General features: G+C 69.0%; 107 protein-coding genes, 3 tRNA genes and 2 pseudogenes (2 of these 112 running past the window's edge). 59 read left to right on the forward strand and 53 right to left on the reverse strand.

Annotation, left to right across the window (positions count from 1 at the left end):
• The 6 genes from dnaB to EV141_RS08290 all read right to left on the reverse strand — a co-directional run.
• A protein-coding gene (gene dnaB / locus EV141_RS08265; protein WP_375880243.1) for a replicative DNA helicase crosses the window boundary here: on the reverse strand, positions 1-124 show its start. The gene continues 1262 nt to the left of window position 1, outside the view; 124 of the gene's 1386 nt are visible here — the first part of the coding sequence; its start codon is at positions 122-124; its stop codon lies beyond the left edge, outside the window.
• Between the two features lie 419 nt (positions 125-543).
• Positions 544-1005 (reverse strand): 50S ribosomal protein L9, encoded by a 462-nt coding sequence (gene rplI, locus EV141_RS08270; RefSeq protein WP_130485495.1) that lies wholly within the window; start codon positions 1003-1005, stop codon positions 544-546.
• Between the two features lie 10 nt (positions 1006-1015).
• Positions 1016-1276 carry a 30S ribosomal protein S18 gene (gene rpsR / locus EV141_RS08275; protein WP_096420059.1) on the reverse strand — a complete coding sequence of 87 codons (261 nt, stop codon included), beginning with the start codon at positions 1274-1276 and terminating at the stop codon, positions 1016-1018.
• A gap of 52 nt (positions 1277-1328) precedes the next feature.
• Complete coding sequence (locus EV141_RS08280) at positions 1329-1871, reverse strand: single-stranded DNA-binding protein (RefSeq protein ID WP_130485496.1); 543 nt, start codon at positions 1869-1871, stop codon at positions 1329-1331.
• Positions 1872-1875: 4 nt separating this feature from the next.
• On the reverse strand, positions 1876-2238 hold the full coding sequence (gene rpsF / locus EV141_RS08285) for a 30S ribosomal protein S6 (protein WP_130485497.1): 363 nt from the start codon (positions 2236-2238) through the stop codon (positions 1876-1878).
• A 141-nt stretch (positions 2239-2379) separates the two neighbouring features.
• Positions 2380-3843 (reverse strand): CCA tRNA nucleotidyltransferase, encoded by a 1464-nt coding sequence (locus EV141_RS08290; RefSeq protein ID WP_130485498.1) that lies wholly within the window; start codon positions 3841-3843, stop codon positions 2380-2382.
• A 58-nt stretch (positions 3844-3901) separates the two neighbouring features.
• On the opposite strand from EV141_RS08290, the gene EV141_RS12450 reads away from it, so the two are divergent.
• The 6 genes from EV141_RS12450 to EV141_RS08315 all read left to right on the forward strand — a co-directional run bounded on the left by EV141_RS12450 (position 3902) and on the right by EV141_RS08315 (position 11484).
• Entirely contained in the window at positions 3902-5911 is a 2010-nt protein-coding gene (locus EV141_RS12450; protein ID WP_241969181.1) for a DUF6049 family protein, read from the forward strand.
• 71 nt (positions 5912-5982) lie between these two features.
• Positions 5983-7575, forward strand: a complete 1593-nt coding sequence (gene murJ, locus EV141_RS08295; RefSeq protein ID WP_260437772.1) for a murein biosynthesis integral membrane protein MurJ — start codon at positions 5983-5985, stop codon at positions 7573-7575.
• Between the two features lie 127 nt (positions 7576-7702).
• Entirely contained in the window at positions 7703-8662 is a 960-nt protein-coding gene (gene trxB, locus EV141_RS08300; protein ID WP_130485500.1) for a thioredoxin-disulfide reductase, read from the forward strand.
• An 82-nt stretch (positions 8663-8744) separates the two neighbouring features.
• Positions 8745-9068, forward strand: coding sequence for a thioredoxin (gene trxA, locus EV141_RS08305; RefSeq protein WP_130485501.1), 324 nt, complete (start codon positions 8745-8747; stop codon positions 9066-9068).
• A gap of 115 nt (positions 9069-9183) precedes the next feature.
• The gene (locus tag EV141_RS08310; RefSeq protein WP_130485502.1) at positions 9184-10506 is read left to right on the forward strand and encodes an aminotransferase-like domain-containing protein; all 1323 of its coding nucleotides are present in this window, start codon (positions 9184-9186) and stop codon (positions 10504-10506) included.
• 6 nt (positions 10507-10512) lie between these two features.
• The gene (locus tag EV141_RS08315) at positions 10513-11484 is read left to right on the forward strand and encodes a D-alanine--D-alanine ligase family protein (RefSeq protein WP_130485503.1); all 972 of its coding nucleotides are present in this window, start codon (positions 10513-10515) and stop codon (positions 11482-11484) included.
• 39 nt (positions 11485-11523) lie between these two features.
• Here the strand turns inward: EV141_RS08315 and EV141_RS08320 are convergent, their stop codons facing one another.
• The 8 genes from EV141_RS08320 to rpmH form a co-directional block, all read right to left on the reverse strand.
• The gene (locus EV141_RS08320) at positions 11524-12480 is read right to left on the reverse strand and encodes a ParB/RepB/Spo0J family partition protein (protein ID WP_130485504.1); all 957 of its coding nucleotides are present in this window, start codon (positions 12478-12480) and stop codon (positions 11524-11526) included.
• Positions 12480-13373, reverse strand: coding sequence for a ParA family protein (locus EV141_RS08325; RefSeq protein WP_185740106.1), 894 nt, complete (start codon positions 13371-13373; stop codon positions 12480-12482). Before EV141_RS08325 ends, EV141_RS08320 begins: the two co-directional genes overlap by 1 nt.
• Positions 13374-13440: 67 nt before the next feature.
• Complete coding sequence (gene rsmG, locus EV141_RS08330; protein ID WP_241969183.1) at positions 13441-14124, reverse strand: 16S rRNA (guanine(527)-N(7))-methyltransferase RsmG; 684 nt, start codon at positions 14122-14124, stop codon at positions 13441-13443.
• A gap of 37 nt (positions 14125-14161) precedes the next feature.
• Positions 14162-14638, reverse strand: a complete 477-nt coding sequence (locus tag EV141_RS08335; protein ID WP_130485506.1) for a Jag family protein — start codon at positions 14636-14638, stop codon at positions 14162-14164.
• Between the two features lie 3 nt (positions 14639-14641).
• A complete protein-coding gene (gene yidC / locus EV141_RS08340) occupies positions 14642-15613 on the reverse strand; it encodes a membrane protein insertase YidC (RefSeq protein ID WP_130485798.1) in 972 nt (323 codons plus the stop codon).
• A gap of 13 nt (positions 15614-15626) precedes the next feature.
• Entirely contained in the window at positions 15627-15947 is a 321-nt protein-coding gene (gene yidD, locus EV141_RS08345) for a membrane protein insertion efficiency factor YidD (RefSeq protein ID WP_130485507.1), read from the reverse strand.
• The gene (rnpA, locus tag EV141_RS08350) at positions 15944-16282 is read right to left on the reverse strand and encodes a ribonuclease P protein component (RefSeq protein ID WP_130485508.1); all 339 of its coding nucleotides are present in this window, start codon (positions 16280-16282) and stop codon (positions 15944-15946) included. Before rnpA ends, yidD begins: the two co-directional genes overlap by 4 nt.
• 15 nt (positions 16283-16297) lie before the next feature.
• Positions 16298-16435, reverse strand: a complete 138-nt coding sequence (rpmH, locus tag EV141_RS08355; RefSeq protein WP_022881903.1) for a 50S ribosomal protein L34 — start codon at positions 16433-16435, stop codon at positions 16298-16300.
• A gap of 275 nt (positions 16436-16710) precedes the next feature.
• Between rpmH and dnaA the strand changes: the two genes are divergently transcribed.
• The 9 genes from dnaA to EV141_RS08400 all read left to right on the forward strand — a co-directional run bounded on the left by dnaA (position 16711) and on the right by EV141_RS08400 (position 26867).
• A complete protein-coding gene (gene dnaA, locus EV141_RS08360; protein ID WP_130485509.1) occupies positions 16711-18129 on the forward strand; it encodes a chromosomal replication initiator protein DnaA in 1419 nt (472 codons plus the stop codon).
• A 468-nt stretch (positions 18130-18597) separates the two neighbouring features.
• On the forward strand, positions 18598-19740 hold the full coding sequence (gene dnaN / locus EV141_RS08365; protein WP_130485510.1) for a DNA polymerase III subunit beta: 1143 nt from the start codon (positions 18598-18600) through the stop codon (positions 19738-19740).
• A gap of 22 nt (positions 19741-19762) precedes the next feature.
• Positions 19763-20932 (forward strand): DNA replication/repair protein RecF, encoded by a 1170-nt coding sequence (gene recF, locus EV141_RS08370; RefSeq protein WP_130485511.1) that lies wholly within the window; start codon positions 19763-19765, stop codon positions 20930-20932.
• A complete protein-coding gene (locus EV141_RS08375; RefSeq protein ID WP_130485512.1) occupies positions 20929-21435 on the forward strand; it encodes a DciA family protein in 507 nt (168 codons plus the stop codon). Before recF ends, EV141_RS08375 begins: the two co-directional genes overlap by 4 nt.
• Positions 21436-21516: 81 nt before the next feature.
• Positions 21517-23502, forward strand: a complete 1986-nt coding sequence (gene gyrB, locus EV141_RS08380) for a DNA topoisomerase (ATP-hydrolyzing) subunit B (RefSeq protein WP_130485513.1) — start codon at positions 21517-21519, stop codon at positions 23500-23502.
• 56 nt (positions 23503-23558) lie between these two features.
• Positions 23559-26129 carry a DNA gyrase subunit A gene (gene gyrA / locus EV141_RS08385; RefSeq protein WP_130485514.1) on the forward strand — a complete coding sequence of 857 codons (2571 nt, stop codon included), beginning with the start codon at positions 23559-23561 and terminating at the stop codon, positions 26127-26129.
• On the forward strand, positions 26126-26533 hold the full coding sequence (locus tag EV141_RS08390) for a DUF3566 domain-containing protein (protein WP_130485515.1): 408 nt from the start codon (positions 26126-26128) through the stop codon (positions 26531-26533). The genes gyrA and EV141_RS08390 overlap by 4 nt, the downstream gene beginning before the upstream one ends.
• 84 nt (positions 26534-26617) lie before the next feature.
• Positions 26618-26691: transfer RNA gene (locus tag EV141_RS08395), tRNA-Ile, on the forward strand.
• A 103-nt stretch (positions 26692-26794) separates the two neighbouring features.
• Positions 26795-26867, forward strand: a tRNA-Ala gene (locus EV141_RS08400).
• Positions 26868-27083: 216 nt separating this feature from the next.
• Here EV141_RS08400 and EV141_RS08405 read toward each other — a convergent pair.
• Entirely contained in the window at positions 27084-27644 is a 561-nt protein-coding gene (locus EV141_RS08405) for a DNA helicase (protein ID WP_130485516.1), read from the reverse strand.
• A gap of 128 nt (positions 27645-27772) precedes the next feature.
• Between EV141_RS08405 and EV141_RS08410 the strand changes: the two genes are divergently transcribed.
• Both EV141_RS08410 and EV141_RS08415 read left to right on the forward strand, forming a co-directional pair.
• A complete protein-coding gene (locus tag EV141_RS08410) occupies positions 27773-28315 on the forward strand; it encodes a peptidylprolyl isomerase (protein ID WP_130485517.1) in 543 nt (180 codons plus the stop codon).
• Between the two features lie 155 nt (positions 28316-28470).
• Positions 28471-29157, forward strand: a complete 687-nt coding sequence (locus tag EV141_RS08415; RefSeq protein ID WP_241969185.1) for a rhomboid family intramembrane serine protease — start codon at positions 28471-28473, stop codon at positions 29155-29157.
• 110 nt (positions 29158-29267) lie between these two features.
• Here EV141_RS08415 and EV141_RS08420 read toward each other — a convergent pair whose 3' ends face one another.
• The gene (locus tag EV141_RS08420; protein WP_130485519.1) at positions 29268-29510 is read right to left on the reverse strand and encodes a cell division protein CrgA; all 243 of its coding nucleotides are present in this window, start codon (positions 29508-29510) and stop codon (positions 29268-29270) included.
• 84 nt (positions 29511-29594) lie between these two features.
• Between EV141_RS08420 and EV141_RS08425 the strand changes: the two genes are divergently transcribed.
• Genes EV141_RS08425 through EV141_RS08430 form a run of 3 tightly spaced genes read left to right on the forward strand, consistent with a single transcriptional unit; the run spans position 29595 to position 31268 of the window.
• Positions 29595-30440 (forward strand): class E sortase, encoded by an 846-nt coding sequence (locus tag EV141_RS08425; protein WP_241969186.1) that lies wholly within the window; start codon positions 29595-29597, stop codon positions 30438-30440.
• Between the two features lie 7 nt (positions 30441-30447).
• Positions 30448-30612: a hypothetical protein gene (locus tag EV141_RS12260; protein WP_157985532.1), complete on the forward strand. Its 165-nt coding sequence runs from the start codon at positions 30448-30450 to the stop codon at positions 30610-30612.
• A 2-nt stretch (positions 30613-30614) separates the two neighbouring features.
• Positions 30615-31268, forward strand: coding sequence for an anthranilate synthase component II (locus tag EV141_RS08430; RefSeq protein WP_130485521.1), 654 nt, complete (start codon positions 30615-30617; stop codon positions 31266-31268).
• A 76-nt stretch (positions 31269-31344) separates the two neighbouring features.
• Here the strand turns inward: EV141_RS08430 and pknB are convergent, their stop codons facing one another.
• The 7 genes from pknB to EV141_RS08465 form a co-directional block, all read right to left on the reverse strand.
• On the reverse strand, positions 31345-33099 hold the full coding sequence (pknB, locus tag EV141_RS08435) for a Stk1 family PASTA domain-containing Ser/Thr kinase (RefSeq protein ID WP_130485522.1): 1755 nt from the start codon (positions 33097-33099) through the stop codon (positions 31345-31347).
• A gap of 112 nt (positions 33100-33211) precedes the next feature.
• Positions 33212-34960, reverse strand: coding sequence for a protein kinase domain-containing protein (locus EV141_RS08440; protein WP_130485523.1), 1749 nt, complete (start codon positions 34958-34960; stop codon positions 33212-33214).
• Positions 34957-36411, reverse strand: coding sequence for a peptidoglycan D,D-transpeptidase FtsI family protein (locus EV141_RS08445; RefSeq protein WP_130485524.1), 1455 nt, complete (start codon positions 36409-36411; stop codon positions 34957-34959). Before EV141_RS08445 ends, EV141_RS08440 begins: the two co-directional genes overlap by 4 nt.
• Positions 36404-37813, reverse strand: coding sequence for an FtsW/RodA/SpoVE family cell cycle protein (locus EV141_RS08450; protein ID WP_130485799.1), 1410 nt, complete (start codon positions 37811-37813; stop codon positions 36404-36406). The genes EV141_RS08445 and EV141_RS08450 overlap by 8 nt, the downstream gene beginning before the upstream one ends.
• Before the next feature lie 34 nt (positions 37814-37847).
• Entirely contained in the window at positions 37848-39092 is a 1245-nt protein-coding gene (locus EV141_RS08455) for a Stp1/IreP family PP2C-type Ser/Thr phosphatase (protein ID WP_130485525.1), read from the reverse strand.
• A 6-nt stretch (positions 39093-39098) separates the two neighbouring features.
• On the reverse strand, positions 39099-39668 hold the full coding sequence (locus tag EV141_RS08460) for an FHA domain-containing protein FhaB/FipA (protein ID WP_130485526.1): 570 nt from the start codon (positions 39666-39668) through the stop codon (positions 39099-39101).
• Positions 39665-40372: an FhaA domain-containing protein gene (locus EV141_RS08465; RefSeq protein ID WP_130485527.1), complete on the reverse strand. Its 708-nt coding sequence runs from the start codon at positions 40370-40372 to the stop codon at positions 39665-39667. The genes EV141_RS08460 and EV141_RS08465 overlap by 4 nt, the downstream gene beginning before the upstream one ends.
• A gap of 177 nt (positions 40373-40549) precedes the next feature.
• Between EV141_RS08465 and EV141_RS08470 the strand changes: the two genes are divergently transcribed.
• Positions 40550-40633: transfer RNA gene (locus EV141_RS08470), tRNA-Leu, on the forward strand.
• 249 nt (positions 40634-40882) lie between these two features.
• On the forward strand, positions 40883-44446 hold the full coding sequence (locus EV141_RS08475; RefSeq protein WP_130485528.1) for a hypothetical protein: 3564 nt from the start codon (positions 40883-40885) through the stop codon (positions 44444-44446).
• On the opposite strand, the gene EV141_RS08480 is transcribed toward EV141_RS08475, so the two are convergent.
• The gene (locus tag EV141_RS08480; RefSeq protein ID WP_130485529.1) at positions 44443-45393 is read right to left on the reverse strand and encodes a Brp/Blh family beta-carotene 15,15'-dioxygenase; all 951 of its coding nucleotides are present in this window, start codon (positions 45391-45393) and stop codon (positions 44443-44445) included. The two genes, EV141_RS08475 and EV141_RS08480, sit on opposite strands and share 4 nt — an antisense overlap.
• Positions 45390-46736 (reverse strand): lycopene cyclase family protein, encoded by a 1347-nt coding sequence (locus EV141_RS08485; RefSeq protein ID WP_157985533.1) that lies wholly within the window; start codon positions 46734-46736, stop codon positions 45390-45392. Before EV141_RS08485 ends, EV141_RS08480 begins: the two co-directional genes overlap by 4 nt.
• A 151-nt stretch (positions 46737-46887) precedes the next feature.
• Here EV141_RS08485 and EV141_RS08490 point away from each other — a divergent pair, with 151 nt between their 5' ends.
• The 3 genes from EV141_RS08490 to EV141_RS08500 all read left to right on the forward strand — a co-directional run bounded on the left by EV141_RS08490 (position 46888) and on the right by EV141_RS08500 (position 50640).
• Positions 46888-47247 (forward strand): heavy-metal-associated domain-containing protein, encoded by a 360-nt coding sequence (locus EV141_RS08490; protein WP_130485531.1) that lies wholly within the window; start codon positions 46888-46890, stop codon positions 47245-47247.
• Positions 47248-47447: 200 nt separating this feature from the next.
• Positions 47448-48329 (forward strand): WD40/YVTN/BNR-like repeat-containing protein, encoded by an 882-nt coding sequence (locus tag EV141_RS08495; protein ID WP_130485532.1) that lies wholly within the window; start codon positions 47448-47450, stop codon positions 48327-48329.
• A 46-nt stretch (positions 48330-48375) separates the two neighbouring features.
• On the forward strand, positions 48376-50640 hold the full coding sequence (locus EV141_RS08500) for a heavy metal translocating P-type ATPase (protein WP_130485533.1): 2265 nt from the start codon (positions 48376-48378) through the stop codon (positions 50638-50640).
• Positions 50641-50661: 21 nt separating this feature from the next.
• Here the strand turns inward: EV141_RS08500 and EV141_RS08505 are convergent, their stop codons facing one another.
• The 5 genes from EV141_RS08505 to nucS all read right to left on the reverse strand — a co-directional run bounded on the left by EV141_RS08505 (position 50662) and on the right by nucS (position 57247).
• Complete coding sequence (locus EV141_RS08505; RefSeq protein WP_241969187.1) at positions 50662-51855, reverse strand: glycoside hydrolase family 26 protein; 1194 nt, start codon at positions 51853-51855, stop codon at positions 50662-50664.
• A gap of 72 nt (positions 51856-51927) precedes the next feature.
• Positions 51928-53688 (reverse strand): FAD-dependent oxidoreductase, encoded by a 1761-nt coding sequence (locus EV141_RS08510; RefSeq protein ID WP_130485534.1) that lies wholly within the window; start codon positions 53686-53688, stop codon positions 51928-51930.
• Positions 53689-53693: 5 nt separating this feature from the next.
• Complete coding sequence (locus EV141_RS08515) at positions 53694-55391, reverse strand: aldehyde dehydrogenase family protein (RefSeq protein ID WP_130485535.1); 1698 nt, start codon at positions 55389-55391, stop codon at positions 53694-53696.
• Positions 55392-55467: 76 nt separating this feature from the next.
• On the reverse strand, positions 55468-56145 hold the full coding sequence (locus EV141_RS08520) for an HAD hydrolase-like protein (protein WP_130485536.1): 678 nt from the start codon (positions 56143-56145) through the stop codon (positions 55468-55470).
• A 406-nt stretch (positions 56146-56551) separates the two neighbouring features.
• A complete protein-coding gene (gene nucS, locus EV141_RS08525) occupies positions 56552-57247 on the reverse strand; it encodes an endonuclease NucS (RefSeq protein WP_130485537.1) in 696 nt (231 codons plus the stop codon).
• A gap of 76 nt (positions 57248-57323) precedes the next feature.
• On the opposite strand from nucS, the gene EV141_RS08530 reads away from it, so the two are divergent.
• A complete protein-coding gene (locus tag EV141_RS08530) occupies positions 57324-57689 on the forward strand; it encodes a hypothetical protein (RefSeq protein WP_130485538.1) in 366 nt (121 codons plus the stop codon).
• Here EV141_RS08530 and EV141_RS12530 read toward each other — a convergent pair.
• From EV141_RS12530 to EV141_RS08550, 5 genes and pseudogenes are all read right to left on the reverse strand, one after another.
• A pseudogene (locus EV141_RS12530) lies at positions 57594-57833 on the reverse strand (toxin). The gene EV141_RS08530 and the pseudogene EV141_RS12530 overlap by 96 nt on opposite strands.
• On the reverse strand, positions 57830-58087 hold the full coding sequence (locus EV141_RS08540; protein ID WP_130485539.1) for a ribbon-helix-helix domain-containing protein: 258 nt from the start codon (positions 58085-58087) through the stop codon (positions 57830-57832). Before EV141_RS08540 ends, EV141_RS12530 begins: the two are co-directional and overlap by 4 nt.
• A 74-nt stretch (positions 58088-58161) precedes the next feature.
• Complete coding sequence (locus tag EV141_RS12505; protein ID WP_260437771.1) at positions 58162-58527, reverse strand: SDR family NAD(P)-dependent oxidoreductase; 366 nt, start codon at positions 58525-58527, stop codon at positions 58162-58164.
• Between the two features lie 2 nt (positions 58528-58529).
• Positions 58530-58958: pseudogene (locus EV141_RS12510) on the reverse strand (SDR family NAD(P)-dependent oxidoreductase); the annotation flags it as partial.
• 9 nt (positions 58959-58967) lie between these two features.
• On the reverse strand, positions 58968-60260 hold the full coding sequence (locus EV141_RS08550; protein WP_130485540.1) for an MFS transporter: 1293 nt from the start codon (positions 60258-60260) through the stop codon (positions 58968-58970).
• A 19-nt stretch (positions 60261-60279) separates the two neighbouring features.
• Here EV141_RS08550 and EV141_RS08555 point away from each other — a divergent pair, with 19 nt between their 5' ends.
• Together EV141_RS08555 and EV141_RS08560 are read left to right on the forward strand one after the other, a co-directional pair.
• Positions 60280-61368, forward strand: coding sequence for a LacI family DNA-binding transcriptional regulator (locus EV141_RS08555; RefSeq protein ID WP_130485541.1), 1089 nt, complete (start codon positions 60280-60282; stop codon positions 61366-61368).
• Positions 61369-61481: 113 nt separating this feature from the next.
• Complete coding sequence (locus EV141_RS08560) at positions 61482-61664, forward strand: CsbD family protein (protein WP_130485542.1); 183 nt, start codon at positions 61482-61484, stop codon at positions 61662-61664.
• Positions 61665-61722: 58 nt separating this feature from the next.
• Here EV141_RS08560 and EV141_RS08565 read toward each other — a convergent pair whose 3' ends face one another.
• Positions 61723-63063 carry an MATE family efflux transporter gene (locus EV141_RS08565; protein WP_311768252.1) on the reverse strand — a complete coding sequence of 447 codons (1341 nt, stop codon included), beginning with the start codon at positions 63061-63063 and terminating at the stop codon, positions 61723-61725.
• A 74-nt stretch (positions 63064-63137) separates the two neighbouring features.
• On the opposite strand from EV141_RS08565, the gene EV141_RS08570 reads away from it, so the two are divergent.
• The 5 genes from EV141_RS08570 to EV141_RS08590 all read left to right on the forward strand — a co-directional run bounded on the left by EV141_RS08570 (position 63138) and on the right by EV141_RS08590 (position 72245).
• Positions 63138-64346 (forward strand): MFS transporter, encoded by a 1209-nt coding sequence (locus EV141_RS08570; RefSeq protein WP_130485543.1) that lies wholly within the window; start codon positions 63138-63140, stop codon positions 64344-64346.
• Positions 64347-64357: 11 nt separating this feature from the next.
• Positions 64358-66319, forward strand: coding sequence for a M13 family metallopeptidase (locus tag EV141_RS08575; protein ID WP_130485544.1), 1962 nt, complete (start codon positions 64358-64360; stop codon positions 66317-66319).
• Positions 66283-67224 carry a serine hydrolase gene (locus EV141_RS08580; RefSeq protein WP_241969188.1) on the forward strand — a complete coding sequence of 314 codons (942 nt, stop codon included), beginning with the start codon at positions 66283-66285 and terminating at the stop codon, positions 67222-67224. The genes EV141_RS08575 and EV141_RS08580 overlap by 37 nt, the downstream gene beginning before the upstream one ends.
• 264 nt (positions 67225-67488) lie before the next feature.
• Positions 67489-71703, forward strand: a complete 4215-nt coding sequence (locus EV141_RS08585; protein WP_130485546.1) for a hypothetical protein — start codon at positions 67489-67491, stop codon at positions 71701-71703.
• Positions 71704-71837: 134 nt separating this feature from the next.
• The gene (locus tag EV141_RS08590) at positions 71838-72245 is read left to right on the forward strand and encodes a pilus assembly protein CpaE (protein ID WP_130485547.1); all 408 of its coding nucleotides are present in this window, start codon (positions 71838-71840) and stop codon (positions 72243-72245) included.
• Here EV141_RS08590 and EV141_RS08595 read toward each other — a convergent pair.
• On the reverse strand, positions 72186-73487 hold the full coding sequence (locus EV141_RS08595) for a glutamyl-tRNA reductase (RefSeq protein ID WP_130485548.1): 1302 nt from the start codon (positions 73485-73487) through the stop codon (positions 72186-72188). The genes EV141_RS08590 and EV141_RS08595 overlap by 60 nt on opposite strands.
• Positions 73488-73619: 132 nt before the next feature.
• Between EV141_RS08595 and hemE the strand changes: the two genes are divergently transcribed.
• The 8 genes from hemE to EV141_RS08635 all read left to right on the forward strand — a co-directional run bounded on the left by hemE (position 73620) and on the right by EV141_RS08635 (position 81549).
• A complete protein-coding gene (gene hemE, locus EV141_RS08600) occupies positions 73620-74690 on the forward strand; it encodes a uroporphyrinogen decarboxylase (protein WP_130485549.1) in 1071 nt (356 codons plus the stop codon).
• 3 nt (positions 74691-74693) lie between these two features.
• Positions 74694-75935, forward strand: a complete 1242-nt coding sequence (locus EV141_RS08605; protein WP_130485550.1) for a protoporphyrinogen/coproporphyrinogen oxidase — start codon at positions 74694-74696, stop codon at positions 75933-75935.
• The gene (hemQ, locus tag EV141_RS08610) at positions 75932-76597 is read left to right on the forward strand and encodes a hydrogen peroxide-dependent heme synthase (RefSeq protein WP_130485551.1); all 666 of its coding nucleotides are present in this window, start codon (positions 75932-75934) and stop codon (positions 76595-76597) included. Before EV141_RS08605 ends, hemQ begins: the two co-directional genes overlap by 4 nt.
• Complete coding sequence (locus tag EV141_RS08615; protein WP_130485552.1) at positions 76594-77865, forward strand: ferrochelatase; 1272 nt, start codon at positions 76594-76596, stop codon at positions 77863-77865. The genes hemQ and EV141_RS08615 overlap by 4 nt, the downstream gene beginning before the upstream one ends.
• Complete coding sequence (gene hemC, locus EV141_RS08620) at positions 77862-78827, forward strand: hydroxymethylbilane synthase (protein WP_130485553.1); 966 nt, start codon at positions 77862-77864, stop codon at positions 78825-78827. Before EV141_RS08615 ends, hemC begins: the two co-directional genes overlap by 4 nt.
• Entirely contained in the window at positions 78824-79825 is a 1002-nt protein-coding gene (gene hemB / locus EV141_RS08625; RefSeq protein ID WP_260437768.1) for a porphobilinogen synthase, read from the forward strand. Before hemC ends, hemB begins: the two co-directional genes overlap by 4 nt.
• On the forward strand, positions 79822-81189 hold the full coding sequence (locus EV141_RS08630; RefSeq protein WP_130485554.1) for a glutamate-1-semialdehyde 2,1-aminomutase: 1368 nt from the start codon (positions 79822-79824) through the stop codon (positions 81187-81189). The genes hemB and EV141_RS08630 overlap by 4 nt, the downstream gene beginning before the upstream one ends.
• Before the next feature lie 90 nt (positions 81190-81279).
• Positions 81280-81549 (forward strand): hypothetical protein, encoded by a 270-nt coding sequence (locus tag EV141_RS08635; protein WP_130485555.1) that lies wholly within the window; start codon positions 81280-81282, stop codon positions 81547-81549.
• Between the two features lie 85 nt (positions 81550-81634).
• Here the strand turns inward: EV141_RS08635 and EV141_RS08640 are convergent, their stop codons facing one another.
• From EV141_RS08640 to EV141_RS08660, 5 genes are all read right to left on the reverse strand, one after another.
• Positions 81635-82663, reverse strand: coding sequence for an ABC transporter substrate-binding protein (locus EV141_RS08640; RefSeq protein WP_130485556.1), 1029 nt, complete (start codon positions 82661-82663; stop codon positions 81635-81637).
• Between the two features lie 103 nt (positions 82664-82766).
• Positions 82767-83681 carry an ABC transporter ATP-binding protein gene (locus EV141_RS08645; protein ID WP_130485557.1) on the reverse strand — a complete coding sequence of 305 codons (915 nt, stop codon included), beginning with the start codon at positions 83679-83681 and terminating at the stop codon, positions 82767-82769.
• The gene (locus EV141_RS08650) at positions 83678-84712 is read right to left on the reverse strand and encodes a FecCD family ABC transporter permease (RefSeq protein WP_130485558.1); all 1035 of its coding nucleotides are present in this window, start codon (positions 84710-84712) and stop codon (positions 83678-83680) included. The genes EV141_RS08645 and EV141_RS08650 overlap by 4 nt, the downstream gene beginning before the upstream one ends.
• Complete coding sequence (locus EV141_RS08655; RefSeq protein ID WP_198675527.1) at positions 84709-85797, reverse strand: FecCD family ABC transporter permease; 1089 nt, start codon at positions 85795-85797, stop codon at positions 84709-84711. The genes EV141_RS08650 and EV141_RS08655 overlap by 4 nt, the downstream gene beginning before the upstream one ends.
• The gene (locus tag EV141_RS08660; RefSeq protein ID WP_130485559.1) at positions 85794-86828 is read right to left on the reverse strand and encodes a siderophore-interacting protein; all 1035 of its coding nucleotides are present in this window, start codon (positions 86826-86828) and stop codon (positions 85794-85796) included. The genes EV141_RS08655 and EV141_RS08660 overlap by 4 nt, the downstream gene beginning before the upstream one ends.
• A 161-nt stretch (positions 86829-86989) precedes the next feature.
• On the opposite strand from EV141_RS08660, the gene EV141_RS08665 reads away from it, so the two are divergent.
• From EV141_RS08665 to EV141_RS08685, 5 genes are all read left to right on the forward strand, one after another.
• Positions 86990-87391: a YtxH domain-containing protein gene (locus tag EV141_RS08665; RefSeq protein WP_185740103.1), complete on the forward strand. Its 402-nt coding sequence runs from the start codon at positions 86990-86992 to the stop codon at positions 87389-87391.
• 15 nt (positions 87392-87406) lie between these two features.
• The gene (locus tag EV141_RS08670; RefSeq protein ID WP_130485560.1) at positions 87407-87859 is read left to right on the forward strand and encodes a phage holin family protein; all 453 of its coding nucleotides are present in this window, start codon (positions 87407-87409) and stop codon (positions 87857-87859) included.
• Positions 87856-88080, forward strand: coding sequence for a DUF3618 domain-containing protein (locus tag EV141_RS08675; protein WP_157985534.1), 225 nt, complete (start codon positions 87856-87858; stop codon positions 88078-88080). The genes EV141_RS08670 and EV141_RS08675 overlap by 4 nt, the downstream gene beginning before the upstream one ends.
• Before the next feature lie 77 nt (positions 88081-88157).
• Positions 88158-88985 (forward strand): uroporphyrinogen-III synthase, encoded by an 828-nt coding sequence (locus tag EV141_RS08680; protein ID WP_130485562.1) that lies wholly within the window; start codon positions 88158-88160, stop codon positions 88983-88985.
• Between the two features lie 187 nt (positions 88986-89172).
• Positions 89173-89673 (forward strand): hypothetical protein, encoded by a 501-nt coding sequence (locus tag EV141_RS08685; protein ID WP_130485563.1) that lies wholly within the window; start codon positions 89173-89175, stop codon positions 89671-89673.
• A 5-nt stretch (positions 89674-89678) separates the two neighbouring features.
• Here EV141_RS08685 and putP read toward each other — a convergent pair whose 3' ends face one another.
• Both putP and EV141_RS08695 read right to left on the reverse strand, forming a co-directional pair.
• Positions 89679-91175 (reverse strand): sodium/proline symporter PutP, encoded by a 1497-nt coding sequence (putP, locus tag EV141_RS08690; protein WP_130485564.1) that lies wholly within the window; start codon positions 91173-91175, stop codon positions 89679-89681.
• A gap of 138 nt (positions 91176-91313) precedes the next feature.
• The gene (locus EV141_RS08695; protein WP_130485565.1) at positions 91314-92339 is read right to left on the reverse strand and encodes a 6-phosphofructokinase; all 1026 of its coding nucleotides are present in this window, start codon (positions 92337-92339) and stop codon (positions 91314-91316) included.
• 181 nt (positions 92340-92520) lie between these two features.
• Here EV141_RS08695 and EV141_RS12375 point away from each other — a divergent pair, with 181 nt between their 5' ends.
• The 5 genes from EV141_RS12375 (at position 92521) to EV141_RS08715 (ending at position 95131) form a co-directional block, all read left to right on the forward strand.
• Complete coding sequence (locus tag EV141_RS12375) at positions 92521-92817, forward strand: DUF4190 domain-containing protein (protein ID WP_185740117.1); 297 nt, start codon at positions 92521-92523, stop codon at positions 92815-92817.
• Between the two features lie 65 nt (positions 92818-92882).
• On the forward strand, positions 92883-93812 hold the full coding sequence (locus EV141_RS08700; protein WP_241969189.1) for a DNA-3-methyladenine glycosylase family protein: 930 nt from the start codon (positions 92883-92885) through the stop codon (positions 93810-93812).
• 24 nt (positions 93813-93836) lie between these two features.
• Entirely contained in the window at positions 93837-94382 is a 546-nt protein-coding gene (locus tag EV141_RS08705; RefSeq protein ID WP_130485805.1) for an acyl-CoA thioesterase, read from the forward strand.
• 48 nt (positions 94383-94430) lie between these two features.
• Positions 94431-94817: a YidH family protein gene (locus EV141_RS08710; RefSeq protein ID WP_130485566.1), complete on the forward strand. Its 387-nt coding sequence runs from the start codon at positions 94431-94433 to the stop codon at positions 94815-94817.
• Complete coding sequence (locus EV141_RS08715) at positions 94814-95131, forward strand: hypothetical protein (protein ID WP_130485567.1); 318 nt, start codon at positions 94814-94816, stop codon at positions 95129-95131. The genes EV141_RS08710 and EV141_RS08715 overlap by 4 nt, the downstream gene beginning before the upstream one ends.
• 21 nt (positions 95132-95152) lie before the next feature.
• On the opposite strand, the gene EV141_RS08720 is transcribed toward EV141_RS08715, so the two are convergent.
• The 4 genes from EV141_RS08720 to EV141_RS08735 form a co-directional block, all read right to left on the reverse strand.
• Positions 95153-95989 (reverse strand): oxidoreductase, encoded by an 837-nt coding sequence (locus EV141_RS08720; protein WP_130485568.1) that lies wholly within the window; start codon positions 95987-95989, stop codon positions 95153-95155.
• A complete protein-coding gene (locus EV141_RS08725) occupies positions 95989-97593 on the reverse strand; it encodes a phytoene desaturase family protein (RefSeq protein WP_130485569.1) in 1605 nt (534 codons plus the stop codon). Before EV141_RS08725 ends, EV141_RS08720 begins: the two co-directional genes overlap by 1 nt.
• 86 nt (positions 97594-97679) lie before the next feature.
• Positions 97680-98648 carry a hypothetical protein gene (locus tag EV141_RS08730; protein WP_130485570.1) on the reverse strand — a complete coding sequence of 323 codons (969 nt, stop codon included), beginning with the start codon at positions 98646-98648 and terminating at the stop codon, positions 97680-97682.
• 10 nt (positions 98649-98658) lie between these two features.
• A complete protein-coding gene (locus tag EV141_RS08735) occupies positions 98659-99549 on the reverse strand; it encodes a LysR family transcriptional regulator (RefSeq protein WP_130485571.1) in 891 nt (296 codons plus the stop codon).
• Positions 99550-99655: 106 nt separating this feature from the next.
• Between EV141_RS08735 and EV141_RS08740 the strand changes: the two genes are divergently transcribed.
• On the forward strand, positions 99656-103201 hold the full coding sequence (locus EV141_RS08740) for a proline dehydrogenase family protein (protein ID WP_130485572.1): 3546 nt from the start codon (positions 99656-99658) through the stop codon (positions 103199-103201).
• Positions 103202-103205: 4 nt separating this feature from the next.
• Here the strand turns inward: EV141_RS08740 and EV141_RS08745 are convergent, their stop codons facing one another.
• From EV141_RS08745 to EV141_RS08760, 4 genes are all read right to left on the reverse strand, one after another.
• Positions 103206-103634 carry a DUF4259 domain-containing protein gene (locus EV141_RS08745; protein ID WP_130485573.1) on the reverse strand — a complete coding sequence of 143 codons (429 nt, stop codon included), beginning with the start codon at positions 103632-103634 and terminating at the stop codon, positions 103206-103208.
• Positions 103635-104001: 367 nt separating this feature from the next.
• Complete coding sequence (locus EV141_RS08750) at positions 104002-104358, reverse strand: GntR family transcriptional regulator (RefSeq protein ID WP_130485574.1); 357 nt, start codon at positions 104356-104358, stop codon at positions 104002-104004.
• 9 nt (positions 104359-104367) lie between these two features.
• A complete protein-coding gene (locus EV141_RS08755) occupies positions 104368-105486 on the reverse strand; it encodes a hypothetical protein (RefSeq protein WP_130485575.1) in 1119 nt (372 codons plus the stop codon).
• Positions 105487-105547: 61 nt separating this feature from the next.
• Positions 105548-107020 carry a helix-turn-helix transcriptional regulator gene (locus tag EV141_RS08760; RefSeq protein WP_130485576.1) on the reverse strand — a complete coding sequence of 491 codons (1473 nt, stop codon included), beginning with the start codon at positions 107018-107020 and terminating at the stop codon, positions 105548-105550.
• A gap of 174 nt (positions 107021-107194) precedes the next feature.
• On the opposite strand from EV141_RS08760, the gene aceA reads away from it, so the two are divergent.
• The 3 genes from aceA (at position 107195) to EV141_RS08775 (ending at position 110713) form a co-directional block, all read left to right on the forward strand.
• Positions 107195-108490, forward strand: a complete 1296-nt coding sequence (gene aceA / locus EV141_RS08765; protein WP_130485577.1) for an isocitrate lyase — start codon at positions 107195-107197, stop codon at positions 108488-108490.
• 40 nt (positions 108491-108530) lie between these two features.
• Entirely contained in the window at positions 108531-110222 is a 1692-nt protein-coding gene (gene aceB, locus EV141_RS08770; RefSeq protein WP_130485578.1) for a malate synthase A, read from the forward strand.
• Between the two features lie 113 nt (positions 110223-110335).
• Positions 110336-110713, forward strand: a complete 378-nt coding sequence (locus EV141_RS08775; RefSeq protein ID WP_130485579.1) for a hypothetical protein — start codon at positions 110336-110338, stop codon at positions 110711-110713.
• A gap of 39 nt (positions 110714-110752) precedes the next feature.
• On the opposite strand, the gene EV141_RS08780 is transcribed toward EV141_RS08775, so the two are convergent.
• Positions 110753-111184: an Lrp/AsnC family transcriptional regulator gene (locus EV141_RS08780; RefSeq protein WP_130485580.1), complete on the reverse strand. Its 432-nt coding sequence runs from the start codon at positions 111182-111184 to the stop codon at positions 110753-110755.
• A 205-nt stretch (positions 111185-111389) separates the two neighbouring features.
• On the opposite strand from EV141_RS08780, the gene EV141_RS08785 reads away from it, so the two are divergent.
• From EV141_RS08785 to EV141_RS08800, 4 genes are all read left to right on the forward strand, one after another.
• On the forward strand, positions 111390-112445 hold the full coding sequence (locus EV141_RS08785; RefSeq protein ID WP_130485581.1) for an extracellular solute-binding protein: 1056 nt from the start codon (positions 111390-111392) through the stop codon (positions 112443-112445).
• Between the two features lie 110 nt (positions 112446-112555).
• Positions 112556-114154 (forward strand): ABC transporter permease, encoded by a 1599-nt coding sequence (locus tag EV141_RS08790; protein WP_130485582.1) that lies wholly within the window; start codon positions 112556-112558, stop codon positions 114152-114154.
• On the forward strand, positions 114151-115224 hold the full coding sequence (locus EV141_RS08795; protein WP_185740102.1) for an ABC transporter ATP-binding protein: 1074 nt from the start codon (positions 114151-114153) through the stop codon (positions 115222-115224). Before EV141_RS08790 ends, EV141_RS08795 begins: the two co-directional genes overlap by 4 nt.
• 25 nt (positions 115225-115249) lie before the next feature.
• Positions 115250-115343, forward strand: partial view of a kynureninase gene (locus EV141_RS08800; RefSeq protein ID WP_130485584.1) — the 5' end (the start) only. Its footprint extends 1115 nt past the window's final position; only the first 94 of its 1209 coding nucleotides appear in the window; it begins with the start codon at positions 115250-115252; the stop codon falls past the right edge of the window.

Here is a 115343-nt window from a genome sequence, read left to right on the forward strand (position 1 = left end):
TGCCGCCGAGGGCACTCTGCTCAGCGAGCAGATCGTGCGGGGGAGTGCGCTCATGCCGACGCTCGCCCTCGCGGCCGTCGCCCGATCGCGGGTCAACGGCGGCGGAGATGTGGGCGATAGACACGGAAGGGCCTCCTGAAGGCATGCGGTAACACCTGTATAGGCGGGAGCACCGACACGCAGTGGTCGCCGAAGCCGGCAGGGCGCGTGTCGAGGCGCAGTCACCCTAGGGAGAGGCGCGACCGGCCCTCAAACGCGGCCTGTGGATAACGCTGGGGAAAGCTGCGGAGAACGCCCGCGCGTCGTGTGGGCAACATGTGGAGGCGCCTGTGGATTGTCACGGGGAGAACTTGCTGTAAACGGCTTTGACCAGGCCTTTTGTCATCCACACCGTGTGTGGAAAAAGAGGCTTCAACCGGCACCTGAAGCTTGAGGGCTTCGCGCGAATGCTGTGGAGGAAAGTGCGGGAAATCACTTGACACGGGGCGCAAAAAAGCGGTACCCGCGGCGCGTGGCCGCGGGTACCGCTGGGGGCAAAAAGCCCTACTTCTTCTTCTTGTCGGCCACCACGTTGAGGGTGATGGTCGCCACGATCCCGTCGCGGAGCTTCAGGATCGCCTCGTGCGTGCCGACCGTCTTGATCGGCGAGACGAGCTCGACGAGGCGCTTGTCGATCGAGCCGATACCGGCCTTCTCGACGGCAGCAGCCACGTCGCCGGTCTTCACCGAACCGAACAGGCGGCCCTCGGCGCCCGCGGTCACCGTGAGGGTGACAGGGTTTGCCTCGAGGCGGAGCTTCAGGTCTTGGGCCTCCTCGATCGTGGCGTGCTCGCGCGCAGCGCGGGCGGCCTTGATCGAATCAACCTGCTTTTCGCCACCGCGGCTCCAGGCCACAGCGAAACCCTGGGGGATGAGGTAGTTGCGGGCGTACCCGTTCTTGACCTCGACGACGTCGCCGGCCGAGCCAAGGCCCGACACTTCCTGCGTGAGAATGAGCTTCGACATCGTGAACCCCTTAGCGTCCGGCGCCCGCGTACGGAAGCAGTGCCATCTCGCGGGCGTTCTTCACGGCCTTCGCGATCAGTCGCTGCTCCTGCACCGAGACACCGGTGATGCGGCGGGCGCGGATCTTCCCGCGCTCGGAGATGAACTTACGGAGGGTGGCGACGTCCTTGTAGTCGATGACGCCAACCTTGATTGCCTTTGCGGGGGCGGCGTTCTTCGCGCCCTTGCCGCCGCGAGGCTTGCGGCGGTCGCCGCTGCTCTTGCCAGCCATAGTGGTTGTCCTTTTATCTGTGATTCACAAAGAGGGGATCCGGGTGACCGGATCAGAACGGGGTGTCGTCGGCGTAGGAGCCGGGAGTGTTCCAGACGTCGCCGCCGGCGGACGACTGCCCGCCGTTCGACTGCGCAGCGCCACCCGCGGGGGCACCCCACGGCTCGTCGGCGACCTGAGCGTTGCCGCCCCGGTTGCCGCCACCCATCGCGCCGCCCGCGCCGCCGCCACCCGACGAGCGGGTGACCTGTGCGGTCGCGTAGCGGAGGCTGGGGCCGATCTCGTCGACCTCGAGCTCGATGGTGGTGCGCTTCTCGCCTTCCTTGGTCTCGTAGGAACGCTGCTTGAGGCGTCCCTGCGCGACCACGCGCATCCCTTTCGTCAGCGACGAGGCGACGTGCTCGGCGAAGTCGCGCCACACGCTCGCGCGGAGGAACAGCGCTTCGCCGTCCTTCCACTCGTTCGACTGACGGTCGTAGGTGCGCGGCGTCGAGGCGATCGTGAAGTTCGCGACGGCGAGGCCGTTCTGGGTGTACCGCAGCTCCGGGTCGGCAGTCAGGTTGCCCACCACGGTGATGACGGTTTCGCCAGCCACGGGCTTACTCCGCTGCCTTTGCGGCGGCGCGAGCCGCCTTGGCGTCGGCCTGAGCCTTGGCGGCCGCGAGGTTCGCGATTGCCTCTTCGGCGCGGAGAACCTTCGTGCGCATGACCGCTTCGCTGAGCTTCAGCTGGCGGTCGAGCTCGACGGTGGCCTCCGACGTGGCGGTGAAGTTGACGACGGCGTAGATGCCCTCGTTCTTCTTGTTGATCTCGTAGGCAAGACGGCGCTTGCCCCAGATGTCGACGTTCTCAACGGAACCACCGGCGTTGCGAACAACACCGAGGAACTTGTCGAGGCTCGGAGCGACAGTGCGCTCGTCGATCTCGGGGTCGAGAATGACCATCAATTCGTACTGATGCATGACTCACCCACCTCCTTCGGACTCGAACGGCTGCAGACGGTCTGCAGCAGGAGGGTTATGGCATCACGTGCCCGCGCGCGACAGCACGCAGACAACCTGCACAGCGTAGTCGATGCCGGATGCTCGGCGCCAGTTAACCGACTACCGCTCGCCCCGCTGCGCGGCGCCGGTCGCGCCCCCGCGCTCGGCCCACCATGCGCGCAGCCGCCGCTCGGCCTCCTCGGCTCCGAGCGGACCGTCGTCGAGGCGCACCTCCAGCAGGTAGCGGTACGCAGCCCCGACGTCGGGCCCGGGACGCAGCCCCAGAATCTGCATGATCTGCTCGCCGTCGAGGTCGGGGCGAATCGCCGCGAGCTCTTCCTCTTCGGCGAGCTGCGCGATGCGCTGCTCGAGTTCGTCGTACGCGCCCTGGAGGCGAGCGGCCTTGCGCTTGTTGCGCGTGGTGACGTCGGCGCGCGTGAGAATGTGCAGCCGCTCGAGCAACGGGCCGGCGTCGCGCACGTAGCGCCGCACCCCCGAGTCCGTCCAGGGCGCATCGCTGTAACCGAAGAAGCGCAGGTGCAGCTCGATCAGCCTCGCGACCGCCGTGATCGTGTCCTTGTCGAAGCGCAGGGCGGTCAGCCGCTTCTTCGCGAGCTTCGCCCCGACGACGTCGTGGTGGTGGAAAGTCACCGCCCCGTTTGCCTCAATGGATCGCGTGGCCGGCTTGCCGATGTCGTGGAGCAGGGCGGCGAGGCGCAGAACCGTATCGGGGCGCGCATCCGCGTCGCCCCGCGAGCGCTCGAGGTCGATCGCCTGCTCCAGCACCGTGAGCGAGTGCTCGTAGACGTCTTTGTGGTGCGCGTGCTCGTCGATCTCGAGTCGCAGCGCCGGCACCTCGGGCAGCACGTACTCGGCAAGCCCCGTCGCCACAAGCAGTTCGAGCCCTCGGCGGGGCGAATCGGTCGCGAGCAGCTTGATCAGCTCGTCACGGATGCGCTCGGCCGACACGATCTCAAGCCGGCCCCGCATCTCGGTCATCGCCTGCAGCGCCGCATCGTCGAGGCGCGCACCGAGCTGCGCCGCGAACCGCACGCCCCGCAGCATGCGCAGCGGGTCGTCACCGAACGAGCGCTCGGGCGTCGTCGGTGTGGTCAGCACGCCAGAGACCAGGTGCTCAAAGCCGCCGGTCGGGTCGACGAGTTCGAGCTGCGGCAGGCGCAACGCGAGGGCGTTGACGGTGAAGTCGCGCCGAATCAGGTCGCCCTCGAGGGTGTCGCCGAACGCGACCTCGGGCTTTCGGCTCGCGGGGTCATACTCGTCGGCGCGGTAGGTGGTGATCTCGACCGTGTCGTCGCCGATCTGCGCGCCGATCGTGCCGAAGTCGCGCCCGATATCCCAGTGCGCGTCGACGACGGGACGAATGATGCGGATGATCTCGTCGGGCCGCGCCGAGGTACAGAGATCGAGGTCGTGCACCCCGCGACCGAGAAAGGCGTCGCGTACGGGGCCGCCGACGAGCGCGAGCTCGTGTCCGGCCGCGGCAAAGCGCTCGGCAAGAGTGGCCAAGGGTTCGGCGGCGGCGAGCTCGCGCAGTCGGCTGACGGCCTGGGCCACGCTCTCCATAGTCCCCAGAGTCTAGACTTCCCGTCATGCTGGGGCTGCGGGCGTGTGAGGGTTCTGCGTGCCCGCGCTAGGCGGCACGCGCCACGCCGTCAGCATCGGACTGGTGGCGACGCTCGTGGGCGCTCTCGCGATCTCTGCGACCCTCCCGGCCAACGCATCCACCGTTTCTGATTCCTCGCCACCCGACAACGCAGCGGGCGTGGTGACGGTGGTGGCCGCCCCCGAGAACTCGGGCGTACTGGGTGACGGCGCCCCGCTGTCGGTGCGCGTGACGATCGCGAACGGCACCGACGAAGCGGTCGACAACGCCACGGCCCGTTTACACCTCGACCTCGCCCCCCTGGCCGGGGCCGACTCGGTGCGGCAATGGCTCTCGAGCGACCAACCGCCGAGCATCGGTGTGGTCGCCACCGGCCCAGTCGTCGACATCGCGCCCGGCGCGACGGCCGTCGCGACGCTCACGCTTCCGGCCGAGGCGATCGATCTCGCAGGCCAATTCGGGGCGCGCGCCATCGGCGTCAGCATCGTTGATAGCGCCGGCGAGAACATCGCTTTCGATCGCTCGGCGATCGTCGGCCAGCCGAGCGGCACGAGTGCGCCGAGCGCCGGATTCGTCGTCATCGCGCCCGTGATCGCCCCGGATGCACGCGGTCGCTATCTCAGCGCCGAGCAGTTGACCGCGCTCGCCGCCCCCAACGGCACCCTCCCTCGCGCGATCGAGGCGGCCGAGACCGGAGCCGTCGCCCTGGGAATCGACCCGCGCATCATCGCATCCGTCCGCGGCCTTGGCGCAGCCGCTCCCGAGGGCGCGGTGGCCGCGCTCGAACGGCTCGATGAGGCGGGGCCCGAGACCTTTGCCCTGCGCTGGTCAGACGCCGACCCACTCGCGGCCGTCGGTTCGCTCGAGACGGCATCACCGCCGGTGTTGGGGGCCGGATCGGATGTGCTGGGTGACAACGGCGCCGCCAGCGCGACACTTGACCAGCTCACCGATTGGCCGCACACTCTGAGCGACTGGGTGTGGCCCGCCGACGGCACCCTCGGGCCCGACGCGGTCGCCCCCCTCGCCGCCGAGGGCGTGGGAACCGTGCTCGCCCATGCCAGCGACGTGGTCGGCGGTGTGGGGCTCGTGCGCGCTCTCGACAGTGGGCTCCGCGCCGTCGTCAGTGACCCGGTCGCCACCGCCGCCGTGCGAAATGCGGCCGCATCCACGAGCCTGCACGATCGTCGCGCGGCGGTCGCGGAAATCAGCGCGCTGCTCGCCAGTTCGCCCTCCCTGACAACGCCGCTCGTGGCCCTCGCCGAGCGCACCGCCGCGCCCACGCCGCAGCTCACCGGGGTGGTCTCCGACGTTCTGGCCTTGCCCTGGGCGCGAAGCGGAAGCCTGGGGCCCGCAACATCGCCGGGCACCGCCGCATCCGACACAGCAATCACCGATGACAACCGGCTCGAACGGATTCCGCTCGACACCCTGCTCGAGGTCGAACGCGGCGACGCTGAGTTTTCGCGCATCGCCGTCGACCCGGCGCCTCTGCTCGCCGATCGGCGGCTCGACCTGCTCGACAGCATCGCGCTCGGGGGCGAAAACATCGTGGCGGCCGAGACCCGCTATCGCGCCCAATCGGATGCGCTCCGCAGCGCGGTTCAGGTGGCCGAGAGCGCCACCATTAATCTGCTCGCTGAGCGCACCTCCTTGCCGGTGACGGTGCAAAACGGTCTTCCCGTGCCCGTGACGGTGTACGTGGCTGTCGAACCCGTCACCGGGCAGCTGCGCGTTGAGAACCCGCGGGTCGAAACCACGGTGCCCGCCGCGTCTCAGGTGCGCGCTCTCGTGCCCGTGCAGTCGCTGGTCAACGGGGACGTCGACATTCGCGTATCGATCCGTGCCGCCGATGGCGCAACGATCGGCAGCACGATCGAGGTGCCGCTGAACCTGCAGGCCGGATGGGAGACCACCGGTACCATCGCGATCGGCGCCGTCATCGCCATCCTCTTCGCGCTAGGACTCGTCCGCGATATCCGTCGCCGACGCGAGCAGCGCACCCCGAAAGAAACGAGTTCGCCCTGAGTTCCGACCCCGCAGCAGCCCCGGCGCCCGACGGCGACGGTCGCCGCGATTCGATCGGCCGCGCGAGTCTGTTGCTCGCCTCGGGCACGATCGTGTCCCGCATTCTCGGGTTCGTCAGCGCGATCATCCTGGCTCGCACGATCGGCGTGGTCGGGCCCGGTGACGCCTTCGCGCTTGCCACGACGCTGCCCAACAACATCTACGCGATCATCGCGGGGGGCGTCTTGACGGCAGTGCTTGTGCCGCAGATCGTCAAGGCGAGCCTCGACCCCGACGGCGGGTCGCGCTACGTCAACAAGATCATCACCCTCGGCTTCATCGTTTTTCTCGGTGTGGCCGCCCTCGCAACCCTGGCCGCCCCCCTGCTCGTGGCGCTGTACGCCGAGCAGGCGACCGATGGGTCCCGCGGCTTCTCGCCCGAGATCCTCGCGCTCGCGACGGCGCTTGCCTACTGGTGCCTGCCGCAGGTGTTGTTCTTCGCGCTCTACAGCCTTCTGGGAGAGGTGCTGAACGCGCGCAAGGTGTTCGGCCCGTACACGTGGGCACCCGTCGCCAACAACGTCGTCATGATTGCGGGCCTGCTGCTGTTTGCGTGGTTGTTCTCGGGCAACGTCAGTGACGCAGCCCTCTGGACCCCGGGAATGATCGCGTTGCTCGGAGGCTCGGCAACCCTCGGCATCGCCGCCCAGGCCCTCCTGCTGTTCTTCTTCTGGCGTCGCGCGGGGCTGAGCTTCCGCCCCGACTTCCGTTGGCGCGGCGTAGGCCTCGCACAAACGGGGAAGGCCGCCGGCTGGGTATTCGGCATGATCCTGATGACGCAGCTGTCGGGCATCGTGCACAACCGCGTCGCCTCGCTCGCCGTCGACGACGGCGAACCGTCACTCGCCGTCTTGCGCTTCTCGTGGCTGATTTTCATGCTGCCGCACTCGGTCGTGGCCGTCTCGCTCGGCACGGCCTATTACACGCGGATGAGCGCCCACGCCCGCGACGGACGTCGCGACCTGCTTCGCGACGACATGGGCACAAGCATCCGACAAATATCGATGGTGATGGTGTTGGCCAGCGTTGGCCTGGCGATCGTCGCCGGCCCCTTCGCGCGCGTCTTTGACGACGACCCGGCGATCGTCGAAGGAATGGCGCGTGTTCTCGTCGCCTTCATGATCGGGCTCGTGCCGTTCTCGATGCTGTTCATCACCCAGCGGGTGTTTTATGCCCTCGACGACACGCGCACACCGTTTTTCATTCAGGCGGCACAGGCTGGCATCTTCGTCGCGCTCGCCGTGGTGGTTGCCACGCTGCCGAGCGCATGGATCGCGCCGGGAATCGCGCTCATCACGACCATCGCGGGCACGGCACAGACGCTCATCTCGCTGATCATCTTGCGCGGGCGCATCGGAGGCATCGGCATGCGGCTGACTCTGCGGCGACTGGCCGCGTTCTGGCTTGCCGCCATTCCGGCGAGCGGCGTGGGGCTCGCCCTCGGGTTCGGGCTCGGGGTTTTCGAGGGCGGAGCGGCACGCGACAACGTCGCCACAGCAATCATCAGCATGGTCCTGATTGGCGGGGCGATGACCGCCACCTACGCCGGTGCCCTCGCGGTGCTTCGCGTGCCCGAGTTCTCGGCCATCGTCGACCCCCTCGCCCGACGTCTTCGCCGCCGGTGAACACTCGGTGACGAGCGTGACCATCGCCTGAACACCGCGGCGGCGCGGAATAGCCGAGACCTAGACTGGGTTGGCCCTGCCACCGGTGCTTTTCGCGCCGGCACCCACGGACGACAAACGAGGAACCATGCGACAGGTCATCATCATCGGATCCGGCCCGGCCGGATACACCGCGGCCATCTACGCCGCCCGCGCGAACCTCGCCCCGCTCGTCATCGCCAGCTCGGTCGAGTTCGGCGGCGAGCTCATGAAGACCACCGAGGTCGAAAACTTCCCCGGCTTCCCCGAGGGCGTCATGGGCCCCGACCTCATGACGAAGATGCAGCAGCAGGCTGAGCGTTTTGGCGCCGAAATCGTGTACGACGACGTGACCGCCCTCGAACTCGACGGCCCCGTCAGGGCCGTGACCCTCGGCAACGGGGATCGCCACGAAGCGCACGCCGTGATCTACGCCACCGGCTCGGCCTACCGCAAGCTCGGCCTCCCCGACGAAGACCGCCTGTCGGGCTACGGCGTGTCGTGGTGTGCCACGTGCGACGGCGCATTCTTCCGGCAGAAGACCGTCGCCGTGGTCGGCGGCGGCGACTCCGCGATGGAGGAGGCGACGTTCCTCACCCGCTTCGCCGACAAGGTCTACCTGATCCACCGCAGCGAGACGTTCCGCGCCTCTGCCGCCATGCTCGACCGCGCGAAGGCCGACCCGAAGATCGAGTTCGTCACGAACGCTGCCGTGCAGCACATCTACGGCGGCGAGCTCGTCACCGGCGTGGGCATCGTCGACACCGAGACCGGCGACGAGCGCACGCTCGACGTCAGCGGCGTGTTCATTGCGATCGGCGCCGATCCCCGCACCCACCTCGTGCACGGCGCGCTCGAGCTGACGGAGCAGGGCACCATCGCCGTGGAAGGACGCAGCTCGCGCACCTCGGTGGCCGGAGTGTTCGCCGCCGGCGACGTGGTCGACCCCACCTACAAGCAGGCCATCACGGCGGCCGGAAGCGGCTGCGCCGCCGCCCTCGATGCGCAGCACTACCTCGAAGGTCTCGGCGACAACGTTCGCCAGACCGCCGAGCCGGTCAGCGCATAAACCGGTCAGCGCTGAGACGGTCAGAGCCCCCTCGCTACCCCGCGCATCCTGAACCCCATCGACCGCAAGAAAAGGAGCAGCAATGTCCACTCGTGACGTAACCGACGCCACCTTCGAGTCCGACGTCCTCAAGAGCGAGAAGACGATCATGGTCGACTTCTGGGCGCCCTGGTGCGGCCCGTGCCGCGCCGTCTCGCCGATCCTCGACCAGATCGCGACCGAGAACAGCGACAAGATCGACATCGTCAAGATCAACGTCGACGACAACCCCGAGACCGCCATGAAGTACCAGATCACATCGATTCCGGCGATGAAGGTGTTCAAGGGCGGCGAGGTCGTCAAGACTGTCATCGGCGCCAAGCCGAAGCCGGCCCTCGAGGCCGACCTCGCCGAATTCTTGGCGTAGATTCCGGCATTCTCCGCGCGTCATCGCGCGTCATCGTGTGTTCCGGCGCTGATAGCGTCGGAGCACACGTGTATCCGAACCGTTCCGGATCGCGACCGGCCACCACGGAGACCTCATGAGCATTCCGCGCGAGGGGACCACGCTCGACCCCTGGTATGACCAGTACGCCGCGCGCACCGCCGGCCTGTCGGGCTCGGAGGTGCGGTCGCTGTTCGCGGTCGCCTCGCGCCCCGAGGTCGTTTCGCTCGCCGGTGGCATGCCCTTCGTGTCGGCCCTGCCGCTCGAGGCAATCGGCGCCCGCATGGAGCGCGTGATGGCCGAGCGGGGCGCGACCGCTCTGCAATACGGCGCCGGCCAGGGAACCCCCGAACTGCGCGAGCGGATCCTCGAGGTCATGGCGCTCGAAGGCATTCACGCCGGTGTTGACGACGTCGTCGTCACCACGGGCTCGCAGCAGGCGCTCGACCTGGTGGCGAAGCTCTTCCTCGACCCGGGCGACGTGGTACTCGCCGAGTCGCCCTCGTACGTGGGTGCGCTCGGCATTTTCCGCTCGTACCAGGCGGAGGTCGCGCACATTCCGATGGATGCGGACGGCATGATTCCCGCGGCCCTCACCGAGCGCATCCAGTCGTTGCGCGCCGCCGGCCGCCCCATCAAGCTGCTGTATCTGATTCCGAACTTCCAAAATCCGGGCGGCGTCACGCTGAGCTCGGAACGTCGACTCGAGATCATCGACATCGCGCGCAGCAACGGCATTCTGATCCTTGAAGACAATCCCTACGGGCTGCTGTGGTTCGACCAGGCCCCGCCACAGGCGATGCGCAGCGTCGACAGCGACGGCATTGTGTACCTCGGCTCGTTCTCGAAGACGTTCGCCCCCGGGTTCCGGGTCGGCTGGGCGCTCGCACCCCACGGCATCCGCGAAAAGCTGGTCCTCGCCGCCGAAGCCTCGATTCTCTCGCCGAGCGCGATCAATCAGATGGTGATCAGCGACTACCTGTCGAGCGCCGACTGGCGCGGCCAGATCGACGTGTTCCGGGGCCTGTACCGCGAACGACGCGACGCCATGATTGACGCGCTCGAGCACTACCTGCCCGACCTGAGCTGGACGCTCCCGGGCGGGGGCTTCTACGTCTGGCTCACGCTCTCGGACGGCCTCGACGCGAAGGGGATGCTGCCCCGCGCGGTCAAAGAATTGGTCGCGTACACGCCCGGTACGGCGTTCTTCGCTGACGGGGACGGTCGCCGGCACCTGCGCCTGGCCTTCTGTTACCCGACCCCGACCGACATCCGCGAGGGAATCCGCCGGCTCGCCTCGGTTGTGCGTCAAGAGCAGGAACTGCTCGAGACCTTTGCCGCCACGGGGCCCATCGACGCCGTGCCCGATGCTCTGCAGCTCGGCAGCCGCGTCATCTCACCTCCTCCGAACCTCTCGTAACGGCTCATGACCAACTCTTCTCCCACCGCCCGCCGCGTCGCCGTCCTCGGCGGTGGCATCAGTCACGAGCGTGACATTTCGCTGAAGTCGGCCCGTCAGGTCGCCGATGCGCTGGCGGCGCACGGCGTCGACGTGCACCTGCTCGATCCGGATGCGGCCCTGCTTCCGACCCTCATCGCTGACCCCCCCGACGTCGTCTGGCCCGCACTGCACGGGGCCAGTGGCGAGGATGGCGCGCTGCGCGCGCTGCTCGAGTTTCTCGGAATCCCCTACGTCGGCTCGGCGTCGGATGCGACGCGCTTGGCGTGGGACAAGCCGACCGCGAAGACGATCGTCGCCCGCGCCGGCGTGCCGACGCCGCACTCCATCACGCTCACTCGCGACGCGTTCCGTGAACTCGGCGCCGAGAGCGTGCTGACGGTGATGAACCGCGAGCTTCCCCCGCCGCTTGCGGTAAAACCCGCGCAGGGCGGCTCAGCACAGGGCGTCAGCCTGGTGTCCAGTGACGAAGAGCTGCGCCGCGCCATGGTGCTCGCATACACCTACTGCGACGTCGCCCTCGTCGAGGAGCGCATCCTCGGCACCGAGATCTGCATCGGCATCATCGACACGGGGGACGGCCCGGTCGCGCTGCCGGCGGTCGAGATTGAGCCGCGCAGCGGCGTGTACGGGTTTGAAGCGCGGTACAACGCGGGGGAGACCCGCTTCTACGCCCCCGCACGCATCGCTGATGACGTGGCGGCCCGAGCGACCGAGTCTGCACTCGCCGCGCACCGCGCGCTGGGCCTCCGGCACATCAGCCGCATCGACATGATGATCGATGGCGCCGGAACGGCCTGGTTCTTGGAGGCAAGCGTCATGCCGGGGCTCACCGAGACCTCAACTCTGGCTCTGGCCCTGGATGCTGCGGGCCACGACGTGGGGTGGGTCTACGCCGAACTTGCCCACGCGGCATTGCGCGGCGCGAGCCACAGCTAGGCCTAGGCGAATCGTAGAAAAGCCCCGGTCAGAGGCTGTTTAGCGAAATCCCGGCTCGCCCATTTCGCCCAGGATGCGGTTCAGGTCGGCGATGCTGGCGAAGTCGATCGTGACGGTTCCCTTGCTGCGCCCGAGCGCGATGCGCACACGGGTGTCGAGTCGGTCCCCCAGGCGCTCAGCGATCTCATCGAGCTGTCCCTGACGACCACCCTTGGCGGGGGCGCGCTTCTTCGTCGCGACTCCCTGCCCGGTGAGCTGCTGAGCGGCCGCCTCGGCCTGCCGCACCGACAGCTCTTCATTCACGATCTTGTCGGCGAGACGCTGCATTGCCTCGGCCTCGCCCGTCGACAGAATCGCCCGTGCGTGTCCTGCGCTGAGCACGCCGGCCGCAACCCGAGTCTGTACGGTCTCGGGAAGCTTCAGTAGGCGCAGCGTATTGGTGATCTGCGGGCGAGAGCGCCCAATGCGCTCGGCAAGCTGCTCCTGCGTGATGCCGAAATCCTCGAGCAGCTGCTGGTACGCGCTCGCTTCTTCCAGCGGGTTCAGCTGCGCCCGGTGCAGGTTTTCCAGCAGGGCGTCGCGCAACATGTTCTCGTCGCTCGTGTTGCGCACGACGGCGGGGATGCTCGCGAGGCCCGCCAAGGTCGACGCGCGCAGGCGGCGCTCGCCCATGATCAGCTCAAACGGCGCCTCACCGGGAGCAGCCCCCGCGCGCTCGCGGACGACGATCGGCTGCAGCACCCCGAACTCGCGCACCGAGTGCACGAGCTCAGCGAGCTCTTCTTCGCGAAATTCGGTACGGGGCTGCTGCGGGTTCGGCACCACATCCGACGGGGCGACGGCGATCAGCCGCGCACCCGGCACCTCGGCCAACTGCGAGTCGCCGCCCGGCGGGGTCGCCTGCGGAAAGAAGACGTCAACGGGGCGATCGCCACTGCCGGTGGGGATGAGCGCACCGATTCCTCGTCCGAGCCCGGTTCTCTTTTGCGCGGCCATCAGGCACCCGCCCCTCGTGTTGCGATTTCGGCGGCAGCCTCGAGATACGACAGGCTGCCCGGAGAATTTTGGTCGTAGCTGATGACCGTCTGCCCGTAACTCGGCGCCTCACTGATGCGAACCGAGCGGGGAATGAGCGTGTCGAGCGCCTGATCGGGGAAGTGCTCACGCACATCCGCGACAACCTGATTGGCGAGATTGGTGCGGGCGTCGTACATCGTGAGCAAGATCGTGGTGACGCGCAACTGCGGGTTCAGGTGCCGCTCGATCAGTTGAATGCTGTTGAGCAGTTGGCTGAGCCCCTCAAGGGCGTAGTACTCACACTGAATCGGGATGAGCACCTCACGCGCGGCAACGAAGGCATTGATCGTGAGCAGGCCAAGCGACGGGGGGCAATCGATGAAGACGTAGTGCACCGGGTCATCAGCCTCGGCGAGGTACATGTCGAGTGCGGTGCGGAGGCGCTGCTCACGCGCCACCAGAGAGACGAGTTCAATCTCGGCACCAGCCAAGTGGATGGTGGCAGGTACACAGAACAGGCGCTCAAACTCCGGGCTCTTCTGCACAACCTCGTCGATCGTGGCCTCACCCACGATCACGTCATAGACGCTCGGGGTTTCCGCACGATGCTCGACACCGAGCGCCGTCGAAGCGTTGCCCTGGGGATCAAGGTCGATCACCAATACGTGCGCACCCTGCCGGGCCAGTGCGGCTGCGAGGTTAACCGTCGTGGTGGTCTTCCCCACACCACCTTTTTGGTTGGCCACCGTGAACACACGGGGGGCACTCGGCAGGGGCAGCACCTGTTCCTGCACGGCCTGACGGCGGCGGGTGATGTCGGCGACCTCGCGAGCCAGGGGAGTGGACCCGTCAAATGAAGCGTCGGTCGTCACAACTGCCTTCCGATCGATGTTTCACGTGAAACATGTGCCGCGCGATGCGGCCGGGGCGCTCTGATACTCAGGAGGCCCCGACCACTGTAGCCCGAAACAGGCGCGTGGGAACGGGCACACCGTCAGCCGTGAGCACCTCAACCGTGGGCTCGCTCAGCCGAGCTGCGCGACGCTGTTTCAGACTGTCCGCGATCTCCTGATCCACGCGCTCACCCTTGAGGAACAGCATCTCCCCACCCTCGTCGAGTAGGGGTCGCGTCATGGGAATCAGCTGCCGGAGCGCCTTCACCGCGCGCGCAGTCACCTGGTCGTACGGCCCTGACGCGATCGCATCCTCCGCGCGGGCGCGCAGCACCGTCACGTTGCGAAGAGCCAGGCGCGAACTTTCCGCCAGCAACCAGTCAGTCCGTCGCTCCATCGGCTCAATGAGGGTGACCTCGACGTCGGGTCGAGCAATGGCGAGCACGAGACCGGGAAGCCCTGCGCCGCTACCGATGTCGGCGAGTCGACCGCCGCTTCGCAGAAACGGAGCGACGAGCGCGCAGTTCACGATGTGTCGTGACCACAGCCTCGGCGCTTCCGATGGCCCAATCAGACCCAGGAGCTCGCCGCGTGTCGCCAACTCGTGGGTGAACGACCGAGCCCGCTCATGGTTCTCGCCGAAGAGTTCGGCCGCGATCGCTGGCTCGTCATCGAGCTCGAGCGGCGCCACTACGGGCGTGCCGGCAGCGGGATCATCAGAATGTTTCACGTGAAACAGTGGGTCGACGGCGGTCGATACGACGGGATCAGCCGCGGCGGATGACGGTGTGGCGGTCGGCGCCTTCGCCCTCCGACTCCGACACGAAACCGCGCTCAGCGACGATGTCGTGCACAAGCTTCCGTTCGTAGCTCGACATCGGGGGGAGTGCTGCAGAAACCGCGCCCGCCTCGATGCGCTCGACGGCGCGGTCAACGATGCGCGCGAGTTCGGTCGCGCGCGCGTCACGGGAACCCGCGATGTCGAGGATCAGGCGTGAGAACTCACCGGTCTTCGCGTGCACGGCGAGGCGCGTGAGCTCTTGCAACGCACTGACCGTGTCGGGCTTTGACAACAGGCGAAGCGCATCCCGCTCGTCGGCGTCAACGGAGAGGTACACGCGTCCGCCGCGTTCCTCGATCTCGATGTCGCCATCAAGGTCAGCGATGTCGAGCAGCTCTTCCAAATAGTCCGCGGCGATGTCACCCTCGTCGGCCGGAGTCGTCGTGGTCGTTACCTCGGTCATGGCTCAGCGGCCGCCCTTCTTCGTCTGCTTCTTGGCGCGGTTCTTTGAGACCGGCTGCTGGCGTTGCGTCGTTTGCTTGGGTTCTTCCACCGCGACCGCACCCGGCGCTGCCGCGTCAGGGTCGGGCAGGCCCTTCTTCTGGCGCTTCTTCGCCAGCCGCGCTTCGCGCGCGAGGGCCGCTTCGCTACCGGGAGTCGGCATGTTTCGGATGACGATGAACTGCTGAACCATCGTCCAGATGTTGGAGACGAACCAGTAGAACATCACGCCGAGCGGGAAGAACGCGCCGGAGAACACGAAGACGATCGGCAGGACGTACAGCAGGATCTTCTGCTGCCGGTACATCGGCGAGTTCTTCATCTCGGGGGACTGGTTCTTCGCCATGATCTGCAGTTGCGTCAAGAACTGCGAGCCGGTCATGAGGATCACCAGGATGATCGCGATGACGATGACCGCGACGTTGCCGTCGCTGGTCGCCATCGTCAGACCGAGCGGGGCGACACCGAAGAGGCTCGCGCTTCCAAACTCGGCCGATAGGGCGGGGGTCAGTAGGCCCACGCTGGGTCGACCGGCGTAGGCGTCGTTGAGGACGGAGAACAGACCGAAGAAGATCGGCATCTGCAGCAACAGCGGAAGGCACGACGAGAGCGGGTTCGTGCCGTGCTTCTTGTACAGGTTCATCGTCTCGCGCGACATGGCCTCGCGAGAGAACTGATCCTTCTTGCCCCGGTACTTGTCCTGGATCTTCTTGAGTTCGGGGGAGATCTCGAGCATCTTGCGCTGCGACTTGATCTGCCGAACGAAGACCGGGATCAGCAGGGCTCGAATCACGATCACGAGACCGACGATTGACAGCACCCAGGTGACGCCCGCCTCCGACTCGAGGCCCGCAGCGGTCAACAGCGAGTGGAAGCCGACGAGGATCGCCTCGATCACCCACTTGATGGGCCACAGCAATGTTCCGAAGAAACCCAGTTCCATGACGGGGTTACGCCTTTCTATCGAGGACGATGAAGCCGAAGCGAGTGCGGCGGTAGGGCGAGTGGTGCCGTTCCGGTGGGTCGTCAACGCCGCCGACCGCCCATGGGTGGCATCGCACGAGGCGTCGAGCAGTGAGCCACGAACCCTTAAGCACACCGTGTTCTTGCACGGAACGCAGCCCGTATGCCGAGCAGCTGGGGTAGTAGCGGCACACGTCGCCGTACAGCGGCGAGATGACGGCCCGGTATACGTGCAAGACCGCCACGATGATGTTGCGCGGGATCAGACCGATGGCACGAATGACGCGAACAACCGCGGGGTCGCTCATGCGCTCACCGCCCGCCTGGTTGTTGCCGTTACGTGCTCACGCAGGGTAGCCCAGTCGACCTCGGCTGCCGCTGGGAGCATGCGCATCACCACGGCCGTGCCGTCGGGAATCGTGGGGATCAAATCTTTCGCCACCGCTCGCGCTCGCCGCTTCACGCTATTCCGCGTCACGGCATTGCCGAGCGCCTTAGAGGTGATGATGCCGAAGCGCACCGGCCCCGCTTCAGCAGAGCGGCGCACGTAAACGACGACGGTCGGAGCGGCGGCTTTGCGACCACGACGCATCGTGTCGCGGAAGTCGCTGCTCGACCTCACCCGGTGTGCGCGGTCGAGCACGATGGGGGAGGGATGTTACGCCGAAAGTTCGGTGCGGCCCTTGCGGCGACGGGCGGCGAGAATCGCGCGGCCGGCGCGGGTACGCATGCGAAGGCGGAAGCCGTGCACCTTGGCACGACGACGGTTGTTGGGCTGGAACGTGCGCTTGCTCATGATGGTCTCCTCGGCCCCGCGAGGGAGCGACGATGTCGGTGTAGAACTCCGTGGGCGCGCGCCGCACGGCAGAAGTCAACCGGTTAACAATAGGTCTCGCGACACGCCCGGTCAAACGCAGGCGGCGCGGCTCGCAATACCACGGCAGGTGGGAACCGCAGTGGTAACGACACGGCGCATCGAACTACAGTAGGCGGGCGGCCTGCCAGAGGGATGCTCGCCATCGACCCCTCTCGCCGCCGATCACGTATTCCGGACGAGAGGGACACCGCGCCATGACCGACGACACCGAACCCGTCAGCGCGCTGTGGGATTCGGTGAAAGGTCACCTCGTCTCTGACGAGCGCATCACGCCCCAGCTCATCGGCTTCATCAACCTGGTGGAGCCGCGCGGCGTCATGGCCGGCACCCTGTATCTCGAGGTTCCCAACGAACTCACCCGCGGCATGCTTGAACAGCGCATCCGTCTGCCGCTTCTGTCGGCCATTACAACCGTCGCCGGTGACGAGGTGTCGAGCTTCGCCATCGTCGTGAACCCCGACATGCAGGCAGAGTCATTAGAAGCGGCACCCGACCCGCTTGAGCAACCGACGACATCCGGGTATATCGAGCAGCCCGCCCCGCCGACGCCCATCGACGCCGCGAATCGACGCGGCGACAGCCGGCTCAACGACAAGTACAGCTTCGACAACTTCGTCATCGGCGGCTCGAACCGCTTCGCTCACGCCGCCGCTGTGGCGGTCGCCGAAGCGCCAGCTAAGGCGTACAACCCGCTCTTCATCTACGGCGAGTCCGGACTCGGCAAGACCCACCTGCTGCACGCGATCGGTCACTACGCCGAGAATCTGTACCCAGGAATCCGTGTGCGCTACGTCAGTAGCGAAGAGTTCACGAACGACTTCATCAACTCGATCGCGAACAACCGCGCCAGCCTGTTTCAGTCGCGGTACCGCGAGATCGACATCCTGCTGATCGACGACATCCAGTTCTTGCAGGGCAAAGACTCGACGCAGGAAGCGTTCTTCCACACCTTCAATACGTTGCACGACCACAACAAGCAGGTGGTCATCACCTCTGACCTGCCCCCGAAGCACCTCACCGGCTTCGAAGACCGCATGCGCAGCCGCTTCGAGTGGGGTCTGATCACCGATGTGCAGGCACCCGACCTCGAGACCCGCATTGCGATCCTTCGCAAGAAGGCCCAGAACGACCGGCTTCAGGTGCGCGACGACGTGCTCGAGTACATGGCGTCGAAGGTGTCGAGCAACATCCGTGAGCTCGAAGGCACGCTCATTCGGGTCACCGCGTTTGCGAACCTCAACCGCACACCCGTCGACCTGCAGCTCGTGCAGACCGTGTTGAAAGACCTCATCACGCTCGACGAGGACAACGTCATCGCGCCGGTCGACATCATCAATCACACGGCCGCCTACTTCAAGCTCACCGTCGACGACCTGTACGGCTCGTCACGGTCACAGGCGGTCGCGACGGCGCGGCAGATCGCGATGTACCTCTGTCGCGAGCTCACGAACCTCTCGCTTCCGAAGATCGGCCAACTGTTCGGCAACCGCGACCACACGACCGTCATGTACGCGAATAAGAAGATCAGTGAGCTCATGAAGGAGCGCCGCTCGATCTACAACCAGGTCACGGAACTCACGAGCCGCATCAAGCAGAACCACCGCTACAGCTGAGCAGCGCGCGGGAAAAAACGCCGAGCTCTCAGACTTCGTTCAGCCGCAAAAGCCCCGGTATTCCGGGGCTTTTGTCGTCTCATCACAGTGATATCCCAGGTTCAGGCGCGTTTTCCCACACTGGGGACAGCCTGTGGAAAACGCCGAGAGCGCTTGGGGATGGATTGCGGAGAGATGGCCTCGGGGTGTGAGCGGATGCTCGGGGAGCCGTTCGGGCATCCCCTTAACATTCCGCCGTGTCGCGAGCGGATTCCACAACTTACACACATGTGGTTTCCCGTGATTCCGCGGATCCCACCGAGTTGTCCACACTGTGCACAGCGGTTAACGCTCTTATTTCTTGTTCTTCTCCATTGATGCATCAGGGATAACCCTGACCCGGGCCGAACGACACGAATCCCGGCGCAGCGCTGTGCCAGTATGGGGATCCCGGCACTCCCGGACCGCCCGACGGAAGAGGGATTCGACGTGAAGTTTCAGGTCAACCGCGACGTATTCAGCGACGCCGTGTCGTTCGCCGTGCGCCTGCTGCCCCAGCGCACCACACTGCCGATCCTCTCGGGCGTCATGGTGCACGCCGAAGACGGTGCCGTGACTCTGTCCTCGTTCGACTACGAGGTCTCCGCTCAGACTCGAATCACTGCCGATGTCGAGTCGAACGGCACCGTGCTGGTTTCGGGTCGCTTGCTGGCCGACATCGCCTCGCGCCTGCCCAACGCGCCCGTCGAGTTCTCGCTCGACGACAACAAGGTGACGGTTCGCTGTGGCTCGGCCCGATTCGCCCTGTCGCTGATGCCCGTCGAGGAGTACCCGAGCCTGCCCGTCATTGACGGCGACACCGGCCTATTGCCGGGCGATGCCTTCGCTGATGCCGTTGGCCAGGTTGCGGTAGCCGCTTCTCGCGATGACGTCACTCCCGTGATCACTGGTGTGCAGCTCGAGACCTCCGGAACCACGCTGTCGCTGGTCGCAACCGACCGCTACCGCGTGGCCGTGCGCGAGATCGACTGGGAGTCGACGAGCAACGCCGAGACTGCGACCGCGCTCGTGCCGGCACGCACGCTCTCGGAGACGGCGAAGATTTTCTCGCACTCGTCGCAGGTGCGCGTCACGATCGTGGGCGGGGGCGACCGTGAACTTATCGCGTTCTCGGCCGACGACAAGACCGTCACCTCACTGCTGATTAAGGGCAACTTCCCCCCCGTCAAGCGCCTCTTCCCCGAGACGGTCGACAACTACGCCGTGATGAACACAGCCGAACTCATCGAGGCGACCCGACGCGTTGCCCTCGTGCTCGAGCGCGACGCCGCTCTGCGCTACACCTTCACCGCCGACGGACTCACACTCGAGGCCATCGGCAGCGAGAACGCGCAGGCCCAAGAAACGATCGACGCCCACCTGACCGGCGACGACACCGTCGTCTCGCTGAAGCCCCAGTTCTTGATCGATGGGCTGTCGGCCGTGCACTCGGAATTCGTGCGAATCTCGTTCACGAAGACCGACAATCCGGGAAAGCCCGGCCCCGTACTCATCACCAGCCAGACCTCAAAAGATCAGGCCGGCGTCGACAACTACCGCTACCTGCTGCAGCCCAACCTGCTGCTGCGCTAGCGGGCGGCGCTCCGCTCGCGCCGTGCACGTCACGCATCTCAGCCTCTCCGATTTCCGCAACTATGCGCGCGCCGAACTGGCGTTGGGGCCCGGGCCGACCCTGCTCGTCGGGCGAAATGGGCAGGGCAAAACAAATCTCGTGGAGGCGATCGGGTATCCGTCGCTCGGGGGGTCGCACCGCGTCGCCGGCGACCAGGCGCTGGTGCGCGCGGGCGAAGAGGCAGCGATTGTCCGGATGCGCGTGGCTCACGACGAGCGTGCGATCGTCGTTGAGCTGCAGCTCAATAAGACCGGCGCCAACCGGGCCCAGGTCAACGGCTCGCCCGTGCGCATGCGTGAGCTTCCCCGCTACGTCCACACCGTGCTCTTCGCTCCAGAAGATCTCGCGCTCGTGCGCGGCGAACCGTCCGGGCGCCGCTCATTCCTCGACGCGCTCATCGTGCAGCGAATCCCGCGGCTCGCGGGAACCATCGGTGACTACGAGCGCGTGCTTCGGCAACGCAACTCGCTGCTCAAGTCGGCCCGCGCATCCCGCCTGTCACCCGATGCGCTGACGACGCTCGATGTGTGGGACGACCGCCTCGTCGCGCTCGGCGTGGAGATCATCGCCGCACGTGTGTCTCTGGTGGCCGAACTGCGCCCACATCTTGCCGCGGGATACGCGGCCGTCGCGGGCGACGAGCACCTCGCCGAACTCGGACTGCGGCACACGATTGTTGACCCCACGGGCGAGGGGCCGCTGCACACCGACGATGTGCTCGACGAACAACGCGCCGCAGAGCAGTTCCGTTTCTCCCTTTCCGAGCGTCGCCGTGCCGAGCTCGATCGCGCGGTCACGCTCGTCGGACCTCATCGCGATGACCTTGTGCTGACGCTCAACGGCCTGCCCGCCCGCAGCCACGCGAGCCACGGCGAGAGCTGGTCGTATGCGCTGGCCCTGAAACTCGCCGCAGCCCGCGTACTGCGTGCCGACGCGGTGGCCGGCGACCCGATTGTGATTCTGGATGACGTGTTCGCCGAACTCGACGAGGGTCGGCGGGAACGCCTTGCTGACGCGGTCTCCGACTTCGAGCAGGTGTTGATCACGGCGGCCGTCGAGAACGATGTTCCTGACCGCCTGGCCGCGACGCGCATCCATATCGCAGCCGGCGCGATTGTTGACCCGACACCACCGAGCGAGGATGCGCCGTGACCGAGCGCGCGGAGCCACCGGAGTCTGAGGCGAGCGCCGTCTATCGTCGGCTGCGCTCGGTCTTTGGCGACCCGTCGCTTCGCTCGCGGGATGCGCGCCGTCGCGCCGCCGGAAAAGCGTCCGGCTCCACGACGCCCTACGGAACGGGCCGCGACCCCTCAGGTCTCGCCGACATCCTCGACGGGGTCAGCCGCACCATGGGCTGGACCTCCCCCTTGGCGCGAGGCGAGCTGCTGACCTCGTGGCCCGACCTCGTGGGTCCGGAAATCGCGTCCCACACCGAACCGGTTGCGATCGATGACGGGGTGCTGTCGGTGCAGTGCGACTCGACCGCGTGGGCAACGCAGCTGCGCATGATGCGGGGAGAAATGGTCACCTCGATCACGCAGCGGTACCCCGATGCGCAGATCACGAGCATCCGCTTTCTGGGCCCGAGCGCGCCGAGCTGGAAGCGAGGGCCACGATCGATCCCGGGGCGCGGTCCACGCGATACCTACGGCTAAGACGACGAAACAGTCCACAGGGGGCGAGATATCACCCCAGAGGGGCCTTTACGCCCCGGTGAGAGGGCTTCCATTGATAGGATGGACCCCGTGACCACCACCCCTTCTCCAGACAATTACGGCGCGGCCAACATTCAGGTTCTGGAAGGGCTCGAGGCGGTGCGCAAGCGCCCCGGTATGTACATCGGCTCGACCGGGCCGCGCGGCCTGCACCACCTCGTGTACGAGATCGTCGACAACTCGGTCGATGAAGCCCTCGCCGGCTATTGCGACACGATCGACGTCACCATCCTTCCCGACGGCGCCGTGCGCGTGATCGACAACGGCCGCGGAATCCCTGTCGACGAGCACCCTGTCGAGAAGCGCTCGACCGTTGAGGTTGTCCTCACCGTGCTGCACGCCGGCGGAAAATTCGGCGGCGGTGGCTACGCGGTCTCCGGCGGTCTGCACGGCGTCGGCTCGTCGGTTGTCAACGCGCTGTCCCAGCGACTCGAGGTCGCCGTTCGTCGTCAGGGCAACGAGTACACGCAGAGCTACACCGTCGGTGTGCCCGATGCCCCCCTGAAGAAGGGGCGCGAGGTTGAGGGCACCGGCACGACGATCACCTTCTGGCCGAGCGAAGACATCTTCGAGACGACCGAGTTCGACTACGAAACGCTCCGCACGCGATTCCAGCAGATGGCGTTCCTCAACAAAGGGCTGCGCATCAAGCTGACCGATGAGCGCGAGCATCCTGAGACCGACGATCAGCCGGCGAGTGAGCCGCGGCACGACGAATTCCTGTACGAGAAGGGTCTCGTCGACTATGTCGAGCACCTGAACGCGGCGAAGAAAGCCGACCTCGTGCATCCCGAGATCATCGCGTTCGAGTCAGAAGACACCGAGCGCACGATCGCGCTGGAAGTCGCGATGCAGTGGACGACGTCCTACAGCGAGAGCGTGCACACCTACGCCAACACCATCAACACGCACGAGGGCGGAACCCACGAGGAGGGCTTCCGCGCGGCGCTCACCACCCTGGTCAACCGCTACGCGCGCGAGAAGAACCTCATCAAAGAAAAGGAAGAGAACCTCTCGGGCGACGACGTACGCGAGGGCCTTACCGCCGTCATCTCGGTGAAGCTCGGCGAGCCGCAGTTCGAGGGTCAGACGAAGACAAAGCTCGGCAACACCGAGGCGAAGTCGTTCGTGCAGAAGGTCACGGGCGAGTTCCTCGGCGACTGGTTCGAGCGAAACCCCAGCCAGGCACGGGACGTCATCCGCAAGGCGCAGCAGGCGGCCGCCGCGCGACTGGCCGCCCGCAAGGCGCGCGAGCAGACCCGCCGCAAGGGGCTGCTCGAGTCGGGCGGCATGCCGGGCAAGTTGAAAGACTGCCAGTCGAAAGACCCCTCGATCAGTGAGATCTTCATCGTCGAGGGTGACTCGGCCGGCGGCTCGGCAGTGCAGGGCCGCAACCCCGAAACCCAGGCGATCCTGCCACTGCGCGGAAAGATCTTGAACGTCGAGAAGGCCCGACTCGATCGCGCGCTCGGCAACGCCGAAGTGCAGGCAATGATCACCGCGTTTGGCGCGAACATCGGCGAAGACTTCGACCCCGACAAGGTGCGGTACCACAAGATCGTTCTGATGGCCGATGCCGACGTCGACGGTCAACACATCACGACCCTGCTGCTGACGCTGCTGTTCCGCTACATGCGACCGCTCATCGATCGCGGGTACGTGTACCTCGCGCAACCTCCGCTCTACCGGCTCAAGTGGACGAACGCCGAGCACGAGTACGTGTTCAGCGACCGCGAGCGCGACGCCCTGCTCGAGGCGGGCCTCGCGAGTGGCAAGCGCATCCCGAAAGACAACGGCGTTCAGCGCTACAAGGGTCTCGGCGAGATGAACCACCAAGAGCTGTGGGACACGACGATGAACCCCGAGTCGCGCACGCTCATGCAGGTGACGCTCGAAGACGCCGCCGTCGCAGACAGCGTGTTCGCCACCCTCATGGGCGAAGACGTGGATGCGCGACGCACCTTCATTCAGCAGAACGCGAAAGACGTGCGCTTCCTCGATATCTGATCGGGCGCGCATGACGCGCGCCGAGCATCCTGACCACCACCACATAAAGGAATCCGATGGCTGACGAGCCCACCGCCCCCGAAGAAGATTTCGGCGCTGGCGGCCGCATCACGCAGGTCGACCTGCAGCTCGAGATGCAGCGGTCGTACCTTGACTACGCGATGAGCGTCATCGTCGGGCGCGCCCTTCCCGACGTGCGTGACGGCCTCAAGCCGGTGCACCGGCGCGTGCTCTACGCGATGTATGACGGGGGCTACCGCCCCGACAAGGCGTTCTCGAAGTGCTCGCGCGTCGTCGGCGACGTCATGGGCCAGTTCCACCCGCACGGCGACTCGGCCATCTACGACGCGCTCGTTCGCCTCGTGCAGCCGTGGTCGATGCGCTACCCGCTCGCCGCCGGCCAGGGCAACTTCGGTTCGCCCGGCAACGACGGTGCCGCCGCCCCGCGATACACCGAGACCAAGATGGCCGCGCTCGCCATGGAAATGGTGCGCGACATCGACGAAGACACCGTCGATTTCCAGGACAACTACGACGGGCGCACGCAAGAGCCGTCGATTCTGCCGAGCCGATTCCCCAACCTGCTCGTCAATGGTTCGGTCGGTATTGCCGTGGGTATGGCCACGAATATCCCGCCGCACAACCTGCGCGAGGTATCGGACGCGGCGCTGTGGCACCTGGCGAACCCCGAGGCAACGCGCGAAGAACTGCTCGACGCGTGCCTCCAGCGCGTCAAGGGCCCTGACTTCCCGACCGGCGCGCAGATTCTCGGCGTCAAGGGCATCCAGGATGCCTACCGCACGGGTCGCGGGTCGATCACGATGCGAGCCGTCGTCACGGTCGAAGAGATTCAGGGCCGCACATGCCTCGTGATCACCGAGCTGCCGTACCAGGTGAACCCCGACAACCTGGCGATCAAGATCGCCGACCTCGTGAAGGAAGGCAAGCTCGCCGGCATCGCCGACATTCGCGACGAGTCATCGGGCCGCACCGGTCAGCGCCTCGTCATCGTGTTGAAGCGGGACGCCGTTGCGCGCGTCGTGCTGAACAACCTGTACAAGCAGACGCAGCTGCAAGACAACTTCGGCGCGAACATGCTCGCGATCGTCGACGGCGTTCCCCGCACCCTGACGCTTGACCAGTTCATCACCTACTGGGTCGAACACCAGGTCGAGGTCATCGTTCGCCGCACCGAGTACCGCCTGAAGAAGGCGGAGGCCGACGCCCATATCTTGCGTGGCTACCTCAAGGCACTGGATGCGCTCGATGCGGTCATCGCGCTGATCCGCCGCTCACAGACGACCGAGGAAGCGCGCGACGGGCTCATGGAGCTGCTCGACGTCGACGAGTTGCAGGCAACCGCGATCCTGAACCTGCAGTTGCGACGCCTCGCGGCCCTCGAGCGCCAAAAAATTCAGGACCAGGCTGACGAGCTCGAGCGGATGATCGCTGACTACAAGGAGATCCTCGCGAGCCCCGAGCGTCAGCGTCAGATCATCAGCGACGAGCTCGCCGAGATCGTGTCGCGCTACGGCGACGACCGTCGCACCGAGATCCTCTACGGATTCGACGGCGACATGAGTGTCGAAGACCTCATCCCCGTCGAAGAGATGGTCGTCACCGTCACGCGTGGTGGGTACATCAAGCGCACTCGCAGCGACAACTACCGCTCGCAACACCGCGGCGGCAAGGGTGTGCGCGGCGCCCAACTGCGCGCCGACGACGTCGTTGAGCACTTCTTCGTCACCACTACCCACCACTGGCTGCTGTTCTTCACGACGACCGGTCGCGTGTACCGCCTGAAGGCCTACGAGATTCAGGAGGCAGGCCGCGACGCGAAGGGCCAGCACGTCGCCAACCTGCTCGCCCTGCAGCCCGACGAAGAAATCGCCCAGATTCTCGACATCTCTGACTACGCCGCAGCGCCGTACCTGGTGCTCGCCACGCGTCGCGGCCAGATCAAGAAGACGGCGCTCGGTGAATACGACACGAACCGTACGGGCGGCATCATCGCAATCAACCTGCGCGACGGTGACGAGCTCGTCTCGGCGATGTTGACAGAAGATACGAGCGACATCCTGCTCGTGTCGCGCGCGGGCATGTCGGTGCGCTTCACCGCCAACGATCAGGCCCTGCGCCCCATGGGCCGCTCGACCGCCGGCGTCACCGGCATGAAGTTCCGCGGAGACGACGAACTGCTCGCGGCCGACGTCGTCACCGACGACGGCTATGTCTTCGTTGTTACCGAAGGCGGGTACGCCAAGCGCACGGCCGTCGACCAGTACCGGGTGCAGGGTCGCGGTGGCCTGGGCATCAAGGTCGCGAAGCTCAGCGACGACCGCGGCGGCCTCGCCGGAGGTCTCATCGTCGGCGAAGACGACGAGGTGCTTGTGGTCATGGCGTCGGGCAAGGTCGTGCGCTCGTCGGTAGCGGAGGTGCCGGCGAAGGGCCGCGATACCATGGGCGTCGTCTTCGCCCGATCCGACGATGACGACCGCATTATCGCCATCGCCCGCAACAGTGAGCGAAACCTGGCGACAACCGACGCCGATACGGTAGACACGACCGACGGCACCGAAACCGCGAGCGAACCGGCCGCGGATGCAGGGAAGGACACCGCCTCGTGAGTACTGTCGCCGAGAAGCTGCAACGTAAGTCGCAGCGCACCGTGGGCGCCAAGCAGGTTCGCTTGAAGCTCGTCTACATCGACTTCTGGTCGGCCGTGAAGCTGTCGTTCCTCATCTCGCTGTGCGGGGCCATCGCGCTCGTCGTGTCGTTCTTCTTCATCTGGGTTGTCGTCACCAACCTCGGCGTTCTCGAACGAGTCAACGACCTCTTTGGTGAGGTCTTGGGAGACGACGCGCCCAGCATCCTCGAGATCTTCTCCTTCGGCCAGGTCATGCTGTTTGCCACCATCCTCGGCATCATCAACCTGGTTGCCGGCACTGCCATCGGCGCACTCAGCGCCTTGATCTACAACCTCAGCGTCAAGGTCACCGGCGGCCAGCTCGTCGGTTTCACCAACAGCTGAGATTGCCCCCCACGGCGGCCGCCCTAGCGCCCTCGCCGAATTGGGGAAGAAAGCCCGGGTCGTGTACAGTCATACCCGGTCTGAGGGGCTATAGCTCAGGCGGTTAGAGCGCTTCGCTGATAACGAAGAGGTCCCAGGTTCAAGTCCTGGTAGCCCCACTGCAATTCTCTGTCTCGCTGCGGCTTCTGCGGCGCGACCTCGCTCATGTAAACGAGCGTGGTCGTCTCGCTTCGCAGCCGTCGCTAAACTGAAAAGTGTTGAGGGGCCTTAGCTCAATTGGTAGAGCGCCTGCTTTGCAAGCAGGAGGTCAGGGGTTCGATTCCCCTAGGCTCCACGTGCACGCGGGAGGCTGATCCGCCTCCCGGGGGTTCGATTCCCCTAGGCTCCACCCAGTTTGTGGCCGCCCCTGCGGCGCAGCGCGCTCCGCGCAGCGATCGTGGTCGCTGCGCTTCGCGCTTCTCGCGCGGCTTATTGCAATGACCTCATCGCTTCCGCCAACAAGAAAGCCCCCCGGCCGATGCCGAGGGGCTTTGCTCATTGAAGGTGCTTCTTAGGCGACGGGGGCCTCGACGGGCTCGTCGTCGACCCACAGGTCGTCGTCAGCGCGAAGCGTCTGGTACGCCGCGTAGGCGACGCCCGCGACCGCGATCACGCCGAAAGCGATCGCGATGTAGCGGCCGGGGCCGGGCGTGGGCTTGACCTCGATGATGCCGAGCTTCTGGCCGGCACGGGTGCCGAGCTCGCGGCTGGCGCGTGAGGCCTCGTGAATCGCGACGCGGCCGTTGTCACGAGCGACGTCGATGACCGCAAGGGTTGCGCCGATTGCTCCCGTCACCGCGGGGATCACGGCGCGGTTCCAGGTCGTCTTCGTGTGGTCGGCGGCAGATCGAACAGCGCCAACACCGGCGTTGACACCAGGCTGCACGCGCTTCTCGTAGGTCGACTTCACGCGGGGGGCTACGTCGCGCTTTGCGATCTCGCCGGTCTGCTTGCTCGCCTCACGCAGCACGGCTGCGGCGTGGTCGAGCACCTCGCGCTGCTCGCTCCAGAGATCACCGGCGTTGCCGCGCAACTTCTTTAGTGAGCGTCGGCTCTTGCGGGACAGTCCCATGATCGGTCCTCCTGATCGGTGGCGGGCGAAATGACCCTCCCTAGTCTTCCACTGACTCGGGATTCCTCGGGCGGACGCCGACGGAATGCTCAGGAAGCGTGCATCCGGCTCCGTGACAGAATTGCGGCATGTCGATTCACACCGCCGTCGCCACTATTCACACCAACAAGGGCGACATTCGCGTCAACCTCTACGGCAACCACGCTCCGAAGACCGTCGCGAATTTCGTCGGCCTCGCCACGGGGCAGATCGAGTGGACCCACCCCGCGACCGGCCAGAAGACGTCCGAGCCGCTCTACAACGGCGTGATTTTCCACCGCATCATCAAAGACTTCATGCTGCAGGGCGGCGACCCGCTCGGTCAGGGCATCGGCGGCCCCGGTTACGAGTTCGACGACGAAATTCACCCGGAGCTGCAGTTCACCGAGCCGTACCTTTTCGCGATGGCGAACGCCGGCAAGCGCGGCGGCCGCGGCACGAACGGCTCGCAGTTCTTCATCACGACCGTGCCGACGACCTGGCTGAACGGCAACCACACCATCTTCGGCGCCGTCGCGGACGACGAGTCGAAGAAGGTCGTCGACGCCATCGAGGCGGTGCCGACCGACGGTCGCGACAAGCCGCTCGACGATGTCGTCATCACGAGCATTGAGGTCGCCGAGGTCGCGTGACCGATTCTGCGTCAGCAGCGGGAAGCGCCGGCGACCCAAACGTCTGTTACCGGCATTCCGACCGGCGCAGCTTCGTGCTGTGCCAACGCTGCGGGCGGACGGTGTGCGGCGAATGCCAGACGCCGGCGCCGGTGGGTGTGCGATGCCCCGAGTGCATGGCGGAGGCCGCCGCAGCGATGCCCCGCCAGAAGTCGCCGCTGCTGCGTGCTGTGCGCCGCGGATCGTCCACTCCCGTCGTCACCTACACGATTCTCGGGCTGACGCTCGGCGTCTTCATTCTGCAGTTCGCGACGCAGGGCACCGTGACCCGCGCGCTCGGCTACGCCCCGCCGCTGTCGCTCATCGAACCGTGGCGCATGCTCACCGTCTCGCTGGTGCACAGCTCGGGCATTTTCCACATCCTCTTCAACATGTACGCGTTGTTCGTGCTGGGGCCGCTGCTTGAGCAGCTGGTGGGCCGCTGGCGGTTCGCAGTCACCTACATCCTCAGCACGCTCGCGGGCTCCATCGCCGTCTTGTGGCTCGCGCCGGCATCGTTTGTGGTGGGTGCCTCGGGCGCCATCTTCGGGCTGTTCGGCGCGTTCTTCGTCATCCAGCGGCGCCTGGGCGGCAACACCGCTCAATTGATGGTGATTCTGGGTATCAACCTGGCGCTGGGGTTCTTCTTGCCCAACATCTCGTGGCAGGCCCACGTGGGAGGGCTCATCGGCGGCGCGATCGTCGCCCTCATCTTTGTCCGCACGCGGCGACGCCAACAGACGCCGCTGCAGATCGCGCTCCTCGGGGCGTTTGCCGCACTTCTGGTGGCGGGAACCATTCTGCGCTTTGCGCTCGCGGGATAGTTATCCACACCCCCATCCACAGTGGGGATAAGAATCACAGCCGTGTCATTCCACCCCCTTTTCGGGGGGAGCGGGGGGACACCCGCTCGAGCGTGACGGGGCGAAGGTCGCTAGCGCCAGCGCGTGGTCATCAGGAAGCCGATGAACATGATGCCGAAGCCGACCATGATGTTCCACGGGCCGATGGACGCGATCGGAAGCGTCGACGCGCTGACGTAGTAGACGATGATCCAGATGAGCCCGACGAGCATGAAGCCGAACATCACCGGCTTAAACCACACCGGGTTCGGGGCGTCGGCGCCCCCGCGGGCGTAGTCGGGGTTCTCAGCGTCGCGCGCAGTGGTCCGTGCCATGGCGCTGAGTCTACCGGGCACGAGCCGAAACCGGCGTGGATGCGGAGCGGAGCCACGCTCGGAACCGCCACCTACAATGAGCGGGTGAGCGACAGCAGCATCCAGTCCCCCACCGCGTCGCGGGCAGATGCGCGACGCACGCCGCGTGCGCGGGCGCGCGTCAGCGTCGTGGGCGTTATCGGCGAGCTGCTCATTACGGCGGGCGTCGTCGTCATGCTGTTCCTCGGCTGGTACGTCTGGCTGAACGACATCATCACGGGGTCGGCGCAGCAGGACGCGGCGCAGGAAATACAGGAGCAGTTGCGCGCCGACTTTGAACGCGATCGCGGCTCGGCCGAGCCCGAGCCGGAACCCGTTGACCCCGAAACTCCGCGGGATCCGGGCGAACCGGTGGTGGGTATCGCGCCGCCGGAGGGTGAAGCGTTCGGCGCGCTCATCGTTCCGCGCTTCGGCGAGAACTACGTGCGCACGATCGCCTCGGGCGTCGACCTGCAGACCGTGCTCAACAACAGCCGGCTCGGCGTGGGGCACTACATGGAGACGCAGATGCCGGGCGAGGTGGGCAACTTCGCCCTCGCCGCGCATCGCACGACCTACGGCGCCCCGTTTGCCGACATTGCCGAACTTCGGGCGGGCGACAACATCTACGTGGAAACGCGGGAGGGCTGGTACGAGTACTCCTTCCGCAACCTCGAGTACGTCTGGCCGACCGCGGTGCAGGTGCTCGAACCTGTGCCGCAAGCACCCCAAGTCGAGGCGAGCGACCGTATTCTCACGCTCACGAGCTGCAACCCGCGGTTCTCGGCTGCCGAGCGCATCATCGCCTACGCAGTGTTCGAAACCTGGTACCCGCGGGAAGACGGCCCGCCGGCCGAGATCTCGGGGCTGACCGAGGCCGCCGCGGGAAGCTCCGCCGCGGTGATCGGTTAAGGAGAGGGTGACGATGTACGCAGCGCTCTGGCGCATCCTGCCCGGTCCGGCGTGGGTGCGCGTGATCCTCCTGCTGGTGCTCGCCGCCGCGGCGCTCTACGCGCTCATCACCTGGGCGTTCCCGTGGGCCGCCGACACCTTCCTCCCGCAAGAATCGACCGTGGAGCAGTAACCGTGCGCGTACTCGTGATCGACAACTACGACAGCTTCGTGTACACGCTGGACGGCTACCTGCAGCAATTGGGTGCCGAGACCACCGTCATGCGCAACGATGCGATCGCTGCCGACGACGTGGCGGCCCTCATCGCCGACTACGACGCCGTGCTGGTCTCGCCCGGCCCCGGAACACCCGCTGATGCCGGCATCTCGATCGCGGCCGTGCACGCCGCCATCGCCGCCGACAAGCCGTTGCTCGGCGTATGTCTCGGCCACCAGGCCATTGCCGAGGCGCTGGGTGGGGTCGTCACCCACGCCGAGGAGCTCATGCACGGCAAGACGTCGCAGGTCGTGCACGAGGGGGATGCGCTGTTCGACGGCGTGCCCAACAACTTCCGGGCAACCCGCTATCACTCGCTCGCGGTCGTTGACGGCACCGTGCCCGATGAGCTCGTCGTGACCGCTCGCACCGAGGGCGGCGTCATCATGGGGGTGCGTCACCGCGAGGCGCCGGTGCACGGCGTGCAATTCCACCCCGAGTCGGTGCTCACCGAGGGCGGCTATCGGATGCTCGGCAACTGGCTCGCCGCGGCGGGGCTTCCTGAGGCGGCCATGACCGCGCGCGGCTTGAGCCCGCTCATGTCGAGCGACGCTGCGGCACGGTCGGTGTAGCGCGCCACCGAGAATCGCGAACCACAGAGCGTCGCGAACCACACGGCGTGGTGAACCGTGAGGTCAGCGGCGACCGTTACTCGCCGGTGCCGTCTCCGGCGTCGCCGCTGGTGCCGCCCCCGCCGGAGCCACTGCAGTACACCAGGCGAATCGGCGAGCCCTGTTGCTGGTCGCCGGGGGCCAGCGACTGACCCGTCACGATGCCGCCCGAGCATCCGGGGTCGGCCTGCACGGTGACCTGCAGGCCGATGTTGCGCGCCTGCGCGGTCGCATCACCGATGGGGAGGTTGCGCAGATCGGGAACAGCAACGAGCCCGTTCGAGATTGTCAGGTCGACCGCCTCGCCCTGGCGCAGTTCGGTGTTCGAGTCGGGATCGGTGCGAATGACGACATTGGCGCGCACGGTACCCGAGTTCTCACTGGTCACCGTGCCGACCACGAGTCCGCGCTGCTCGATCTGCGCGGTCGCGGCCGCGAGATCGAGGTTTCGCACGTCGGGCATCTGCACGCGGGGCGGGCCCGACGACACGAACACGCGCACCTCTTGACCCGGCGAGACCGAGAAGCCGGCCGCGGGTTCGGTGCGCAGAATCAGACCCTCGTCTTCCGCCGTGCCCGGCTCTTGCACGGCGGTCGGGCGAAGGTTGTCTTCGGTGAGAATGGACTCGCCGTCCTCGAAGGCGAGACCCACGACATCCGGCACCTCGACGGCCACGTTCGCGACGAAGCCGCCCTCGCGGTCGAGGGAGAACGCCCAGAACAGCACGGCGGCGATCAGCACGCCGACGACGACGATGCCCGACCAGATCCAGGCGACGGGAGGGCGGGTCTGCGTGCGGGTGCGGCGGTCGTCGTCGTCGATCGTCAGCTGACGCATGGCGGCTTCGGTGCCCGCGGTCGCCTGCGGGTTTACGCCGAACAGCGACATCGTCGGGTCGTTATCGGCCTCGGTGCGGCGGGGCGGCACCTGGCCGGCCAAGGCGGCTGAGACGTCGGCACGGAACTCGGCGGCCGTCTGGAAGCGTTGGAATCGATCTTTTGCCATGGCGTGCAACACCACGGCGTCGAGCGCGGGCGACACCTCGGGGTTCAGGCTGCTCGGTGTGGGCGCCGGCTCGCTGACGTGCTGGTACGCGACGGCCACGGGCGAATCGCCGCGGAACGGCGGGCGGCCGGTCAGCATCTCGAACAGCACGACGCCGGTCGAGTACAGGTCGGTGCGCGCGTCAACCGTTTCCCCGCGGGCCTGCTCGGGCGAGAAGTACTGCGCCGTGCCGAGAATGGTCGACGTCTGGGCGACGGTGGCCGACGAGTCGGAGATCGCGCGGGCGATTCCGAAGTCCATGACCTTCACCTGGCCGGTGGGGGTCACCATGATGTTTCCCGGCTTCACGTCGCGGTGCACGACGCCCGCACGGTGCGAGTATTCGAGCGCGGTCAGCACCTGCTCGACGATCTCGCCCGCCTCGCGCGCGGGGAGCGGCCCGTCGAGCAGCATGTCGCGCAGCAGGCGCCCCTCGACGTACTCCATGACGATGAACGGCACGACCGTCTCGTGCCCGTCGGGCGCAACGGATGTCTCTTCCCCGGCGTCAAAGACGCGGACGATCGTCGGATGCGCCATGCGCGCGGCCGCCTGAGCTTCCTGGCGGAACCGGGTGCGGAAGACCGGGTCGGAGGCGAGGGAGGACTTCAGGAGCTTGAGGGCGACCCGGCGACCGAGACGTGCATCCGTTGCCAGGTGCACGTCGGACATGCCGCCGCGTCCGATGAGCGCACCGAGCTCGTAGCGTCCGGCGATCAGCCGGGTGCCGGGGGTGGTGCTGTCCATCGAAATCCGTTTCCTTCGGGAGAGAAATCGTCGCTAGTGAGTGTATGCGGATGCGCGGGGGCGCTTTTGCGAGCCCCGCGCATCCGCATATCGGCTCCGTAACGGCTGCGCGCTACCCCTCCTCAGCGGGAGGTTCAGTGGGTGTGGGGGTCGGCGTCGGGGTGGGCGTCGGCACGGGAGCCGCGGTGATCGGCACCGCGAGCTCGTTCGAACGCTCGGACTGCAGGTCACCACACAGCGCGATGTAGGTGACGCGCAACTGGCCACCGTCGGCAAGTTCAACGTCAAGGTTGTTCGTGCCGGCCGGGATCGGGTTCGCCTGAGCGGGGGAGCCGCCCACGATCGTCACGTTGTAGCCCGACAGGGTGAAGCCGGCGGGGCAGCTCGTGTACGACGGCCACGACAGCGTCACGGTCGATCCGCCGAGGTACGGGCCGCTGCCCGGGTTGATCGCCAGGTTGTTCGGTTGCGGGGGCGTATCGACGGCGGTGTAGAAGAACACCGTGATGACATCGCCCTCCTCGACAAGACCCGTCGGGTTGACGCGGTACGAGCGATCAACCTGGTCGGGACTCGGCGCGGGATTGCCCTGCTGTGCGTCGAGGACCAGACCGAGTTCGGTCAAGATGTCGTCGACTTCTTGCTGCGTGCGATTGAGCACCTGGTCTTCAGTCAGGCGAATCTCTTCGACCGTTTCTGAGGGCTCGGGGCTCGGCTCGTCGCTCGCCGTCACCGTGGGGGAGGCGGGGATCTCGCCAGGGTCGTCACTCGGCTGCGCCAGCACCGCGATGATCGCGCCAACGATCAACACGACGAGCAGGCCGATGAGGGCGATGAGCGGCCAGGTCCAGGGGCTGCGCTTCTTCTTCGCCGCCTGGGCGTTCGCGGCCGCGGCGCCCGCGGCGGCACCGGCGGCCATGCTCGGCATGACGCGGGTCACTTCATCGTTACCCGCAGCGCTCGGCATGACGCGGGTCGCGTCGAGCAGCTGCGTCGCCGGCGCTCCGGCGATCGCGGGCACGATGGCGGCAGCGCCGCCGACGTCTCCGCGGCGCAGGGCCTGGGCCGCGCGCGCGAAGTGCTGCGCTGACGCGGGCCGGTCGGCCGGCTTCTTTGCAATCGCCGCCATGACGAGGTTGCGCACGGGCTCGGGCACCGACGCCGGCAGCTCGGGCGGGGCGTCGTTGATCTGCGCCATAGCGATCGCGACCTGCGACTCGCCCGTGAAGGGGCGTCGCCCGGCGAGGGCCTCGTAGGCGACGATGCCGAGCGAGTAGACGTCGGTCGACGGGCTCGCCGACTGGCCGCTCGCCTGCTCGGGGGACAGGTACTGCACGGTTCCCATGACCTGCCCGGTCGCGGTCAGCGGTACCTGATCGGCGATGCGTGCGATGCCGAAGTCGGTGATTTTCACGCGACCATCGGGCGTGATGAGCAGGTTGCCCGGCTTGATGTCGCGGTGCACGAGACCGGCCTGGTGGGCGGCGTGCAGGGCTGACGCCGTTTGGGCAACGATGTCGAGCACCTGGTCGCTCGAGAGGGTGCGTTCGCGCTCCAGAATGGTCGACAGGGCCTCGCCCGGCACGAGCTCCATGACGAGGAAGGCGCTGCCCTCTTCTTCGCCATAGTCGTAGACGTTGGCGATGCCCTCGTGGTTGACGAGTGCAGCGTGCCGCGCCTCGGCGCGGAAACGCTCGAGGAACCCGGGGTCACCCAGGTACTCGTCCTTCAGGATCTTGATGGCAACGGTGCGGCCGATGACCTGGTCGGTCGCCTGCCACACCTCGCCCATGCCGCCGATCGCGACGCGGGACAGTAGCTGGTACCGCCCCCCGAATGTGAGCCCGCTGGTCGGTCTCATCTGTTCAGCACCGCCTCCATGACCTGTCGCGCGATGGGAGCCGCGACTTGATTACCGAATGCATTCTGGCCCTGCCCGCCGCCGTTCTCGACGACGACGGCAATCGCCACCTGCGGGTCATCCGCGGGGGCGAATCCGGTGAACCAGAGAGTGTAGGGACGGTCGGGCCCATTCTCGGCCGTTCCCGTCTTGCCCGCGACCTCGATGCCGTCGATGGCGGCGTTCGAGGCGACGCCATTAGAGACACCGTCGACGAGCATCCGCGTCAATGTCCGCGCCGTGGATGCGCTGATCGGCTCCGCACGCACCTCGGGCTCAGATTCGAGCACCGTGGAGAGGTCGGGAGCGATGATGCGGTCGAGCAGAGTCGGCTGCATGAGGTCACCACCGTTCGCGATCGCGGCACTGATCATCGCAATCTGCAGCGGCGTGACGCGCACGTCGTACTGTCCAAAGCCCGTCAACATGAGCTGGGCGTCGTCGAGGTTTGACGGGTAGCGGCTCGGCGTCGCGCTCATCGGGATCTCGATCTCTTGCCCGAAGCCGAAGGCCTCGGCGTAGTCGGCCAGCTCGTCTTGGCCGAGTTCGAGCGCGAGCTGCGCGAAGGGGATGTTGCAGCTGAGCCGGAGCGACGTGGCGAGCGTTGCCGTTTCCGTGCCGCCGCAGGTTCCGCCCTCCGCGTTGTTGATGACGTTCGATGACAGGGGCAGCTGCAGCTGCGGGGGGTTGGGGAATTCGGACTCGGGGGTGAACTCACCGGAATCGATGGCAGCGGCGGCCACCAGCACCTTGAAGACCGAGCCAGGGAAGTAGAGATCGCCGGCAATCGCCCGATTGTTCAGCGGGCGCGCGGGGTCGGTAATCAGCGAGTTGTACGCATCGATGACGCTGGCGGTCGAGTGCGCCGACAGGCGGTTCGGGTCGTAGCCGGGCGTGGAGACGAGCGCGAGGATCTCGCCGGTCGACGGATCGATCGCGACGACCGAGCCACTCTGGCCCGCCATCGCATCAAAGGCCGCCTGTTGCACGACCGGGTCGATGGTCAACTCGACCGCGGCACCCCGCGGACTCTGGCCGGTGACGAGGGCGCTCAACTGGTCGAGGAACTGCTCGTTCGCGGTACCGCTGAGGAAGTCGTTGTAGGCCTCTTCGATGCCGGCACTGCCCTGGTTGAGCGTGAAGTAGCCGGTGACGGCCGAGTACAGCTCGGGCTGCAGGTACTGCCGCAGGAAACGAAACTCGTTGTCGCTCGGTACCGACGCCGCGATCTCCTGGCCATCAACCAGGATCGGGCCACGCTCAGCCGAGTAGCTGGCGTAGAGGGTGCGCACGTTGCGCCCGTCGGCGCGCAGTTCATCGACCGCGAAGACCTGGATCACGCTGATCGACACAAACAGCGCGAGGAACATCGCGAGAGTGGCGACGCTGATGCGGCGGAGCTCTTTATTCACGGTCGTCCACCACCAATCGCGGCTGGTGGCGCACCGAGTCGCTCAAGCGCAGCAGGAGCGCCGCGATGATCCAGTTCGCCATGAGTGACGAGCCGCCAGCGGCAAGAAACGGCGTCGTGAGACCGGTGAGCGGAATCACCCGCGTGACCCCGCCAATGACGACGAAGACCTGCAGGGCGATCAAGAACCCGAGACCGACGGCGAGCATCCGGCCGAAGTCGTCGGTGCCGCTGAAACCGATGCGGTAGGCGCGGGCGACGAGCAGCACGTACAGCGCGAGGATCGCGAACAGCCCGACGAGGCCGAGCTCTTCGCCGAGGCTCGTGACGATGTAGTCGCTCTCGGCGAGCGGCACGAGCTCGGGGCGACCCCGGCCGAGCCCGGTGCCGATCAGGCCACCATCGGCGAGGCCAAAAAGCCCCTGAACAAGCTGGTAGCTGCCCCCGATCGCGTCGTACACCTCGGGGTTGAACGAGTCGAGCCAGGCGTTGAAGCGGCCCTGCACGTAGCCCAAGGCGTCGCGGGCGATGAGCGCGCCGCCGACGAAGAGGCCGAGGCCGAGCAGGATCCAGCTCAGGCGGCCCGTCGCCAGGTAAAGCATGACGAGGAAGAGCCCGAAGTAGAGCAGCGCGGTGCCGAGGTCGCGCTGGAAGACCAGCACGGCCATCGCGGCGGCCCACGCGACGAGTAGCGGGCCGAGGTCGCGGGCACGCGGAAGGCGCATCCCGAGCACCTTGCTGCCGACGATCGAGAGCGAGTCACGCGCCGTCATCAGGTAGCCGGCAAAGAAGATGGCGAGCGCGATCTTGCCGAGCTCTCCCGGCTGGAACGAGAAGGGGCCGACGGCGATCCAGACGCGCGCACCGTTAATCGTCTGGCCGAGACCGGGAACAAGGGGCATCAGCAGCAGGCCGATGCCGACGAGCAGCGCGACATAGCGGTAGCGGGCGAGAACGCGGTGGTTGCGCACGACGATGAGCACGGCGACGGCAACCGCCATGGCGAGGGCCGACCACGCCATCTGGCGCACGCCGACGCTCTCCCAGCCCTCGAAACCCTTGGCGATGTCGAGTCGGTAGATCATCGCGATGCCGAGCCCATTCAGGGTCGTGATGATCGGAAGGATGAAAGGGTCGGCGTCGGGGGCCACGACGCGCAGCACGATGTGCACGCCGAGCACGAGGGCGGCGAGACCCGCGGCGTACGTGATGACGGTCGAGTCGAGAGCCTCGAGGGCGCCCAGCTGCACCAGGGCGATGGCGCCACCGCTCACCGCGACCGCGAGGACGAGCAGTGCGAGCTCGAGGTTGCGGAGCTTCGACGGCGTCTTCAGGCGAATGCGAATCTGCTCGGTAATGGGCCCGGATGCGCGGGGAGCGGATTCAGCGCGCGGCGCGGTCATGTCGACGATCGGCCCGGTGAGGGGGCCCGTCTGGTCATCGTTCGGCTTCACGGCGCAGCCTCTCGATGATCGCGAGCGCGTCGATCAGATCGACGGCGCTGATGGTTTGCTCGACGGCCGAGCGGCTGAACGGTGTCAGCTGCATGAGGTCGATGTCGGTCTCTTGGTAGACGTTGGAGAGCGAGAAGGGGCCCACTCCCTGCTGCACGCCCTGGTAGATGGCGACCTGACCATCGACCTCTCCCACGTAGTACCGCGTCTGGGTCCACTGATACCCGGCAGTGAGCGCTGTGGCGAGAATGCCGACGATAAGCAGGATGCCGACGCTCCACGTGATGCGTCGGCGAATCTTGCGGCGACGGTCTTCGGCGATGAGCTCGCGCAGGAACTCTTCGCTCTCGGGCTCGAAGTGCTCGTCTTCGGGGTCGGGCGCGGGCTTCAGCGGGTGCAGCAACAGCTGCGGAAGGCGCTTGGCCGCACGCTTCTCTTCCACCGGTCGGAAACTCAGCGGTTGGGCGGCGGAGCCAACCATGACCGGGTCGGGCACACCGCTGTCGTCACTCTCGTCGACGCCAACCACGACGACGGTCACGTTGTCGGGGGCGCCGTTGTCGAGGCTCGCCTGGATGAGCGCCTGCGATGCCGCGTCAGAGTCGGGGGTCTCGCGCAGAATCTCCGCGATGCGCTCGTCAGTGACGTAGCCGCTCAAACCGTCTGAGCACAGCAGCCATCGGTCGCCGGGGTTCGTGTCGAGCACATCGGTGTCGATGTCGGGCGAGAGGTCGACATCGCCGAGAACGCGCATCAGCACCGAGCGGCGCGGGTGAACCGCCGCCTCTTCTGGCGTGATGCGGCCCGAGTCGACGAGGCGCTGCACGAAGGTGTGGTCTTTCGTGATCTGGCTCAGGGTGTCATCGCGCAGGAGGTACACGCGCGAGTCGCCGATGTGCGCGAGCGCCATGCGCCCGCCGACCCGCACGAGACCGCTGACCGTGGTGCCCATCCCGGTGAGCTCAGGATGCTCGGACACCGTTTCGGCGAGCTCACGGTTGGCCGCGAGCAGGGCCGATTCGAGCGCGTCGCGCGCCTGTTCGACCGTCTCGAATGCAGCATCCGTCTGCGCGATTGCCTGAATCGCGAGGGCGCTCGCGACATCGCCACCCGCGTGACCACCCATGCCGTCGGCGACGACGAAGAGGTGGCGGCCGGCGTAGCCCGAGTCTTGGTTGTTCGACCGGACCCGGCCCACGTGGCTGGCGGCGGCGGTGCGCGACGTCATCGGCGCCTACCGTCGCAGCTCGAACGTCGTCGTGCCGATGGAGACGGGGGTGTTCAGGGGAACGTGCGTCGGGATGCTCACGCGCTTGCCCGAGAGGAAGGTGCCGTTCGTCGAGTCGAGGTCTTGCACCATCCACTTGCCGTCCCACAGCATGAGGCGCGCGTGGTGCGTTGACGTGTAGTCGTCGCGAATGACGAGGCCCGAGTCGCTCGAGCGACCGATGGTCAGTTGATCGCCGTCGAGTTCGAGCTCGATGCCCTCTTTTGACCCGCTCGTGATGACGAGGCGGCGCGCGGGGCCGTCGTCGTCGCGGTCAAGCGAGCCAGTCGCTACGGAGCCGAGGCCGCTCGGCGGGGTTGACGTGCGGGGGGATTCGGCGGTCGGCGCAGCGGCAGAACTGACCGCGACCGGTGCCGGCGCGCTCGCCCCCGCGGCGCTCGCGGCGCCCGCCGATGGCATGCGGCGCACCTTCTGGCCGAAGAGATCCGAACGCAGAGCGTAGACGATCGCGAAGACCAGCGCCCACATCAGAATGAGGAAGCCGACGCGCAGGAGCAGGAGAGTCAGTTCGCTCACGATGCGCCTCCTCGGGTGGTCGTGCGGCCGGCGGAATCGTCGGACTGCGCGAGTACTCGGTACAGGATGCGCGTGTGGCCGATCTCGATCACGCTATCGGGTTGCAGCACCGCGCGGGTGACCGGCTCCCCGTTCACGCGCGAGCCGTTGGTGGAGCCGAGGTCGGTGACCTGGGCGTTCGCGCCGTCCCACGCGATTTCGACGTGCTTGCGGGAGGTGCCAGAGTCGTCCACGGTGATGTCGGCTTCTGAACCGCGGCCGATGACCGTTCGGCCGACGCGCAGCGGGTAACGCTGGCCACCGATATCGAGCACACCGACCCAGACGACGCGCCCCTTGACCGACTCAGATTCGACGCGGAGCACCCCCTCGGTGAGGCTGCCGTCGCGCTCGAGGATGATGCGAATGCCGCCGGGGAAGGTGTAGCGCTGAGCAGTGGCGTGGCGCTGGACGAGCTGGGTGAGTTCGTCGTTCAGCGCCTCGCCGAGCGAGGTCATGCGGTCGTGGTCGGCGGGAGATAGTCGCACGGTCAGCCGGTTCGGTACGAGGATGCGGTCGCGCGCGACGACGGCGGCCTTCGTGTCGAGCTCGCGGCGTAGCGCAGCGGCGATTTCGACCGGCTGCACGCCGGCCTTGAAGGTCTTGGCGAATGCGCCACCGACGACGCGCTCCAAGCCCCGCTCGAAGCTATCGAGAAGCCCCACGTGCGTCCTCCCTCAGCCTTCGGACCATCCGATGCTAGTCGGCGTGGGTGATCACAGCCCGAATGGCGGATGCTCTCTGCGGGTTTTGCGGGGAATCTTCCGCTCGCTCGCGGTGCAGGCGAGGGGTGCCCGCTGTGATAATCTCGCCAGGTTGATGGCGCAGTGATGCGCCGTCTCGCGCGAGTGGCGGAATTGGCAGACGCGCTGGCTTCAGGTGCCAGTGCCCGCAAGGGCGTGGGGGTTCAAGTCCCCCCTCGCGCACGAGTAACCGTCTCGATCAGCTCTGATCGGGGCGGTTTCGTCGTTTCTGGGCTTTTTTCGCGGGCCCGTGTTCGCAATACGAATAGACGTGAAGCGTTTTCGCCCTTTACCCCGATACGGGGGGGCATACGTGAACCGCGTTCGTCACTAGCGTCACGAGCACCCTCGCTGCCATGCACCGCAGGGCGGGCCGTACCCGGAAACGTACCCCGCACATCCCGACCCGAGGGCTCACCCGAGGAGCAACCGATGGATGCTGTCATGTCCCACCCGGCGGGAGGGCGGATGCGCGCATCGCTCTCCGCCGGACTCGCCACTGTTCTCGTTGGCTCGGGCCTCGTGCTCGCGCCGAGCGCCGCCACGGGGTTGCCCGCCGAGCGGCCGAACTCCCTGAACTTCACGGCGAACGAACTCGATTTCGTGATTCCCGCGGGCGTCATATCGGTCGAGGCGATCGTCAACGGCGGCGCAGGCGCCAATGGGGTTGCGACCGGCGAAGCACTGCAGACACCGGTCGCCGGACGGGGCGACTACGGCATCGAGCTTCGCGGGACGCTGGATCTTGTCGGAGGTGACACGGTCGACATCTTCGTGGGCCAAGACGCTGTCGCCGAGCAGGGAGGTAGTGGATACACCGCCGGTGGTGACGGTGGTGTGCCGATCAACTCAACGTTGGCACGCGGCGGTGGCGGCGGTGGCTCGAGCGCACTTGTCGTCGACTCGTCGCCTCTCGTTATTGCAGCCGGTGGTGGCGGTGGCGGCGGTGCGTACGGTGAGGACCAATTCGACGGTGAAAGCACAGTGGCGCGGTTCTCAGTCGGTGGCAACGCCGGACCCGGAGACACAGCCGCACAGGACGGCTTTGATCTCATCGGCGGTGAGTACTTCTTCGTGAGCCAGCGAACGGACGAAGCCGTCGACACCGTGGGCAACGGTCAGGACGGACGGGGCGGTGACTTCGCAGGCGGTGGCGGCGGTGGTGCGGGCGCTGCGGACGTCGTCTCGGAACGCCGTACCGGCGGCGACGCGCGGGATGGCGCTGGCGCTGGGGGCGACGGCGGCAACAGCCTGGTACCCTCCGGGTGGCAGGTGGGTTTTGCCTACGTCACTGATGGTGTGACGCTTTCCTTCACCTACGCTGACGACACCCAGCTCAGCGCGCAAGTGCGCAGTCACACGCTCGATGGCGAGCCTGTCATCTTCGACGGCGACGACATTGTCGTCGACGCGACGGTCACCAACCTCACGGAGGGCGGGCCGACTCCCACGGGCACCGTCGAGGCTCGCTACAGCGAGAACGATCAGGACCCTTTTGCCACGGCCGAACTTGTCGGCGGCCATGCGACGATTCGCATCGACTCGGCGAGGGCGGACGGGTCCGTGGAAGAGATCTCCTTGAGTTATGAGCCGGACAGCATCGCGTTCAACGACACCGCAAGTGTTCGACTCACTGCCGAGGATGAGATCGCTGTGTCGCCCCGCCCGGTGTTCCTTCTTGCTGCGCCGCTGCCGGCTCAGACCGTCAGAGTTGGTGAACCCGTCACGGTCGCGGTCGTCGCCGTAGGACTGTCGTGTTCAGCCTTGGTGACGCGAGTGACCGGCGCCGATGAAAACACGTATGGCAACACGGGGTCTCTGCGCAGCCAGTACAACACGTTGGCGTGCGACGACGGGGTCGACGGCATTGAGAACGACGCGGCCAGCTATGAGTCCATCACGGGCGACGTCGACTGGAGCTTCGACAGCGACCAGCTGTCAGGGAGCACTGAGGTCATCAATCAGTCGCCGAGATTCCGCTACTTCCTCGGCGGACATCCGATTGGACAGTATGGATTCGACGCTGAATTCTCGTCGGACTCGTCGGACGGACGGTTCGCAGCTGCGTCGCACAACGTCAATTTGAACGTAGTCGCGAACGACACAACGACGGTCATAGAGAGTGATGTTCCGAACCCCAGAACGTACGGGCAAGGGGTCGGAGTGACCGTGCGTGTGGAGAACGCGTCGGGGCTTACCCATGCCGCGGAGTTCGGTTTCGGCCCTGTGCCGGAATACACAAAGCCAATGTCCGCCCCCGTGCCAACGGGAACGGTGACGATCACCGTCACGGACGCGAGCGGTGAGCAGTTCGTCGAGGACGACATCCCCCTCGACAACCTTGGTTCGGTGGGCGAAGTGTTTTACGGCCTGAGTGCTGGTGAGTACTCGGTCTTCGCGCAGTACACCCCGGACACGAGCGACTTCGTGCTCTCAGAAGCACGGGTGTTCTCCGACGTGCTCGCGGTGCCGACCGTCGTCACCGTCGAGGCCGACTACCCATACACGAGCTACGGCAGTGAGTACGTGACGCTCAACGCGAGCGTCGCAGTGGATAACTTCAGCCCGTGCGGCGGTGAGGTCATCACGGCGTGCAGCGTCGACACGATCGGCGTCCTGGTTCCCGAGGGCGAGCTGGTGTTGAAGCGGGGAACCGACGACGGGTACGTCGAGGTTGCACGCCAGGGCGTCGACGAGTCGGGCAGCGTGAGCTTCCCGCTGGGGTACGCGGATGCGGGCTACTACTCGTGGATGGTGGTGTTCGAGCCGGCGACATTCCCCGTGTTTGGCCCGAGCGAGAACCTGCCCGGCGAGCCGCTGTCGAACTTCGAGTCGAGCGATGCCTACACCTCAACCGAGGTGTACCCCGCGGCGACGACCGTCACCATTGATTCTGGCGAGGGCGACATCGTCTACGGCGATCGACGCGAGGTGACCGCCACCGTCGAGTGGAATGGGCTGCTCGTGACCGGCGTGCTGTCAGAGGCGATGGTCCCGTCCACGGCCGTCGATGCGGTGTTCGCGGCGACCCCCGAGCTCACGCCGGATGGTGTCGTTGAGTTCATGATCGACGGGGTGTCGTTCGGTGTCGCCACGGTGGAGAACGGCGTTGCCTCGGCGACGCTACCTCTGCTCAACGTCAGCGAACGCGAGCTGCAGGTCGAGTACCGCGGCGTCGAGCAGTGGTTGGTCGGCTCGGTCGGAGGCGACGTGACGACCGCCGTCCCCGCCCCGATGCCGGAAGGGAACTTCCTCATCTCGACCGCCGCTGAGTCGATCACGGTGGTGCCGGCCCAGACGTCCATCGTCGCGGTTGTTGACGACGGCGGACTGTTCGGCGAGGACATCGCGGTCGACATCACGGTGCAGAACGCGTCGGGAACCGACCCGGTGCCAAACGGCACGGTGATGATCGCGGGCGAGACGCTCGAGCTCGACGAGACGGGTGCCGCGACGGTGACGCTCGACGGTGAATGGCTCGGCACGGAGGAGTTCGACGCGACCTACGTTCCCGGCGAGCGCGGAGAGGAAGAGGGCTTCGTGCTCCTCGACCTCGCCGAGCCGAACTTCGCCGGCTCGGAGGTCACGATCGAGGCCGAGGTGCTGAGCCCCGAGGGTGAGGTCGCGGCGGGAATCCGTCAGGTGGGCGACCAGGTCACGGCATTTGGGTCGGGGTTCACCCCGAACGGTGACGTGCAGATGACCCTGTTCTCTGACCCGGTCGACCTCGGCATCGCTCAGGCCGATGCGAACGGCGACATCGAGTTCACCTTCTCGATTCCGGCCGGAACGCCGGACGGCATGCACACCCTCGTCATGAGCGACCTGCAGTCGGGCGCGGAGGTGCGACTGCCGATCATGGTGGCTGCCGGACTCGTCGTGACGGGTGTGGACTCCGCCTCGGTGGCGGCACTCGGCGCCCTCGCCACCCTCCTGCTGATCGTCGGTGTCGCGTTCATCGCGCGTCGACGCCGGGAGGTCATCAGCCTCGGCTAACCACCGAGCATCGGTGCTCGGGCGGCGGTTCGCATCTGCGGATCGTCGCCCGAGTGCGTTAACGCTGTGCGAGCATTCCGGATGCGCGCCCGGTCACCCAGCGTCACCACGATCATGTGCGGCACCGTCAGCGCGGCGAGGCCAATGAACACGACCTGAATGAGCCGGTCGTCGAGAGAGCCGCCGCCGCCCGTGCTTGCCAGGAACACGACGGCCGCGATGATCGGCACGATGGTGGCGCCGGCGACGATCGTCACGACCGCGCGACGGGGCAAGACCCCGCGCTCTTCGACGAAGCCCTCCCGCAGGTGCCGCGCCGAGTGCAGCAGGCAGAAGTAGATGATGAAGAACACGAGCGGCGGTGTGGTGAGCGCGAGCGCGACCACGACGACGATTTCGAGGCCGTCGGCAGGGCGCCGCCGTGCCGCGATCGCCCCGGCCACGATCATCCCGACCAGCAGCAGCGGCCCGATCGCGTTCTGCACCATCGCGATGAGCGCGGCATCCGGGCCGGACAGCGTGACGTAGAGCTCGGCGACGGCCGCCTCGTCGGCGAGCGACGGCAGGCTCAGCAAGCCCACGCCGACGAGCAGGCGCAGGGAGATGGGGCCCGAGGTGTTCCAATCCCCGCCGAAGTGGGCGGCCGAGATCAGCAGGAAGGCGACGAGGCTGGCGACGGGCGCAATCAACCAGAGCCCGATGACGGCCGCCGAGATCGCGACGTAGCCCAGGGTGAAGAGGGCGAGGCTGCGCGTCCCCCGCCACAGGCCGAGCCGTCGTGCGACCACCGGGTCGAGGGCGCCGTGGGGCAGACCCAGCACCGCCACCAACACGGTGATGACCGTGATCTGCACCACGATCGGCACCCCCGGATCGGCCAGCAGATACGCGAAGACGGCGATCAGGGCCATCGCCCCGAAGAGCACCGTCTCGACGCGGGGTCTCACGCGACGCGCTCCCGCGGGGCGGATGGTGCCGGTGCAGAAATCGGTGCCGATTCCGGCCGCGCGATCGGCGTCGCAGCGGCACGGTGAGTCGCGACGTGCGGCGCTGCCGCCCGCAGTTCTCGCCGCGCAAGAGTGGCGGTGCGGTCGGGCAGTTGCGCGAGGAACGGTCCGAACGGCAGAGCAAGAATCATGGCCAACAGATCGGATGCGCGGGCGCGGTCGGTGAGGAACCGCGTCAATCGCTCCGGTGCGACGCGCTGACCCAGCCGCAGGAAGAACTCGGGCGTGCGCTCGGGGTGGGCGCGCAACGTTTGCAGGAAGATGCGATCCATCTGGCGGCGCACCCACGGCTCGGCGGGGTGGGCGACGGGGCTGTCGCCGGCGATCATGGCCGCTGCTGCCGCGTCGGCCCACTCGTGGATGCGCGCGAACGCGTATCCGGTGGCCGCGCGCAGCGCTCCGCCGCCATTGCCCGCACGGACGACGCCCGGCACCGGGTGCGCGGTGACGGGGTCGGCCCCCATCGGCAGCACGCCCGACTCGTCGCGCACGACGCGGGCGTCGGCGAGGCCGAGCTCGGCGAGCTCATCGTTCAACTCACGGGCGATTCCGTCGAGGGGCAGCGGCTCGACGCTGAATCGGGTGAGTTCGACCAGCGCCGTCGTGGGGGTGAGGGGCAGAACGTAGGTGAAGGCGAAACCGGCATCGTCGCTGCGCATGCGCGACATCAGGCCCGCCGTTGCCGAATCCAGGGCCCCGGGGCTCGCGTGCAGTGCTCCGCCGTGGTCGACCTCGGCACCCACGAAGCACTGGAAGAGGGTGGCGCGCGTCGACACCGGTCGGGTGTCGACGACGTGACGCGCCGCGACGGTTCCGGCGCTCGTGTGCACGAGCACGCGGGCGGCGTGGCCGTCGACCGGCACAAGGCCGGAATCGCGCGCTGGCTCGACGCCGGTGACCGTAACCCCCAGACGCAGCGACACCGCGGTCGACGCGGCGATGCGGGCCTGCGCGTCGCGGTAGTAGTCGATCGCGCGGATCGACTGGTAGCGGAGGCCGGGCACGCGGTGATCGGCTCGCTCGGCTGCGGAGGATCCGCGGTCGAAGCGCCAGGTGGGCCAGGCGGCGGCGACGATCGCGCTGAGGCGGTGGGTGGGGGGCGCCCAGAAGCTCCACGTTCGGTCGTCGCGGTAGCCGTGGCGAGCATCCACCACCAAGACCGACTGGGCGTAGCCCTGGTCGGCGAGGCGCGACGCGAGGGCGAGGCCCGCGCATCCCGCCCCGATGATGACGGTGTCGACGGCGCGCGGCAGAGCGCGCATGGCGCTGTCGTCGTCGACCACGGGGCCTCCATCGGCGAGAAGAATGCTCTGAGTAGACGCGCGCAAGCCGCGTCGCCGATGGGCGAAAGGTGCGCGCTGGCCGGGCGCTCGCCGGTAATTGTCTGAGTGCGCTGTGTGGTAGTACCCCAGCGGGGTATGCGACACTGGGGACATGAGCACTGACACGACTCCCCGCGAGCCCCTCAACCTTCTTGCCTCGTCGGGTGGCGGCTGCTGCGGCGGCGGCGCCTGCGGGTGCGGCCACGGCGCGGCGAGCGACACTCCTGCCGCGGCGACGGGCGACAGCATTGCCGGCGTCGAGGCATCCTTCCTCGTCAGCGGCATGACCTGCGGCCACTGCGTCGCGAGCGTCACCGAAGAGCTCGGCGCGCTCGACGGCGTCGTCACCGTCAATGTCGACCTGAACGCGCAGGGCGCTTCGCGCGTCACGGTGCAGGCAACGCACCCCATTGAGGCGGATGCTCTGCGCACCGCCATCGCAGACGCCGGCTACGAGATCGTCGGCCGCTAACAACGGCGTGCTCACCCGAGCACGATTTATGCATCTGCGCATACGCGGCGTACCCTCGATCGGTTATGACTTCTCGAAACTGGTCCACTTTTGCGCGCGCGTGTGCCGCCGGCAGTGTCGTCGCGCTCGCGCTGGCCGGCTGTGCGAGCGGAGCTGATGGGGCCGATTCCGCGGTGACTGCCCCCGGCGCAGAAGCGTCGATGGAAGCGGACATGTTGACGGCTCCCGCGGTGCCCACCATCACGGCCCTCGATATCGACGAGATCGCTGGGGTCGTGCGCATCGCGACCGCCTCCGGCGTACTGGAAGCGCCCCTTCCCGCCACGCCGGCCGAGCAGCCCGGCGAGGGCGAGCAGGCTGATGGCGCAGAGCCCGCCGAGGCCGACGTCGCGGAGACGCCCGTTGCCGTCAGCCCACAACTGCTCGGCGACCGAGTCGACCAGGTGAAGTCGTATGAGCGACTGGGAACGCGCATCCTGGTGAGCGGTCACCCCGTCGATGACACTGACGACGAGCACCTGGGTCTGTGGGAGGCCGACGCCGAGACCGGCGAGTGGCAGCCGCTTGCCCTCACCGGCGAGGTCGACTTCCACGCCATGGCGAGCGCGGGCGTGACGCCCGCCGATGGCGTCATCGCCGCGGCGGATTCGGTGACCGGCGCAATTTTCTTCAGCCCCGACGGGGGCGAGTCGTGGCAGAGCGGGGCCGAGCTTGACGCGTCGGCGCTGGCGTTCACGTCTGATGCAGGGGTGTTGCTCGCCGTGACGCCGACTGGGCTTCAGGCGAGCACCGATCGCGGCCAGTCGTTCGCCGCTGTCGACAACGCCCCCGAGCTCACGCTCGTCGCGACGCCGCCCGTCGGAAGCAAGAACTGGCGCATTCTCGGTGCAACCGCGACGGGTGAGCTGTGGCGCAGCGTTGACGGCCTCACGTGGGAGCAGGTGGGCGAGCTGGCATTCGCCCCCGTCGCGATCGCGATCGGCGCCTCCGATGGTGCCATCTACGTCGCTACCGAGACGGCCGTGTCGGTGACAACGGATGGCGGCATCACGCTCACGGCTGTCGTGGACATCATGCCGTAGCCACGTTCTCGGTCAGTACCCCGGAGGGGTATGTCACAATGGGGTCATGACGACCCTTTCCTCCGTGCAGCTTGAGATCGGCGGCATGACGTGCGCCGCCTGCGCCAACCGCGTCGAACGCAGCCTCAACAAGCTTCCCGGCGTCAGCGCGAGCGTCAACTACGCGACCGAGAAGGCGACCGTCACTCCCGCTCCGGATGCCGACGGCGCGTCCAGCGCGGACCTCGCCGCCCTTATTGCGGCCGTCGAAAAGGCGGGGTACACGGCGACGCCGGTGGCCCCGCCGACCGAGCCCCGCGCATCCATGTCGCCGGATGCGGGCGCGAGCGATCCGCTCGCCGCCGCCCGGCAGCGACTCGCGATCGTCGTCGCGCTCACCGTGCCCGTGCTGCTGCTGTCGATGGTGCCGGTGCTGCAGTTCCCGAACTGGCAGTGGCTGGTGCTCGCCCTGGCGGCGCCCGTCGCGGTCTGGGGGGCGTGGCCGTTCCACCGCGCAGCCGTCGTCAACGCGCGGCACGGCGCCGCCACCATGGACACGCTGATCTCCACCGGTGTCGCCGCGGCCTTCCTGTGGAGCCTGTACGCGCTCTTCTTCGGCGAGGCCGGCATGACCGGAATGGTCATGGACCTGCAGTTGTTCGGCAACCCCGACGCCGGCGCGCACGAGATCTACCTCGAGGTCGCGGCGGCCGTTACCGCCTTCATGTTGACCGGCCGCTACCTCGAGGCGAAGGCCAAGCGGGCGAGCGGTGAGGCGCTGCGCGCCCTGCTCGAGCTCGCCGCGACCGACGCGGCGGTGCTGCGCGACGGGGGCGAAGTGCGGATTCCCGCCGCCCAGTTGGTTGTGGGCGACCGCTTCGTGGTGCGCCCCGGCGATACCATCGCCACCGACGGTCTCGTGCGCGACGGCGCGACGGCGATCGACACCTCGGTCATGACGGGCGAGAGCGTGCCCGTCGAGATTGGCGTCGACACCCGCGTCGTCGGCGGCACGGTCAACGTCGGCCCCGGCGTCATCGTCGTCGAGGCAACCCGGGTGGGCGCCGACACCGAGCTCGCCCGCCTCGGGCGTCTCGTCGAAGAGGCCCAGACCGGCAAGGCTCGCGTGCAGCGGCTCGCCGACCGCGTCTCGGGCATTTTCGTGCCCGTCGTCATGGTGCTTTCGCTGGTCGCATTGCTGGGCTGGCTACTCGTGGGCGGCACGGTCGAGCAGGCCTTCACGGCCGCCGTGACGACCCTGATCATCGCGTGCCCCTGCGCGCTCGGCCTCGCCACGCCGACCGCGCTGCTCGTCGGAACGGGGCGCGGCTCGCAGCTCGGAATCCTCATTCGCGGGCCCGAGGTGCTCGAGCAGACGCGACGCGTCGACACCGTCGTGCTCGACAAGACCGGCACCCTCACGAGCGGCCGCATGAGTGTCACCGCGATCGACCCGGCCGCCGGCGTCGCCGAGGCGAGCCTGCTGGGGCGGGCGGCCGCGGCGGAAAGCGGCAGCGTGCATCCGGTCGCCGCGGCGATCATCGCCGCCGCCCGCGAGGCGGGCGTGGCGGCCCCCGAGTCGGAGGGCTTTCAGGCGCACGACGGTGCCGGCGTGAGCGCCGTCGTCGACGGCAGCGCGGTCGCGGTCGGTCGCGCCGGCTGGCTCGCCGAGACATGGTCGGTCGAGATTCCGGATGCGGCACTCGCGTCGATCACGGACCGCGAGTCGGCAGGCATGACCGTCGTCGCGGTCGTGATTGACGGGCAGTTTGCGGGGTCGCTGGCGATCGCCGACGCGGTACGACCGGAGGCCACAGCAACCATCGAACGGTTGCGGGCACTGGGCCTCGAACCCGTGCTGCTCACCGGAGACAACGCCGGAGCCGCCGAACGCGTGGCCGCCGAACTCGGCATCGACGACGTACGCGCGGGCGTCACCCCCGTCGGCAAGCTCGACACCATTCGGGCGCTGCAGGCCGACGGTCGGGTGGTGGCGATGGTCGGCGACGGCGTCAACGACGCGGCGGCGCTCGCCGCGGCTGACCTCGGCATCGCGATGGGCTCGGGCACCGACGCGGCGATGGCGGCCAGCGACCTGACGATCGTCTCGGGCGACCTCGCCCTCGTGCCCGACGCGATTCGCCTCGCCCGGCGCACCCTGCGCACCATCGTGGGCAACCTGTTCTGGGCGTTTGGCTACAACACGGCGGCGATTCCGGTTGCGATGCTGGGCTTGCTCAGCCCTGTGCTCGCGGCGCTCGCGATGGCGGTGTCGAGCCTGTTCGTGCTCGGCAACTCGCTGCGGCTGCGCGGCTTCGCACCCCACCGGTAGCGCCGCGTCGGCGCCCGGCGCTTAGCGGCCGGCGGCGTCAGCGCAGCGGTCGGCGTCGGGCGCGAATCGCACCCACTGCGGCAGCTCGGCGACGAACTGCTGGCGAATGTCGGCGTCGGCCCCCACCCTCCAGTCGACCTCGTCGTCAACCTCGACCTCGTACTTGTTCCACTCGAACCAGTTGATCATCGCCAACTGCGGGAAGCGTTCGGCGGTGTCGGGGCTGAACACCTGACTCCACCACGAGCGCTTGATCTCGAGCGCCCGTTCGGCCGGAGCATCCGAGGTGACAAACGCGGCCGTCTCAGGGATGGCCAGCGGCTTGCCCGCCGTCACGCCGTAGTCGGCGTAAAAGTCAGGAATCGCCGAGTCGTCGCCGCCCGCACCCACGTATGTGCCCGTGAGCTGATCGGCGAACTTGCCGGGCTCGGCCACCTCGTTCTCGCCCCACGGGTGCGTGTCACCCCAGTGGTAGAGCGACATGCCGACCCAGTCGACGACGTCGTCGCCCGGGTAGTACGGGGCGTAGGGGTCGTCGGCCATCGAGAGCACGCCGTCGTCGTCGGTGTCGAGTAGGCGGAAGTCGGGCGAGGTGCGCGTCGACTCGAACTCGCCCCCGGCGAAGGGGTAGCCGCCGCCGTAGTTGGGTGCCCACATCGTGGCAACGCCCGGCGCCCGCTCGTCGAGCGTTTCGGCGACGAGTCGGAACGACTCGCGATACGCGGTCGGCTGCTGCCCCCAGGCGTACCACGAGCCGTTCATCTCGTGGGCGTAGCGCAGGATCACCGGCACCCCGGTATCGCTGATCTCGCCGAGCAGTGCCGCGATGTCGTCGGCAACGTCGGGCGTCACGGCGCCGAGTCCCCCACGCGGTTCGAGCGTGACCAGCAGCGACGAGTTCTCGCCGCGTACCTGGGTGGCGGCGGCGCGGAGGTTGTCGCGATCCTCATCGTCGAAGGGCACGTCGCTGAACACGACCGCGGTCGCCGGTGCCGCGCCCAGCTGATCGGAGAACTCGGCCAGCGTCTCGGAACCCCAGTCGAGGTTCACCCCGACGATCGCCCCGCTCGACGGCACAACACTCGAGGCGTCGACCCGGCACGACGTAAACAGCGTCGTCCCCGGTTCGCGCGTTGACTGGCCCAGGTACGTCGCGCCCACCGTCACCACGGCGAGCAGCGCGATACCGACGATCGCCCCCCGGCGCATGCTCATGCGAAAAACCCCCCCGCACACGACCCTATGTCGCCGGGGCCGTCGGCGGCGGCCCCGCATTCGGGGGAGCGCTTACCGGATGTGCGGGGCGCTCTCTGCGCGGACGGCCGGCATTCCGAGCGCGACCGGCCCGCCGGGCAGGCGCAGCGCCGCCGGCGCGTGCGCGGGCACGACGGGGGAGCGGGGCGCGACGGGGGCGACGGGAACGTAAGCGTCCCCGAGAGCGGGACGCGCATCCGCCTCGCCCTTGTTGGGCCAGAGCGCGAAGGCGCGCTCGGCCTGGGCGGTGATCGTGAGCGAGGGGTTGACGCCGAGGTTCGCCGAGACGGTCGAGCCGTCGACGATGTGCAGGCCCTCGTGGCCGAAGGCGCGGTGGTAGGCGTCGACGACGCCGGTCTCGGGTGCGTCGCCAATGGGGGCGCCGCCGAGGAAGTGCGCCGTCATGGGGACGTTGGCGACCTCGCCCACGCCGGACTCGGGGAAGCCGCGCATGTGTCGCGCCATCAGACGGTAGGCGCGGTTGGCCTCGGGGATCCACGTCGGGTTCGGCTCGCCGTGGCCCTGACGACTGCGCAGGCGCACGCGCCCGCCGCGCTTGCGCGTCGCCGACACCGTCAGCGAGTTGTCACGGCTCTGCATGACGAGCGCCACAATCGAGCGGTTCGACCACGAGCCGATGCCAAAGAGGATCGAGGCGACGCGGCCCGGGTGCCGCACCACCTGGCCGAGCCAGCGCAGCCAGCGCGGGGTGCGCCCGCCGCCGTCGACCATGACCGTGGCGAGCAGAGCCATCAGATTGGAACCGTCACCGTAGCGGCAGGGCTCGATGTGCGTCTGCTCGTCGACGTGAATCGACGAGGTGATCGCGACTCCACGGGTGAAGTCGACATCTTTGCGGTTGCGCCAGCGGGTGGTCGCGCCGCCGAGCGCCTCGGAGTTCGTGCGGGTGAGCTCGCCCAGTCGGTCAGAGAGCTGCGGCAGGTCCCCGTGCACCTTCGCCGCGTGCAGCAGCTGCTGGGTGCCCCAGGCGCCGGCCGCGACGACGACCTGGCCCGCACTGAAGCGCCGCTCGCCGCCCGGCCCGGGCCCCGTCGTGCGGGTCATCAGCTCGTAGCCACCGCCGTCGCGGGGCCGGATGCGCGTCACCGACGTGCGCTCGATCACCTCAGCCCCCGCGCTCTCGGCCAGGTGCAGGTAGTTCTTGACGAGCGTGTTCTTCGCGTTGTGCCGGCACCCGGTCATGCACTCGCCGCACTCGCGGCAGCCCGCCCGCGCCGGGCCGGCGCCGCCGAAGTAGGGGTCGGGGCTTTCGACGCCCGCGCCCTCGCCGAAGAACACACCGACCGGCGTGCGACGGAAGGTGTCGCTGACGCCGAGGTCGGCGGCGACCTTCTGCATGACCTCGTCGGCGGGGGTGATCGTCGGGTTGTCAACCACGCCGAGCATGCGGCTCGCCTGGTCGTAGTAGGGGTCGAGCTCGGCCTTCCAGTCGGTGATGTGCGCCCACTGCCGATCTCGGAAGAACGCATCCGACCGCGGCCGGTACAGCGTGTTCGCGTACACGAGCGAGCCGCCACCGACACCTGCCCCGGCGAGGATGATCACGTCGCCGAGCAGGTGGATGCGCTGGATTCCGAGACAGCCGATCGCGGGCGCCCACAGGAACTTCCGCACGTCCCAACTGGTGTGCGCGAACTCGTCGTCGGCGAAGCGGCGACCGGCCTCGAGAACGGCGACCGAGTATCCCTTCTCGGTCAGGCGCAGCGCGGCGACCGAGCCGCCGAACCCTGACCCGACAACCACGACGTCGTAGTGCCGTTCGGGCGCACCCATCTCGCTCAGCCCTTCCGGTAGCTGTCGATCGCCGCAGCCCCGAGCGGGGCGGCGATCGCCCACGAGTCGATGCCCGCGAAACGCGTGAGCCTGCGGGCCGTGACGTGCGCCGTGCGGTTGTCGACGAACCACAGCGGCGTGGGCCAGAGTCGCCACGGTCCGTACCCCACGGTGCGTTCGACGTGTTCGGGGTCGAGCAGCAGCGCATTGTGTACGACCCCGATGCCGCTGCCGACGTTCTCGATCGTGTGGCCGGGGAAGGCGCCCCAGGTCGCGGCCGGCATGCCGAACAGCGGGCCCACCCAGCTGTTCACGCCGATCGTCCCGTAGTGCAGCTTCGCGATCGCCCACTCGACACGGTTCTCGAGCTCGTCGATCGTGCGCGGGTGAATCACGAGACCGGCGCCGAGCGTGCCCGCGAGCTTCTCGTTGCAGAAGGTGACCGCGGCATCCAGAAAAGAGGCGGGGTCGTCGGCGGGCGCAGCCAGCCGCACGACGCCGAGAACCGGGCCGAAGGCCTCCGTCGTGAACAGGTGCTCGTCGGCGTTCGACGCGTCGAGGTGGTCGACCAGCGTGCGCGGCGCCTCGGGGTCGCCGCCCAGCACGTTCGCGTCGGGGTGCGCGCTGATCGCCGCGAGTTGGCGGTCGGATGCTCCGGGATAGTACGCGCGGCGGGTCGGCGCGTCGCGCAGGTGGTCGCGCAGCGCGTCGACGAACGCGTCGGCCTGCGGCCAGTCGGCGGGGATCACGACGATCTGCGTGGCGACGCAGTTGAAGCCGGAATTGTGCAGGCGCTGGGTGGCCAGGTTGCGGGCGGCCGCGTCGACCTCGTCGTCGGTCCACTCGTCGTCGGGCACCACGATGGCGGGTCCGACGCCGCCGAGCTCGCTGCTGAAGGGCTTGTCGACGAGGCGCTCGCCGGTGGCGCGACGGCGCGCCCCCTCGTCGCCGGTGCCGAAGATGATGGCGTCGTGCGTCGTCTTACTGCCGGTGATGTGCACCGCATCGACATCGGGGTGATGCACGAGGGCCTGGCCGATGTCGGCACCACCGACGGTGATGCGCACGACGTCCATGTCGATGAGGGGCGCGAACGCCTGCTCGAGGGCCTCGGCGATGCGGCCATTCACCGGGTTGAGCTTCACGATGGTGGCGCTCGCCTCGCTGTACAGGGTGCTCAGCACGTCGAGGGCGGGGATGCCGCTGACGTTGCCGGCGCCGAGAACGGCGGTGACGCGGGGTGCGCGGTTCGGGTTGCGCAGCGCGCGGGCGATGCCGTCGCGGGCGGTGTCGAGGTCGACACCGGGGCGCAGCCAGACGTCGGCGCTGAAGCCGGCGAGCACGACGTCTTTCGGAAGGTAAGGGAAGGCGCGCACGGTGATGCGGCCCCCGGGCGCGCCCCCGATCTCGACCTCGTCGAGCGGGCTCTTGCCCTTCTCGACGAGCTTCAGCGTCTTCTCGAGCGCGCTCGTCGCGGTGATCAGCGCGTACGGGCCGCTCGACCACTCTTCGCCCGCGGGAGGCGTGCGCGGGTCGATGTCTTTGACCGCGCAGGCGGCCTCAACCCACTCGGCGGCGACGGCGAGCGTGGCGCTGCGCACCTCGCGCAGCAGGGCGCGCTTGCGGGCGAGCGGCAGGGCGATCCATGCCGCGGCGCCGGCGCGCAGGGTAGTGAGCTCGTCGTCGAGTGCGGGGTCAGACAACGGGGCTCCTCCAGCGCCCAATGGGCGCAGTTCAGCGGTGAACGGTGGGTGTCAGCGTACTCGCGGGCGCTGAGTTTCAGGCGTCGGCGGGGGCGAGGCCGATCAGTTCGCGCAGCTCGGCGACGGTGTCGACGGTGGCGATGGCGTGGTCAAACTCGCCGTCTTGGGCGTAGCCCCAGCTGACCCCGATGGCGGGAATGCCGTGGGCGGCGGAGCCCTCGATGTCGTGGATGCGGTCGCCAATCATCACGGGACGGCTCAGGTCGGCGCCGATCGCCTTCAGACGCACGAGCGCCTCGGCGACGACGTCGGCCTTCGCGCTGCGCACCTCGTCGGCCGATGCGCCGGTGATCACGTCGAAGTGGTGGGCGATGGTGAAGTGTTCGAGCATGAGGGTCGCGGGCGTTTCGGGTTTCGAGGTGGCGAGGCTGAGAGGCAGGGGCGAGGCGCCGATGTCGGCGACGAACAGCCCCATGTCGGGAAACAGCGTCGAGTCGTAGGCACCCTGGTCGAGGTACTGCTGGCGGTACACCTCGAGGGCGCGGGCCTGCTGCTCGTCGTTCATGCCGGCGCGGTCGCGAAACGACTCGAGAATCGGCGGGCCCACCCACGCGAGCAGCTCGGCGTCGCTCGGCACGGGAAGCTCGAGAGCGACGAAGGTGCGCTTCAGGGTGTCGATGATGCCGGGCGCCGAGTCGACGATCGTGCCGTCGAGGTCGAGCAGGATCGCGGTGTACGGGTACGGGGTGCTCACCGCTCGAGCCTAGGCGGGCGGGCTGGGTGCTCCGCCGCGCGAGGGCTGAAGCTGCGCGTGTGCCGCGCTGGCCTGGACGCGCTCGCCGCGCTGAGCTCAGCGAGTTGCCCCTTGTGGTCGAGCCTGCCGAGAGAGGGCGGCCACCAGGGGCAACTCAGCGGGTGGGCGGCCGCGGCGCACAACTCGGCTGGCGGATGGAGGCGAGGCGGGCGTTCCGTGAGATGCGCGAACGGCGCGAGCCGCGCATCCACGTTGTCACAAGTGCGCCGAATGGTCAGTTGTGGGGGCCACCTCGCGGGGATACCCCCCAACTGACCGTTCACGGAACTCTGTGACGCGCGACGGCTGCGGCGTCTGCGTGGCGGCCGCAGTAGGCGCGCGGCGTCGGTACAGGCCCTCCGATCGCTCAAAACAGGCGCGGCACCCCGTCGTCGATGCCGCGCATCGCGTCGTAGTCGAGCAGCAGGCAGCGGATGCCGCGGTCCTCCGCGAGGGTGCGCGCCTGCGGTGTGATCTCTTGCGCCGCGAAGATGCCGGCGACGGGGGCGAGCAGCGGGTCACGGTTCATCAGTTCGAGGTACCGGGTGAGCTGCTCGACCCCGTCGATGCCGCCGCGGCGCTTGATCTCGATCGCGACGGATGCGCCCACCGCGTCACGGGCGAGGATGTCGACCGGCCCGATCGCCGTCATGTACTCGCGGCGCACGAGCGTGTACCCGTCGCCGGCGAGCTCGATCTGCTCGGCGAGCAGCTTCTGTAGGTGCGCCTCGACGCCGTCCTTTTGCAGTCCAGGGTCGACGCCGAGCTCGTGCGCGGTGTCGTGCAGCGTCTCGTAGATGGAGACGACCAGCATGTCGGCGGTTTTTGCGTGCGTGACGCGCCAGAGTTCGGTGACCCCCGCATCCCTTTGGTCGTCATCGGGTTCGTGCACGGTCAGGGTGCACGGCGGGCTCATCCAGTTGAGCGGCTTGTAGCTGCCGCCGTCGGAGTGCACGAGCAGCGACCCGTCGTTCTTGTGGATGAGCAACCGCGTCGCGAGCGGAAGGTGCGCCTGCAGGCGGCCGGCATAGTCAACGGAGCAGCGGGCAATGACGAGACGCACCCGCCCAGCCTAGGCGTGTGGATGGGGCGTTTAGTCTCGCCGGGTGAGAGCGGGAGTGCGGGTGATCGTGGTCGGTGTGCTGACGCGCGTGCAACTGCGGGCGGCGCTCGCCGAGGCGGGTGTGCAGTTCAATTCCTATGCCGAAACGCTGCTCGACAGCACAGTGTTCGACGATCCGTCACCGCAGACGGTCGCCGTCGTCGAGCGGTCGGTGGCCGAGCTCGGCCTACTCGACGGCGGAACCATGCCCGAGGTTTTCGCCGCCGCGCAGGCGCGCGGGCTCGCCCTGTGCCCGCCGGGCGACACATTCTTATTCAGTGTGGCGGCCACCAATCAGGACACGGCGCTACGGCAGGAGGTCGCGCAGGTGCGGGCGGGCCTTCATGGCGTGAATGACGAGCTCGTTTCCACTGTCGAAAACGAGGACCACTGTCTCGAGTAGTCGGCCCTGCGTATCGAAACCCAGCCTGAGCTATCGCGCGGGGCTGTCGTCGTCGAGAAACTCGACCCACATGGCCCATGTCGCCGCGTGTATGGCGTCGTTGGGCGATACGCCGTGTTTCTTGGCAGAGGGGTGAACCTTCATCCCGCCGCGAGCGCGTCGCGGATAACGTCGGAGCGCGACTTGCCTTCGCGTGCAGCTCGGGCATCGAGTGCGGCTACTTCTTGCGCGGTCAGACGCACGGCGATTGCTCGCGACGGCTCTGCACCTCGCCCGGGCCGGCCACGCCCGCGCTTCTTGAGTGCGGCGACGTCGTAGCCTGCTTCGGCCTCCGCCGCCCACGCCGCGATCTGCTCCTCGGTGATGGGGACGCCATTGATGGTCTCGCGGTCAGTCATGAGATTAATGTTATACGGAAATTCCGTGTAGCGCCGCGAGACGGGTCAGCACGTGCACGTTCGACGTGACAGCGCTACCCCCAGAGCCCGGGCCGGCGCTCTTCGGCGACACTGTTGCCACCGTCGACGACGATGAGCTGGCCGGTGACGTAGGAGGCGCCGGGCGAGCAGAGCCACGCGATGGCACTCGCCACCTCATCGCCGCGACCGCTGCGGCCCACCGGCGATAGGTCACCCTCGACAGCCTCCTGTTCGAGCTGCGAGCCCGTCGCGATCCAGCCCGGCGCGACCGCGTTGACCGTGATGCCGCGGCGGGCTTCGTCGATCGCGAGTCCGCCGGTGAAGCCGAGCAACCCCGCCTTCGCGGTGCCGTAGCCGAGGTCGTCACCGCGGCCTGCACGGCACCGGTGGTCGACGCGACCGTAACGATGCGTCCCCAACGTTGCTCGCGCATCCGGCCGATCATGGCGCGTGTGACGAGAAAGACGCTGGTCAGGTTGACATCGACGGCGCTGCGCCACTCGGCGAGGGTCATGTCGAGGTCGCCGCGCGGCATCTCCTCGCCGACGGCGACCATGCCCGCGTTGTTGACCAGCACATCGGGAAGTGCGCCGAGGTCGGCGATGGCGGTGGCGAGCCCGGTCACCCCGTCCTCGGTCTCAAGGCGCGCGACGAACCCGTGCGCCTCGACGCCCGCGGCGGCGAGCTCGCGCACGCGGTCATCGATCCGGTTGGTTGTCGCGGTCATGAGGATGCGCGCCCCACGTTCTCCGAGCATCCGCGCGGTCGCGAAACCGATTCCGCTGGGCGAGCCGCAGCCGGTGACGAGGGCGGTGCGCCCGGTGAGGTCGAGGTCGGCGGGCAGCGTCATGGCCGGAGCCTACGCGGCGGGCGACCCCGCGTCGGCCTTCGTGTCGGACTTCGCGGCGCGCTTCTCGCGTTCGCGCGCCGCGGCCCCCCGCTCGCGGGCGGCCGGCGACGACACCGCGGTGACGACGACGAGCGCGAGCACGACCCACAGCGAGTTGATGAGCCCGATGCGTTCGCCGAGGAAGCCGATGAGCGGCGGCCCGACGAGAAAGGCGAAGTAGCCGACGGTCGCGACGGCGGCGACACGAGCCGCGGCGCGCTCGGGGTCGTCGGCGGCGGCCGACATGCCGACGGGGAACCCGAGCGAGGCGCCGAGACCCCAGACGAAGATCGCGACGCCGGCGACGACCGGCTGGTCGACGAGGATCAGCGTCGTCAGGCCGATGATCGCGAGGATGGCCGAGCCGACGAGTACAGGAACGCGGCCGAAGCGGTTGAGAATCGGCACGCCCACGATGCGCCCGGTCGTCATGGCGACGGCGAAGACCCCGAAGTAGAAGGCGCCGGTGGCCTCGTCGACGCCGCGGTCGTCGACCATCGCGAGCGCGAGCCAGTCGTTCGCCGTGCCTTCGGCGAAGGCCATGCCCAAGATGACGAGGCCAATGACGATCGTGCGCGGCTCACGCCAGATCGCCATGCGCTGGCCGAAGGTAGTGCGCTTCGGTCCATCACCGTCGTCGTCGAGGCCGGGGAGGGGGCGGTGCCGGGGCAGGCCGCGGTCGGCGACCAGCATGGCGACGCCGAGCACGACCGCGATGCCGAGGGTGTGCAGGTCGAGGCCCACGCCGACGAGGGCGAGCCCCGCGGCGATGGCGGCGCCCACGATCGAACCACCGCTCCAGGCCGCGTGGAACCAGGGCATGATCGCCGAGCCCTGCTCCTGCTCGACAGCCGCCCCCTCGACGTTCATCGCGACATCGACCACGCCCATGCACGCGCCGTAGACAACGAGCGCCGCGAGTACGACCGCGTACGAGCCGAGCTGCGCCGACCCTACGCCGACGAGCGCGATCATGATGAGCGACAGCAGAACGCCGCCGAGCATTCCCGCCCGGGTACCGACGCGGGCGATCAGGTGGCTCGACACGAGCAGCCCGCCGATCGAGCCCACGGCCATGCCGAAGATCAACAGACCGAACTGTTCGAGGCTGACGTCGAGGGCGTCGCGAATCGCGGGCGTGCGCGCCACCCACGTGGCCATGGTGGCGCCGTTGATGGCGAACACGGCGAAGACGGCCAGACGCCAGGCGACGAGGCTCGGACGCCGCTCAACAGCGGAGTCGAATCGATTCGATGCGGTCATTCGAGTACGCTACCAACCCATGACCGACGCGGCAAACGACCAGGGCGCAGCGCCCAGCGCACGGCCGACGCTCGCGCAGGTCGCGAAGCGCGCCGGCGTCAGCCCGTCGACCGCATCACTCGCGTTCTCGGGCGCCGGCCCCGTGTCAGACGACGCCCGCGAGCGGGTGCTCGCCGCCGCCCGCGAGCTCGACTACGGCGGCCCCGACCCGCGCGCCCGCAGCCTGCGCACCGGACGCAGCGGCATCATCGCCGTGGTCATGGAGGAGCGCATCCGCGACGGCTTCACCGACCCCATGGCGATTGCGATGCTCGACGGCATCGCCGATGAGATTGGCGCCGCGGGCTACAGCATGCTGCTGCTCACCGACAGCCCCGACCGCGACGCGGGGGGCTTGCGAGACGCCCCCATGGACGGCGCAATCCTGTTCGGCTGCTCCACCGACCTCGACCCGGCCGTTGCCGTTCTCGGCCAGCGGCACGTTCCCCTCGTGGGCGTCGAGACCACACCCCGCGACGGCATGTTCCTCGTCAACAGCGACGACCGCGTCACGGTCGAGGCGAGCGCGCGCCTCCTCGCCGAGCTCGGCCACGAGCGCGTCGGCATCATCACGCTGCCCCTCGATCGCGCCCGCACCCGCGGCCCGCTGACCGACGACAGGCTTGCCGCCTCGTACGCCTACACGGGCCTCGAACGGCTCGCCGGCGCGCGCGCCGTATTCCCCGACGCGCCCGCCGTGGTCGCCTCCGGCTCCCTCATCGACGAGGGGATGCACGCGGCCGTCACGCTGCTCGACCAGCATCCCGAGATCACCGCGATCATGGCGCAGAGCGATCTGCTCGCGATCGGCGCCATTCAGGCGGCGGAGGACCGCGGGCTCATGGTGCCCAACGACGTCAGCGTGGTGGGCTTCGACGGCGCGCGCGTCGACGGGCTCACCACTCGCACCCTGACGACCGTTGTGCAGCCGATCGCCGAGAAGGGCCGCGCTGCGGCCCGCCTCGTGTTGGGCGCGCTCGCCGATGCGCGTGATGGCGACCTGCGTGATCGAGAGTTCGCGAGCATCCTGCGCGTCGGCGACACGACCGGGCCTGCCCGCGCATCCTGAACACCGTGGTTTTCTGAAAAATCCCTGAGTCTCCGTGACGATCGGCGGCGCCCCGCCGTCCTACTCCCGGGCACGCCACCGCGGCCCGATATCCGATCGAAAGGAGCCTCACCATGAACATGGACAAGGCGAAGCACACCGGCGAAGAGCTGCTCGGCAAGGCCAAGGAGGCCGCCGGCAAGGTGACCGGCAACTCCTCGCTCGAGGCCGAGGGCACGGCTGAGCAGCTGAAGGCGAAGGCCAAGCAGGTCGGCGACGACATCAAGGATGCCTTCTCGGGCGACGACAAGAAGTAGTCGCTCGTCACACCCCGAGCGCCCCCGCCATCGACGACCACCCGGTGGGGGCGTTCGGTTATTCGCCGCCGGTCTTGTGCGACGCTCCCGTCACGATCCACCGCGTGCCCCGGGCGCGCCAGCCGAGCGTGGCCGCGCGCGCCGCGAGGTAGCCGATCATGAACGACAGGAAGAGGCCCGCGAGACCGGTGCTGAGCATCCCGATCGCGATTGCAAGTACAGCGAGGTAGGCGATCAGATTCAGGATGCCCGTCACGGCCAGGTAGCGCCCGTCGCCCGCCCCAATCAGTACGCCGTCGAGCACGAAGACGAGGCCGGCGAGGGGCAGCCCGACGGCGAGCGTGACCACGGCGAGCGGGATCAGCGCGCGCACGCCATCGTCGCTCGTCATGGCGATGGTGAGCAGCGGTGTCGCGGCCAGCAGCGGAACCATGAGCGCAACACCCACCCCCACGCCCCAGCCGACGAGCCGCCGGGTGATGGCGTGCACGCGGGGTACGTTGCCGGCGCCTAGGTCGTGGCCGATGAGCGCCTGGCCCGCGATCGCGAGGGCGTCGAGGGCGAGTGCCAGCAGGCTGTACAACGCGAACCAGATCTGCGTCGCGGCCAGCTCGTCGGTGCCGAGCTCGGCGGCGACCACCACGGTCACGACGAGGGCAATGCGCAGGCTCAGGGTGCGCACGAGCAGCCACGATCCGGCCTGGCCCGCCGCGCGAATGCCGAGCGCGCTGGGGCGCAGCGCAGCGTGCTCGCGCCGGGCCGCGCGCACCACGAGGGCGACCAGCACCGCCGCCATGCCCCACTGCGCGATGACCGTGCCGAGCGCCGAGCCGGCGACGCCGAGGCCGAGGCCGTAGATGAGGGCGGCGTTGAGGGCGATGTTCGCGGTGAACCCGGCGGCGGCGACGATGAGCGGGGTACGGGCATCTTGCAGCCCCCGCAGCACCCCGGTGGCGGCGAGCACGAGCAGCATGCCCGGAATGCCCCACCACGCGATTGTGAGGTAGTCGAGCGCAGCGGTCGCCACGGCCGCCTCGACCCCAAACGCGCCGACGATCACCGGCGACAGGGGCAGCAGCGTCGCGAGCAGCACCACGCCGAGGCCGAGCGCGAGCCACAGGCCATCGACGCCGGCCGAGAGGGCGCCCGGTCGGTCGCCCGCACCGAGGCGCCGCGCGACGATCGGCGTCGTCGCGTAGGCGAGAAAGATCAAGAGCCCCACCGCCGTCTGAAGCACCGTGCTGGCGATGCCCAGCCCGGCAAGCGCGGGGGCACCGAGGTGCCCCACCATCGCCGTGTCGGTCAGCACGAACACCGGCTCGGCGACGAGCGCCCCCAGCGACGGCACCGCGAGTCGCAGAATGTCGCGATCGAGCGAAGTCACACGGCAGCGCAGCACGAGCCAACGCTATCCGCCGCCGTGCACCACAATGACTGCGTGCCCATCGCCCCAGCCGCCCCGCGCCAGGCGACATGATTCGCATTCTGCGCAACCGCCGGTTTGCGGCGCTCTTTGCCTCGCAGGTCTCGTCGCTCGTCGCGACGGGCCTGCTCACGGTCGCGATTGCTCTCGTTGCGGTTGACCTCGATGCCGCACAAGCGTCGGCCGTCATCGCCACCGCCCTCACGATTCGCATCGCGGTGTACGTCGTGGTGTCGCCGATCGCCACGGCGCTGCTCGCCGGGCGCTCCAGTCGCGCGGTGCTCATCGCCGCCGACGCGATACGGATGCTCGTCGCGGTCGCCCTCGTCACGGTCACCACCCCCTGGCAGCTATTTGTCGGCATCGCGCTGCTGCAGCTTGCGTCAGCGGTGTTCACGCCGAGCTATCAGGCAGTGATCCCGCGTGTGCTGCCCGAGGAGCGCGACTACACCGCGGCCCAGTCGCTGTCGCGACTCGCGTACGACCTCGAGTCGCTCGTGAGCCCGCCGCTCGCGGCCGTGCTCGTACTGGTCGTGCCGACGACAGCACTCTTCGCCGTCACCGGGGCCGGGTTCGTGCTCTCTGCCGTCGCGGTTGTTGCGGCGGGGTCGCTGGGGCTCGTCGGCGCGAGCGGCGAGCGGTTCCGGCGCCGACTGAGCGTTGGGGTGCGCACGCTTGCACGCACCCCGGGTCCACGCTTTGCGGCGGTGCTCGACGGCGCGACGGCGACCGTCTACGCGACCGTGCTCGTGCTGACCGTTGTGCTGGTGGGCGACGCGGCCCCCGGTGACCCCGCGACACCGCTCGCCGCTGCTCTCGTCGCGTTCGGCCTCGGATCGATCGCGCTCGCGCTGTCGCTCGGCGCTCTGCTGCGTCGCGTCAGCGACGCCGCGGTGATGCGCGGCGGTGCGATGCTGGCGGCGGCGACCCTCGCGGCGACGGCCGCCATGGCCGCGAGCGAGACGCTCACCCTGTCGGCGATCGTCGTCGTCTGGTTGGGGCTCGGCGTCGCGTCGAGTGCGATCAGCACGCCGAGCGCCCGCTTCATTCGACGCGAGGTGCCGGCCGACGCGCATGCCGCGGTCTTCGCCGCTCGGTTCTCCACCTCGCACGCCTGGTACGCCCTCACCTACCCGGTGGCCGGGGGTGTTGCCGCTCTCGCGTCGCCCGCCGCCGCCCTGGTCACCCTCGCGGTCATTGCCGCAGCGTGTTTCCTTGCCGCCACATTTCCCATGGAGGTCATGGGGCGCCGCGATTAGGCTCGATCTTCGTGACTGCAGACCTCGCAAGCGGCATCATCCGCGACGAACTCGACCCGAGCATCCGACCGCAAGACGACCTGTATCGGCACGTGAACGGCCGCTGGGTCGCGCGCACCGAGATCCCCGCCGATAAGGCGCGCTACGGCTCGTTCATGGTGCTGGCCGAGGAGGCCGAGAAGGCCGTGCGCACGATCATCGAAGAGGCGCAGGGCGCCGAGCCCGGTACGGAAGAGCGCAAGGTCGGTGACCTGTTTGCCTCGTTCATGGACGAGGACCGCATCGACGCGCTCGGCGCCGAACCGCTCTCCCCGCTGCTCGCCGAGGTTGACGCCGTCGCCGACAAGGATGCGCTGCTCGCGACGATCGGACGCCTCCAGCGCCAGGGCGTCAGCGGCCCGCTGCAGCTCTTCATCGACAACGATCCGGGAGACCCCGAGCGGTACATCATCTTCGTCGAGCAGGGCGGCCTGGGCATGCCCGACGAGTCGTATTACCGGGAAGACGCGCACGCCGCGACCCGCACCGCCTACCGCGCCCACGTCGAGAAGATGCTCGCGCTCGCGGGCCTTGAGAACGCGGGCGACCGCGCCGAGCGCATCATCGCGCTCGAGACGGCGCTCGCCGCGCACCACTGGTCGACGGTGAAGAACCGCGACGCCCAGGCCACCTACAACCTGCGCTCGTGGGCCGACTGGCAGGCGCTCGCCGGCTCGGTCGATCTCGCCGTCTGGCGGGACGGCTACGGCATCGGCGCCGATGCATTCGGCGAGGTCGTCGTTCGTCAGCCCGACTTCACCGAGGGTTTTGTCGCCGTGCTCGCCGACACCCCGCTCGCCGACTGGCAAGACTGGCTGCGCTGGCACGTGATCCGCTCGATGGCCGCGTACCTGTCGAGCGACTTTGTGAACCAGAACTTCGACTTCTACGGCCGCACCCTCACCGGTGCCCCCGAGCTGCGCGCCCGCTGGAAGCGCGGCGTCGCCTTCGTCGAGGGCGCGATGGGCGAGGCCGTCGGCAAGGTCTACGTCGAACGGCACTATCCGCCGCAGGCGAAAGAGCAGATGGACGAGCTCATCGCCATGCTGATCGCCGCCTACCGCCAGTCGATCGAGACGCTGGAGTGGATGACGCCCGAGACTCGCGAGCGCGCCCTCGACAAGCTCGAGAAGTTCACCCCGAAGATCGGCTTCCCGGCGACGTGGCGCGACTACTCGGCGCTCGCCGTCGACGCGAGCGACCTGCTCGCGAACGTGCGGGCGGCGGGCGAGTTCGAGTTCCAGCGCGAGTTGGCGAAGATCGGCGCCCCCATCGACCGCGACGAGTGGTTCATGACCCCGCAGACGGTCAACGCCTATTACAACCCCGGCTTCAACGAGATCGTGTTCCCCGCGGCGATCCTTCAGTTCCCGTTCTTTGATCCGAATCGGGATGCGGCGGCCAACTACGGCGCGATCGGCGCGGTCATCGGGCACGAGATCGGGCACGGCTTCGACGACCAGGGCTCGCGCTACGACGGCGACGGCGCCCTGCGTGACTGGTGGACGGCCGCCGACCGCGCGGCGTTCGAAGAGCGCACGGGCTCGCTCATCGCCCAATACGACGCGCTTGAGCCGAGCGAGGCGCCCGGCCACCACGTCAATGGCGCGCTCACGATTGGCGAGAACATCGGCGACTTGGGCGGACTCGGCATCGCCTGGAAGGCGTACCTCATCTCGCTCGACGGCGAGGAGCCGCCGGTGATCGACGGCTTGACGGGCGCCCAGCGATTCTTCCTGTCGTGGGCCCAGGCGTGGCAGATCGCGATTCGCCCAGAAGAGGCGCTGCGCCTGCTGTCGATTGACCCGCACTCGCCGAACGAGTTCCGCTGCAATCAGATCGTGCGCAACATCGACGCGTTCTACGACGCGTTCGGCGTGACGGCCGAGGACGCCCTGTGGCTGGCGCCGGAGGAGCGGGTCACGATCTGGTGAACGATGCGCCGCTGACGAGACGACGGGATGCGCGCGCCGCGTCCCCGACGTCGGCGCGCCACGCGGCGGTCACGCGCGACCCGTCATTCCGTCCGTCGTTTCGGGCGCTCGGCCAGCTCGCCTACGGGGGAGCGCGGGTGTCGGTCGCGGTGCTCGAACTCGATTCGGGGCAGCCGATTTTTGCGGTGGACGAGCGGATCGTCTTGCCCACCGCATCCATCGGAAAGATTTTGTTGCTCGTCGAGGTGAGCGCTCGCCTCACCGAGCGCCGCCTGTCGGACTTCGCGATCGTCGACCGCGAGCCGCGCGACGCGGTCGCCGACAGTGGCATCTGGCGGCACCTGCAGGCGCCGGCGATGCCCATCAGCGACCTGGCCGCCCTGGTCGGGGCAACCAGCGACAACCTGGCGACGAACGTTTTGCTGCGCCAGATCGGGCTGGATGCGGTGCGCACGCGAACAGAACAGCTCGGCCTCGTGCGCACCGCCCTACTTGACGTCGTGCGCGATACCCGCGGCCCGGACCACGCCCCCCAACTGTCGGTCGGCTCGGCGGCCGAGCTGTCGTGGCTGTTTCACGCCCTCATGCACGGGCAAATCATCGACCGGCAGACGAGTGATCGCGTGCTGGGCTGGCTCTCGCTCAACACCGACCTCTCGTTGGTGGCGAGTGCGTTCGGCAGAGACCCGCTGTCACACCAGGGTGTCGAACACAACACCTGGATGATCAACAAGACCGGGACTGATGTGGGCGTTCGCTCGGAGGCGGGAGTTCTGCGGGGGCCGCGCGCGGGCCTGACCTACGCGCTGTCAGTGCAGTTCGATGACCGTGACCTTGCCTCACGACTGCGCGTGCTCGACGCGATGCGCACCTTCGGCCTCGACTTGCTCGAGTGGGTGCACTGATCCTTCACAACGGGGGTACCCCCAGCCTGCGGGCAGACTAGACCGTCTACGTTGTCGGGGTTTTTTCAGGATGGTTATAGTGAGCAGGTCTATGGACTCGGCATACCCGACGTTCGCCGAGGGCCGTAGCTGAATTACCCGAAAACCCGAACCGCCGTACCCGCGGCGGTAACGCGACCCCCATCGCGTGCACCACCCTTACCCGAATGCCGCGCGCCCGTTCGTCGAGCGCGCAGTGCTCCCTACCCCCAGGAGCTGTTACCCATGTTGCGCAGAAAAATTCTCGCCGTGGTCACGACGCTCGCCCTCGCGCTCGGTATGAGCGTGGGCGGTGCGGCGACCGCGTTTGCGAACCCCAATAACGGGTCGGAGATGAACCAGGCCAGTTACTGGAAGAACCTCTACCCGCACGCCGTCGAGTGTTACAAGCACACGGCAAGTGGCGGTGAGCACGGTGGCCTCAGCGGCGGTGGCGTGAAGCTGAACACGTTCAAACAGTCATGGCCGGGCGACCGCTGGGAAGTCTTGATCGTCAAGGGCGGTAATGGCGACAACTTCGGCAACGCGGTATACGAGTTCCCCACCGCGGGCACGGTCTACAAGACGCCCACAGGCCAGGCTGTTTCTCACTGGATTGTGTGTAAGGGCTCGACCCCAGCGGCTGCGTCGGTTTCGGTGACTCCCGAGACGTGCACGAGCCCGGCGAAACTGGTGTTGGGTACGACAACCCAGGCGCGGTTCGACGCGCCCACGTACACCAATGTCACGGGTGGCCAGAACTACCGCGTCGTCGCTCGCGCGATTGACTCAGCAACCTTCCCCATCGGCACGCCTGGTGTGAACGATGCGCGGACGCAGGTTGTGTTCACCGGCTTCCTCCCCAATGCAAACCCGGCCACCTGTGCAACGGCAACCGGTGACGTGACGGTCGGTGTTGCGACCTGTGTGGCAGGAGCATCGCCCATCACGGCGAACAGCTTCACGGGTGTCGCGAACGCGACCGGCGTTGTCACCAAGGACGGTTCGCAGGGCGGCACCTTCGAGGTGGTGTTCACCGCGAACTCGGGCACGACCTTCGCACCGAGCCTTGCGGGTACACGTGACGGCAAGACTTACACGCTGTCGAACGGCAGCACCAAGCTGACGGTGACCGGCACCCTGCCAGGAGCCGACCGCACACTCTGCGCCGACATGAAATTGACGTTCATGTGCAAGACGCAGGTCGAGGGCCCCGTGACAAACCTCGCCTACGCGAACGACACCACCTCATGGCCCGCTGGCGTGTACATCATGCGCGTCACGTCCGACCGTGCCGGCGTCGCGTGGACGGTTAAGGACGACGGCGGCAATGTGATCCAGACCGGCGTCTCCACCGGCCAGCCGCAGTTCTTCAGCCTCAGTGGGCCGAAGGCCGGCATGTCGCTCTTCTGGGAAAACCTGAAGCACTCGACGTCGTCGACGAACGACACCTCGCTGTGTGGCTTCACACCGAAGGTGACCGACGCCGCCATTGCGTTCACCGCGGCTGACTGCTTTACGGGTAGTGCGCTGGACCCCAGCAAGTTCAGCTTCGTGGCCGAAGAGTCGACGTACGCGATTACCGACGGTGAGAACGGCCAGAAGGTCATCACCTTCACGGCGGCCCTTGGCTACACCTTCGAGGGTGGCGCGGCGACGAAGATCTTCACCTTTACACCGACCGGGCCTGACCTGACGAAGTGTGTCGTGACGACGGCCTTCATCGACATCACACCGGCAGACTGCCTGACGGGCAGCTCGCTGAACGTTCAGGGTTTTGAGTACAACGCCGAGCAGTCGAGCTACGTCATCACCGATGGCGAAAACGGCCAGAAGGTCATCACGTTCACCGCGAAGCCGGGCTTCTTGTTCGAGGGGCAGAAGACGACCAAGGTCTTCACCTTCACTCCCGAGGGCCCGAACTTCCGACTGTGTGCCACGGCGACCGCGTCGTTGACGGTTCCGGACGCCACGTGTGACCTGGGTCAGGACTGGTCAAAGGTGAGCTTTGCGCTGGCCAACGCGACCGCTGAGGTGACGCAGGAGCCTTCGGCCGAGAACGGCTACGAGTACGCGGTGGTTTTCACCGCGAACTCGGGTGCGAAGTTCTTGGTTGACGGTCAGTACCGTGACTCGATCACCCGCACGGGCACGATCGATCCGCTGCCGAACCGCGAGCTCTGTGACGAGGTCACGGCCGACTTCACGGTCAACGGCCCGACGTGTCTGTCGGGGTCGACCCTGGGCGACTACATCTTCGATGACGAGCAGGTCTCGGTCAGCGACGTTGTCTTCGCCAAGGAAGGCACCTCGGTGTCGGTGACGTTCACCGCACTCCCCGGGTTCGCATTCGCTGGTGGCGAGAAGTCGCTAACGGTGACGAAGGACCTCGCAGGCCCCGACTTCCGACTGTGTGCCACGGCGACCGCGTCGTTGACGGTTCCGGATGCCACGTGTGACCTGGGTCAGGACTGGTCGAAGGTGAGCTTTGCGCTGGCCAACGCGACCGCTGAGGTGACGCAGGAGCCTTCGGCCGAGAACGGCTACGAGTACGCGGTGGTTTTCACCGCGAACTCGGGTGCGAAGTTCTTGGTTGACGGTCAGTACCGTGACTCGATCACCCGCACGGGCACGATCGATCCGCTGCCGAACCGCGAGCTCTGTGACGAGGTCACGGCCGACTTCACGGTCAACGGCCCGACGTGTCTGTCGGGGTCGACCCTGGGCGACCTGAGCTTCAGCGAGGGTGTCACCGCGGGTGAGCCGCAGTTCAGTGACGACAGCACATCGGTGTCGGTGACCTTCACGGCGCAGGCGGGCTACGCGTTCGCCGGTGGCGAGAAGTCGCTCACGGTCACGAAGCCGCTGCTCGGCCCCGACTTCACCCTGTGTGCAATGGCGACGGCGTCGCTGTCGGTGCCGGATGCCACGTGTGATCTGGGTCAGGACTGGTCGGAGGTCGACTTCACGCTGGCCAACGCGACGTCCGAGGTGACGCAGGTTCCGGCTGCTGAGAACGGCTTCGAGTACGAGGTGGTTTTCACCGCGAACTCGGGTGCGAAGTTCTTCGTCGATGGCCAGTTCCGCGACTCGATCACCCGCACGGGCACGATCGATCCGCTGCCCAACCGCGAGCTCTGCGACGAGGTGACGGCAGACTTCACAGTGATTGATCCCACGTGTGCGACGGGTGCGACCCTGGGTGCCCTGAGCTTCAGTGAAGGTGTCACCGCGGGTGAGCCGCAGTTCAGTGAGGACGGCACCTCGGTGTCGGTGGTCTTCACGGCTCCGACCGGGACCATCTTCCCGAACGGTGAGAAGTCGCTGACGGTGACGAAGCAACTCGCTGGCCCCGACTCGAGCCTCTGTGAGGAGCCGACGCTCGAAGGATCGATCGCAACGACCGCCTGTGAGACGGATGTTCCGTACATCCTCTTCTCGATCGAGCTGAACGACCCCGACAACCAGTCGACGGCCGGACTCGAGGACGCGGAGATCATTTTCAGCGGCCTCGACAGCGAGGGCAACGAGCGCGAGCTTGTGCTTGACAACCTTGAGGGCACCGTCGAAGACGGCGTCTTCTCGGGTCGCGTGCTGTGGCCCGGTGCCGCGGTCGTCGACGGCCAGGCTGCTGGCTGGCCCGGTTGGGAGCTCGCGGACGGCGAATGGACGAACGTCGGAGACGAGAACTTCGGCTGGACCCGTTCGCTCAGCTCGGTGACGCTCTCGGTCAACCCGAGCCTCGTGGTTGACCTCAGCTACCCGCAGGCGAGCCCGCTCTGTGCGAGCGACCCCACGGTCGTTGATGCCTTCGTTGAGTACAGCTACGACTGCCTCCTCGGTGGCACGATCGAGCTCAGTGACGCCCCCGGCGTCATCTGGACGGTCGACGGCGAGCAGACGGACCAGCGCGTGTTCACCGGCCTTGAGATCGATGACCAGCCGGTTATCACCGCGAGCCTCGACCCCGAGACGCCCGGGTTGTTCTTCTCACCCGAGTCGATCACCGAGCTGACCGTCGAGTTCGAGCTTCCGGAAGAAGGCTGTGACCTCGTCACCTCGCCGCTCGTGACCCCGACGCTGTCGACCACGCAGGCCACCTGCACCACGGCCGGCAGCTACACGCTCAACGCGGTCGAGGGTGTGCAGTGGCTCGTCAACGGTCAGGTCACCGCACCGGGTACCTACACCGCGACAACCGGCAGCACCGTCGAGGTTGAGGCTGTGGCCCTGCAGGGCTTCGGGTTCGGCTTCGAGACGCAGACCGAGTGGACGCTCAGCTTCCCGGCTCCGGCGGCCGGCGCCTGCGACCTGCCCACGCTGAGTCTCGAAGAGACCGACCTGCCGACCCTCGCCCTCACCGGCGCGAGCGGCATGCTCGGAACAGTCGGCATCATCGCACTGCTCATCACCCTGACGGGCATCGGCGCGGTCGTCGCCCGCCGTCGCGTGGAGGCGTAACCCAGCGCCCCACGCAGCGCGGTCGGGGGTCGTGAACTGACCCGAAAACAGTAAGCGGCCCCCGACCCGCACCACTCACACGAACCGGATGCCCCGCACAGGTGGCATCCGGTTCGTGCTGTCACCGTGAAGACATGATCAGCACCGCCCTCGCCCGGCAACTCCGCGACACCGGCCTCGCGTGGCACCCCGAATCGGGCGACCGATTCCAAATCGACCGCGCCGAACTCGACGGCGACATCTTCACCGTCAGCGACCTCACCATCGAAGCGCACCACTACCCGACAGGCACCGTGCTCGGCTTCAACGGCACCACCGAATGGGCACTCGACTCAGTCGACGTCGCCGACGCACTGTGGCTTCCACGCGAAGACCAGCTGCGCGATCTGCTGCGCGGCAGCTTCCGATCGCTCGAGCGCACCGACGACGGCTACATCGTCACCGCGCAGCTCGACGACGTCGAGCACCGCTACGAGAGCGTCTCAGCCCCCGAGGCCTACGGCCTCGCCCTGCTCGCCGTCATCGACCGCGTCAGCGCCTGACGCCGCAGCGTCTCCCCCTGCGGCCGCAGCCGCCTGCTCGGCCACCTCGATGCCGAACAGCGTCGTCACCGCCTGACCGAACGCATCCGCGTCACCGCGCGCCGCGTGCTGGCGAGCCAGCGTCGACGGGGTGTGCAGCAGAACGCCCGCAAGGTGCCGTAGCGACTCCTCCGCTCGGCCGTCATCGCCGCGGCGACGAACACGCTCAATCTCGGCGTCGACGATCGACAAGACGTGCTCGCGCAGCGCCACAATCGCCGGCGTGACCTGCGCGTGGGCCGAATACTCGTGCGCGGCAGCGTCGACCACGGCGCGCGCATCCTCGGCCGCGCTCCACTGCACGAGGGGAGCGTGCATGCGCACCGTCTCGAGGTCGAGCAGCGTCACGCCCTCGAGCTCGCCCACCTCCGGGTCGATGTTTCGGGGCAGACCGAGATCAACCGCGTAGAAGGTGGCGTCCTGCGGAACATCGTCGACGTCGACCGACAGTCGCGTCGTGCAGGTGATGACGACATCCGCCCACGTCAGTGACGGGGACAACTCGTTGGTCGGTTCGGTGGCCGAGCGCTCGGCGAACACCTGCGCGCGACCGGTCGGCGAATACACCCGGATGCGGTCGGCGCCCCGCTCACGGAGAGCGGCAACCGTCGTGGCCGCATACTGCCCGGTGCCGATCAGCAGCACGTTCACGCCCTGCCAGTCGCGCAGTCGGCTGCCGACGAGATCGAGCGCGAGGCGCACGAGCGAGCGGCCAGTCGCGCTCGCGTCGCCCTCCGCGCGGGCGGCGCGAGCCGTGCGGATCGCCTGCTGGAAGGCGCGGTCGAGGGCGGGGGAGGTGGTGCCGAGCTCGCGGGCGGCAGCGGCGGCACGCTTGACCTGGCCCGCGATCTCCTCCTCGCCCACGGCAACCGACTCGAGGCCCGCCGACACCGAGAAGAGGTGGTGCACGGCGCGGGCGTCGTTCAGCAGTTCCGCGTTCGACAGCGCCTCGGCCGTGCCGACGCCGGCAAGGCCGTCGAGCGCGTCACCGACGGCGCGGGATGCGATCTCGCGCGCCTTGAGGTCGGGGGCGTCGATGTCGAGGTAGACCTCGACGCGGTTGCAGGTCGAAATGCTGACCGCGCCCCGCACGGCGTCGTGTGAGCCGGCGACCTGCGCACTCAGGCGTTCAGCGTCGACCGACAGCCGTTCGAGAAGATCGAACGGCGTGTTGCGATGGTTCGCCGTAACGCACAGGAGCACTCGCACAATGGTACGCCGCTCTTTCCGACCGATCGTTCAGGAACGATGCCGCGAGCATCCTTCACTGACCGGGGGTTTTCCGCGCAGGAGCCGGTCAGGAACCCCCCGAGCGGCGGGCCTATCCTGAGGGGCGTGTCTTTGAAGCCTGAGCATCCGCTCGTTGACGGCCGTACGGCCGATTCTCCCCTCGTTCGCGCCTACCGCGGTGAGCGCCCCGAGCGCACCCCCGTGTGGTTCATGCGCCAGGCCGGGCGCTCGCTGCCCGAGTACCGCGAGCTGCGCGCCGGCGGCGACATGCTGCAGGCGTGCCTCACGCCCGACATGGCAAGCGAGATCACGCTGCAGCCCGTGCGTCGCCACGGCGTCGACGCGGCGATCTTCTTCAGCGACATTGTCGTGCCGGTGTTGCTCGCCGGCGTGGATGTGCGCATCGTCGTCGGGCGCGGGCCGGTGCTCGACACCCCCGTGCGTACGGCCTCCGACGTACTGAAACTGCGCCCGCTCGACCCGGCCGCGCTCGACCCGGTGCGTCAGGCCGTTGCGCAGACCGTCGAGCAGCTCGGCTCGACGCCGCTGATCGGCTTCGCCGGCGCGCCCTTCACCCTCGCCGCCTACCTCGTCGAGGGCGGCCCGTCGAAGGACCAGATTCGGGCGCGCTCGCTCATGCGCTCCGACCCGCAGACGTGGGCGACCCTGCTGAACTGGTGCGCCGACGTCACGGGTCAGTTCTTGCGCGCCCAGGTCGAGTCGGGCGCGAGCGCCGCGCAACTCTTCGACTCGTGGGTCGGCTCGCTTTCGCGCGAGGACTACCGCCGCCGCGTCTTCCCGCACTCGAAGCGGGCCCTCGACCACCTGCGCGGTCTCGACGTCCCGAAGGTGCACTTCGGTCTCGGCACCGACCGCATCTTCCCCGACATCACGGCCCTCGGCGTTGACGCCGTCGGCGTCGACTGGCGCATCCCGCTCGACGACGCGGCAGCGATTCTTGGCGAGCAGTTCACGGTGCAGGGCAACATCGACCCCGCGATGCTGACCGCCCCCTGGCCGGCGCTGAAGGCCCACATCGACGACGTGCTCGAGCGCGGCCAGGCCGCCCGCGCGCACGTGGTGAACCTCGGCCACGGCGTGCCGCCCGAGACCGACCCCGACGTGCTGACCCGCATCGTGCGCTACGTGCACGGTGAGCGCGACGCCGCGGAGTAGCCCGTGCAGCGCGTCGTCGTCATCGGGGGAGGGGTCGCGGGCCTCACCCTCGCGTACCGCGTGGCCCGTGCCGGCCGCGGGGTGCTCGTCGTCGACTCTGCGCAGCGGCCCGGTGGTCAGCTTGGCCGTCACACGGTCGCCGGCATCACCCTCGACTCGGGCGCCGAAGCCTTCGCCACCCGCGGCGACGCGATCCCCACGCTGCTCGCCGAGCTCGGCCTCGACGACCGCGTCGTGCAGCCGGCCGCCTACCCGGCGTGGCTGTTCGGCGCCGACGGCCGCGCGCATCCGTTGCCCGCCGCGAGCGTGCTGGGCATTCCGGGGGTCCCGCTCGCGAGCGACGTCGCCGCCGTCGTCGGCTGGGGCGCCGCCTGGCGCGCGGCGCTCGACCCGCTGATTCCCGGGCTGATTGGCGCGAAGGCCGACACCGTCGGCGAGCTCGTGCGCCGCCGCATGGGCACGGGCGTGCTCGAGAAGCTCGTCGCTCCCGTCGTTGAGGGGGTGCACTCGCGCCACCCCGATGAGGTGCCGGTCTCGGCGCTCGGCGAGGTTCCGCGCCACATGTCGCGCGGCACCGCGCTCGCCGCCGCGGTGCGCCGCGTGCGCGACGCGGCCCCCGCGGGCAGCCTCGTCGCGAGCCTCGACGGCGGCCTTCACACGCTCGTGGATGCGCTGCTCGCCGGAATCGAGAAAGCCGGCGGCGAGATCGTCACCGGCACCACCGCCGAACTGGTCGACGAGGGCACGGTCTCGCTCACCCACGCGAACGGCACGGTCACGCGCGAAAACGGTCGCATCGTGATCGCCGCGCCCGGCATCGCCGAGCCCGCCACGACGAGCCCCGCGCACCTCGTCACGATCGCCCTCAACGCGCCCGCCCTCGCCGACGCCCCGCGCGGCACCGGCCTGCTCGTCGCCCGCGGCAGCCGCGTGCGCGCCCGCGCTCTCACCCACCTCACGGCGAAGTGGCCGTGGCTGCGTGAGCGTGCAGGCAGCACCGAACTCGTGCGCCTCAGCTACGCCGAACCCGCCGAGCTGTCGACGGCCCTCGCCGACGCGAGCACCCTGCTCGGCGTCCCCCTCGAGGCGCCACAGGTCGTTGACCACGCGACCGTCTCGTGGAGCCGCGCGCAGCCCACCGAACCGCACCCCAGCATCCCCACCATCGGCGAACAGGCCTCCGGAACGGGCCTCGCCGCCGTCATCGCCCACGCCGAGCGCACTGCGAAGGAGCTCATCCCATGACCGACCAGGTTGCCTACACCCTCTACGCCGTGCTGCGGCGCGACCCCCACCGCGAGGCCAGCGGCGCGGGCGTCGCCGAGGCACTCGCCGCCGTCGCCGGGACGGGCGTCGTCGTGCGTGGCCTCTACGACGTGAGCGGCCTGCGCTCTGACGCCGACATCATGGTTTGGATGCACGGGGAGAGCCCCGAAGCGATTCAGGCGGCCATGCGCACCATCCGTCGCGCCCCGCTGCTGTCGACGTTGCTTCCGACCTGGAACGCGATGGGCGTGCATGTGCAGGCCGAGTTCAGCCGCAGCCACGCTCCCGCCTTCATGCTCGGCAAAGACCCGCTCGAGTGGCTCTGCGTGTACCCGTTCGTGCGCTCGTACGAGTGGTACTTGCTGCCCGACGACGAGCGCCGCGAGATGCTCGCCGAGCACGGCCGCAAGGGCAGCGCGTTCACGGGCGTGCTGGCGAACACGGTCGCGGCGTTCGCGCTCAACGACTACGAGTGGTTGCTCGGGTTGGAGAGCGACAATCTGTTAGACCTCGTCGACATGATGCGCGACCTGCGCTACACGGAGGCGCGGCGCCACGTGCGCGAAGAGGTTCCGTTCTTCACCGGCAGGCGCTTCGGCGACGCCGACATTGACGCGCAGATCTTGGAGGTTGTGCGATGACCATCACGAACAACGGGCTCGGTACCGACGGCAAGGCCGTCGTCGTCGACCTGAACGAGGGCCGCTACGAGGGCGAGCAGTTCGCCCGCGCGGCGAGCGAGACGGCGCAGAAGTACGTGCTGCCCGGCCGCGTCGAGGAGGCCGTTGCCTACGACGCCGTGATCCTCGCCGGCTTCGGCGGCCCCGAGGGGCAGGACGATGTCATCCCCTTCCTCCGCAACGTCACCCGCGGCCGCGGGATCCCCGACGAGCGCCTGGAAGAGGTCGCGCACCACTACCGCCACTTCGGCGGCGTGAGCCCGATCAACCAGCAGAACCGCGAGCTGCAGGCCGCCCTGCAGGCCGAGGCCGACCGCCGGGGCCTTGGCATTCCGATCTACTGGGGCAACCGCAACTGGGATCCGTACCTGCCTGAGGCGCTGCAGAAGGCCTACGACGACGGCCACCGCACAATTCTGGGCCTCGCGACGAGCGCGTATTCGAGCTTCTCGAGCTGCCGCCAGTACCGCGAAGACTTCGCGAAGGCTCTCGACGAGACGGGCCTGTGGGGCGAGGTGCGCATCGACAAGATCGCCCAGTTCTTCGACGCGCCCGGCTTTGTGCAGCCCTTCGTCGCCGGCGTCGTGGATGCGCTGCGCACGCTGATCGCGGAGGGCGCCGACCTCACGACGACGCGTGTCTTGTTCGCGACCCACAGCATCCCGACGTCTGACGCGGAGCGCAGCGGACCGCGTGACGTCGACTGGGGCGACGGCGGCGCCTACGCCGCCCAGCACCTCGCCGTCAGCGAGGTCATCATGCAGAAGGCGCTCGCCGAGCTGCGCGCCGAAGACGGGCACGCGAACCTGCCCGACGTCGAGTGGCAGCTCGTCTACCAGAGCCGTTCGGGACCCCCGAGCCAGCCGTGGCTTGAGCCTGACATCAACGACGCAATCGCCGAGCACGCCGCCGCCGGCGCGACCGCGATCGTCATGGTGCCGGTCGGCTTCGTGAGCGACCACATGGAGGTCATGTGGGATCTCGACACCGAGGCGATGGAGACCTGCGAAGAGCACAATCTGCGCGCGCTGCGGGTGCCGACGCCAGGTGTCGACCCCGTCTACGTCAGCGGCCTCATCGACCTGATTGAGGAGCGCCTCAACGGCACCCCGACGAGCGAGCGCGTGCGCGAGACGACGCTCGGCCCCTGGTACGACGTGTGCCGCCCGGGCTGCTGCGAGAACGTGCGCGCGGGCTTCAAGCCGGCGATTTCGGGTCTGCAGCCGTGAGTGGTGCCGAGTCCGCCCCGATCCGGCTCGGCACTCGCGGAAGCGCCCTCGCGCTCGCCCAGTCGCAGCGCGTCGCCGACTCGATCGCGGCCCGCACAGGTCAGCCGGTCGAGCTCGTGCCGATCACGACCCACGGCGACACCTCGACGGCGTCGCTTGCGAGCATGGGTGGCGTCGGCGTGTTCGTCGCCGCCGTGCGCGAGGCGCTGCTCGCGGGCGACTGCGACGTGGTCGTGCACTCGCTGAAAGACCTGCCGACGACCCCGCACGATGGCCTTGTGGTCGCCGCCATGCCCAAGCGGGCGGATGCGCGCGACGCGCTGGTCTCACGCGATGCGGTCACGCTCGATCTGCTTCCCGACGGCGCAAAGGTCGGCACGGGCTCGCCGCGTCGGCGCGCCCAGCTGCGCCGGCGCCGCCCGGCGCTTCAGATTGTCGACCTGCGCGGCAACGTCGACACCCGCATCGGGCGCGTGCTCGGCGATAAGGAGGGCGTGGATGCCGACCTCGACGCCGTCGTGCTCGCCGCGGCGGGCCTCGAGCGCATCGGCCGGGAAGACGTGATTACCGAGCACCTCGGGATCGACGGCTGGCCAACCGCCCCCGGCCAGGGCGCGCTCGCCGTCGAGACGCGGGCCGACGCCCGCGGCCCGCTGCGCTCGGCGCTGAAGAGCATGGATCACCACGCCACCCGCGTCGCGGTCGATTCCGAGCGCGCCGTGCTGCGCCTACTCGAGGCCGGCTGCTCGGCCCCGCTCGGCGCGCACGCGTTCATCGATGGCGGCATGCTCTTCCTCTCGGCGCGGGTCTACTCGCCAGAGACGGGGGAGCGCGTCTCGAGCGCCCACGCCCTGTACCTCGAAGACACGAAGACCCCGGCGGAGGACGCGGCGGCCCGCGTTGTGGAGGATCTGCTGAAGCAGGGCGCCGCCGAGCTCGCCCCGCTGGGAGGGACCCCGTGACCGACACCTTTTCCCGCGATCTCGCCCCGCGCATCCGCCCTCGCCGCCTGCGCCAGTCGGCGGCGATGCGCCGCCTCGTCAGCGAGACCGAGCTGAGCCCCCGGCACCTCGTGCTGCCGCTATTCGTGCGCGAGGGCCTCGACGCCCCGCAGCCGATCGCGTCAATGCCGGGGGTCGAGCAGCATTCGCTCGACAGCCTGCGGCGGATCGCCGCCGAGGCGGCCGAGGCCGGGCTTGGCGGGGTCATGCTGTTCGGTGTGCCCGCCAGCCGCGATGCGGTCGGCTCGGGCGCGACCGACCCCGAGGGCATCCTCAATGTCGCCACCCGCGCGATCGCCGACGAGGTCGGCGACGCGCTCGTCGTGCAGACCGACCTCTGCCTCGACGAGTTCACCGACCACGGCCACTGCGGCGTGTTGGATGCGCGCGGCCGGGTCGACAACGACGCCACGCTCGAGCGCTACACGGCCATGGCGATCGCCCAGGCCGAGGCCGGTTCGCAGCTGCTCGGCCTCAGCGGCATGATGGACGGCCAGACGGCCGCCGTGCGCACCGCGCTCGACGACGCGGGCCACACCGACGTCGCCCTGCTCGCCTACTCGGCGAAGTACGCCTCGGCGTTCTACGGGCCGTTCCGCGACGCGGTCGACTCGCAGCTCACTGGCGACCGCCGCACCTACCAGCTCGACCCGGCGAACGGGCGCGAGGGTGTGCGCGAGGCGCTTATCGACCTCGAGGAGGGCGCTGACGTGGTCATGGTGAAGCCGGCGCTCGCGTACCTCGACGTGCTGCGCCAGGTCGCCGACCTCTCGACCGTGCCTGTCTGGGCGTACATGGTGTCGGGCGAGTACGCGATGATCGCCGCCGCCGCGCAGAACGGCTGGCTCGACGGCGACCGCGCGCAGCTCGAAGCGCTCATCTCGATTCGCCGCGCCGGGGCGGACGCCGTGCTCTCGTACGCCGCGCTCGACCTGGCCCAGAAGGGACTCCTCTCATGACCCGCTTCATTTCGGGCCGCACCCCCACCACCAACGCCGAAGCGTTCGAGCGGGCGCTCGTCGTCACGCCCGGAGGCGTCAACTCGCCGGTGCGGGCGTTCCGCTCGGTCGGCGGCACGCCCGTCTTCCTCGCGAGTGGTCACGGGCCGTACGTGGTTGACGTCGAGGGCACCGAATACGTCGACCTTGTGGGGCAGTGGGGGCCGGCGTTGCTCGGCCACGCGCATCCTGGCGTCATCGCGGCCGCGCGGGCGGCCGTCGAGAAGGGGCTCGGATTCGGCGCCGCCTCGACGGGCGAGGTCGAGTTGGCCGAGCTCGTGCTTGACCGCCTGACGCTCACCGGGCCGGACGGCGCCGAGCGCCGCGGCATCGAGAAGCTGCGCCTCGTCTCGACCGGTACCGAGGCGACCATGACGGCGATCCGCCTCGCGCGCGGCGCGACCGGCCGGCCGCTGCTCGTGAAGTTCGCCGGGCACTACCACGGGCATTCCGACTCGCTGCTGTCGGAGGCGGGCTCGGGCATCGCGACGCTGGGTATTCCGGGCTCGGCGGGCATCACCCCCGAGACAGCCGCCCAGACGATCGTGATCCCCTACAACGACGAGGAGGCGCTCGCCGAGGTCTTCGCCACGCACGGCGACCGCATTGCCGCCGTCATCACCGAGGCCGCCGCCGCCAACATGGGCGTCGTGCCGCCGAAGCCGGGCTTCAACAAGCTGCTCGGCGATACCGCGCACGCGCACGGCGCGCTGCTGATCGTCGACGAGGTCATGACCGGGTTCCGCTCGACGGCGGCCGGCTGGTGGGGGCTCGAAGAGCGCGAGGGCGTGCCGTACGACGCTGACCTCATGACGTTCGGCAAGATCATCGGCGGCGGCCTGCCGCTCGCGGGCCTCGGCGGTCGCGCCGAGATTCTCGACCTGCTTGCTCCCCTCGGCCCGGTGTACCAGGCGGGCACGCTCAGCGGAAACCCCGTCGCCGTCGCGACCGGTGCCGCCATGCTGCGCGGCGCCGGCCCCGAGGTGTACGAGCACCTGCCCCGCGTCGCGCACGAGATCGCTTCTGGTCTCTCGGATGCGCTGAGTGCGGAGGGCGTCGCCCACACGGTTGCATGGGCGGGCTCGCAGTTCTCGATCTTCTTCCGCGACAGCGCCCCTCAGAACTACGCGGAGGCGCAGGCCCAAGACGTCTTCCGCTTCGGCCCCTACTTCCACGCGATGCTCGAACACGGTGTCTCGCTGCCGCCGAGCGTGTACGAGGCGTGGTTCGTGTCGGCCGCGCACGACGAGCGGGCGGTTGAGCGCGTGCTCGCGGCAGCGGTGCCGGCGGCGAAGGCTGCGGCTGCGGCTCTGCCCAGCGCGTAGAGAAGGCAGGGCCGGGCAAGCGGGCGGACCGCTGGGAAGTGTCAACACTATGTTGACACTTTGGGTATCGGGCGTTTAGGTAGTCACGACATGGCGACGACAAAGAAGAACAACACCGAGGCGTGGCTCGACGATCTCGAGCTGACGCCGGAAGACATGCGCGACGGCACCCATCTGGCGAGGGTTGGCGCCGCGCTCGATGCGCTTGAAGCCGCGGAAAAGGGTCTTGCCGACGCGGTCGCGCTCGCTCACGCCGCTGGTGATTCGTGGGCCGCAATCGGGGCTGTGCTCGGCACCTCTCGGCAAGCCGCTCATCGAAAGTTTGCGCCCCACGTGACTCGCACGGGGATAGTCGGCTAACGACGCGGAACGGCCGCCCTTCCCACCGCAGTTGCGCGGGGAAGGGCGGCCGTTGTCGCGTGCCGCAATTGTGGCCGGGGCTGGCTCAGCCGATCTCGGCGACGGCGGCGGCGAGCTGGGCGACGACCTCGTCGAGGCCCCACGGCAGCGACAGCGCGGTGGGCGGCGAGACTGAGGCGATGAACTCGGTGCCGACGAGCTGGGCGACGGCGCCATCGGCGACGGCGGGAATCGCCTGCCCGTACGGGGCGTCGAGCAGGGCCTGCGCCTCGTCGGCCGTCGAACCGTAGACGACGACCACGTCGCTCGCCAGCTCGCTCGTACGCTCGTACGACAGCGTGAAGAAGAACGGCGACTCATCGGTGTCGAGCTCGTCGACGGCGGGGGCGTTCACGAAGCCGAGGTCGAGCATGAACTCGACGCGCGGGTCTTCGTCTGCGTAGACGTAGAAGGTGCCGGCCGTGTCCCACGCGGTGGCGAGGCTCACGCCCTGGAACTCGGGGTTCGCGTCGGCGGCGGCAGCCAGCTCGGCGTCGATGCCGTCGAGCACCGCGTCGGCCTCGTCGGTGAGGCCGAGCGCCTCACCCGTGATCGAGATGACGTCGCGCCACGGCGTCGACCACGGCTGGTCGTCGTACGCGACAACGGGGGCGATCGCGCTGAGCGTCTCGTACTGCTCCTCGGTGATGCCCGAATAATGGGCGAGGATCACGTCGGGGTCGGCTGCGGCGATGTCTTCGAACGGCACGTCTTCGCCGGTGTCGGGCAGCACGGTCGGGGTCTCGGCGCCGGCCTCGTCGAGGGCCTCGGCGATCCACGGAAGCACGCCGTTCTCGTCGCCGCCGTACGCCTGGAAGGGCATCGCCACGGGCACGACGCCGAGCGCGATGGCCGCATCGGTCGACCCCCAGCCCCAGGTGACGACCCGCTCGGGTGCCTCGGCGATCTCGGTCTCGCCGAAGGCGTGCTCGATCGTGACCGGGAAGGCGGCCGTGTCGGCCGCGGGGGCGGATCCCGTGTCAGCCTCGTCGGCGGGGGAGCCGGATGCGCATCCCGCGAGAACGAGAGCACTCGCGGCGGCGAGGGCGATGGCGGGCAGTGCGCGGGCAGTCATGGTGCGCGCAGAGTGGGCGCGGGGCGCAGCGGGCATGGGAAAGGTGCTCCTCGAGGAGGGGCCGCAACGAGGCGGCAGAACGGATTAGGTAAGCCTAACCTTACTAAACCGTCGCCTGGAAGACAACCGGGGTTTTGGCCGGGTTAGGAACCGTGCTCGCAACCGGGGAGGCAACGGGCGAGACAAGCGCCCGGGGCAGTACGACCGGGCGACCCGTGTCGGGGTCGGTCAAGATGCGCGCGTCGATGCCGAACGCATCCCGCACCGTCGCCTCGGTGAGCACCTCGCCAGCTGTGCCCTGCGCGACGATGCGCCCGTCGCAGAGCACGACCAGCTCGTCGGCGTAGCGCGCTGCGAGCGTCAGGTCGTGCAGCACGACGACGACGGTTGTGCCCCGGTCGACCTCGGCCCGCAGCACGTCGAGCACCTCGACCTGGTGGGCGACGTCGAGCGCGCTCGTCGGCTCGTCGAGCAGCAGGATGCGCGGCTGCTGTGCCAGCGCCATCGCAATCCAGACGCGCTGCCGCTGCCCGCCGCTCAGCTCGTCCATGCGCCGCTCGGCGAGGGAGGCGGCGTCGGTCGCGGCAAGCGACGCCGCCACGACCGCGTCGTCGTCGCTCGAGCGGCCGCGGAAGACCGGCTGGTGCGGGTAGCGGCCGCGGGCGACGAGCTCGCCGGCCGTGATTCCCTCGGGAGCGATCGGGTTCTGCGGCAGCACGCCGATCGTGCGCGCGAGCTGGCGGGCGGGGATGCGCTCAATCGGGTCGCCGTCGAGCGTGACGTGGCCTTCGTGCGCGGGCAGCAGACGGGCGAGGCCGCGAAGCAGGGTCGACTTGCCACTCGCGTTCGCGCCGACGAGCACGGTGAGGGCGCCGGGGCGCACGGCCACGTCGACGCCGTGGACGACCGGGCGGTCTTTCGTGTAGCCGAGGGTGAGATTCTCGGCGCGCAAGGCGGGCGCGGCGGCGCCGGGCGCGTCGGGCGAGAGCGTCACGGGAGCGGGTGCGGTCGCGGTCATGCGCGTCCTTCCTGGCGGGCGGCGCGGATCAGCAGCCACACGAGCAGTGGGGCGCCGACGGCGCCGGTGACAAGGCCGGCGGGCGGCTGCAGGGATCCGGGGATGAGGTTCTGGGCGACGAGGTCGCTGGCGAGCACGAGCACTGCACCCACGAGGGCGGCGGTCAGCACGGCGGGTCCTCCGCCGCGCAGGCGTCGGGCGATCGGCCCCGCCACGAAGGCAACGAAGGCGAGCGGGCCGGCGACGGCGACGGAGGCCGCGGCGAGCACGGTCGAGGCCGTCACCGCGAGGATGCGCGTGCGGCGCGGGCGCGAGCCCACCGCGGTCGCGGTCTCGTCGCCCAGCAGCTGGGCGGCGAGGGCGCCCCGCCCGAGAACGGTGCCGATGGCGACGACGGCGACGAGCATCCCGAGCACGAGGGTTTCGGGGGTCGAGGGCGAGCCGACGCTGCCGACGAGCCAGAAGTAGGCGCTGTCGGCCTGCTCGAGGCGGGCGCGGGTGAGGGCGTAGCCGAGCACACCCTGTGCGAGGAAGGCGACGGCGATTCCGACGACGACGATGCGGGTTCCGCCGAGCTGTCGGCCGCTCGCGGCGAGCACCAGCACGATGGCGACGGCGGCGCCGACGAGGGCCGAGCCCGATACGGCGAGACCCGTGGCGCCCGCCCCGATCGCGAGCACAGCGGCCGCGCTCGCCCCGCCCGTGACGCCGACGATGTCGGGGCTCGCCAGCGGGTTGCGCACGACCGACTGCAGCAGCGCGCCCGCCATGCCGAGGGCGGCGCCGACGACGAGGGCGAGTGTGAGCCGGGGCAGGCGCAGCTCGCGCACGATGAACTGCGCGCCGCCGTCGGCCGTGCCGGCGAGCGCGGCGATGACGTCGGCGGGCGCGATCGCGACCGATCCGACGGCGAGCGCGGTGATCGCGAGGGCGATCCCGACGGCGGTGAGGATGCCCGTGGTGCTCGCGGCGCGCATCCGTCGTTCGCGTCGGGTGCGGTCAAGCGCGCCGAGCGCGACGGCCGCGCTCATGCGGCGACCGCCCGTCGGGCGCGCACGAGGGCGATGAGCAGCGGGGCGCCGAGGGCGGCGATGACGATGCCGACCTCAAGCTCGCCGGGGGGTGCGACGAGGCGGCCGATCACGTCGGCAACGAGCACGAAGGCGGCACCGGCGACGGCCGCGACCGGCATCAGCAGACCGTGGTGCCCGCCGACGGCGGCGCGGGCGGCGTGGGCGCCGAGTAGCCCGACGAAGACGAGCGGGCCGGCGAGCGCGGTGGCGGTGCCGGCGAGCAGCACGATGGCGACGAGGGATCCGCCGCGCACGGCGCCGAGCCGGAACCCGAGGCCGCGTGCCACGTCGTCGCCGAGGGCGAGCGCGTCGAGCGGGCGGGCCAGCAGTGCGGCGACCATGACGCCGGCGACGACGAGCGGCAGCAGGGTGAGGGCGGCGTCGAGCTCGCGCCCGGTGAGCGAGCCGACCGTCCAGAAACGGTAGCGGTCGAGGGCCGCGGGGTCGCCGAGCAGCACGAGGGTGGTGAGCGTGCCGAGTCCCGCGGTGACGGCGAAGCCGACGACGACGAGTAGGGCGGGGGTGGCGCGGTCGCCGGCCGCGCGGGCGAGCGCCCCGATGCCGAGGCTCGTGACGAGCGCGCCCGCGAGGGCCCAGACGGCGAGCCCGATGACGCCGGTCTCGCCCGCGAGGGCGATGCCGAGCACGACGGCGAAGGATGCGCCCGCCGTGACCCCGAGCAGGCCCGGGTCGGCGACGGGGTTGCGGGCCACGCCCTGCATCACGACGCCGGCGAGGCCGAGGGCGACGCCGACGATGAGGCCGATGACGGTGCGCGGCACCCGCAGGTCGCGCACGGCGACGGCGTCGGCCGGGTCGCCGAGCGCTCCCGGGTCGGTGAGCGCGGTGACGACGGTGGCAAGGTCGGTCGCCCGGGCCCCGAGCGCGAGGCTCAGCGCCACGGCGAGGGCGAGACCGAGGCCTAGCAGGGCGGCGCCGCGCAGGCGGGCGGCGCGTGAGCGACGCGACGCGACGAGGTGCGGCGAGCGCGCCACACCGGCGGGCCGCGCCACCTCACTCGGCGCGGCCTCGGTCGCGGTCACTGTCCTTCGGAGCGCCCTTCGCGCCAGTAACCCATGAAGGCCACGGCGCGACGGCTCACCCCGACGTCGCTCACCAGGTACCGGCGCAGCCGCTTGATGACGGCGGCCTCGCCGGCGATCCAGGCGTAGAAGTCGCTGCCCGTCAACTCGACGGGGCTGTCCCACAAGAGCTCGGTGTCGACGTCGATGTCGTCGAGCGCGATGGGGGAGGTGTCGAGGGCGGCTTCGAGGTCACCACGGTGGCCGCTGACCCACTGTTCGAGCGAGCGTTGCAGCAGTTCGCCACGCGGCGCAATGGCCTGAAAGCCCTGCGCCGTCTCGCAGCCGGCGTCGCGCGCGAGCCATGCGATGCGCTGTCGCGCCTGCGGCACGATGCGCTGAATGTCGTCGCTCGAGGCGACCTCGATGAACGCCTGTGCCCGGATGCCCGGGGCCAGGCTCTCGAGGATCGACGAGATCGCGGGCGCCGCCGTCTCGTCGCCCACGAGCAGCACGGTGCCCGCGTCGCCGGGCCGCCAGTCGCACCCGATGAGTGGGTCGGCCGTGCGGGCATCGGGCCCCACGATGAGGACGCTGTCGCCAGCCTGCACCCGCTGCAGCCAGCGGGCGGCCGGGCCGTCGCCGCCGGGCGCGGGCTCGTGCAGCACCATGTCGACGTCGAGCCGGCGGCTCGCTGTGTCGATCGCCCGCACCGTGTACGTGCGGAAGGCGGGCCGCTCGGCGTCGGGCAGCGCACGCCAGCGGGCGTACCAGTCGCCCGCGAGGATCGCCGCGTCGTCGTGCTGGCCGAGGTCGGGCAGAGACGCGTCCACACCCGCCCCGTCGATCGGAAACACGATCTTGATGCGCTGGTCGAGCCCGGTCGTGCCGAACACGTCGAAGTCGTCGCTCTCAAAGCTCACCCGTACCAGGTGCCGCCCGAGGGGCAGCACGCGGCTGACGCGCGCGGCGAAGGGGCGGTAGGCCGGGTAGACGGCGGGTGCGGCTGCTGCATCAGTACCGCGCTCCACCCGGGCAGGTGAGGTAAGCATTACCTAAGTATGCACCGGGCCCTCCCCCCGCTGTCCAGCTCGAACAGCACGGCAGGCCCTGGGAGTTGCCTCCACGATCCCGACGCGCGCCGCACGCCCCGCACTACGCTTGACCAGTTGTCCCGGCCGACCGATCCGGCCGAGAAGAGACGGAGGACACCATGCGCGGCAAGATCCTGTTCGCCACCGGCATCGCCGTCGGCTACGTGCTCGGAACCCGAGCCGGCCGCGAACGCTACGAGCAAATCAAGAAGGCGGCCGACCGCTTTTGGGGCGACCCCCGCGTGCAGCGGCAGGTCGACAAGGTCGACGGCTACGTGCGCGAGAAGGCCCCCGAGGTCGCCGAATTCGTGACGGACGGCGCCAAGAAGGTCGTCACCACCGTCATGAACAAGAAGGATGCGCAGGGCAGCTCGTCGAGCTCGTCCCGTTCGCGTGCATCCTCGTCGAAGAGCGCTGCCTCGAAGAGCTCGACCGCGTCGAAGAGCTCGTCGACCCGCAAGGCTCCGGCGAAGCGCAGCACCACGTCGAAGGGCTCGAGCTCGAGCTCGAGCTCGTCGTAACCCGAGGGGATCGCCATGACTGACCCCCTCGACGCCACCACGCCGCCGCGAAAGATTCCCGGCCAGCCCCCGCGCGAGCGCCGCAAGTCGCTCGGCCAGCTCGTCGCCGAGCTGCCGCGCCTGATCACCGAGCTGATTCAGGCCGAGATCGCGAGTCTCAAGGCCGAGATCTCGAGCAAGCTGAAGTCGGTGGGCATTGGCGCGGGCCTGCTGGTTGGCGCCCTCGTCGTCGTCTTCTACGCCTCGCTCGTGCTGGTCGCGGCCGGCGTGCTCGGCCTCGCCACGGTGTTGCCTGCGTGGGCCGCCGCCCTCATCGTCGGCGTCGCCCTGCTTCTCATCGCCGGCCTCATCGCCGGCATCGGCATCGCACAGCTGAAACGCGGCATGCCCCCCACCCCCAGTGACACGATCGACAGCATCGGCGAGGATGTGCGCGCCGTCACCGGCACGCAGAAGGGAGCATCGTGAGCGACAGCCCCATCCGCCCCGCAAAAGAGGTGCGCGACGAGCTCGCCGCCACCCTCGACGAGCTCGAGACGCGCCTGAATCCGAAGGTGCAGGCCAGTGAGCTGAGCCGCCGCGTGCGCGCGGGGTACGCGAAGAACCCCGTGCCGTACCTGATCGGCGCCGCGGTCGCGACCGCCGTCGTGGTGGGCCTCGTGGCCTGGGCGATCGCCGGCGACGACTGAGCCTGACTCTGCGCGCAGCCTGGGCATCCGACTCGCCGATTTGGGTTCCCAGCGACGCGGGGTCATCATGGTAGGCGATGTCCACCATCCGCGAATTCACCGTTGAGCGCACGCCAACGGCCGCGCTCCCGGTCATCAAGCCCCTGCTCGGGTGGCGCGTTCTCGTGCCCCGCGGGGGCAAGTGGGGCGACGGAATTTCCGCCCAACTGCGCGCGCTCGGCGCCCAGCCGGTGATCGCGCCGCTCATCAACTTCGCTCGCCCCGAGAACCCCGAACTGCTCGTCGCCGCGCTCGGGCGCCTGCAGGAGGGCCGCTACGACTGGCTCGTCGTGACGAGCGCCACCACGGTCGACGTGCTCGTCGGCCACGGCGTGCGCCTGCCCGAGTCGACGCGCGTTGCCGCTGTCGGTGAGACGACCGCCCAGGCTCTGCAGCTGGCCGGTTATCGGGTGGATGCTGTGCCCAGCGATCACTCGGCGCGCGGCCTCGTCAAGGAATGGCCGGGCGGCGCCGGGGTCAGCGCTCTCATTCCGCAATCGGAGATTGCGGAGGCGACCCTTGTGCAGGGTCTCGCCGAGCAGGGCGTCGACGCCGAGTTCGTCGGCGCGTACCGCACGGTCGGGGTGAAGGCTCCGGCCGAGGTCGTCGCCGACGTGGCCGGCCGCCGTATCCGCGCGATCCTCGTCAGCTCGGGCAGTGTGGCCCGCCAGGTGGCCGAGCAGTTCAGCCCCCTGCCGAGCGAGGCCGTCGTCGTCTGCATCGGCCCCCGCACCGCCTTTGACGCTCGCGCCGCGGGCCTCGCCGTGCACCGCATCGCGGAAGACCGCTCGAGCTCATCGCTCGTGCGCGCCCTCGCCGAGTACGCGTTGGACCCGGACGACGCGCACCCGCCGGTCATCTCTTAGAAGTCAACACGTGCGCTAACGTGAGCGTACTTCTGCACTGACGAGAAGGCCGCAACACATCCGCGGCGGTCGCCGGCGAAGTGTGTCCGTTTTCTCCTTACATGAAGGTGAAGTGCCCATGCGGCGTCCGCGACCTCGATCAGTCAAGCGGCCCGGCTCCGCTCGCGCCTCATCGGGAGCGTGGGCCGTGTGGCCGGTAGCCGGCCTGTACGTCGGCTTTATCTCCGCTGCGACGTCCTACTGGCTCGTACTTGCGGTTCCCGTAGTGCTGGGTGCGGTGAACGATGGATCACCGCTCGGCAGGGTCCTGCCGGGTCTCTTGCTGTGGTCTGCATTCATGCTCGGCGGCATTCCGTATGTGGTGGTGAACGCGGTCGGCGGCGCGGTGGTCGCCATCGTCGCGGCTGTGGTCCGCCGGATTCGCTGGGTCACCATCATCGCGCTGCTCGTCTTCGTCGGATGCTGGGTTGCGGTAACCCAGGTGTGGGGAACGATCTTGTGGCGCTCGGGCGACGTGCCCTGGTGGTTCCTCGTCGCGGGCGCGATACCCACGGTGATGGTGGTGGCCTGTGCGAGCGCGTTGAGTTGCGTGGCGCAGCAGGCCCCAGACGACGACGCTGCACACATCCCTCCCGCCGCAGCTATTGCTGAGGGGCAAGAGCAGCGCGCCCTCGCCCCTCAGCAATAAGTCGCCTACTTCAAGGTCGGCACCGATGCGGTCATCGCGACCGTGTCGTCGAACTCCTCCGTGACCTCCGCGTTGGCGCGGAAGGTCGCGAGGCTCACCGCGACGGTGACCACGAGGCTCGCGATGAAGCCCGGGATGATCTCGTAGAGCTCGAAGCCAAGGGCATCCCAGATGAACACCGTGGCGGCGCCGACGATCATGCCGCTGAGCGCGCCCCAGTTGGTGAGCTTGCGCCAGAACAGCGACAGCAGCACCAGCGGGCCGAAGGCCGCACCGAAACCGGCCCACGCGAAGCCGACGAGCTCAAGAATCGTGCCGCCCGGGTCGAGCGCGATGAAGACCCCAATCGCGGCGACGACGAGCACGCACACGCGGCCCATCGTCACGAGGAAGCGCGACGAGGGCTCGGTCTTCGCGACCACCTTGTAGAGGTCTTCGACGAGCACCGACGAGCAGACGATCAGCTGGCTCGAGACGGTGCTCATGATCGCGGCGAGCACGGCAGCGAGCACGAGGCCGGCGACGAGCGGGTGCAGCAGGGTCTGCGCGAGCAGCAGCGTGACTGTCTCGGGGTCGCCCAGCTCAATGCCGCGGCTTGAGAAGTAGGCGAGGCCAGCGAGACCAGCAGCCACCGCGCCGACCAGCGACACGATCATCCAGGTCATGCCGATGCGACGGGCGGGCTTCACGGCCTGCACATCGCGCAGCGCCATGAAGCGCACGATGATGTGCGGCTGGCCGAAGTAGCCGAGACCCCAGGAGAGTGCCGAGATGACAGCGAGCACGGTGGCGCCGGTGAGCGCATCGCCACCGGTCAGCGACAGGGTGTCGGGGGCGACGCGGGTGATCTCGTCGACGGCCGGGCCGAATCCGCCGACGGCGACGATCGCCATGACGGGCAGCAGGATCAGCGCAATCAGCATGATTACGCCCTGCACGACGTCCGTGAGCGAGGCGCCGAGGAACCCGCCGAACAGCGTGTAGGCGAGGGTGACGCCGGCGACGATCATCATGCCGGTGAGGTAGGTCGAGCCGAACGACTGCTCGAAGAAGACCCCGCCGGCAACCATCATCGACGCGACGTAGAAGGTGAAGAACACCAGGATGACGAGACCCGACGCGATGCGCAGCACGCGGCTCTTATCGCGCAGCCGGTTCTCGAAGAAGCTCGGCACCGTGATCGAATTGCGCGAGCGCTCGGTGTAGGCGCGCAGGCGCGGTGCCACGAACTTCCAGTTCAGGTAGGCGCCGATGGTGAGGCCGACGGCAATCCAGCCTTCAATGAGGCCGACGGCGAAAATGGCGCCGGGAAGGCCGAGCATGATCCAGCCCGACATGTCGGATGCGCCGGCGCTGAGGGCCGCCGCCCAGGGTGGAAGCTTCCTCCCCGCCAGCAGATAATCCTCGTGGGATTCGGTCTTCTTGTAGGCGTAAAAACCGATAGCAAGCATCACCGCGAAATAGATGACGATCGCGCCGATTTGATAAATCTCGTCGGACATGACGTTTCTCCTTGGTCGCTGTCACCCACGGGGTGCCGCGGGCACAATCGACCAGCCTAACAAAGGCTGTGAGTTGCGCCTGAGATAGGCGTGCATCCGAATGCGTGATCGCGCGCCGAATGGGCGACGCCGACGGGCTTAGCCGAAGAGCAGCGCGGCCTCGTCGTAACGCTCCTGCGGCACGGTCTTCAGCGAGCCGAGCGCCGCCTCGAACGGCACGAACACGATGTCGGTGCCGCGCAGCGCGACCATCTGACCCCAGCGGTGGCCGTTCACGGCGCGCACCGCCGCCATGCCGAGGCGGGTGGCGAGCACGCGGTCGTAGGCACTCGGGGTGCCGCCGCGCTGAATGTGGCCGAGCGTCGTCGCGCGCGTCTCGATGCCGGTGCGGGCCTCGATCAGCGGGGCGAGGCGTTCGCCGATGCCGCCGAGGCGCGGGCGACCGAAAGCGTCGAGCCCGCGGTCGTTGTGCGGCTCGTCGTCGCCCTCGAGCGTGAAGCCCTCGGCGACGACCACGAGCGGGGCGCGGCCGCGGTTGTAGGCGCTCTGCACCCACTCGGTCAGCTGGTCCATCGAGGTGCGCTGCTCGGGAATCAGAATCGCGTGCGCGCCCGCGGCCATGCCCGAGTGCAGGGCGATCCAGCCGACGTGCCGGCCCATGACCTCGGCGACCATGCAGCGGTTGTGCGCGTCGCCCGTCGTGCGCAGGCGGTCCATCGCCTCGGTGGCGATGCCGACGGCGGTGTCGAAGCCGAAGGTGTAGTCGGTCGCGTCCAGGTCGTTGTCGACCGTCTTCGGAACCCCGACGATGCGCACGCCCGCGTCGGTCAGGCGCTTGGCGGCGGCCAAGGTGCCTTCGCCGCCGATCGCGATGAGCGCATCCAGGCCGTTCTCGTTCATGACCTCGTTGATGCGGTCAACGCCGCCGCGACCCTCGAAGGGGTTCGTGCGGCTCGTGCCGAGAATCGTGCCGCCCTGCTTCGAGATGCCCTTCACCTCGTGGCGGCCGAGCGTCATCGTGTCGTTCTCGACGAGGCCCTTCCAGCCGTCGCGGAAGCCCACATACTCGTGCTCGTGAACGGTCGTGCCGGTCAGCACGGCACCGCGAATAACGGCGTTCAGGCCGGGGGCGTCGCCGCCGGAGGTCAGCATTCCGATGCGCATAGCACCCATCTAAGCGCGTGGCGGTAGCCGACGCGAAAACGGCGGATGCACGCCTCGCCTCATTCGCGAACAAACGGAATCGGGGGGCTCGCCCTACTACCCGGCGGGCCGACCCGTCAGTATCGTGGCGGGAAGCACCATCCCGGCACGTCGCTAACCACCCTCACCACCAGGAGCACACATGACCGACGCACCCCCTCCCGCCTACTCGCAGCCCGCGCAGCCCGCCGTGAACCCCGGCCAGACGCTCGGCATCGTCGCGCTGATCTGCTCGTTCTTCTTCCAGATCCTCGGCCTGATTCTCGGCATCGTGGCGCTGAACCAGTCGAAGAAGGTCGGCATGAAGAACGGCCTCGCCGTCGCCGCCATCTGGATCAGCGCGATCCTGCTGGTGCTCGGCGTCATCATCTTCATCGTCAGCATCGCGCTGTTCGGATCGCTCGCTGCATTCACGACCGAATACAGCTTCGCGCCCTGATCGCACCACCGACCGGCGACCGCGCCGAGCTCATCGACCCCGACGGGCCGTTTGAGCTCGGCGCGGTGCTGTTTCCGCTGCGACGCGGGACGGGCGACCCGACCCAGGTCTGGGAGGGTCAGCGCGGCGGGGCGGGCCCCGCCTGGCGCGGCCAGCTGACCCCCGATGGCCCCGCGACGATCCGGATGCACGCCCTCGGCCCCGGCGCACGTGGCGGCATCGACATGCGCGCCTGGGGCCCCGGCGCCGACTGGTCGCTCAGCCACGCGCGCGAGCTGCTCGGCCTCGACGACGACGGCTGGCCGGCTTTCGACGCGCTGCTCGCCGGGCTTGCCGCCGACGGCGACCCGGCGGCCGCGGCCCTGCAACGCCTGCGCCACCGGCGGCCGGGGCTGCGGCTCTTGCGCACGGGCCTCGTGCTCGAGTCCGCCGTCGCGGCCGTGCTCGAGCAAAAAGTCACCGGGGTCGAAGCGCGGCGCAGCTGGCGGCAGCTGATCCGTGCGCACGGCGCGGAGGCGCCGGGGCCTGCGCCCGCCGGGATGCGCATCCTGCCGACGGCCGAGGCGTGGCGGAGCATTCCCGACCACGAGTGGCACCGGGCCGGCACGACCCCCGCCCGCCGCGACACCATTCGCCGGGTCGCCGCCGTCGCCCCGGCCCTGCAGCGCACGATCGCTGTGGGGCGCAACGCCGGCGCCGACGAGCGGCTCGTCGCCGGGTTTCGGTCGATTCCGGGCCTCGGCGGGTGGACGCTCGCCGAGATCGTGCAGCGCGCCCACGGCGACCCCGACACCGTGAGCGCCGGCGACTACCACCTGGCGCACGGCGTCACCCACTGGTTCACCGGGCAGCGGGGCGACGACGCCGAGATGATGCGGCTGCTTGAGCCGTACCGCGGCCACCGGCATCGGGTTGTGCGATACATCGAAGGAAGCGGGGTCGAGACGCCCCGCTACGGTGCGCGAATGACCATCGAGGACCACCGCGACCGCTGACCCCACTACCGTCGCGGCGTGAACATGTTTTTCCGCCTCGTCTGGCTGAGCATCCGCGCGCGTTTCGGCGAGCGCATCCAGCCGACCGACGTCGCCCGCACCAGCTTCCGCGTCTGGCCCACCGACCTCGACGTGCTCATGCACATGAACAACGGCGTGTACCTGTCGATCATGGATCTCGGTCGCATCGACCTCATGGCGCGCTCGGGCGCGTGGCCGCGGCTGCAGAAGCTCGGCTACTACCCGGTCGTCGTGTCGTCGACGATCACCTACCGGCGCTCGCTCGAGCCGTGGCAGAAGTTCGTCGTCGAGTCGGCCATCATCGGCCTCGACGACAAGGCCGGCTACGTCGAGCAGCGCTTCGTGCGCGACGGAGAGGTGTACGCACGCGCGATCGTGAAGGCGCGGTTCTTGAAGAAGTCGGGCGGCACTGTGCCGATCGACGAGCTCGCCGAACTGTTCGGCCTCGACCCGGCCGACCACCCGCTACCCGAGTGGGTGCACGAGTGGAGCACGCGCGCGGCCCTGCCCACCCGCCGCGAGCCCGCGCCCAGCACCTGGGAAATCTGAGCGATCGTTGCCGCGCGCGCAGGTCGTCGCGCGAGTACTCTCGGCGTCGTGACCGACGACGACCGCCGCCCCCGTTCTGTCTACTCGGTGGGGGAAGACCCCGACCCGCAGGTGTCGCTCGCGAACGAGCGCACCGCCCTGTCATGGATGCGCACCGCACTCGCGCTCGTCGCCGCCGGGGTGGCGCTGGCCACCCTCGTCAGCTTCGGCGACCTGCCCGCGCTGCTGCTGATCATCGCCGCCGTGTCGAGCCTCGCGGGCGCCGTGCTCGCCGGCTGGGCGCTCGCTCACTGGCGCACCGCTGAGCGCGCGCTGCGCCTCGGCAAGCCCATCCCCAAGCCGAGTGCCCTGCCCTGGCTCACCGTCGGCACGGTCGCGGTCGCGCTGCTGCTCGCCGCGTTCGTCGCGTTCGAGGCGATCGAGCGGGCCGGATGACCGCATCCGCATCGACCGAAAGCGGCGACGTCGACGACGACCGCGACCGGTCGAGCCTGTCGTGGCAGCGCACGATGGCGCAGGCGGCACTCGTCGTCCTCTTCGCAGCGGTCACGAGCATCCGCGTCGGTGAGCCGGTCGTCACGATCGGCGCCGCCGTGCTCGCCGTCGTCGCCTTCGGTCTCGCCGCGTTCGCGCCGAGCGCCGGTCGCCGCAAGGCTGCCTGGCCGCTCATGCGCTCGGCCGCGATCGTGACGATCGTCGCCGGGATGCTCGGGGCGGCGATTCCGCTCGCCCTGCTGTTCACGGCGTAGCGGCGCCCCGCGGAGCCTCCGCTACCCGCGCAGCAGAATGCGCCGCGTGACGCGGTCCATCGCCCGGTCGCTCAGCAGGCGTCGCGCGCCGACAACGGTCTTCGCCGAGGCGGGAACAGCCTCGCGCGTCTTCGGTCGGCGCGCGGTCGCCGCCCGCACGATCGCGTCGGCGACCTGCTCGGGGGTGCCGGCCGTGCGGCCGCCGTCAATCTTCTCGTAGGTGGCGCGCATGCGGCGGGCGATGTCGGCGTACGGCCCCTCACCCGAGATGGCCGTCATGCTCTCGCGGGCGATCGTGTTCCACTCGGTGCGAATGGGCCCCGGCTGGATGATCGTCACGTCGATGCCGAACGGCGCCACCTCGAGGCGCAGCGAGTCGCTGAGACCCTCGACGGCGAACTTCGTCGCGTGGTACCAGGCGCCGAGCGGCTCGTAGATGCGGCCCGCGATCGACGACACGTTGATGATGCGGCCACTGCGCCGCTCGCGCATCGACGGCAGCACCAGCTGGGTGAGGCGGGCGAGGCCGAACACGTTCACCTCGAACTGACGACGCGCCTCCTCGAGCGGCACCTCCTCCATCGAGCCGTACGAGCCGTAGCCGGCGTTGTTGACGAGCACGTCGATGCGGTTGCGTTCCGTCAGAATCTGGGCGACAGCATCCGTCATGCTCTGGTCGTCAGTGACGTCGAGAGAGAGCGTGTGGGCGCCGCGCTGCTCGATGCCGGCCATGCGGTCGACGCGGCGGGCGCCGGCGTAGACGATGAAGCCCTGCGCCAGCAGGCGATCGACGGTGGCCTCGCCAATGCCGGAGGAGGCCCCGGTCACGAGCGCGACCCGGGCGTTCTGCGCGCTCATCACCATGCGCCTCCTCGCTCCTCGAGGACCGCCATGGCAGCGTTCTGCCCGCCGATCGCGCTCACCGCGCCGCCACGGCGGGCCCCCGAGCCGCAGAGGTAGACGCCATCGACGCCGGTCGCGACGCCCCAGCGCTCGGCCGGGGTCTGCGCACCCGCGGCATCGCCGTCTTCGAGCCACGGCCACGCGAGGTCGCCGTGGAAGATGTTGCCGCCGGGCAGGCGCAGCGACTGTTCGAGGTCGCGGGTGGTTTTCGTTTCGACGCAGGGGTTGCCGTTGCCGTCGGTCATGAGCAGCGACTCGATCGGCTCGGCGAGAACCGAGTTGAGCGAGTCGATGACGGAGTGTTGAAGCTGGTCGCGCATCCGGTCGTTGGTGTCCTTACTGAGCAATCGATCGGGGGTGTGCAGGGCGAAGACGGTTAGCGTGTGGGCGCCGGCCGCCTGCAGGTCGGGTCCGAGAATCGTCGGGTCGGTCAGCGAGTGGCAGTAGATCTCGGCGGGCACCGGGTCGGGCACGCGGCCCGCGCTCGCCTGGTCGTACGCCGACTGCAGTTGACTGAACAGCTCGTTGATGTGGAATGTTCCGCCGAAGGCCGCTGCCGGGTCGATGCTCGCGTCTTTCAGGCGGGGCAGGCGCGTGAGCAGCAGGTTCACCTTCACCTGCGCGCCCTCGGCCGCGGGTTCGTGAACGCGGGATGCCGTGCTCGCGCCGTTCGCGTCACCCGCGGCGAGCAGGCGGTTCAGTTCGCGCGGCGAGGCGTTCACGAGCACACGCTCGGCCGCCACCCGGTGTTCGGCGTCGCCGACCCGGTAGCTGACGACGCGGTCGCCGTCGAGGGCCGTCACCTCGGCGCCCGTGGTGAGGGTCGCGCCGGCGAGGCGGGCCGCGCGGGCGAGCTCGCCGGTGACGGCGCCCATGCCGCCGACGGGCACGTTCCAGTCACCCGTGCCGCCGCCGATGACGTGGTACAGGAAGCAGCGGTTGGCGGCGAGGGTCTCGTCGTCGTTCGAGGCGAAGGTGCCGATGAGGGCGTCGGTGTACGCGACGCCGCGCACGAGGTCGCTCGCGAAGGTGCGCTCGATGGTGCGCCCGACCGGCTGCTCGATGAGCGCATCCCAGAGCGCGTCGTCACCGAGCGCGGCGCGGGCCTCGCTGCGTGTCAGCAGGGGGTCGGTCACCGTGGGGAAGAGGGTGCGGGCGAGACGGGTGGTTCCGTCATAGAAGGTGCGCCACGCATCCGCATCGTATTTCGCGCCAATCGCGGCGAACGACGCGTCGGTCGCGGCGGAGTCGTGGTTGTCGACGAGGAGGCCGCCCTCGCCGCCCGGCACCGGCGTGTACGACGAGTAGCGGCGCGGGGCGAGGCGAATCGACAGCCCGAGGTCGTCAATGATGCGCTTTGGCAAGAGGCTGACGAGGTACGAGTAGCGGCTCAGGCGGGCGTCGATGCCGGCGAACGCTTCGGCCGAGACGGCGGCGCCGCCGACGGTGTCGAGCCGCTCGAGCACCTCGACGTCGAGGCCAGCGCGGGCGAGGTAGGCGGCGGCGGCGAGGCCGTTGTGGCCGCCGCCGATGATGACGACGTCGCGACGAGTGGTCACGTGGGTGCTCCTGCTGCGGGGGAATCAGTGGTGCGGTGCGTCGTCAGCCTATGCAGGCGCAGGCATGCTGTGCACGCCTGGGGAGGTCACTGGGTGCGCGGCGAATCCGTGGTGCGCTCGGCGACCGGTTCGGCGACCGGTTTGCTTGGGGTTTCGGCACGGCGGCGGCGTGCGACGTCGAGCGCGACGCCGCCGATCACGCCGATCGCCAGCGCAACCGCCAAGGGTGGGAGGGCAACCTCGACGAGACCGAGCGCCATCCAGAACACACCAACGCCGTAGTCGAGCATCTCGAGCGGGTTGCGGGCGAGAATACGGCTGCCCGCGGCGTTTCCGACACCGGTGAAGAACGCGGGGCCGATCCATAGCGCGGCCACGCTGACCACGACGGCAACGACGCGGCCGACGGTGCGGAAGCCGCACCAAGCGATCACCGCCCCGACAAGTACCGCGGGCATCCAGCGCAGCGCCATCAGCAGACCGTCGGCGAGCGGCGAGAGCCCGGAGGGGTCGGAGAGGAAGAGCTCGCGTAGCGCGATGCCGAGCCACGAGCCCGAGACCACGGCGGTCATCGACAGGGCGATCGCGGCGCCCGGCACCGGTGCCTGGGCGACGAGCAGCAGCACGAGCAGTCCCACGACGAATGCGACAGCGCAGACGGCCACGAGTAGCGCCAGATACAGGGATGCGCGCACCGATTGTTCGAGCACGCCCACCGTCACCACCACCGACTGAATGATCGCGATGAGCTGCACACCGAGGGTTCCACCGACGAGGGCACGCGTGCCGCCGGGCGGGCGCCGCTCGGCGAGGATGCGCGCCGCAAGGCCGGAGGCAGCCGAGCCGACCACGATGAGGGCGACGATGGTGCCGAGAAAGTATTGGTTGAGCGGCAGCAGGGCGATGGGCATGTCGAGCGTGCCGGCCTCGCCCAGGTTCTGCAGCGGCAGCCGCGCGCCCGTGATGAGCCACGGCAGCAGGCCGACGAGCGCGCCGCCTGCCCCGATTCCGAGCCAGACGAGAGGAGAAAGCGAGGAACGATCGACAGCGGCCATGGTGGCGAGGCTAGGGCACAAACGCGACGGCCTGCGTCAACACTGCACGCACGGCGACGATCGCGGGCCTGACCGCGGCGGGCACCCGCGCCGAGGTGAAGACCGTGCGCTGCGGGTCGCCCTCGAGCGTAATGAGGGGGATGCGCGGCGTCTCGCCGCCCCACACCAGATCGGGCAGCAGCGCCACGGCGTGACCGGCCTCGACGAGTCGAATGTGCGCCTGCAGGTCGGCCGTCTCGAAGCGCACGTCGGGCTCGAAGCCGGCGAGACGGCACTGCTGTTCGGCGAAGTGGCGGCTCGCGGTGCCGCGCGGCTCCATGACCCAGGCGGCGCTCGCCGCGTCGGCGAGAGAACGGATGCGCGCGGTCGTTGGCGGCACGCCCAGACGCAGGGCGTCGTTCAGCAGGGGAACGCGGTCGAGGTCGGTGCGGCGCGGGGCGGCGTGCGCCGGGTACTCCTCGGCGATGACGAGGTCGAAGTCGCGGGCCCACACCTCGTCGAGTGCGCTCTCGGGCTCGCGCTGGGTGATCTCGACCCGCACGGCCGGGTACTGCTCGGCGAGCAGCGTGAGGGCGCGCGGCACGATGCCGAGCGCGGCCGACTGAAAGACGGCGAGCCGCACGGTTCCGCTCGGCGAGCCCGTCGCTTCGGCGAGGGACTGCTCGAGGCGTTCGAGCTCGTCGAGCACCACGCTCGACCCCTCGGCGAGTAGTTCGCCGGCCGGGGTGAGCTGCAGGCGGCGTCCGACGCGTTCGAACAGGGTCGCGTTCGCCTCGAGTTCGAGTTGTGCGAGCTGCTGCGAGACGGTGGAGGGTGCGTACGAGAGGGCGCGGGCGACGGCGTGCACCGTTCCGCGGCGACGCAGTTCGCGTAACAGGCGCAGTCGACGTGGGTCGAGCATCCGAAGCCCCTTCGATGCGAATGCCAGAGATTGTTCGTCATATTCGCACAGAACTGTGCGGAAAGGCCCGCTATGAGCGAAGGGTGACAGGTGTCAGGCTTAGCTCATGAGCGAGATCACCGTGGATGCCGCGACCGGGAACGACGCCGCTGACGCCGCCGTGCAGCGCGTGCGAGGCTGGCTGGCCGACGCGGCCGGCGCCGCGCCCGACCCCGCGGCCGAGCGCCTCGCGGGGCTGCTACAAGACCCCGACGGCCTCGACTTCGCCATCGGCTTCGTCGACCGCGTCGCCCGCCCCGACGACCTCGGCGTCGCCGCGCGCGAGCTCGAGCGCCTCAGCCGGCGCGTGCCGAAGTTCTTGCCGTGGTACCTGCGCGGGCTCATCGTGCTCGGCGGCGGCTTTGCGCCCCTCTTGCCCTGGCTTATCGTGCCGATCGCCCGGCGGGTGCTGCGCCACATGGTCGGCCACCTCATCATCGACGCGACCCCCGAGAAACTCGGCCGCACGCTGGGGCGCCTGCGCGAGAACGGCGACCGGCTCAACATCAACCTGCTCGGCGAGGCGGTGCTCGGCGACGCCGAAGCCGACCGTCGCCTTGAGGGGCTGCACGCGCTCGTCGCCCGCGACGACGTCGACTACGTCTCGGTGAAGGTCTCGGCGATCGTCAGCCAGCTGTCGATGTGGTCGTTCGACGAGACCGTTGAGCGCGTCGTCGAGCGTCTCGCGCCGCTGTACCAGCGCGCCGCGTTCGGCGGCACCCCCACGTTCTTGAACCTCGACATGGAGGAGTTCCGCGACCTTGACCTCACCATCGAGGTGTTCACCCGGCTGCTTGAGCGGCCGGGCCTCGGCCAATACGAGGGCGGCATCGTGCTGCAGGCGTACCTTCCCGAGGCGGTGCCCGCACTCGACCGCCTGACCGCGTGGGCGCGGGCCCGGCGTGAGGCGGGGGGAGCGGGCATCAAGGTGCGCGTCGTGAAGGGCGCGAACCTCGCCATGGAGCGCGTCGAAGCGGCCGTACACGACTGGCCCTGCGCCGTGCTGCCGTCGAAACAGGCGACCGACGCGAACTACAAGCGCGTGATCGACCGGGCGCTTGACCCGGCGCGCGCATCCGCCGTACGCATCGGGGTAGCCGGGCACAATCTGTTCGACATCGCGTGGGCCCTGCAGCTGGCGTCGGCTCGCGGCGTCGCCGACCGCGTCGAGATCGAGATGCTCATCGGCATGGCGCCCGCGCAGGCCGACGCCGTGCGCGCGACCGCCGGGGGGCTCTTGCTCTACACGCCGGTCGTGCACCCCCGCGACTTTGACTCGGCGATCAGCTACCTCATTCGCCGGTTGGAGGAGAACGCGTCGAGCGAGAACTTCCTCTCCGGCGCCTTCGAGCTCGCCGACGACGCACGCATGTTCGCCCGCGAGGAGGAGCGCTTCCGCCGCTCGCTCGCTGAGCTCGCCGCCGCTCCGGGCGAGCCGGTGCGGCACCGCGTGCAGAACCGGTCAACGGACGCCCCGCACCCGCAGCCCAACGGCGTCGGCGTCGACGAGGGCTTCGCCAACGAGCCCGACACCGACCCCTCGCTGCCGGCGAACCGCGCGTGGGGGCGCGAGATTCTGCGGAGCGCTGCTGACGCATCCGTTTTCGCGGCTGGCGACGCGGCGCTCGCCGCCGCCGCGGTGCGCGACGCGGGTGCGCTGGAACGCATGATGGCGGATGCGCGGGGAAGCGCATCCGCGTGGGCGGCGGCGGGTGCCGATCACCGCGCGACCGTGCTGCACGCCGCGGGGCGCGTGCTCGCCGAGCGGCGGGCCGAGCTGCTCGCGGTGATGACGGCGGAGGCGGGCAAGACTCTCGCCGAGGGTGACCCCGAGGTGAGTGAGGCGATCGACTTCGCGCATTACTACGCCGAGAGCGCGCGTTCTCTTGCCGACGTCGCGGACGCGCAGTTCGACCCGGTGCGCCTGACGGTGGTGGCGCCGCCGTGGAACTTCCCCGTGGCGATTCCGGCGGGCAGTGTCTTGGCGGCACTCGCCGCGGGCAGCGCGGTCATCATCAAGCCGGCCCCGCAGGTTCGGCGCTGCGCGGCGGTGATGGTCGAGGCGCTGTGGGCGGCGGGCGTGCCGCGCGAGGTGCTGCACCTCGTCGACGTGCCTGAGAACGAGCTCGGCCGTCAGCTGATCAGCCACCCGGCGGTTGACCGGGTGGTCTTGACCGGCGCGTTTGAGACGGCCGCGCTGTTTAGGTCGTGGCGACCCGATCTGCCGATTCTCGCCGAGACGAGCGGCAAGAACGCGATCATCGTCACCGCGTCAGCCGACTACGACTTGGCGGCGGCCGACATCGCGAAGTCGGCGTTCGGCCACGCGGGCCAGAAGTGTTCGGCCGCGTCGCTCGCGATTCTGGTCGGCTCGGTCGCCGATTCGGCGCGCTTCGAACGGCAGTTGCTGGATGCCGTCACCACGATGAAGGTCGGCTGGCCGACCGACCCGGTGAGCGTTGTTGGCCCCCTGATCGAGCCGGCTTCGGGGAAGTTGCTGCGGGCGTTGACGCAGCTGGAGGGCGACGAGTCGTGGCTCGTGCAGCCGCGCGCGCTCGACGGTTCGGGCCGCTTGTGGTCGCCCGGCGTGAAGCGCTGGGTGGCGCCCGGCAGCGAGGCGCACATGACCGAGTTCTTCGGCCCCGTGCTCGGGCTGATGCGTGCCCGCACGCTGGAGGAGGCGATCGAGCTGCAGAATGCGACGCCGTTCGGTCTGACGGCGGGCATCCACTCGCTCGACGCCGACGAGGTGGGGCAGTGGGTCGACACCGTTGAGGCGGGCAACCTGTACGTGAACCGCGGCATCACGGGCGCGATCGTGCGCCGCCAGCCGTTTGGTGGCTGGAAGCGCTCCAGCGTCGGCGGTTCGACGAAGGCGGGTGGCCCGTCGTACGTGTTCGGCTTCGGTACCTGGAAGCCGGTCGCCCGCGAGCCGAAGAAGAACCTGTCGCTGCGGCACCTCGGCGAGGCGGCGGCGCGCGTGCTCGAGGCGGCGCAGCCCGGCGTGGACTTTGCGGGCTTCGACGCGGCACGCGCCGGTGCGCTGAGCGACGAGAAGGCGTGGGCCGCCGAGTTTGGGGTGTCGCGCGATGCGTCGGCGCTCGGGGTCGAGCGCAACGTGTTGCGGTACCGGCCGGCCTCGGTCGTCGTGCGGCAGGCCGAGGGCGCGCCCCTCGCGTCGGTTGTGCGCGTGTTGGCGGCGGCGGCGCGGGCGCGCGCGGCGGTGACGCTGAGCGTCTCCGAACCGTTGCCTCCCGCGCTGCTCGCGCTGGTGGAGGACGAGTTCGACGGGGCGCTGCTTCACGATCCGGATGCGCGGGTCGCGATTGAGACGGATGCCGCGTTCGCGGCGCGCGTGCGTTCGGAGCTGCCGGAGCGCATCCGCCTGATTGGGTCGGACGGTGTGGTGCCGGGCTCGGGCCGCACCGGAGCCGATGTCGCGCGTGAGCTGCTGCACGCGATCGACGGAGACCCAGGCGTGGCGATTTGGTCGGGCCCCGTGACGACGGCCGGGCGCGTGGAGTTGCTGCCGTTCCTGCGCGAGCAGGCGGTGTCGATCACGGCCCACCGCTATGGCAACCCGTACCCGCAGCTCGCCGAGCTGGAGGTCTAGGGAGCTAGGTGCCGCTGCCGTCGCTGCCGGTGCCGCTGAGCGCCTCGCGGAGGCGGTCGAGCGCGTCGGCCCACGCGGCGGGGTCGCTTTCTTCCCAGAGTTCGGCGAGTTCGCCGTCGGGGTGGGCGACGTGGTTGACGGCGCGGAGGGCCTGGGCGCGAAGCTCGCCGCCGGGCGTGCTCACGCGGCCCGCGAAGGCGGCGATCGTCTCGGTGTGGGCGTCGCTTTGGGTGGGGCGCCCGAGGCCGTGCGCGACGGTTTCGGCGGCCGCGAGGGCGACGGATGCGATGTCGGCGTCGAGCTCGTTCGGCTCGGTTTCGAGGGCGTCGTCGAGCGCGTCGATGACGATGCCCCAGTCGCTCGCGTCGTCGAGCTCGTCCGCCCAGTCGGCGGCGTCGTCGTTACCGACGGGGAATGCGCTCCAGGTGCCCATGCGCCGATGCTAGGCCTGCGGGTCGCCCCGCCGACACCCCCTTTTCGAGCGCCCGCGCGATGCCCGAGGCCCGCCTGCACGAGCTCTCGACGTCGTCGCGGCGGCGCTCACCTCCAGGCGATGGACATCTACCCCGGATGCTTCCACAACAGCGGGAAACCGAATACGCGTCATCGGGTACTTCCACAACCGCGGGGGCGCGAGTCGTTTTCAGATTGCCGCGGTTGTGGACGCTCACCGCCGGGAGCATGACGGGGGTTCGGTTTCCCGCTGTTGTGGAAGGTCCCGAGGGGGTTAAACGCCGTCCGGAGGTCGGGCGCAGTGTCGCGTCGGCGCGGGAAGGCCGGGCGCGGTATCGGGGCGACCGTCAGGCGCGGAGGGCCGCGTCGATGTAGGCGCGGGCGGCTGTGGCGTCGACGCCGAGGCGGCGCACCGTATCGGCGTAGCTGCGGGCGGCCTCTTGGGCCGCGCGCTCGGTCGCGTCGCCCTGGGCGCGCACGAACGAGCCGTTGCGCCCGCGGGTCTCGATGACGCCGTCGCCCTCGAGCTCGCGGTAGGCGCGGGCGACCGTGTTGACGGCGAGGCCCAGGTCGTCGGCGAGGCGCCGAACGGTCGGCAGCTTGGCCCCCGCGGCGAGCTCGCCCGAGCGCACGGCGTCGCGCACCTGCACGCGAATCTGCTCGTACGGCGGCACCCCCGCCTCGGCGTCGACCCTGACCAGCATGGGCTGAGACTACTGCGCGTCGCGGCGGTGCTCGGCGTCAGCGGTGGGCTCGTCTCGCGTGGCAGACGCACCGGCGGCGTCCGCCTCGGCCGAGACCTCGCTGTATCGCGACGGCCGGTCGAGGTTCGGGTTCAGCGCGAACTGCGGCCACAGGGTGCGCTGCACGTGACGCTCCGGACTGCGCACCGCGATCACCACGGTGACAGCAACCAGCAACACAATGCCGAGCGGCGCCGCAGCATTCAGCGCGACGAGGGATGCGGTTCGCCAGTCGGCGGGAAATGTCGCTCCGATTGACACGAGACCGATCAGGCCGCTGCCGCCCGTCAGGACGAAACCGATCGCCAACAGATCGCGAATGCTTCTGCTGGTCAGAGCATCGCTCCAGGCGAGCGCATTGTCGTCTCCGCTGAGCGCGCGTGCTCGTTGTGCGCGCGCGGTAAACGAGGGCACCGCGAGCGTGATCACCGCTCCCGCCACCGACAGTGCAGCGAGCGGACCCAGCCCCATCCCGCCTACTACATCGCGGCCGTTCGTCCACGGAGCGCGGCTGAGGGCAAAGACCAGCACGGTGAGGGGGACGGAGACCAGCGCGCTCAGGCGCGCCAGACGCGATTCGAGCGGGTCGACAAGCGAGGAGAGCGGCAGCGCGGTGATGCGGGCGGTTCGCGTTGACCGGCCCGCATCCGCTGCCGCGCGTCGGCCGAACGCTCCGCCGATCAGTGACCCCACGAAGGAGCTCGTCCAGATCGCACCAAACATGGCGATCGACGTCGCTACCCCGAACGGCGTATCCGAGTCCGACAGTGACACGAGCATCGCGGTCATGATCGGTCCCGCGACAACAAGGAGTCCAATGAGCCCGCCGCGAGTGCGGAGCGTGAGATACCGGTTCAGCGGTTCGACGAGCTCGTCGGCAATAACCAGGTTGTATCGCTGGGCCCAACGCGCCAGATCGTCGTCCATCCGACGGCGGGAGAAGGTGCGCGCCAACTGCCACATGAGCGCGCCGAGAATGGCGACGACGACAACGAAAAACGTCACTACGCCGCCGAAAAACACGTCAGACGGAATCTCGACTTCAATGACGTTCGAGGCGAGCGGCCCTGCAAGGGGTGCGACGCGCATCCATCGAATGTAGCAATACAAAACGCGCTCGTCGAGTGTTGCTCACAGGCCGGCCGCGCCGCTACGGCCCTGACGGGGCGTGCCGCTCCAAGAACCCGTACACCTCGCCGCGGTCGACCCCTGGGAACGCGTCGGCCGGCACCGCCGCGAGCAGCGACGAATGGATGCGCGCCTGCGGGCGGGCGGCTCCGCTCCAGCGGGCGGTGAGCGGCTCGGGCGCCAGCCGGCAGCACGACGGGTCAGGGCAGCTTGACTCCCCGCGACGGCCCGTCTCGCGGCCGCGGAACCACTTCACGTGCGCGAACGGCGTGCCCACCGAGATCGAAAACTCGCCCGCCGAGCCCGACTCGATGCGCGACGTGCACCAGTAGGTGCCCGTCGGCTTGTCGGTGTACTGGTGGTACGCGCTGAAGCGGTCGGGCTCGTCGAAGACCTGCCGGGCCGACCACTTGCGGCAGACGACCTGGCCCTCGACGGCGCCGAGCGCATCCGTCGGAAACTGCACGCTGTCGTTCTCGTACGCCTTCGACAAGACCCCGCTGGTCGACACCTTCAAGAAGTGCACCGGAATGCCGAGGTGCTCGGTCGCGAGGTTCGTGAAGCGGTGCGCGGCCGTCTCGTACGACACCGCGAAGGCGTCGCGCAGGTCCTCGACGGCAAGCTCGCGGCGCTGCTTGGCTCGCTCGAGGAAGTCGACGGCGCCCTTCTCGGGAATGAGCAGGGCCGCGGCCAGGTAATTCGTCTCGACGCGCTGGCGCAAGAAGTCGGCGTAGTCGCGCGGCTCGGGCCGGCCCAGTACGTGACCGGCCAACGCCTGCAGCAGCGCCGTGCGCGGGTCGCGCCCCGGCGGCAGGTGCGCCGGCAGGTAGATGCGGCCATTCTCGAGATCGGTGATCGACCGGGTCGAGGCCGGCAGGTCGTTCACGTGGTGCAGCGAGAAGCCGAGGTGCGCGGCGAGCTCGGCGGCGACGCGCTGCGGCAGCGGGCCTCCCTCGTGCTTCACGGCAGCGAGCAGCTCGGACGCCTGCGCCTCGAGCTCGCCGAAGTAGTTGCCGCGTTCGCGCATCGCCCGGCGCAGCTCGGCGTTGGCGCGCCGCGCCTCCTCGGGCGTTGCGGCCCGCTCGCGGTGCACCCGCTGCAGCTCGTCGTGCAGCGCGAGGATCGTCTCGATCGCCTCATCGCTGAGGCTCTTGCGCACCGGCAGCGGCGCGACACCAAGCCCAGCAAAGAGCGGCCCGCGCTGCGCCTTCTCGAGCGCGATCTCGAGCGCCGCGCGCCGGCTCGGCGGCTGCGGGGCGAGCAGCGCGTCGAGCCCCACCCCGATCGTGCGGGCGATCGTCTGCAGCTCGGTCAGCTTCGCCTCACGCTTTCCGTTCTCGAGGCTCGACAGGTGCGACGGGGCCACCCCGACAGCGTTGGCGACGTCGGCGAGGGTGAGCCGCGCATCCGTTCGCAATTGACGGATGCGCCTGCCCAGCGTCAACGGATCGGTCACGTCATCAGCCTGGTCGCCTGTCGTCGCCATCTCGAGCATGCGACGACCCTGCCAGGCCGCAATCTTCAGCGCAACTGAAATCTGCGTGTATTTCAGTCCGGATTTCGTGGTTTGAGCATCCGAAGTTCGCCCAGAGTCGATGACACGACCAGCCGGCAGCTCGACATCGATTGACGAGCGAGACCGGTAGAAGCACCGACGAAGGAGCATCCGATGAGCACCACCCGCCCCGGCGACCAGACGCAGACCGCCGCCGAACTCGAGACCAGCTGGAAGACCGACGCCCGCTGGGCCGGCGTCACCCGCGACTACTCGGCGGAAGACGTCGTCGAGCTGCGCGGCCCCGTTCGGGAAGAGCGCACGCTCGCCCGCCGCGGCGCCGAGCAGCTGTGGGAGCTCATTCAGCAGAACGTCACCGACCCCAGCGAGTGGACCTACGCGCTCGGCGCCCTCACCGGCAACCAGGCCGTGCAGCAGGTGCGCGCCGGGCTCAAGGCCATCTACCTGAGCGGCTGGCAGGTCGCCGCCGACGCCAACCTGTCGGGCCAGACCTACCCCGACCAGAGCCTCTACCCGGCCAACTCGGTGCCCGCGGTCGTTCGCCGCATCAACAACGCGCTGCTGCGCGCCGGGCAGATCGAGCCCAACTCGCGCGAGTGGATGGTGCCGATCGTCGCCGACGCCGAGGCCGGATTCGGCGGCCCGCTCAACGCCTACGAGCTCATGCACGGCATGATCGAGGCCGGCGCCGCGGGCGTGCACTGGGAAGACCAGCTCGCCAGCGAGAAGAAGTGCGGCCACATGGGCGGCAAGGTGCTCGTGCCCACCAGTCAGCACATCCGCACCCTCCAAGCAGCTCGGCTCGCCGCCGACGTCGCCGACGTGCCGAGCGTCATCATCGCCCGCACCGACTCGCTCGCCGCGAACCTGCTCACGAGCGACGTTGACGAGCGCGACCGCCAGTTCACCACCGGCGAGCGCACCGCCGAGGGCTTCTACGAGGTCGAGCCGGGCCTGCCCGCCGTGCTCAGCCGCGCGCACGCCTACGCCGAGTACGCCGACCTCATCTGGGTTGAGACCTCCGAGCCCGACCTCGAGCTCGCCCGGGCGGTCGCCGAGAGCATCCACCGCGAGTACCCGGGCAAGCGCCTGGCGTACAACTGCTCGCCGTCGTTTAACTGGAAGATGCACCTCGACGACGCGACGATCGCAAAGTTCCAGCGCGAGCTCGCGTCGATGGGATACGCGTTCCAGTTCATTACGCTCGCCGGCTTCCACGCCCTCAACCACTCCATGTTCCAGCTCGCCCGCGGCTACAACGAGCGGCAGATGAGCGCCTACGTCGAACTGCAGGAGGCGGAATTCGCCTCCGAGGTCGACGGCTACACGGCCACGCGCCACCAGCGTGAGGTCGGCACCGGCTACTTCGACCGGATCGCCACGGCACTGAACCCGACGAGCGCAACGCTGGCGCTCGTGGGTTCGACCGAGTCCGAGCAGTTCCACTGATCCGCGCGGTAGACGCGGAAACCAGAGAGTCGAGACGACCATGAACACCACACCCACCACCAGCCTGACCGTGACCGGATCGCTGCGCGACCGCTACGACGAGATCCTGAGCCCCGAGGCGCTCGCCTTCGTCGGTGAGCTGCACGACCGCTTTGCCGGCCCCCGCCACGACCGGCTCGCCGACCGCATGAAGCGGCGCTACGAGCTCGGCAACGGGCGCGATCTCGGCTTCATTCCGGAAACGGCATCCATTCGTGAGGATGCTGACTGGCGCGTCGCCGGCGCTGGCCCCGGTCTCGAGGACCGCCGCATCGAGATCACCGGGCCGTGCGACCCGAAGATGACGATCAACGCCCTCAACTCGGGCGCGAACGTCTGGCTCGCCGACCTCGAAGATGCGACGAGCCCGACGTGGAGCAACATCATCGAGAGCCAGCTCTCGCTGTTCGACGCGATCCGCGAGCAGCTCGAGTTCACTGCGGCGCCGGTTGATGGGCAGCCGGGCAAGCGCTACCGGGTGACCGACCCGTCGCGCACGCCGACGATCGTGATGCGCCCCCGCGGGTGGCACCTCGTCGAAAAGCACATCGAGCACACCGACCGCGGCGGCCAGCGCTTCGCCGCCAGCGCGAGCCTTGTCGACTTCGGGCTCTACGCATTCCACAACGCGCATGAACTCGTGTCGCGCGGTCGGGGGCCGTACTTCTACCTGCCGAAGATCGAGTCGCGGCACGAGGCTCGGCTCTGGAACGACGTCTTCACCTTCACCGAAGAGCGTCTGGGCCTCGCCCACGGCACGATTCGCGCGACCGTGCTGATCGAGACGTTCCCGGCCGCCTTCGAGATGGAGGAGATCCTCTATGAGCTGCGCGATCACTGCGCTGGCCTCAACGCCGGCCGCTGGGACTACGTGTTCTCCATCATCAAGAACTACCGCGGCCGCGGCCAGTGGTTCGTGTTGCCCGACCGCGACAAGATCCTCATGACGCTGCCGTTCATGCGCGCGTACACCGAGCTGCTCGTGCAGACCTGCCACAAACGGGGAGCACATGCCATTGGCGGTATGAGCGCGTTTATCCCGAACCGGCGCATCCCCGAGGTGACTGAGCGGGCGCTCGAGCGCGTCGCCGCCGACAAGCGGCGCGAGGCGAACGACGGATTCGACGGGTCGTGGGTCGCGCATCCTGACCTGATCCCCGTGGCCCGCGCCGAGTTCGACCGCGTGCTCGGCTCACGACCGAACCAGCTCGATCGGATGCGCGAGGACGTTCACGTGACCGCGCGTGACCTGCTCGACATCCGCTCGGCCGGGGGAGAGGTGACGCTTGCCGGCGTGCGCGCCAACATCTCGATCACGGTGCGTTACCTCGAGGCCTGGCTGCGCGGCACCGGAGCGGTGGCGCTCGACAACCTCATGGAGGACGCGGCGACGGCCGAAATCAGCCGCTCGCAGCTGTGGCAGTGGATCCACCAAGACACCGTCACGGCCGAGGGTGAGCAGATCAGCCGTCAGTTGGTTGAGCGGCTGCTGCGGGAGGTGCTCGCCGAGCTGCCGACGCCCGAGGGTCACAAGCTCGCCGAGGCGGAGGACGTGTTCCGCGAGGTCACGCTGCAGGAGGTCTTCCCGACCTTCCTCACCGTGCCCGCCTACACGCGGTACCTCGTCGAGCGCGACGAGACGGAGGCGGGCGAGCCCGTCGACGTCGAAGATCGCGAGTCGATCAACGCGTAACGTACGCGCGTCACACGAACGCCCGCTCGATTCCCCGAGCGGGCGTTCGTCGCGTGTGTGTGATCGGGCCAGCACTACTCGCGATTCACAGAGATCGGCACTAACGTGAGGAGATGACAGCAACCGTCTCGCGCCCCATGCGGTCGACACACACAGTCAGACACTTTGTCGTCGACACGATCGTGGTCGCCCTGGGCTTAGGTCTCTCAGCACTCGTGCTTGCCGTTGCGCCTGCGCCCGAAGCGTGTGCTTTTTCCCTCCCCACGCCGGGTCCGTGCTTTGCGGGTGATCGCGACCTCATCGCCCTCGTCGCCGTCATCAGCGTGGCGCTTCTTGTCGGAGTCGGTGTTGTCGCTAACCACTTGCTTCACGGCCGCGCACGTCAGTTCACCGTCACCGGCGCAACCGTGATCGCGATTGTCTTTGGCCTGCTCGGTGCGAGTTCCCTGCACTTCAGCTACTGGATCATCCACCCGTTCTGGCAGCTGTAGCCAGGCGCGCGGCGGCAGCCCCCAAGAGGTCGCGAAGCCTTACTCGCGGTGCACGAGGCGCGAGAAGACGATCGCCGAGCGGGTGTGGTCGACGTTGGGGGCCGAGCGCACGCGCTCCAGTGCCTCCTCGAGCGAGGGGATGTCGCGGGACCGCATGTGCACGATGGCGTCGGCCTCGCCGGTGACGGTGCCAGCATCCACCACCTCGGGCACGGCCGACAGAAGGCGGCGCAGGTCGTCGGGCGAGACGGTTCCGCGGCAGAAGAGTTCGACGTAGGCCTCGACCGCGAGCCCCTCGACCGCGGGGTCGACCTGCACCGTGAAACCCCGAATGACCCCGTCGGCGACCAGGCGGTCGACGCGGCGCTTCACGGCCGACGCCGACAGGCCCACCACATCGCCGATGTCGCCGTACCCGGCCCGAGCGTTCTGCCGCAGCTGGTCGATGATGCGCGAGTCGATGGCGTCCATGGGGCGAGCGTACGCGCATCCGTTGCGTGACAACGAGGGGCAACGCATGAGACCTGCGTGAACGGGCGCGATCCGCGAATCTGAACGCCCGCCCTATACGCGGGTCGCAAGGTTAGGCTAACCTTACCTCTGGCGCCGCCGATGGCGCCCCCGGCCGGGCACCGCCCGCCGGCTCTCCCCTCCTACAACCGGAGCCGATATTCGCATGCGCGCCAACCGCATCCTCGCCCCTGCCGCCCTCACCGCCGCCATCGCCCTGATGGCTGGCTGCGCCGCCGGTACTCCCGACACTGAGCCGACCGCGGGCGGCGATGCCACCGCCGACAGCGCGGGCTCGTTCACCCTCTACTCGGGCCGCGACGAAGACCTCGTGCAGCCCCTCATCGACCAGTTCGAAGACGAGACCGGCATCGAGGTCGAGGTGCGCTACGGCAACACCGCCGAACTCGGCGCGCTGCTGCTCGAAGAGGGCGAGGCGACCCCCGCCGACGTGTTCCTGTCGCAGGACGCCGGCGCCCTCGGCGCCCTCAGCGCCGCCGAGCTGTTCACCACGCTGCCCGACGACATCGCGGGCACCGTACCCGCCGGCTTCACCTCGACCGACGGCAGCTGGGTCGGCGTCACCGGCCGCGCCCGCGTCGTCGTCTACGACGGCGAGCAGTACACCGAGGACGAGCTGCCCGACACGATCGAGGGCTACGTCGACGGCAGCTTCGACGGAACCCTCGCGATCGCGCCGACCAACGCCAGCTTCCAGTCGGCTATCACCGCGCACCGCGTGCTGCTCGGTGAAGACGCAGCCGAAAAGTGGCTCACCGACCTGCAGGCGACCGACCCCGAGATTTTCGAGGGCAACACGCCGATCCTGACCGCCGTGAACGACGGCGCCACCGACGCGGGCCTCATCAACCACTACTACTGGTTCCGCCTCGCCTCCGAGGTGGGTGTCGACAACATGCGCGCGCAGCTGAAGTACCTCGAGGCGGGCGACCCCGGCTCGATCGTGAACGTGACGGGTGCGGGCATCATGGCGGGTTCGGCCGACAATGAAGCCGCCCTCGCCTTCGTCGAGTACCTCGTCTCGGAGGCCGGCCAGACGTACTTCGTCGAGCAGACCTTCGAATACCCGCTCGTTCCCGGCATCGACGCCCCCGAGGGTCTGCCCTCGCTCGAGTCGCTCGTGAACCCCGAACTCGACCTGAGCGACCTCGACGACCTGTCGACCACCCAAGAGCTGCTCGCTCGCGTCGGCCTGATCTAGCGGGGAACGAACACACCTACCCGCCCCGTCGGCGGGATGCACGGGGCCGGGCGTTCGAGAGGACGTCCGGCCCTGCCGCATCCCAGCCACCAACTGCTTCACTTAAGCCCATGACCGCAGTCGCGCGTGCCTCCGAACGGGCTCGCGCGCGCCCGAAACCCGGCCCGGCCGGGCGCGAAGCCACGCCCGTCACCCGCACCCGCCCGCCGCTCGCCCTCGTCGCCGCGGCACTCGTCGCAGCCTCGGCCGCCGCGATCCCGCTCGTGTACCTCGTGGTGCGCGCCGGCGAGACCGGCGCGGCCACGATCATCCAGACCCTGACGCGGGGCCGCGTGCTCGAATACGCGGCGAACTCACTCACGCTCGCGCTGGCGACAACCGCCGCCGCCCTCGTTCTCGGAACCGCCGTCGCGGTCGTCTTGACGCGCATCCGCGTGCCGTTCCCGCGCACGTGGCTGCTGATCTCGGCCCTACCGCTCGCCGTGCCCTCGTACCTCGCCGGCTACGGCTGGCTCGTGTCGATTCCGTCGCTGAGCGGCTTCCTGCCCAGCTGGTTGCTGCTCACCGCCGTCACCGTGCCGTACGTGACGCTGCCCGTCGCCGCCGCCCTGCGCAGCGCGACCGGAGACCTCGAGGGCGTCGCCCGCAGTCTGGGCCGCGGGCCGCTCGCCGCCTTCTTCGTCGCCACCTGGCCGCAGGTGCGCCCGGCCGCGATCGCCGGCTCGCTGCTCGTCGCGCTCTACTCGCTGAGCGAGTTCGGCCTCGTCGCGATGCTGCGCTACCCGACCCTCACCTGGGGCATCAACTCGGCGTACTCGGCGAGCTTCGACCGCGCGCAGGCCGCAACCCTCGCCCTGCTGCTCGTCGTGCTCGCGCTCATCGTCGTGGCCGGCGAGCGCGGCGCCCGCCGCCAACTGCCCCGGCAGGCGGCCCGCGCGGTGCGCCCCCGCCCGGTTCGTCGCGGGATGCTCGTCGCGCTTCTGCCCGTCGTCGCCGTCGCGCCCGTGGTCGGCGTCGCCGTGCCCCTGTTTGGCCTCGCCACCCGCCTCGTGCAGGCCGAGACGCTACGCGACATCGACGTGCCGCGGCTGCTGAGCGCAGTCGGCGCGACCCTCGGCGTCGCCGTCGCGGCCGCCGTGCTCGCGACCCTGCTTGCGCTGCCCATCGCGGCGCTGGCCGCCCGCTACCGCGGTCGCTTCGTGTCGGCCATCGAGTCGGTCGGCTACCTCGGCCACGCCCTGCCCGGCATCGTCGTCGGCCTCTCGCTCGTCTTCTTCTCGCTCGCCGTCGTGCCCGTGCTCTACCAGGGCGTCGCCGTGCTCGTCTTCGCCTACGCCGTGCTGTTCATGCCGAAGGCGATCGGCACGATGCGCGCCGGCCTCGGCGACGTGCCGCCGCGACTGGTCTCGGTCGCGCGCACCACGGGCGTCTCGCCACTCGCCGCCTGGTGGCGCGTAACGGTGCCGCTGGCTCTGCCGAGCGTCGGCGTCGGCTCCCTGCTGGTGGCCATCGCCACCATGAAAGAATTGCCCGCGACGCTGCTCTTGCGCCCCACGGGAATCGACACGCTCGCCACCGAGTTGTGGAACAGGACGGTGGTCTTCGAGTTCGGCGCCGCCGCACCCTACGCCGCCCTGCTGGTACTGCTCGCCGCAGTGCCGGCGATGATCCTGTCCGGAGTAAGCACCACCGCCAAGGAGGAGCTGTGAGCACCCTCGCCGTCGAGAACGCGAGCGTCGACTACGGGTCGACGACCGCGGTCACCGACGTCTCGCTCGCGGTCAATTCGGGCGAGCTGGTCGCCGTGCTCGGCCCGTCAGGCTGCGGCAAGACGACGCTGCTGCTCGCAATCGCGGGCCTCCTGCCCCTCGCCACCGGCAGCATCCGCGTCGGCGATCGTCAGCTGTCGACGCCCGGCGCGACGGTGCCGCCCGAAAAGCGAGGCATCGGCTGGGTGCCGCAGGAAGCATCCCTTTTCCCTCACCTGTCGGTCGCCGAGAACATCGGATTCGCGGTGCCCGGCGGTCGCGCGTCTCGCGCCGCCCGCCAGGCGCGGGATGCGCGCATCGCCGAACTCGCGGAGCTGGTCGGCCTCGGCGGCTTCCTCGGGCGCGCGCCCAACCAGCTCTCCGGCGGCCAGGCGCAGCGCGTCGCCTTGGCGCGTGCGCTGGCCCCGCGCCCGGACGTTCTTTTGCTCGACGAGCCGTTTGCCGCCCTCGACACGCAGCTGCGGGTCGGCCTGCGCCGCGAGGTCGCCGAGCTCTTGCGCGAGCAGGGCACGACGGCCCTGCTCGTCACCCACGATCAGGAAGAGGCGCTCACCCTCGCCGACCGCGTCGCCGTCATGCGCGACGGCGAGCTCGCCCAGTTCGGCACGCCCGAAGAGGTGTACCAGCAGCCGGCCAGCGACTGGGTGGCGCGCTTCGTCGGCGACGTCGTCGAGCTCGACGGCGAGTGGCGGCACGGCCGCGTCACCTGCGCACTCGGGGCGGTCGAAGCTGCCGCCGTCGGCTTCACGCCGCGCGACGGTGAGCGTGTGCGGCTGATGCTGCGGCCCGAATGGATCATCCCGCGGCCCGACATGCTCGCCCGCGCCGCCGCTGGCGCCGACGCCCGCGTCACCGGCATCTCGTACGCCGGGCACGACGCCATGCTCACCTGCGACCTCGTTACCGGCTCGCGCGTGCGCATGCGCCTGCCCGCGGTCGAACTGCCGCACGTCGGCGACGAGCTGCGCCTCGCGGTGCAGCGCCCCGGGCTCGCGTACTCGGCTGCCTGACCCCGCCGGGCCGTAGGCTCGCCGCATGAGCACCGCCGCACATCTCGACGCCGCAGCACTCGACGCCGCCGACCCGCTCGCCGCGCACACCGCGGCCTTCGTGCCGGGCGGCGACCTCG

Source organism: Microcella putealis (assembly GCF_004216575.1).
Taxonomy (GTDB): Bacteria; Actinomycetota; Actinomycetes; order Actinomycetales; family Microbacteriaceae; genus Microcella; species Microcella putealis.

Coding starts and splice junctions, on each gene's coding strand:
- EV141_RS08315 (WP_130485503.1), top strand. CDS start 10,513: ATGACCAACTCTTCTCCCACCGCCCGCCGCGTCGCCGTCCTCGGCGGT.
- EV141_RS08630 (WP_130485554.1), top strand. CDS start 79,822: ATGACCCGCTTCATTTCGGGCCGCACCCCCACCACCAACGCCGAAGCG.
- EV141_RS08590 (WP_130485547.1), top strand. CDS start 71,838: ATGATCAGCACCGCCCTCGCCCGGCAACTCCGCGACACCGGCCTCGCG.
- EV141_RS08645 (WP_130485557.1), bottom strand. CDS start 83,681: ATGACCGCGACCGCACCCGCTCCCGTGACGCTCTCGCCCGACGCGCCC.
- EV141_RS08730 (WP_130485570.1), bottom strand. CDS start 98,648: ATGGCCGCTGTCGATCGTTCCTCGCTTTCTCCTCTCGTCTGGCTCGGA.
- EV141_RS08550 (WP_130485540.1), bottom strand. CDS start 60,260: ATGACCGCATCGAATCGATTCGACTCCGCTGTTGAGCGGCGTCCGAGC.
- EV141_RS08455 (WP_130485525.1), bottom strand. CDS start 39,092: ATGACGTCGCGCACCGCCGCCGCCAGCCACGTGGGCCGGGTCCGGTCG.
- EV141_RS08695 (WP_130485565.1), bottom strand. CDS start 92,339: ATGCGCATCGGAATGCTGACCTCCGGCGGCGACGCCCCCGGCCTGAAC.
- EV141_RS08555 (WP_130485541.1), top strand. CDS start 60,280: ATGACCGACGCGGCAAACGACCAGGGCGCAGCGCCCAGCGCACGGCCG.
- EV141_RS08320 (WP_130485504.1), bottom strand. CDS start 12,480: ATGGCCGCGCAAAAGAGAACCGGGCTCGGACGAGGAATCGGTGCGCTC.
- EV141_RS08790 (WP_130485582.1), top strand. CDS start 112,556: ATGACCGCAGTCGCGCGTGCCTCCGAACGGGCTCGCGCGCGCCCGAAA.
- EV141_RS08740 (WP_130485572.1), top strand. CDS start 99,656: ATGAGCGAGATCACCGTGGATGCCGCGACCGGGAACGACGCCGCTGAC.
- EV141_RS12375 (WP_185740117.1), top strand. CDS start 92,521: ATGACCGACGCACCCCCTCCCGCCTACTCGCAGCCCGCGCAGCCCGCC.
- EV141_RS08705 (WP_130485805.1), top strand. CDS start 93,837: ATGTTTTTCCGCCTCGTCTGGCTGAGCATCCGCGCGCGTTTCGGCGAG.
- EV141_RS08560 (WP_130485542.1), top strand. CDS start 61,482: ATGAACATGGACAAGGCGAAGCACACCGGCGAAGAGCTGCTCGGCAAG.
- EV141_RS08405 (WP_130485516.1), bottom strand. CDS start 27,644: ATGGGACTGTCCCGCAAGAGCCGACGCTCACTAAAGAAGTTGCGCGGC.
- EV141_RS08415 (WP_241969185.1), top strand. CDS start 28,471: ATGGCGGAGGCCGCCGCAGCGATGCCCCGCCAGAAGTCGCCGCTGCTG.
- trxB (WP_130485500.1), top strand. CDS start 7,703: ATGCGACAGGTCATCATCATCGGATCCGGCCCGGCCGGATACACCGCG.
- rpsR (WP_096420059.1), bottom strand. CDS start 1,276: ATGGCTGGCAAGAGCAGCGGCGACCGCCGCAAGCCTCGCGGCGGCAAG.
- EV141_RS08640 (WP_130485556.1), bottom strand. CDS start 82,663: ATGACTGCCCGCGCACTGCCCGCCATCGCCCTCGCCGCCGCGAGTGCT.
- trxA (WP_130485501.1), top strand. CDS start 8,745: ATGTCCACTCGTGACGTAACCGACGCCACCTTCGAGTCCGACGTCCTC.
- dnaA (WP_130485509.1), top strand. CDS start 16,711: ATGACCGACGACACCGAACCCGTCAGCGCGCTGTGGGATTCGGTGAAA.
- EV141_RS08495 (WP_130485532.1), top strand. CDS start 47,448: ATGGAAGCGGACATGTTGACGGCTCCCGCGGTGCCCACCATCACGGCC.
- EV141_RS08510 (WP_130485534.1), bottom strand. CDS start 53,688: ATGGGTGCGCCCGAACGGCACTACGACGTCGTGGTTGTCGGGTCAGGG.
- rpsF (WP_130485497.1), bottom strand. CDS start 2,238: ATGCATCAGTACGAATTGATGGTCATTCTCGACCCCGAGATCGACGAG.
- EV141_RS08570 (WP_130485543.1), top strand. CDS start 63,138: ATGATTCGCATTCTGCGCAACCGCCGGTTTGCGGCGCTCTTTGCCTCG.
- pknB (WP_130485522.1), bottom strand. CDS start 33,099: ATGGACAGCACCACCCCCGGCACCCGGCTGATCGCCGGACGCTACGAG.
- EV141_RS08680 (WP_130485562.1), top strand. CDS start 88,158: ATGTCCACCATCCGCGAATTCACCGTTGAGCGCACGCCAACGGCCGCG.
- EV141_RS08650 (WP_130485558.1), bottom strand. CDS start 84,712: ATGAGCGCGGCCGTCGCGCTCGGCGCGCTTGACCGCACCCGACGCGAA.
- gyrA (WP_130485514.1), top strand. CDS start 23,559: ATGGCTGACGAGCCCACCGCCCCCGAAGAAGATTTCGGCGCTGGCGGC.
- EV141_RS08755 (WP_130485575.1), bottom strand. CDS start 105,486: ATGCGCGTCGCACCCCTTGCAGGGCCGCTCGCCTCGAACGTCATTGAA.
- rpmH (WP_022881903.1), bottom strand. CDS start 16,435: ATGAGCAAGCGCACGTTCCAGCCCAACAACCGTCGTCGTGCCAAGGTG.
- EV141_RS08420 (WP_130485519.1), bottom strand. CDS start 29,510: ATGGCACGGACCACTGCGCGCGACGCTGAGAACCCCGACTACGCCCGC.
- EV141_RS08715 (WP_130485567.1), top strand. CDS start 94,814: ATGACCGCATCCGCATCGACCGAAAGCGGCGACGTCGACGACGACCGC.
- EV141_RS08665 (WP_185740103.1), top strand. CDS start 86,990: ATGCGCGGCAAGATCCTGTTCGCCACCGGCATCGCCGTCGGCTACGTG.
- EV141_RS08745 (WP_130485573.1), bottom strand. CDS start 103,634: ATGGGCACCTGGAGCGCATTCCCCGTCGGTAACGACGACGCCGCCGAC.
- aceA (WP_130485577.1), top strand. CDS start 107,195: ATGAGCACCACCCGCCCCGGCGACCAGACGCAGACCGCCGCCGAACTC.
- EV141_RS08500 (WP_130485533.1), top strand. CDS start 48,376: ATGACGACCCTTTCCTCCGTGCAGCTTGAGATCGGCGGCATGACGTGC.
- EV141_RS08505 (WP_241969187.1), bottom strand. CDS start 51,855: ATGAGCATGCGCCGGGGGGCGATCGTCGGTATCGCGCTGCTCGCCGTG.
- EV141_RS08670 (WP_130485560.1), top strand. CDS start 87,407: ATGACTGACCCCCTCGACGCCACCACGCCGCCGCGAAAGATTCCCGGC.
- hemQ (WP_130485551.1), top strand. CDS start 75,932: ATGACCGACCAGGTTGCCTACACCCTCTACGCCGTGCTGCGGCGCGAC.
- EV141_RS08335 (WP_130485506.1), bottom strand. CDS start 14,638: ATGACCGAGGTAACGACCACGACGACTCCGGCCGACGAGGGTGACATC.
- EV141_RS08780 (WP_130485580.1), bottom strand. CDS start 111,184: ATGGACGCCATCGACTCGCGCATCATCGACCAGCTGCGGCAGAACGCT.
- EV141_RS08490 (WP_130485531.1), top strand. CDS start 46,888: ATGAGCACTGACACGACTCCCCGCGAGCCCCTCAACCTTCTTGCCTCG.
- yidD (WP_130485507.1), bottom strand. CDS start 15,947: ATGAGCGACCCCGCGGTTGTTCGCGTCATTCGTGCCATCGGTCTGATC.
- EV141_RS08720 (WP_130485568.1), bottom strand. CDS start 95,989: ATGAGCGCGCAGAACGCCCGGGTCGCGCTCGTGACCGGGGCCTCCTCC.
- EV141_RS08450 (WP_130485799.1), bottom strand. CDS start 37,813: ATGACCGCGCCGCGCGCTGAATCCGCTCCCCGCGCATCCGGGCCCATT.
- EV141_RS08310 (WP_130485502.1), top strand. CDS start 9,184: ATGAGCATTCCGCGCGAGGGGACCACGCTCGACCCCTGGTATGACCAG.
- rplI (WP_130485495.1), bottom strand. CDS start 1,005: ATGTCGAAGCTCATTCTCACGCAGGAAGTGTCGGGCCTTGGCTCGGCC.
- EV141_RS08785 (WP_130485581.1), top strand. CDS start 111,390: ATGCGCGCCAACCGCATCCTCGCCCCTGCCGCCCTCACCGCCGCCATC.
- gyrB (WP_130485513.1), top strand. CDS start 21,517: ATGGACCCCGTGACCACCACCCCTTCTCCAGACAATTACGGCGCGGCC.
- EV141_RS08635 (WP_130485555.1), top strand. CDS start 81,280: ATGGCGACGACAAAGAAGAACAACACCGAGGCGTGGCTCGACGATCTC.
- aceB (WP_130485578.1), top strand. CDS start 108,531: ATGAACACCACACCCACCACCAGCCTGACCGTGACCGGATCGCTGCGC.
- EV141_RS08540 (WP_130485539.1), bottom strand. CDS start 58,087: ATGACTGACCGCGAGACCATCAATGGCGTCCCCATCACCGAGGAGCAG.
- EV141_RS08615 (WP_130485552.1), top strand. CDS start 76,594: ATGACCATCACGAACAACGGGCTCGGTACCGACGGCAAGGCCGTCGTC.
- EV141_RS08760 (WP_130485576.1), bottom strand. CDS start 107,020: ATGCTCGAGATGGCGACGACAGGCGACCAGGCTGATGACGTGACCGAT.
- EV141_RS08775 (WP_130485579.1), top strand. CDS start 110,336: ATGACAGCAACCGTCTCGCGCCCCATGCGGTCGACACACACAGTCAGA.
- EV141_RS08440 (WP_130485523.1), bottom strand. CDS start 34,960: ATGAGACCGACCAGCGGGCTCACATTCGGGGGGCGGTACCAGCTACTG.
- EV141_RS08585 (WP_130485546.1), top strand. CDS start 67,489: ATGTTGCGCAGAAAAATTCTCGCCGTGGTCACGACGCTCGCCCTCGCG.
- EV141_RS08410 (WP_130485517.1), top strand. CDS start 27,773: ATGTCGATTCACACCGCCGTCGCCACTATTCACACCAACAAGGGCGAC.
- EV141_RS08750 (WP_130485574.1), bottom strand. CDS start 104,358: ATGCTGGTCAGGGTCGACGCCGAGGCGGGGGTGCCGCCGTACGAGCAG.
- EV141_RS08475 (WP_130485528.1), top strand. CDS start 40,883: ATGGATGCTGTCATGTCCCACCCGGCGGGAGGGCGGATGCGCGCATCG.
- EV141_RS08290 (WP_130485498.1), bottom strand. CDS start 3,843: ATGGAGAGCGTGGCCCAGGCCGTCAGCCGACTGCGCGAGCTCGCCGCC.
- putP (WP_130485564.1), bottom strand. CDS start 91,175: ATGTCCGACGAGATTTATCAAATCGGCGCGATCGTCATCTATTTCGCG.
- EV141_RS08735 (WP_130485571.1), bottom strand. CDS start 99,549: ATGCTCGACCCACGTCGACTGCGCCTGTTACGCGAACTGCGTCGCCGC.
- EV141_RS08660 (WP_130485559.1), bottom strand. CDS start 86,828: ATGCTTACCTCACCTGCCCGGGTGGAGCGCGGTACTGATGCAGCAGCC.